Annotated in this window: 103 protein-coding genes, 3 tRNA genes, 1 pseudogene and 2 riboswitches (1 of these 109 running past the window's edge); of the genes and pseudogenes, 35 read left to right on the forward strand and 72 right to left on the reverse strand. The window is 61.3% G+C overall.

The features are described 5' to 3' along the window. Positions 1 to 261 (reverse strand): hypothetical protein (locus WC026_RS01750; RefSeq protein WP_372709084.1); only part of this gene is annotated, 261 nt, incomplete at its 3' end. Positions 262 to 385: 124 nt separating this feature from the next. On the opposite strand from WC026_RS01750, the gene nhaD reads away from it, so the two are divergent. Together nhaD and WC026_RS01760 are read left to right on the forward strand one after the other, a co-directional pair. Further along, positions 386 to 1,777, forward strand: a complete 1,392-nt coding sequence (nhaD, locus tag WC026_RS01755; protein WP_372709085.1) for a sodium:proton antiporter NhaD — start codon at positions 386 to 388, stop codon at positions 1,775 to 1,777. Positions 1,778 to 2,037: 260 nt separating this feature from the next. Further along, positions 2,038 to 2,337, forward strand: a complete 300-nt coding sequence (locus WC026_RS01760; RefSeq protein ID WP_372709086.1) for a hypothetical protein — start codon at positions 2,038 to 2,040, stop codon at positions 2,335 to 2,337. A 118-nt stretch (positions 2,338 to 2,455) separates the two neighbouring features. Here WC026_RS01760 and WC026_RS01765 read toward each other — a convergent pair whose 3' ends face one another. Beyond that, entirely contained in the window at positions 2,456 to 2,809 is a 354-nt protein-coding gene (locus tag WC026_RS01765; protein WP_372709087.1) for a YbaN family protein, read from the reverse strand. A gap of 386 nt (positions 2,810 to 3,195) precedes the next feature. Between WC026_RS01765 and WC026_RS01770 the strand changes: the two genes are divergently transcribed. The 3 genes from WC026_RS01770 to WC026_RS01780 are packed head-to-tail and all read left to right on the forward strand — an operon-like array spanning position 3,196 to position 4,680. After that, positions 3,196 to 3,441, forward strand: coding sequence for a hypothetical protein (locus WC026_RS01770; RefSeq protein ID WP_372709088.1), 246 nt, complete (start codon positions 3,196 to 3,198; stop codon positions 3,439 to 3,441). Continuing rightward, complete coding sequence (locus WC026_RS01775) at positions 3,431 to 4,249, forward strand: HWE histidine kinase domain-containing protein (RefSeq protein WP_372709089.1); 819 nt, start codon at positions 3,431 to 3,433, stop codon at positions 4,247 to 4,249. The genes WC026_RS01770 and WC026_RS01775 overlap by 11 nt, the downstream gene beginning before the upstream one ends. Further along, complete coding sequence (locus tag WC026_RS01780) at positions 4,246 to 4,680, forward strand: GNAT family N-acetyltransferase (protein ID WP_372709090.1); 435 nt, start codon at positions 4,246 to 4,248, stop codon at positions 4,678 to 4,680. Before WC026_RS01775 ends, WC026_RS01780 begins: the two co-directional genes overlap by 4 nt. Before the next feature lie 110 nt (positions 4,681 to 4,790). Here WC026_RS01780 and WC026_RS01785 read toward each other — a convergent pair whose 3' ends face one another. The 4 genes from WC026_RS01785 to WC026_RS01800 form a co-directional block, all read right to left on the reverse strand. Further along, positions 4,791 to 5,933: an L-lactate dehydrogenase gene (locus tag WC026_RS01785; protein ID WP_372709216.1), complete on the reverse strand. Its 1,143-nt coding sequence runs from the start codon at positions 5,931 to 5,933 to the stop codon at positions 4,791 to 4,793. A gap of 47 nt (positions 5,934 to 5,980) precedes the next feature. Beyond that, positions 5,981 to 6,358: a cyclophilin-like fold protein gene (locus WC026_RS01790; protein WP_372709091.1), complete on the reverse strand. Its 378-nt coding sequence runs from the start codon at positions 6,356 to 6,358 to the stop codon at positions 5,981 to 5,983. A 265-nt stretch (positions 6,359 to 6,623) separates the two neighbouring features. Continuing rightward, on the reverse strand, positions 6,624 to 7,868 hold the full coding sequence (locus tag WC026_RS01795) for a beta-ketoacyl synthase (RefSeq protein WP_372709092.1): 1,245 nt from the start codon (positions 7,866 to 7,868) through the stop codon (positions 6,624 to 6,626). 94 nt (positions 7,869 to 7,962) lie between these two features. After that, a complete protein-coding gene (locus tag WC026_RS01800) occupies positions 7,963 to 8,232 on the reverse strand; it encodes an acyl carrier protein (RefSeq protein ID WP_013215797.1) in 270 nt (89 codons plus the stop codon). Positions 8,233 to 8,549: 317 nt separating this feature from the next. Between WC026_RS01800 and WC026_RS01805 the strand changes: the two genes are divergently transcribed. Beyond that, complete coding sequence (locus WC026_RS01805) at positions 8,550 to 10,262, forward strand: long-chain fatty acid--CoA ligase (RefSeq protein WP_372709093.1); 1,713 nt, start codon at positions 8,550 to 8,552, stop codon at positions 10,260 to 10,262. Positions 10,263 to 10,849: 587 nt separating this feature from the next. Here the strand turns inward: WC026_RS01805 and cysS are convergent. Then, entirely contained in the window at positions 10,850 to 12,478 is a 1,629-nt protein-coding gene (gene cysS, locus WC026_RS01810) for a cysteine--tRNA ligase (protein WP_372709094.1), read from the reverse strand. A gap of 287 nt (positions 12,479 to 12,765) precedes the next feature. Here cysS and WC026_RS01815 point away from each other — a divergent pair, with 287 nt between their 5' ends. Further along, positions 12,766 to 13,986, forward strand: a complete 1,221-nt coding sequence (locus WC026_RS01815; RefSeq protein WP_372709095.1) for a DUF2865 domain-containing protein — start codon at positions 12,766 to 12,768, stop codon at positions 13,984 to 13,986. A 30-nt stretch (positions 13,987 to 14,016) separates the two neighbouring features. On the opposite strand, the gene gltX (WC026_RS01820) is transcribed toward WC026_RS01815, so the two are convergent. From gltX (WC026_RS01820) to rpiA, 9 genes are all read right to left on the reverse strand, one after another. Further along, the gene (gene gltX / locus WC026_RS01820; RefSeq protein ID WP_372709096.1) at positions 14,017 to 15,387 is read right to left on the reverse strand and encodes a glutamate--tRNA ligase; all 1,371 of its coding nucleotides are present in this window, start codon (positions 15,385 to 15,387) and stop codon (positions 14,017 to 14,019) included. Between the two features lie 67 nt (positions 15,388 to 15,454). Continuing rightward, positions 15,455 to 17,188, reverse strand: coding sequence for an NAD+ synthase (locus WC026_RS01825; RefSeq protein WP_372709097.1), 1,734 nt, complete (start codon positions 17,186 to 17,188; stop codon positions 15,455 to 15,457). Positions 17,189 to 17,285: 97 nt separating this feature from the next. Next, positions 17,286 to 17,699: a universal stress protein gene (locus tag WC026_RS01830; RefSeq protein ID WP_372709098.1), complete on the reverse strand. Its 414-nt coding sequence runs from the start codon at positions 17,697 to 17,699 to the stop codon at positions 17,286 to 17,288. A gap of 174 nt (positions 17,700 to 17,873) precedes the next feature. Beyond that, the gene (locus tag WC026_RS01835; protein WP_372709099.1) at positions 17,874 to 18,035 is read right to left on the reverse strand and encodes a hypothetical protein; all 162 of its coding nucleotides are present in this window, start codon (positions 18,033 to 18,035) and stop codon (positions 17,874 to 17,876) included. Positions 18,036 to 18,125: 90 nt separating this feature from the next. Beyond that, on the reverse strand, positions 18,126 to 19,529 hold the full coding sequence (locus WC026_RS01840) for a class II 3-deoxy-7-phosphoheptulonate synthase (protein ID WP_372709100.1): 1,404 nt from the start codon (positions 19,527 to 19,529) through the stop codon (positions 18,126 to 18,128). A 107-nt stretch (positions 19,530 to 19,636) separates the two neighbouring features. Continuing rightward, a complete protein-coding gene (locus WC026_RS01845; protein WP_372709101.1) occupies positions 19,637 to 20,392 on the reverse strand; it encodes an SDR family NAD(P)-dependent oxidoreductase in 756 nt (251 codons plus the stop codon). Between the two features lie 55 nt (positions 20,393 to 20,447). Further along, positions 20,448 to 21,827 carry a glutathione-disulfide reductase gene (gor, locus tag WC026_RS01850; protein ID WP_372709102.1) on the reverse strand — a complete coding sequence of 460 codons (1,380 nt, stop codon included), beginning with the start codon at positions 21,825 to 21,827 and terminating at the stop codon, positions 20,448 to 20,450. Between the two features lie 16 nt (positions 21,828 to 21,843). Then, a complete protein-coding gene (locus tag WC026_RS01855; protein WP_372709103.1) occupies positions 21,844 to 22,377 on the reverse strand; it encodes a DUF2059 domain-containing protein in 534 nt (177 codons plus the stop codon). After that, positions 22,377 to 23,099: a ribose-5-phosphate isomerase RpiA gene (rpiA, locus tag WC026_RS01860; protein ID WP_372709104.1), complete on the reverse strand. Its 723-nt coding sequence runs from the start codon at positions 23,097 to 23,099 to the stop codon at positions 22,377 to 22,379. The genes WC026_RS01855 and rpiA overlap by 1 nt, the downstream gene beginning before the upstream one ends. Positions 23,100 to 23,269: 170 nt before the next feature. On the opposite strand from rpiA, the gene WC026_RS01865 reads away from it, so the two are divergent. Beyond that, entirely contained in the window at positions 23,270 to 23,953 is a 684-nt protein-coding gene (locus WC026_RS01865; protein WP_372709105.1) for an HAD family hydrolase, read from the forward strand. On the opposite strand, the gene WC026_RS01870 is transcribed toward WC026_RS01865, so the two are convergent. Both WC026_RS01870 and WC026_RS01875 read right to left on the reverse strand, forming a co-directional pair. Beyond that, positions 23,943 to 24,320, reverse strand: a complete 378-nt coding sequence (locus WC026_RS01870; protein WP_372709106.1) for a DsrE/DsrF/DrsH-like family protein — start codon at positions 24,318 to 24,320, stop codon at positions 23,943 to 23,945. The two genes, WC026_RS01865 and WC026_RS01870, sit on opposite strands and share 11 nt — an antisense overlap. 73 nt (positions 24,321 to 24,393) lie before the next feature. Continuing rightward, the gene (locus WC026_RS01875) at positions 24,394 to 26,706 is read right to left on the reverse strand and encodes an RND family transporter (protein WP_372709107.1); all 2,313 of its coding nucleotides are present in this window, start codon (positions 26,704 to 26,706) and stop codon (positions 24,394 to 24,396) included. A gap of 385 nt (positions 26,707 to 27,091) precedes the next feature. On the opposite strand from WC026_RS01875, the gene WC026_RS01880 reads away from it, so the two are divergent. The 3 genes from WC026_RS01880 to msrA all read left to right on the forward strand — a co-directional run bounded on the left by WC026_RS01880 (position 27,092) and on the right by msrA (position 28,670). Beyond that, positions 27,092 to 27,166: transfer RNA gene (locus WC026_RS01880), tRNA-Val, on the forward strand. A 116-nt stretch (positions 27,167 to 27,282) separates the two neighbouring features. Continuing rightward, positions 27,283 to 27,831 (forward strand): YSC84-related protein, encoded by a 549-nt coding sequence (locus WC026_RS01885; RefSeq protein WP_372709108.1) that lies wholly within the window; start codon positions 27,283 to 27,285, stop codon positions 27,829 to 27,831. A 95-nt stretch (positions 27,832 to 27,926) separates the two neighbouring features. Then, the gene (gene msrA / locus WC026_RS01890; protein WP_372709109.1) at positions 27,927 to 28,670 is read left to right on the forward strand and encodes a peptide-methionine (S)-S-oxide reductase MsrA; all 744 of its coding nucleotides are present in this window, start codon (positions 27,927 to 27,929) and stop codon (positions 28,668 to 28,670) included. A 51-nt stretch (positions 28,671 to 28,721) separates the two neighbouring features. Here msrA and WC026_RS01895 read toward each other — a convergent pair whose 3' ends face one another. From WC026_RS01895 to WC026_RS01905, 3 genes are all read right to left on the reverse strand, one after another. Next, a complete protein-coding gene (locus WC026_RS01895; protein WP_372709110.1) occupies positions 28,722 to 29,900 on the reverse strand; it encodes a type III PLP-dependent enzyme in 1,179 nt (392 codons plus the stop codon). Positions 29,901 to 30,124: 224 nt separating this feature from the next. Further along, positions 30,125 to 32,470 carry a DUF4384 domain-containing protein gene (locus tag WC026_RS01900; RefSeq protein ID WP_372709111.1) on the reverse strand — a complete coding sequence of 782 codons (2,346 nt, stop codon included), beginning with the start codon at positions 32,468 to 32,470 and terminating at the stop codon, positions 30,125 to 30,127. A 617-nt stretch (positions 32,471 to 33,087) separates the two neighbouring features. After that, entirely contained in the window at positions 33,088 to 34,323 is a 1,236-nt protein-coding gene (locus WC026_RS01905) for a threonine ammonia-lyase (RefSeq protein WP_372709112.1), read from the reverse strand. 232 nt (positions 34,324 to 34,555) lie between these two features. Here WC026_RS01905 and WC026_RS01910 point away from each other — a divergent pair, with 232 nt between their 5' ends. Both WC026_RS01910 and WC026_RS01915 read left to right on the forward strand, forming a co-directional pair. After that, positions 34,556 to 35,200, forward strand: coding sequence for a hypothetical protein (locus WC026_RS01910; protein WP_372709113.1), 645 nt, complete (start codon positions 34,556 to 34,558; stop codon positions 35,198 to 35,200). A 132-nt stretch (positions 35,201 to 35,332) separates the two neighbouring features. Further along, positions 35,333 to 36,214, forward strand: a complete 882-nt coding sequence (locus WC026_RS01915) for an NAD(P)-dependent oxidoreductase (protein ID WP_372709114.1) — start codon at positions 35,333 to 35,335, stop codon at positions 36,212 to 36,214. A gap of 13 nt (positions 36,215 to 36,227) precedes the next feature. Here WC026_RS01915 and WC026_RS01920 read toward each other — a convergent pair whose 3' ends face one another. From WC026_RS01920 to WC026_RS01930, 3 genes are all read right to left on the reverse strand, one after another. Then, positions 36,228 to 36,728, reverse strand: coding sequence for an Lrp/AsnC family transcriptional regulator (locus WC026_RS01920; RefSeq protein WP_372709115.1), 501 nt, complete (start codon positions 36,726 to 36,728; stop codon positions 36,228 to 36,230). Between the two features lie 109 nt (positions 36,729 to 36,837). After that, positions 36,838 to 37,449 (reverse strand): glutathione S-transferase family protein, encoded by a 612-nt coding sequence (locus WC026_RS01925; RefSeq protein WP_372709116.1) that lies wholly within the window; start codon positions 37,447 to 37,449, stop codon positions 36,838 to 36,840. Between the two features lie 6 nt (positions 37,450 to 37,455). Continuing rightward, positions 37,456 to 38,022, reverse strand: coding sequence for a thermonuclease family protein (locus tag WC026_RS01930; RefSeq protein ID WP_372709117.1), 567 nt, complete (start codon positions 38,020 to 38,022; stop codon positions 37,456 to 37,458). 100 nt (positions 38,023 to 38,122) lie between these two features. Between WC026_RS01930 and WC026_RS01935 the strand changes: the two genes are divergently transcribed. The 4 genes from WC026_RS01935 to WC026_RS01950 all read left to right on the forward strand — a co-directional run bounded on the left by WC026_RS01935 (position 38,123) and on the right by WC026_RS01950 (position 42,677). Continuing rightward, positions 38,123 to 39,751, forward strand: a complete 1,629-nt coding sequence (locus tag WC026_RS01935; protein ID WP_372709118.1) for a sensor histidine kinase — start codon at positions 38,123 to 38,125, stop codon at positions 39,749 to 39,751. Positions 39,752 to 39,757: 6 nt separating this feature from the next. After that, positions 39,758 to 40,447, forward strand: a complete 690-nt coding sequence (locus WC026_RS01940; RefSeq protein ID WP_372709119.1) for a TIGR02281 family clan AA aspartic protease — start codon at positions 39,758 to 39,760, stop codon at positions 40,445 to 40,447. 42 nt (positions 40,448 to 40,489) lie between these two features. Continuing rightward, positions 40,490 to 41,065, forward strand: a complete 576-nt coding sequence (locus WC026_RS01945) for a TIGR02281 family clan AA aspartic protease (RefSeq protein WP_372709120.1) — start codon at positions 40,490 to 40,492, stop codon at positions 41,063 to 41,065. A gap of 106 nt (positions 41,066 to 41,171) precedes the next feature. Beyond that, the gene (locus WC026_RS01950; RefSeq protein WP_372709121.1) at positions 41,172 to 42,677 is read left to right on the forward strand and encodes a phosphomannomutase/phosphoglucomutase; all 1,506 of its coding nucleotides are present in this window, start codon (positions 41,172 to 41,174) and stop codon (positions 42,675 to 42,677) included. Between the two features lie 117 nt (positions 42,678 to 42,794). Here the strand turns inward: WC026_RS01950 and WC026_RS01955 are convergent, their stop codons facing one another. The 8 genes from WC026_RS01955 to WC026_RS01990 all read right to left on the reverse strand — a co-directional run bounded on the left by WC026_RS01955 (position 42,795) and on the right by WC026_RS01990 (position 52,652). Further along, positions 42,795 to 43,619 (reverse strand): sulfite exporter TauE/SafE family protein, encoded by an 825-nt coding sequence (locus tag WC026_RS01955; protein WP_372709122.1) that lies wholly within the window; start codon positions 43,617 to 43,619, stop codon positions 42,795 to 42,797. Positions 43,620 to 43,628: 9 nt separating this feature from the next. Then, on the reverse strand, positions 43,629 to 44,636 hold the full coding sequence (gene dusA, locus WC026_RS01960) for a tRNA dihydrouridine(20/20a) synthase DusA (RefSeq protein WP_372709123.1): 1,008 nt from the start codon (positions 44,634 to 44,636) through the stop codon (positions 43,629 to 43,631). Positions 44,637 to 44,927: 291 nt separating this feature from the next. Beyond that, positions 44,928 to 47,777: an aminomethyl-transferring glycine dehydrogenase gene (gcvP, locus tag WC026_RS01965; protein WP_372709124.1), complete on the reverse strand. Its 2,850-nt coding sequence runs from the start codon at positions 47,775 to 47,777 to the stop codon at positions 44,928 to 44,930. Positions 47,778 to 47,790: 13 nt separating this feature from the next. Then, the gene (gene gcvH, locus WC026_RS01970; RefSeq protein ID WP_372709125.1) at positions 47,791 to 48,153 is read right to left on the reverse strand and encodes a glycine cleavage system protein GcvH; all 363 of its coding nucleotides are present in this window, start codon (positions 48,151 to 48,153) and stop codon (positions 47,791 to 47,793) included. A 141-nt stretch (positions 48,154 to 48,294) separates the two neighbouring features. After that, positions 48,295 to 49,455, reverse strand: coding sequence for a glycine cleavage system aminomethyltransferase GcvT (gene gcvT, locus WC026_RS01975; protein ID WP_372709126.1), 1,161 nt, complete (start codon positions 49,453 to 49,455; stop codon positions 48,295 to 48,297). Between the two features lie 45 nt (positions 49,456 to 49,500). Next, a riboswitch (glycine riboswitch) is annotated at positions 49,501 to 49,609 on the reverse strand. 1 nt (position 49,610) lies between these two features. Further along, positions 49,611 to 49,709: riboswitch (glycine riboswitch) on the reverse strand. Positions 49,710 to 49,791: 82 nt separating this feature from the next. Next, on the reverse strand, positions 49,792 to 49,959 hold the full coding sequence (locus WC026_RS01980) for a transporter substrate-binding protein (RefSeq protein WP_372709127.1): 168 nt from the start codon (positions 49,957 to 49,959) through the stop codon (positions 49,792 to 49,794). Between the two features lie 70 nt (positions 49,960 to 50,029). Further along, positions 50,030 to 50,743 (reverse strand): MOSC domain-containing protein, encoded by a 714-nt coding sequence (locus WC026_RS01985; RefSeq protein ID WP_372709128.1) that lies wholly within the window; start codon positions 50,741 to 50,743, stop codon positions 50,030 to 50,032. A gap of 85 nt (positions 50,744 to 50,828) precedes the next feature. Further along, positions 50,829 to 52,652, reverse strand: a complete 1,824-nt coding sequence (locus WC026_RS01990) for a methanol/ethanol family PQQ-dependent dehydrogenase (RefSeq protein WP_372709129.1) — start codon at positions 52,650 to 52,652, stop codon at positions 50,829 to 50,831. A 360-nt stretch (positions 52,653 to 53,012) separates the two neighbouring features. On the opposite strand from WC026_RS01990, the gene WC026_RS01995 reads away from it, so the two are divergent. Continuing rightward, positions 53,013 to 54,530 carry a PLP-dependent aminotransferase family protein gene (locus WC026_RS01995; protein ID WP_372709130.1) on the forward strand — a complete coding sequence of 506 codons (1,518 nt, stop codon included), beginning with the start codon at positions 53,013 to 53,015 and terminating at the stop codon, positions 54,528 to 54,530. A 47-nt stretch (positions 54,531 to 54,577) separates the two neighbouring features. Here the strand turns inward: WC026_RS01995 and WC026_RS02000 are convergent, their stop codons facing one another. Beyond that, a complete protein-coding gene (locus tag WC026_RS02000; RefSeq protein ID WP_372709131.1) occupies positions 54,578 to 55,291 on the reverse strand; it encodes a Crp/Fnr family transcriptional regulator in 714 nt (237 codons plus the stop codon). Between the two features lie 192 nt (positions 55,292 to 55,483). On the opposite strand from WC026_RS02000, the gene WC026_RS02005 reads away from it, so the two are divergent. The 3 genes from WC026_RS02005 (at position 55,484) to WC026_RS02015 (ending at position 58,496) form a co-directional block, all read left to right on the forward strand. Further along, entirely contained in the window at positions 55,484 to 56,263 is a 780-nt protein-coding gene (locus WC026_RS02005; protein ID WP_372709132.1) for a cobalamin-binding protein, read from the forward strand. A gap of 13 nt (positions 56,264 to 56,276) precedes the next feature. Continuing rightward, on the forward strand, positions 56,277 to 57,098 hold the full coding sequence (locus WC026_RS02010) for a cytochrome c (protein ID WP_372709133.1): 822 nt from the start codon (positions 56,277 to 56,279) through the stop codon (positions 57,096 to 57,098). Positions 57,099 to 57,203: 105 nt separating this feature from the next. Then, a complete protein-coding gene (locus WC026_RS02015; protein ID WP_372709134.1) occupies positions 57,204 to 58,496 on the forward strand; it encodes a DUF2130 domain-containing protein in 1,293 nt (430 codons plus the stop codon). An 88-nt stretch (positions 58,497 to 58,584) separates the two neighbouring features. Here WC026_RS02015 and WC026_RS02020 read toward each other — a convergent pair. Further along, positions 58,585 to 58,661 (reverse strand) — tRNA-Pro (locus tag WC026_RS02020). Between the two features lie 280 nt (positions 58,662 to 58,941). Here WC026_RS02020 and WC026_RS02025 point away from each other — a divergent pair. The 4 genes from WC026_RS02025 (at position 58,942) to WC026_RS02040 (ending at position 60,908) form a co-directional block, all read left to right on the forward strand. Continuing rightward, positions 58,942 to 59,016: transfer RNA gene (locus WC026_RS02025), tRNA-Gln, on the forward strand. 328 nt (positions 59,017 to 59,344) lie between these two features. Beyond that, entirely contained in the window at positions 59,345 to 59,767 is a 423-nt protein-coding gene (locus tag WC026_RS02030; protein ID WP_372709135.1) for an SET domain-containing protein, read from the forward strand. A 221-nt stretch (positions 59,768 to 59,988) separates the two neighbouring features. Next, the gene (fae, locus tag WC026_RS02035; RefSeq protein ID WP_372709136.1) at positions 59,989 to 60,528 is read left to right on the forward strand and encodes a formaldehyde-activating enzyme; all 540 of its coding nucleotides are present in this window, start codon (positions 59,989 to 59,991) and stop codon (positions 60,526 to 60,528) included. Positions 60,529 to 60,704: 176 nt separating this feature from the next. After that, positions 60,705 to 60,908 (forward strand): hypothetical protein, encoded by a 204-nt coding sequence (locus WC026_RS02040; protein ID WP_372709137.1) that lies wholly within the window; start codon positions 60,705 to 60,707, stop codon positions 60,906 to 60,908. Here WC026_RS02040 and WC026_RS02045 read toward each other — a convergent pair. The 7 genes from WC026_RS02045 to WC026_RS02075 are packed head-to-tail and all read right to left on the reverse strand — an operon-like array spanning position 60,903 to position 69,814. After that, on the reverse strand, positions 60,903 to 61,892 hold the full coding sequence (locus WC026_RS02045) for an FAD:protein FMN transferase (RefSeq protein ID WP_372709138.1): 990 nt from the start codon (positions 61,890 to 61,892) through the stop codon (positions 60,903 to 60,905). The two genes, WC026_RS02040 and WC026_RS02045, sit on opposite strands and share 6 nt — an antisense overlap. Positions 61,893 to 61,901: 9 nt before the next feature. Further along, the gene (locus tag WC026_RS02050) at positions 61,902 to 62,447 is read right to left on the reverse strand and encodes a nitrous oxide reductase accessory protein NosL (RefSeq protein WP_372709139.1); all 546 of its coding nucleotides are present in this window, start codon (positions 62,445 to 62,447) and stop codon (positions 61,902 to 61,904) included. Continuing rightward, entirely contained in the window at positions 62,447 to 63,277 is an 831-nt protein-coding gene (locus WC026_RS02055) for an ABC transporter permease subunit (protein ID WP_372709140.1), read from the reverse strand. Before WC026_RS02055 ends, WC026_RS02050 begins: the two co-directional genes overlap by 1 nt. Then, positions 63,274 to 64,194, reverse strand: coding sequence for an ABC transporter ATP-binding protein (locus WC026_RS02060; protein ID WP_372709141.1), 921 nt, complete (start codon positions 64,192 to 64,194; stop codon positions 63,274 to 63,276). Before WC026_RS02060 ends, WC026_RS02055 begins: the two co-directional genes overlap by 4 nt. Beyond that, on the reverse strand, positions 64,191 to 65,582 hold the full coding sequence (locus WC026_RS02065; RefSeq protein ID WP_372709142.1) for a nitrous oxide reductase family maturation protein NosD: 1,392 nt from the start codon (positions 65,580 to 65,582) through the stop codon (positions 64,191 to 64,193). The genes WC026_RS02060 and WC026_RS02065 overlap by 4 nt, the downstream gene beginning before the upstream one ends. Before the next feature lie 13 nt (positions 65,583 to 65,595). Continuing rightward, entirely contained in the window at positions 65,596 to 67,512 is a 1,917-nt protein-coding gene (nosZ, locus tag WC026_RS02070; protein WP_372709143.1) for a TAT-dependent nitrous-oxide reductase, read from the reverse strand. Positions 67,513 to 67,552: 40 nt separating this feature from the next. After that, entirely contained in the window at positions 67,553 to 69,814 is a 2,262-nt protein-coding gene (locus tag WC026_RS02075) for a 4Fe-4S binding protein (protein WP_372709144.1), read from the reverse strand. Between the two features lie 113 nt (positions 69,815 to 69,927). Between WC026_RS02075 and WC026_RS02080 the strand changes: the two genes are divergently transcribed. Both WC026_RS02080 and WC026_RS02085 read left to right on the forward strand, forming a co-directional pair. Beyond that, positions 69,928 to 70,788 carry a ferritin family protein gene (locus WC026_RS02080; protein WP_372709145.1) on the forward strand — a complete coding sequence of 287 codons (861 nt, stop codon included), beginning with the start codon at positions 69,928 to 69,930 and terminating at the stop codon, positions 70,786 to 70,788. Positions 70,789 to 71,146: 358 nt separating this feature from the next. Then, positions 71,147 to 71,878, forward strand: coding sequence for a response regulator transcription factor (locus WC026_RS02085; RefSeq protein ID WP_372709146.1), 732 nt, complete (start codon positions 71,147 to 71,149; stop codon positions 71,876 to 71,878). A 30-nt stretch (positions 71,879 to 71,908) separates the two neighbouring features. Here the strand turns inward: WC026_RS02085 and WC026_RS02090 are convergent, their stop codons facing one another. The 4 genes from WC026_RS02090 to WC026_RS02105 all read right to left on the reverse strand — a co-directional run bounded on the left by WC026_RS02090 (position 71,909) and on the right by WC026_RS02105 (position 78,531). Next, positions 71,909 to 72,592 carry a hypothetical protein gene (locus WC026_RS02090; RefSeq protein ID WP_372709147.1) on the reverse strand — a complete coding sequence of 228 codons (684 nt, stop codon included), beginning with the start codon at positions 72,590 to 72,592 and terminating at the stop codon, positions 71,909 to 71,911. A 257-nt stretch (positions 72,593 to 72,849) separates the two neighbouring features. Further along, positions 72,850 to 77,292 carry an autotransporter domain-containing protein gene (locus WC026_RS02095; protein ID WP_372709148.1) on the reverse strand — a complete coding sequence of 1,481 codons (4,443 nt, stop codon included), beginning with the start codon at positions 77,290 to 77,292 and terminating at the stop codon, positions 72,850 to 72,852. Between the two features lie 372 nt (positions 77,293 to 77,664). Beyond that, complete coding sequence (locus tag WC026_RS02100) at positions 77,665 to 78,012, reverse strand: hypothetical protein (protein ID WP_372709149.1); 348 nt, start codon at positions 78,010 to 78,012, stop codon at positions 77,665 to 77,667. Positions 78,013 to 78,288: 276 nt separating this feature from the next. Next, complete coding sequence (locus WC026_RS02105; protein ID WP_372709150.1) at positions 78,289 to 78,531, reverse strand: hypothetical protein; 243 nt, start codon at positions 78,529 to 78,531, stop codon at positions 78,289 to 78,291. 168 nt (positions 78,532 to 78,699) lie between these two features. Between WC026_RS02105 and WC026_RS02110 the strand changes: the two genes are divergently transcribed. Both WC026_RS02110 and WC026_RS02115 read left to right on the forward strand, forming a co-directional pair. Next, complete coding sequence (locus tag WC026_RS02110; protein WP_372709151.1) at positions 78,700 to 79,107, forward strand: PilZ domain-containing protein; 408 nt, start codon at positions 78,700 to 78,702, stop codon at positions 79,105 to 79,107. Positions 79,108 to 79,296: 189 nt separating this feature from the next. Continuing rightward, complete coding sequence (locus tag WC026_RS02115) at positions 79,297 to 80,205, forward strand: MBL fold metallo-hydrolase (RefSeq protein WP_372709152.1); 909 nt, start codon at positions 79,297 to 79,299, stop codon at positions 80,203 to 80,205. Between the two features lie 88 nt (positions 80,206 to 80,293). Here the strand turns inward: WC026_RS02115 and WC026_RS02120 are convergent. Both WC026_RS02120 and pdxH read right to left on the reverse strand, forming a co-directional pair. Continuing rightward, positions 80,294 to 81,169, reverse strand: a pseudogene (locus WC026_RS02120) (DUF1499 domain-containing protein); the annotation flags it as partial. Between the two features lie 51 nt (positions 81,170 to 81,220). Next, entirely contained in the window at positions 81,221 to 81,871 is a 651-nt protein-coding gene (gene pdxH, locus WC026_RS02125) for a pyridoxamine 5'-phosphate oxidase (protein WP_372709153.1), read from the reverse strand. A gap of 154 nt (positions 81,872 to 82,025) precedes the next feature. Here pdxH and WC026_RS02130 point away from each other — a divergent pair, with 154 nt between their 5' ends. Next, positions 82,026 to 82,466: a hypothetical protein gene (locus tag WC026_RS02130; RefSeq protein WP_372709154.1), complete on the forward strand. Its 441-nt coding sequence runs from the start codon at positions 82,026 to 82,028 to the stop codon at positions 82,464 to 82,466. A gap of 127 nt (positions 82,467 to 82,593) precedes the next feature. Here the strand turns inward: WC026_RS02130 and WC026_RS02135 are convergent, their stop codons facing one another. After that, on the reverse strand, positions 82,594 to 82,728 hold the full coding sequence (locus WC026_RS02135; RefSeq protein ID WP_372709155.1) for a hypothetical protein: 135 nt from the start codon (positions 82,726 to 82,728) through the stop codon (positions 82,594 to 82,596). Positions 82,729 to 82,970: 242 nt separating this feature from the next. On the opposite strand from WC026_RS02135, the gene WC026_RS02140 reads away from it, so the two are divergent. The 3 genes from WC026_RS02140 to lexA all read left to right on the forward strand — a co-directional run bounded on the left by WC026_RS02140 (position 82,971) and on the right by lexA (position 84,473). After that, positions 82,971 to 83,246 (forward strand): SinR, encoded by a 276-nt coding sequence (locus WC026_RS02140; protein WP_372709156.1) that lies wholly within the window; start codon positions 82,971 to 82,973, stop codon positions 83,244 to 83,246. Between the two features lie 85 nt (positions 83,247 to 83,331). Continuing rightward, positions 83,332 to 83,526 (forward strand): hypothetical protein, encoded by a 195-nt coding sequence (locus WC026_RS02145; RefSeq protein ID WP_372709157.1) that lies wholly within the window; start codon positions 83,332 to 83,334, stop codon positions 83,524 to 83,526. 224 nt (positions 83,527 to 83,750) lie between these two features. Further along, complete coding sequence (lexA, locus tag WC026_RS02150) at positions 83,751 to 84,473, forward strand: transcriptional repressor LexA (protein WP_372709158.1); 723 nt, start codon at positions 83,751 to 83,753, stop codon at positions 84,471 to 84,473. Here lexA and WC026_RS02155 read toward each other — a convergent pair. Continuing rightward, a complete protein-coding gene (locus WC026_RS02155; RefSeq protein ID WP_372709159.1) occupies positions 84,467 to 86,821 on the reverse strand; it encodes a ComEC/Rec2 family competence protein in 2,355 nt (784 codons plus the stop codon). The two genes, lexA and WC026_RS02155, sit on opposite strands and share 7 nt — an antisense overlap. Before the next feature lie 123 nt (positions 86,822 to 86,944). Between WC026_RS02155 and gltX (WC026_RS02160) the strand changes: the two genes are divergently transcribed. Together gltX (WC026_RS02160) and gltA are read left to right on the forward strand one after the other, a co-directional pair. Then, entirely contained in the window at positions 86,945 to 88,489 is a 1,545-nt protein-coding gene (gene gltX / locus WC026_RS02160) for a glutamate--tRNA ligase (RefSeq protein ID WP_372709160.1), read from the forward strand. Positions 88,490 to 88,687: 198 nt separating this feature from the next. Next, positions 88,688 to 90,013: a citrate synthase gene (gene gltA, locus WC026_RS02165; RefSeq protein WP_372709161.1), complete on the forward strand. Its 1,326-nt coding sequence runs from the start codon at positions 88,688 to 88,690 to the stop codon at positions 90,011 to 90,013. Here gltA and lpxB read toward each other — a convergent pair. The 23 genes from lpxB to WC026_RS02280 form a co-directional block, all read right to left on the reverse strand. Next, positions 89,971 to 91,203, reverse strand: a complete 1,233-nt coding sequence (gene lpxB, locus WC026_RS02170; protein ID WP_372709162.1) for a lipid-A-disaccharide synthase — start codon at positions 91,201 to 91,203, stop codon at positions 89,971 to 89,973. The genes gltA and lpxB overlap by 43 nt on opposite strands. After that, a complete protein-coding gene (locus WC026_RS02175; protein WP_372709163.1) occupies positions 91,196 to 92,473 on the reverse strand; it encodes an LpxI family protein in 1,278 nt (425 codons plus the stop codon). The genes lpxB and WC026_RS02175 overlap by 8 nt, the downstream gene beginning before the upstream one ends. Before the next feature lie 9 nt (positions 92,474 to 92,482). Then, a complete protein-coding gene (gene lpxA / locus WC026_RS02180) occupies positions 92,483 to 93,289 on the reverse strand; it encodes an acyl-ACP--UDP-N-acetylglucosamine O-acyltransferase (RefSeq protein WP_372709164.1) in 807 nt (268 codons plus the stop codon). Continuing rightward, on the reverse strand, positions 93,282 to 93,785 hold the full coding sequence (gene fabZ, locus WC026_RS02185; RefSeq protein WP_372709217.1) for a 3-hydroxyacyl-ACP dehydratase FabZ: 504 nt from the start codon (positions 93,783 to 93,785) through the stop codon (positions 93,282 to 93,284). The genes lpxA and fabZ overlap by 8 nt, the downstream gene beginning before the upstream one ends. Positions 93,786 to 93,830: 45 nt before the next feature. Beyond that, complete coding sequence (lpxD, locus tag WC026_RS02190; RefSeq protein ID WP_372709165.1) at positions 93,831 to 94,892, reverse strand: UDP-3-O-(3-hydroxymyristoyl)glucosamine N-acyltransferase; 1,062 nt, start codon at positions 94,890 to 94,892, stop codon at positions 93,831 to 93,833. A 187-nt stretch (positions 94,893 to 95,079) separates the two neighbouring features. Further along, a complete protein-coding gene (gene bamA, locus WC026_RS02195) occupies positions 95,080 to 97,488 on the reverse strand; it encodes an outer membrane protein assembly factor BamA (protein WP_372709166.1) in 2,409 nt (802 codons plus the stop codon). 278 nt (positions 97,489 to 97,766) lie between these two features. After that, positions 97,767 to 98,915, reverse strand: coding sequence for an RIP metalloprotease RseP (rseP, locus tag WC026_RS02200; protein ID WP_372709167.1), 1,149 nt, complete (start codon positions 98,913 to 98,915; stop codon positions 97,767 to 97,769). Between the two features lie 69 nt (positions 98,916 to 98,984). Beyond that, on the reverse strand, positions 98,985 to 100,178 hold the full coding sequence (locus tag WC026_RS02205) for a 1-deoxy-D-xylulose-5-phosphate reductoisomerase (protein WP_372709218.1): 1,194 nt from the start codon (positions 100,176 to 100,178) through the stop codon (positions 98,985 to 98,987). Between the two features lie 56 nt (positions 100,179 to 100,234). Further along, positions 100,235 to 101,110: a phosphatidate cytidylyltransferase gene (locus WC026_RS02210; RefSeq protein WP_372709168.1), complete on the reverse strand. Its 876-nt coding sequence runs from the start codon at positions 101,108 to 101,110 to the stop codon at positions 100,235 to 100,237. Positions 101,111 to 101,119: 9 nt separating this feature from the next. After that, the gene (locus WC026_RS02215; RefSeq protein WP_372709219.1) at positions 101,120 to 101,845 is read right to left on the reverse strand and encodes an isoprenyl transferase; all 726 of its coding nucleotides are present in this window, start codon (positions 101,843 to 101,845) and stop codon (positions 101,120 to 101,122) included. A gap of 114 nt (positions 101,846 to 101,959) precedes the next feature. Continuing rightward, positions 101,960 to 102,523 (reverse strand): ribosome recycling factor, encoded by a 564-nt coding sequence (frr, locus tag WC026_RS02220; protein ID WP_372709169.1) that lies wholly within the window; start codon positions 102,521 to 102,523, stop codon positions 101,960 to 101,962. Positions 102,524 to 102,603: 80 nt separating this feature from the next. Continuing rightward, on the reverse strand, positions 102,604 to 103,338 hold the full coding sequence (gene pyrH, locus WC026_RS02225) for a UMP kinase (RefSeq protein WP_372709170.1): 735 nt from the start codon (positions 103,336 to 103,338) through the stop codon (positions 102,604 to 102,606). Positions 103,339 to 103,427: 89 nt separating this feature from the next. Beyond that, positions 103,428 to 104,351: a translation elongation factor Ts gene (gene tsf, locus WC026_RS02230; protein ID WP_372709171.1), complete on the reverse strand. Its 924-nt coding sequence runs from the start codon at positions 104,349 to 104,351 to the stop codon at positions 103,428 to 103,430. An 89-nt stretch (positions 104,352 to 104,440) separates the two neighbouring features. After that, positions 104,441 to 105,430: a 30S ribosomal protein S2 gene (locus WC026_RS02235; RefSeq protein ID WP_372709172.1), complete on the reverse strand. Its 990-nt coding sequence runs from the start codon at positions 105,428 to 105,430 to the stop codon at positions 104,441 to 104,443. Between the two features lie 382 nt (positions 105,431 to 105,812). Beyond that, positions 105,813 to 106,175 carry a hypothetical protein gene (locus WC026_RS02240; RefSeq protein WP_372709173.1) on the reverse strand — a complete coding sequence of 121 codons (363 nt, stop codon included), beginning with the start codon at positions 106,173 to 106,175 and terminating at the stop codon, positions 105,813 to 105,815. Between the two features lie 107 nt (positions 106,176 to 106,282). Then, on the reverse strand, positions 106,283 to 106,534 hold the full coding sequence (locus WC026_RS02245) for a hypothetical protein (protein ID WP_372709174.1): 252 nt from the start codon (positions 106,532 to 106,534) through the stop codon (positions 106,283 to 106,285). 174 nt (positions 106,535 to 106,708) lie between these two features. Continuing rightward, positions 106,709 to 110,251: a DNA polymerase III subunit alpha gene (gene dnaE, locus WC026_RS02250; RefSeq protein WP_372709175.1), complete on the reverse strand. Its 3,543-nt coding sequence runs from the start codon at positions 110,249 to 110,251 to the stop codon at positions 106,709 to 106,711. A 66-nt stretch (positions 110,252 to 110,317) separates the two neighbouring features. Then, positions 110,318 to 111,043 (reverse strand): ABC transporter ATP-binding protein, encoded by a 726-nt coding sequence (locus WC026_RS02255; protein WP_372709176.1) that lies wholly within the window; start codon positions 111,041 to 111,043, stop codon positions 110,318 to 110,320. Between the two features lie 5 nt (positions 111,044 to 111,048). Then, positions 111,049 to 112,320 (reverse strand): lipoprotein-releasing ABC transporter permease subunit, encoded by a 1,272-nt coding sequence (locus tag WC026_RS02260; RefSeq protein WP_372709177.1) that lies wholly within the window; start codon positions 112,318 to 112,320, stop codon positions 111,049 to 111,051. A gap of 104 nt (positions 112,321 to 112,424) precedes the next feature. Continuing rightward, positions 112,425 to 113,957, reverse strand: a complete 1,533-nt coding sequence (gene proS, locus WC026_RS02265; RefSeq protein ID WP_372709178.1) for a proline--tRNA ligase — start codon at positions 113,955 to 113,957, stop codon at positions 112,425 to 112,427. 176 nt (positions 113,958 to 114,133) lie between these two features. After that, on the reverse strand, positions 114,134 to 114,409 hold the full coding sequence (locus tag WC026_RS02270) for a DUF1467 family protein (RefSeq protein WP_372709179.1): 276 nt from the start codon (positions 114,407 to 114,409) through the stop codon (positions 114,134 to 114,136). Between the two features lie 42 nt (positions 114,410 to 114,451). Then, the gene (mce, locus tag WC026_RS02275; RefSeq protein ID WP_372709180.1) at positions 114,452 to 114,856 is read right to left on the reverse strand and encodes a methylmalonyl-CoA epimerase; all 405 of its coding nucleotides are present in this window, start codon (positions 114,854 to 114,856) and stop codon (positions 114,452 to 114,454) included. 54 nt (positions 114,857 to 114,910) lie between these two features. Then, a protein-coding gene (locus WC026_RS02280) for a ribonuclease J (RefSeq protein WP_372709181.1) crosses the window boundary here: on the reverse strand, positions 114,911 to 115,343 show its final stretch. The gene runs 1,283 nt beyond the window's last position; only the last 433 of its 1,716 coding nucleotides appear in the window; its start codon lies off the right edge, out of view; its stop codon occupies positions 114,911 to 114,913.

Below are 115,343 nucleotides of genomic sequence, written 5' to 3' on the forward strand. Positions count from 1 at the left end.
ACCGCGCAGCAATAAGGCTCCATAAGCAAGAAGGCCCCCGATATCGGGGGCCTTCTTGCTGGCGTCGGTGCTGCACTTTTGCTCCGGAAATCTGCTGCACATTCTCTCCGGCGTTGACAGAGGCAGGTTGATCACTGCGCTGCGCCCACCGGATATACGGTGCTCCCTCACCTCGATATTGTCGATCGCGCTTGTTGTACCGAAATTGCGCTTGAATGCAATTAACGGCGCTGTTCGTGTCGCGCTCAGCGTGTTTCGCAATCGGCGTTCTTCAGTGTACGATCTTCTGCGCTTCCCCGTCGCGGCGTCATTCGCGCCGCAATGTCACAGCGCGGCACGGATTGCCCGTTTGGAGTCTTCGTTCAGATCATAGCAAGGAGAAAAGATGAGTGGCATTTGCAGCAGGCTGTGGCTTTCGCTTGCCCTCGTCTTAACATTCTCGCTTGCTTCATCGGCGCACGCGCTGGAAACCGTACCAAAAATCGACTTGACACGGCATCCTGTCGGTTTTCTGGCGCTGGCCATTTTCTTCATCGCTTACGGACTAGTGGCCGTCGAAAAGGCCATTCAACTGCGCAAATCGAAGCCCGTCATGCTGGCCGCGGGCCTCATCTGGGCGCTTCTCGGCGTCGTCTATGCGATGCACGGAGAAAGCGACGTGCTGGAAGCCGCCGCCAAGCACGTGATCCTGGATTACGGCGAGCTGATGCTGTTTCTCGTCGTGGCGATCACCTACGTCAACACCATGCAGGAGCGCCGCGTTTTCGACGCGCTGCGCGGCAAGCTCGTCAACATGAACCTCTCATACCGGCAGCTTTTCTGGCTTGTCGGAGGGCTGGCGTTTCTTTTCGGCCCGATCATCGACAATCTCACCACGGCCCTCGTCATGGGTGCGGTCGTTGTCGCGGTCGGAGTCGGTAATTACCAGTTCATCGTGATGGGCTGCATCATCATCGTGGTGGCCGCCAACGCCGGCGGCGTGTTCTCGCCCTTCGGGGACATCACGTCCCTCATGGTCTGGCAGAAAGGCAAGCTCACCTTTTTTGAGTTTTTCTATCTCTTCCTGCCGTCGCTCGTGAACTTTCTCGTTCCGGCAACGCTGATGCATTTCGGTGTACCGAAAGGCGCGCCGGAACCCTGGGGCGATGCGAAGCGGATGAAGCCCGGCGGTATCGTTGTGATTTGGCTGTTTCTTGCGACGCTCGCGACGGCCGTGTCGTTCAAGAGTTTCCTCGGCCTGCCGCCGGCGCTCGGGATGATGCTCGGCCTCGGATACCTGCAGATGTACAGCTATTTCCTGCAACGCATCGCACGGAGCCGCAACGACAAGGATTTCGGATTCGACTCGCTGCGCGAGATGCGGCACGTCGAATGGGATACCCTGCTCTTTTTCTTCGGCATCATTTTCGCCGTCGCCGGGCTTGGCGTCGCGGGATATCTCGCGGTGCTATCCAATTATCTCTATGGTTACCTCGGCGCGACATCAGCCAATATCGCGATCGGATTGCTGGGAGCGGCGTTCGACAATATTCCGCTGATGTTTGCGGTACTCACCATGAATCCCGACATGTCGAATGGCCAGTGGATGCTCGTCACGCTGAGCGCGGGCGTTGGCGGCAGTCTCGTATCCATTGGGTCGGCGGCAGGCGTGGTGCTGATGGGTTTAGTGCGCAACCACTACACGTTTCTCAATCACCTTCGATGGGCGTGGGCGATCGCATTGGGATTCGTGGCGAGCATCGCTACGCATTTATGGCTCAACGCCGCGCTCCTGTAGGCTGGTTTCGTGAGACGGCTGTCATCGCCGTGACAGCCGGCCTCGCGCTCGCTCAGCCGCAGATACGCCCGGATTTATGAACAGAGGATGGCCTTCGAAGAAACTGAATCGCAAATTTGAATCTCGTTTTCATATTAATGAATGCTCAATTCCGATCCGCATTGGCAAATTGTCCTGTCCGCCGCAGGAATATTCGCTAACATCGCGACACGGGTCAGGGACGCTTGGGGGAGGACGCTTAAATCCAGGAGCTCACGACCATGAAAAAGATGATTATCGCGACGGCCTTCTGCGCGCTTCTCTCTGGTGCGGCTCTCACACCCGCACTTGCCGACGACCAACCGGCCAACGATCCTGCCCGCCACCGCATGGGCGACGACGGCAAGCTTCCCGCAACAAACAGCGCGACGACGCGCGTTCCTGAAATGGGCGCCAGCACCGGTGAAAGCAGCGGCACGGCGGGCTCGCATCGCATGGGTGACGAGGGCACGCTTCCCGCGACGGGCAATGTCGGCACGCGCGTTCCCGATCAGGGCGCAGACACTCAAAACCCCAAATAACGATCTCAATACAGTTTTAGATCGATTTGAAACGCGCAACTGGCGGCATCGCGCGCCGGTTGCGCACCTGTCCGTCACGAGCACGCATCACAGTGCCCGCAAGTGGCTGCGCGATCGATTACGACGGCCTGGAGAAAACGTAGGCGAGGCCGGTCAGCATCAACACGGCAACGGCCATCGCGGGCATGGCTGACGGCTGCGTGCCGACCCAGAACAGCACATAGCCCAGCGCGCATCCGATAACCGCGACCGTTTTGGCGCGCCGTGGAATGGCGCCACGTTCGCGCCAGTCGCGGAGCATCGGCCCGAAGACTCGATGCGATAGCAACCACGCTTCAAGGCGCGGCGACGATCGCGCGAAGCAGGCTGCCGCGAGAATGATAAAGGGGGTCGTCGGTAAAACCGGCAGGAACGCGCCGGCAACGCCCAACGTGACGAAGAACAGTCCGGCTGAGGCGAATAGAATGCGCAACGGGCGAAGAGCTTTCGTTTGCTTGAGCTAATTCGGAAGTTCGAACCCGGCAAGGCGGATCTTCCCCCAACCCGCCAGTTATTGAACGATTGTCGGTTATTCTCTAAAGGCTATATCGCAAGGACAATCCCAGGCGTGGCGATAAATTGTCCATTTCCCCTACCGCGTCAGCGCCGTTTTTCAAACCCGACGAGATGTCCGCTAATTACCTCTTTATCTCTCCGTGACGGACGGCGGCGGTCAGGCATTAGGCTGATAGCCAGCTAGAGTTCGCGCAAAGCAGCTCTGCGCATAATAAGCAGCCGGTCAAGAAATTATTGAGACCCTCTAGAGGCTGCGCTATTCTTATAGTCTGCGTCATGCGGGGGGTGGTTGGAGTTTCGCTCGTGGAACATGCTGCTGGAGTCTACAAGCACGTCATTTTCCCCGATGGTATTGGTGATGAATCCTCGCCCCTAACCGAAATTCAAAAAGCGATGCTTGATGTGACACCTGATTGCATCAAGCTCTTATCGCCCGACGGCAGGCTGCTGAATATGAACAGAGCCGGCTGCATTGCACTCGGCATATCGGAAGGCACCTGCTTTGGCATGCCGTGGTTACCCCCTGTTACCGGAAGCCGTGCACGATGACGGAGACGATGCTCTTAAAAAAGCTGCGCAAGGATATGCTGCGCGTTTTATGGGAGAAAGCCGCACGCCTGAGGGGATTCGATATTGGGACAATTTGCTTACACCGATTATTGATGGGTCTGGCCTTGTCAGGGTGATCCTCTGCGTTTCTCGCGACGTAACGGAAAAAACGCGGACCGATAGGGAATTACAGAATGCACTCGAGCGGGAGCAATTGCTTTCTCAGGAAGTCCAGCATCGTATCAAGAACGCATTCGCGGTTATGTCCGGCCTGATCTTTATATCAGAGAGAGAAGCCGCCAGTGCCGGCGCTCCGGAAACTACGACGTCGATATTGCGTGAAAAGGTCAACGCACTGGCCCGTGCGTCCGATGTCGCTTTTTCGCCGACGGTCATCCGCAATGTGACTACCGATAGCGTTGAAGCCGCTCCGGTCATCGTCTCTGTCCTGCGCCCGTATGGCGATCAATGCCGCATCAGCGGCGACGCCATCACGATCGCGTTCAAGAATATGACGACGGTCGCCCTCTTTCTGCACGAACTGGCAACCAACTCAGTGAAGTACGGAAGCCTCTGTTCAGCGAACGGTCATGTCGCCGTGAGCTGGGCGCTCATCGCCGACGGTTTCCGTCTGACATGGCGTGAAGTCGGCGGCCCGCCCGTTGGGGCATTGCCTAAAAGGGAAGGGTTCGGCAGTGAAATGCTCGATCGGATCGTTCAGTCGGCGGGCGGCATGATCGACCGACGCTGGCTTAGTGAAGGGCTCGTCGCAGAATTGCATTTGCCTACTACGACAGGCTCGGCATGACAGCCGTACTCGCTGGCGGCGCCGGAGCAAGCATCCGTTATGAGAAGACCAGCGGCCTCGATCCGGATACCTTCATCCGCGTTCTCGAAAGCTCAGGCCTTGCCGAGCGGCGTCCGGCCGACGACCGCGACCGCATCGCGCGGATGCTCACTGGGTCGAACCTCATCATCGTCGCGCGCGATGGAGGCACCGTCGTCGGCGTTGCACGATCCGTGACGGACTTTGCCTATTGCTGCTATCTTTCCGATCTCGCCGTCGACCGCGCCTACCAGGGTCGCGGCATCGGCCGGCAATTGATCGAGGAAACGCGCCGCGCCGCCGGGCCGGAAGCGATGTGCCTGCTCCTGTCGGCGCCGAATGCGGTCAGCTTCTACGAGACAATTGAGATGCCGGGCCAGCCGCGCGCGTTCATGTTTCCGCGCGAACGCTAGACCCTTTCCGATTTTGGTGGAACCGCGGAAAGGCTCTAGCACTTTGTTTTGTCGTGCTTCTTACCGGAAAACCGGTTTCCACTTTTCCGGAAGCACTCTAGCGGCTTTCATCACTCCAAATCGACGAGAGACGATCGACCGATGTCGGCAATCCTGCGGATGCCGGCGAGCGCCATCGTCACGTCGAGTTCCTTGGCAATGATCTCGATGGCCTTGCGTGCGCCCTCTTCGCCGGCCGCGCAAACGCCGTAGAGGTAAGCGCGACCGAGTAGACAGCCTCGCGCTCCGAGCGCCAGCGCGCGAAACACATCCTGCCCGGAGCGGACGCCGCCGTCGAACAGGATTTCCGTTTCCGATCCGACCGCGTCGGCGATGCGCGGCAGCATGGCGATCGATGAGACCGCGCCGTCGAGCTGGCGGCCGCCATGGTTCGAAACGACGATGGCGTCGGCGCCTGCCTTCACCGCCGCGCGCGCATCGTCGACATCGAGGATGCCCTTGATAATGAGCTTGCCCGGCCACCGCTCCCTGATCCACGCGACGTCGTCCCACGACAGCGCCTGATCGAACTGGCTGTTGATCCAGTCCATATAGGACGTCAGATTTGCCGTTCCCGCGATGCGTCCTTCGACATTGCCGAACGTCTTGCGCTTGCCGAAAAGCACACCCGCGATCCAGCGCGGCTTGGAAAGAACATGCGCGATCGTTTGCAGCCGGATGCGCGGCGGAACGGTCATGCCGTTATGGACATCGCGATGACGCTGTCCGAGAACCTGAAGATCGGCGGTCAAAACAAGCGCGCTGCACTTGGCTGCCTCGGCGCGCGCGATCAGATCGGCGATGAAGCCGCGATCCTTCATGAAGTAGAGCTGAAACCAGAACGGCTTCTCGACCGCACCGGCGACGTCCTCGATCGAGCAGATCGACAGTGTACTGAGCGTATAGGAAATGCCCGCTTTCTCGGCCGCGCGCGCGGCTGCGATCTCGCCATCGCGATGCGCCATTCCCGTCAAGCCGACCGGCCCTAGCGCGAGAGGTAGCGGCTGCGTGACGCCGAGCAGCGATTGCGAAAGGTCGCGGTCCGATGCGCCGCGCAGGATGCGCTGGCGAATTTTAATCCTGGAGAGGTCGTCGCGATTGGCGCGTAGCGTCTGTTCGGAATAGGAGCCGGATTCGTAATAGTCCATGAACTCGCGCGGCACCTTGCGGTGGGCGATGCGGCGCAAATCCTCGATGCAGGCGACGGACTTCAATGTCACGCGGCGCATCCATTCATTGCGGGCGCCGATGGTGCTCTGCCTCAGCCATCTTCTTGAATGGAAATCGCAACGCCGGCGTGGACCGACTTGAGCTGGCGGACATCGTCCAGCGCCTTGGCCCAGACGTTACACGGTCCGGCGAGGCGGATTTCTCCACGCGTTCGCGAAAGGGGCGTCGGTCCGAAGCCGATCGCGATCGCGTCCCCGTCGGGCCAGAATGCGATGTCGCCCGGTTTGACGACGACGCGAGCATCGGGCTCGGCGGCGGATGAGACCGGCGCGTCGAAATAGACTTCCTCGCCCCAGGTCCGGGCCGCGGCTTCAATCGGCAGTGCGGCCCAAATTCTTTCCGCGGTTGGCGTGTCGAGCAATTTCGCGCGAATTGCGACACCTCCGGCCCGGATCACGATCTTTCGCATACGCCTCAACCCCTTAAGGCCTGCGCGACCGGGACGAGACGCGGCCGCAAGGGACCAGCTTCTCATTGCAGCGCGAAGTCTTCAAGGGTTTCAGGCGCGAACCGCAAACAAATTTGGCGCAGACACGGCGGAGCACACATGCGAACGCTCACGACGATGCTGTCGCTCCGTCGCGGCCACATCTCAAAGTGGATTCATGTTCTAAGATTGTCTGTCCCGGCGGCGTTTACCTCGCCGGGACGTTCTGCCGAACCGAAGATTTTTCTCAGGCTGGCGGCGGGCCGAACACCAGCACCGCATTGAGGCCGCCGAACGCGAACGAGTTCGACATCGTGTAGGTGACCTTTTTGTCGCGACCGACATTCGGGATGTAGTCGAGGTCGCAACCGTCTCCCGGCTCGTCGAGACCGATCGTTGGAGGCACCCAGTCTTCCTGCATCGCCTTGATGCAGGCGACCGCCTCGATGCCGCCGCCGGCGCCGAGCGGGTGCCCGTGCATGGACTTGGTCGAGGAGATCGGAAGCTTGTAGGCGTAATCGCCGAAGACGTTCTTGATCGCCTTGGTCTCGTTGATGTCGTTGTCCATCGTGGCGGTGCCGTGAGCGTTCAGGTAGTCGATCTGCTCCGGCTTCAGCCCGGCGTCCTTGAGTGCGTCCTGCATGGCGACGCTCGGACCTTCAACAGTCGGCTTCACCATGTCCTGGCTGTCGGAGGCCATGCCGTATCCGCAGAGCTCGGCAAGGATCGTCGCGCCGCGCGCCTGCGCATGCTCCAGGCTTTCGAGCACGAGAATACCCGCGCCTTCCGCCAGCACCGTTCCGTTGCGCTTCTTAGCGAACGGGAAGCAGCCCTCGGGCGACAGAACGTGCAGCGCCTGCCAAGCCTTCATCGTTCCGTAGTTGATGACGGATTCGGAAGCCCCCGCGATCGCCACGTCCACGACGCCGTCGCGGATGTAGTCGCGCGCGATGCCGATGGCGTGCGTCGCCGTCGAACAGGCCGAGCAGGTCGCGAAAGTCGGACCCTTGACGCCGAACTCGATGCCGACGTGCGCCGCAGCCGACGAACCGATGATGCGCAGCAGCGTCAGCGGATGGGTTGCGCGCTTGTTGAGAATGAAGAGATCGCGGTAGGCGGTTTCAAAGGTCACGAGACCACCGGCGCCCGAACCGATGATGCACGCCGAGCGGTAGGGATCAGATTCCGGCAATTCGAGGCCGGACATGCGCACGGCTTCGTCAGCGGCCGCGGCGGCGAACCAAGAATAGCGGTCGGCGAGCGTGATGATGCGATCGCGCTTGAAATGCTTCAGGCGCTGTTTGGGATCGAAATCCTTGATCTGCGCCGCGATAAGGATCTTGAGATCGTCGAGAGGAAAGCCGCCGAGTGCACTGACGCCGGATTTACCAGCTCTCAATCCGGCCCAGAACTCATCAACCGTCGTACCGATCGGCGTTACGACACCGAAGCCCGTAACGACGACGCGCCGGCCTGCTTTACTCTTCGACATTCATCAGCTCTTTCTCGTGTCACGAGTCAGCGGACGCTCCGGCCACAGCCGGCGTCCGCTTCATCGCATTCGTGGGAAGATCGCCGCAGAAACGTCAAGCTTTTGCGGCGGACGCCTGTTTGGCTGCAATCAATGATTTGACGCGGTCGACGACGGAGCCAACGGTCTTGAAGGCTTCGACTTCCTCGTTGGCATTGTAGGGGATCTCAATACCGAACCCGTCTTCGATGTCGAACACGATCATTGCAAGATCAAGGGATTCGATCTTGAGATCGGTAAGCTGGGTGTCGAGCGAGATGTCGTCGCGCGGCTCCTTCATATGCTTCTTTAGGATATCGATAACCTTCGTCGCGACTTCGTCCATTGGCCTCTCCCACCCTCGCAGACCTCTGCGATGGGCCAGTTTTGCTTGGCATCTACCTAAATCAAGACCACTACATCAGCAAGCGGGGGGGTCACTTATCCTTAAACGTCCGCCAAGTCCAGTCGCCGACGGTCGCGGACCGCCTCCTGCTTGCCTCAGATACCGCTAAACTCCCTGTTTAAATGCCGATTTTCTGCACGATGCGAGAGCGGCGGCGGCTAGCCTTTGCTCAACAAAAGTAGTTCACTCCGGGTTGCGACTCTTAGGCCGGAAACGGCCAAACGCGACTTGTTCAAGCACTGACCGATCGGACGACCATGACGCCCGAAGCAGCCCAACAGCCTGCGTCCCCCTCACCACCCTGGGTTGCCTCGTATCCGCCCGAAATCGACTGGTTCATGCCCATTCCGACGGGACCCGTGCCAGAGCTTCTGGAGCGAGCCGCACGCCGCTTTCCGAAAAATACCGCTATCAGCTTTCTCGGGCGCGAAACAACTTACGCCGAACTCGCCGCCGAGGTCGACCGGGTAACGGCCGGTCTTCAGAAGTCCGGGATCGGGCGCGGCACCAAAGTCGGGCTATTCCTTCCCAACACGCCGACCTTCATCGTTTATTATTACGCAATACTCAAGGCCGGCGGAACGGTTGTTAATTTCAATCCGCTTTATACTCTTGAGGAGCTTACATTCCAGGCGCGGGACAGCGAAACCGAGGTGATGGTGACGCACGACCTCGCCGCGCTTTTCCCAAAGCTCGAAGAGCTCATGGTGCGGGGTGTCGTCGCACGCACCATCGTTGTGCCGTTCCGGAGTGTCCTGCCGCCGCTCAAGGGCCTGCTGTTCTCGATCTTCAAACGCGGCGATATGGCCGACGTCGCGGGGTCGCGCGCGGCGGACAAGGTCATCGACGGGGCGAAGCTCGCCGTCACCAGGGAGCCGCCGGCGCCGGTCGCCATCGACGCCGCTGAGGACGTCGCCGTGCTGCAATACACTGGCGGCACGACCGGCACACCCAAGGGGGCGATGCTGACCCATGCGAACCTCACCGCCAACACGGCTCAGATCATGGCCTGGGGCGTTAACCTGAAGCCCGGCGAGGAAAGCATCCTCGGCGCGCTGCCCCTGTTCCACGTCTTCGCGATGACGGTCGTCATGAACATGGCGATCGAGCTTGCGGCCAAGATCATTCTCATCCCGCGCTTCAAGCTCGTCGAGGCGCTGAAGCTGATCGACCGCGAGAAGCCGACCGTGCTGCCCGCCGTGCCGACCATTCTGACGGCGATGCTGCATTATCCGAAGTTCAAGTCCTACGACGTCTCGTCGTTGCGCTTCTGCCTGTCGGGCGGGGCACCCCTCCCGCTGGAAGTCAAATTCCAGTTCGAGGCGGTCTCGGGATCGAAAGTGGTCGAGGGCTATGGGCTTTCGGAAGCTTCTCCCGTTCTGACCTGTAATCCGGTGCACATGGAGCCGGTCGCGGGCTCGATCGGGCCGCCGCTGCCGGGGACGATCATTTCCCTGCGCGACCTCGACGACCCGACGAAAGAAGTGCCTCAGGGTGAACGCGGCGAGCTTTGCGCCAAGGGTCCGCAGGTGATGAAGGGCTACTGGAAGAAGCCCGAGGAGACGGCGAAGCAGTTCGTCGGCGATTTCCTCAGAACCGGCGACGTCGCGATCATGGACAAGAAAGGCTATTTCTCGATCGTCGACCGGATCAAGGACCTGATCATCTGCTCGGGCTACAACGTCTATCCGCGCCGCATCGAGGATGCGATCTACCAGCATCCGGCAGTCGAGGAAGTGACCGTGATCGGCATTCCGGACGGCTACCGGGGCGAAGCGCCGAAGGCCTTCATCAAATTGAAGACGGGCATGACGGCGACGGCCGCCGACATCCTGAAGCATCTCGAATCCAAGATTTCGAAAATCGAGATGCCGGCGGAAATCGAGTTCCGCGACGCCCTGCCGAAGACGATGATCGGCAAACTGTCGAAGAAGGAGCTTGTCGCCGAAGAGCGGAGCAAGCGGGCGTAGGGTTAGGTTTCAGGGGTTGGGGAATAGGAACGAACACCCATCATAGTCCCGTCATGGCCGCGAAGGCGGCCATCCACGCCGGGTTCTCTTCACACACGCGGGCGGCCTTCTGAATCAGTCGCGCGTCCGGCGCCCTCACCTCGAAATGCTGCCGATCGCTCCGCTGAAATAACGCCAATCAATTACCCCACCCCTAACCCCTCCCCGCAAGGGGGAGGGGAACAACGGCGCGTGTCTCCGCAAATGCCGAAAATAGAGTTAGGGATTGGGGAATAGGAGATGAGTTCCTGAGAATGGGTTTTAGCGAATACGGCTAAAAATCCCTCGTACTTCCGTCATGGCCGCGAAGGCGGCCATCTACGCCGGGTTCGCGTTACGCACATAGGCGGTCCGCTGATCATCAGTCGAAAACCGCGCCTGCGTCGTTACTTTCGCAGTGTATGGCGCTGCTTCCGACCACTCCGCTGACCAGCGCAGATACTCTCCAAATCTGTCGTGGATGGCCGCCTTCGCGGCCATGACGTGTTTTGATATGGATTTTAATCCTAGTCCCAACACCCCTAAAACCTATTCTCTCCCCCTATTCCCTACCTCGAGACTTCCCAGGTCGTTTCGATTTCGCCGGTTTCCTTGTTCTTCGTGTCTTTCAGCGAAATGCCCATCTTCGCGAGCTCGTCGCGGATGCGGTCCGACTCCGCAAAGTCCTTGCGCTTGCGCGCGTCGAGGCGGGCATCCACGAGCCTTTTTACACGCGTCTCCGTGGGCTCCTTATCTTCGCCACCGGCAAAATTAATTTGGACGGTGTCCGTCTCTATACGCACGACAACGCCGTGGCTCAATGCGTCTCGGCGATACGTCTCGGCAACAGAAATCGCACCATTCGCTGAGTAATTCTTAAAATGTACGAGAGAGGCGTGCGACTTCTTATAATCAGCCTCCCTATCTTCTGGTATGTAGCTTGCAATCACATCTGTAAAATACTGTGGCTTATCGAGATCTTTAAGTCCGAGAAAGCCTGCTGCTGAAGCAAAAATCTTAGCTGCTTCGCGGTTTGTGCGAGACGCAGACGCTATTTCATGCAGGCGAGCAATCGCAAAAGGAGTGTTTAGGTCGTCTTCTAAGGCTGCAACAAAGGTCGTATCGACTAAATCACGGTCTGGCGTTTCGTAGTATTTTTCAACACCATTGTCAGACACGATGTGTGCCCAGTTCCATAGTTCATGCCGACTTCGCTCTAGCTCTTTTCGTTGCCAGTCAATAGGCTGACGATAATGCGTACGGAGCATATTGAGCCGCAGAACTGTTCCATGGAACTGGCCAAGCAGCTCGTTGATCGTGACGAAGTTGCCGAGGGACTTCGACATCTTCTCGCCTTCGACCTGCAGGAAGCCGTTGTGCATCCAGACGTTGGCCATCGCGGCCGTGCCGTGCGCGCAACGCGACTGCGCGATCTCGTTCTCGTGGTGCGGGAACGTCAGGTCGATGCCGCCGCCGTGAATGTCGAACTCGGGTCCGAGCAAAGCGCCCGCCATCGCCGAGCATTCGATGTGCCATCCAGGACGGCCGAGCGTCGCGATTCCGCACGGGCTCGACCACGCCGGCTCGCCGGGTTTTGACGGCTTCCAGAGCACGAAATCCATCGGACCTTTTTTGTACGGCGCGACCTCGACGCGGGCGCCGGCTTCCATCTCGTCGAGCGAGCGGTTCGAAAGGCGGCCGTAATCCGGCATCGACGCAACGTCGAACAGCACGTGATCTTCCGCGACGTAGGCGTTGCCGCGCTGAACAAGCGTTTCAATCAGCGACACCATCGTCTCGCGGCCATCGTCGCGGCGGATGTATTCGGTGGCGCGCGGCTCGAACGTCGGCGGCAGAACGCCGAGCGCTGCGATGTCCTCGTGAAACTGCTTTTCTGTTGCCTCGGTGACTTTGCGGATGGCGTCGTTCAGGGGCAGATCCGGATAGTCGCGCGCCGCACGCGCGTTGATCTTGTCGTCGACGTCGGTGATGTTGCGGACGTAGGTGACGTGCTCCGGACCGTAGACGTGGCGCAGCAGGCGGAACAGCACGTCGAAGACGATGACCGGACGGGCGTTGCCGATGTGGGCGTAGTCGTAGACGGTCGGGCCGCACACGTACATGCGCACGTTCTTGGGGTCGATCGGCTCGAATTCAGCCTTCTGGCGTGTCAACGTGTTGTAGAGCTTCAGAGCCAAGTTCTAACCTCGTCCGTCTTGTTCATCTGCGTCAGACCGCGCCGGGCGATCCGGCGCGAAGTATGGCACAGGCGGTGGCGTGGGGATAACTTCCGCCCAGCGCCTTAGCGATTTGCCCGCGCTGCCGTCAAGGTTCTGAATGCGTTTGGAAAAATCGTGCGGTCGCAATTGCTCCGCATTGACCGGGTAGCAAATCGGCGTTTAAGGCTTCAAAACTGCGCCTTATCCTGAGATTAGACCCCATCAGCAATGCGCAGATTCGATTAACGCAGGTTCGAGAGGCTGGCGTGAGCCGAGCGGAATTCATCAGAAGTGTTGCCCGCCGTCTTACGCTGACGCTTGCGGCGCTGGCGCTCGTGTCCGTCGCCGTTCCAGGCCCGGCTTCGGCGCAGGGATGGTGGCCATTCGGTGGCGGCGACGAGGAACGTCCCGAGCGCCCGCCGATGCCGCGCGAGCCGGTCTACCGCCAGCCCGACGCGGTTCCGGCGCCCATGCCGCAGGACGCGCCGCCGCCGATGGCTCCGCCTGCTCCTGGCGCCCCACGTTCGCCGTCGAGCCTGGCTCCGGCTCCCGCGCCCTCCGCCGGAAACTGGCCGCAAAAAAATCCGATCTGCTTCCAGCTCGAACAGCGTCTGGTGCAAGAGGGCCAGAAGAACGGTCAGTCGCGCGACGCACTGCCGGGCATCGAAAACGAAATCCGCGCTTTGGAGCGCGCCGTCGACAGCGGCAAGGCCCAGCTCGATCGCGGCTGCTATGAATATTTCCTATTCACAAAGTCGCTGCGCAACACGCCCCAGTGCAAAGATCTCTCGCGGCAAGTCGATGCGTCGAAGCGGAAACTCTCCGACCTCGATGCGCGGCGGCAGGACATACTCGGCTCCTCGGGCCATTCCTATCAGGACGACATCATCCGGGAACTCGCCCGCAACAACTGCGGCGCCAACTATGTCGACATGGCGCGCCGGCGCAGCGACGGCATGTGGGAGGACGAGGAATCGAGCGGCGGCACCACGTGGTCGCCGCGCGCTTCGAACGGTGCGCAAACGTTCCGGACGGTCTGCGTGCGCCTCTGCGACGGCTATTATTTTCCGATGAGCTTCTCGACGCTGCCCAGCCATTTCCCGCAGGACGCCGATGCGTGCTCGTCGAAGTGCGCGGCTCCGGCGGAGCTTTATTATTATGCCAACCCTGGCGGCACGATCGAGCAGGCCGTCGCGCTCAGAACGCAGGAAGCCTACAACAAACTCAAATTCGCGTTCCGCTATCGCAAGGAAGTCGTCAAGGGCTGCTCGTGCAAGGTGGCGGAGTACGTCCCGGCGGATGGGTCCACTCCGAAGAAAGCCGAGATCGCGCCCGGCCAATCGCCAGCGCAGCCGCGCGCGAGCGGCGCTTCAGGATACGATGCACGTGCGATGGCGGCCCAATCGGCAGCAGCGGCGGCACCTACCCCGGCCCCTACCCCGGCCCCTACCGACGGCGGCGGATGGCAGACGGAATCGCAACGCTAGTCGAGCATCCGCTTCCGTCGATATCTCTGACTAGGCGCGCTTGCCCTCGAGGCGGGCCAATGCGCGGTCGCGCCCAATCAACGGCAGGAGTGATTTAAGCTCGGGCCCGGACTCCCGTCCCGTCAGTGCAAGCCGCAGCGGATGAAACAGAGCGCGGCCCTTGGCGCCGGTCCGCGATTTGACGGCGGCCGTCCACTCCGACCATGTGTTCTCGCTCCATGGCTCGGCCGGCAAAGCGTCGGCGGCGGCAACCGTCATCTTCGAATCTTCGATGACCGGTTCGATGTCTCCGGCGACGACATCCCACCACAGCCGCGCGTCGCTCAGCACTTCGAGGTTGCCGCGAACGGCATTCCAGAACGTTTCGCCGCCCGTGACGCCAAGCTCGTGAAGACGTTCGGCGACATCGCCGTAGTCGAGCATGTGCAGCAGCTTGCCGTTCAGCGTCTTCAGCTCGGCGACATCGAAGCGGCCGGGTGCTGTTGAAATCTTGTCGAAGTCGAGCTTTTCGGCGAGGGCGTCGCGCGAGGCGAGCGGCTCGATGGCGTCAGATGTTCCGACGAGCGCCGCGTGGCTCAGGACCGCCATCGGTTCCAGTCCGAGATCGCGGAAGCTCTGCACCGACAGTGCGCCGAGGCGCTTCGACAGTGCCTGACCATCTGCGCCGATGAGCAGCGAGTGATGCCCGAAGGCGGGCGGCGTCGCGCCCGCCGCTTCGAACAGAGCCAGCTGCACGCCCGTATTCGTCACGTGATCCTCACCGCGCACGATATGCGTGATGCCGAAGTCGATGTCATCGATGACGCTGGTCAGGGTGTAGAGGTACGTTCCATCCTCGCGGATCAGAACCGGATCGGATAGCGAGCCGAGATCGACCGTCTGGTCGCCGCGGATCAAATCGTTCCAGGAGACGAGCGTCGGCTGCGGCGCGAGCCCGGTTCCATCCGCCGTATTGGGAAGGCGAAAGCGCCAATGCGGCTTGCGGCCTTCGGCGATTTTTTCGGCGACCTCTTTTTCGGACAGCTTCAACGCGGCACGGTCGTAAATCGGTGGCCGGTGCATCGCGAGCTGACGCTTGCGCCGCCGGTCGAGTTCTTCCTCCGTCTCGAAGGCGGGATAGAGCACGCCGCTGGCCTTGAACGCCGAAGCCATCGAGTCATAGCGCGCGGTCCGGTCCTGCTGGCGGGCGTCCCCGTCCCAGGTCAGCCCGAGCCATTCGAGATCGTCGCGGATCGCGGCAGCGAACTCATCCGTCGAGCGGGCGATATCCGTGTCGTCGAGGCGGAGCAGAAAGTGCCCACCGTGCTTCCTGGCATAGAGCCAGTTGAGCGCCGCCGTTCGGATGTTGCCGATGTGCAGGCGGCCTGTAGGGCTCGGGGCGAAGCGGACGCGCGGTTTCATGCGATGGTCTCAGGTTTGAATGCGCTGCACCCTACCGGCCGGTCATCGGATGGCAAGGGCGGGCTGATTATTTCGCGACTTTTCGTTTGTCCGGAGCGGCGGCTTTTGCCGTGGCTTCGTCCGGAGCCGTCGTTTCCGATGGGAGTTTCACCGGCGGGATGTCCTCGCGGAAGCGGTTGGTGATCGGATAGCGGCGGTCGCGGCCGAAATTGCGCGAGGAAATCTTGACGCCGGGCGCAGCCTGGCGGCGCTTGTATTCGGCGAGATAGAGCAGACGCTCGACCTTCTTGACGGTTTCAGGCGCATGGCCGCGCGCGACCACGGCCGCGACCGACATTTCCTTTTCGACGAGGCTGACGAGGATGTCGTCGAGCGCATCATAAGGCGGCAGCGAGTCCTGGTCCGTCTGGTTGGCCCGCAACTCGGCGGTCGGCGCCTTGCTCAGGATGCGCTCCGGCACGACATCGGCCAGAGGGCCGAGGGCGCCATCGGGCCGGTGTTCGTTGCGCCAGCGAGACAACGCATAAACCTCGGTCTTGTAGAGATCCTTGATCGGGTTGAAGCCGCCGTTCATGTCGCCATAGAGCGTCGCGTAGCCGACGGACATTTCGCTCTTGTTGCCGGTCGTGACGAGCATCGCGCCGAACTTGTTCGAGATCGCCATCAGAATCGTACCGCGCACGCGGCTCTGGAGGTTTTCCTCCGTGGTATCGGAGTTCGTGCCCGCGAACAGATCCTTGAGGCCCCAGGTCAACCCGGCGACGGCCGGTTCGATCGAGACCTTGTCGTAGCGAATGCCGAGCGCCTTGGCGCACTGCGCCGCGTCTTCCAGGCTGTCATCGGACGTGAATTTCGAGGGCAGCATGACGGCGTGGACGCGGTCTGGACCGAGAGCATCGACAGCGATCGCAGCAACGAGCGCGGAATCGATGCCGCCGGAGAGCCCCAGCACGACGCCCGGAAAGCGGTTCTTGTCGACGTAGTCCCTGAGCCCCAAGACGCAGGCGTCATAGGCTGCGGCCGAGCCTTCGGCGAGTTTCGCCACTTCGCCGGACTTGCATTTCCATCCCGATGACGTGTGCTGCCATTCCGTCACCACGAGTGCTTCGCGCCAGGCAGGAAGCTGCACGGCGAGGCTACGATCGCCATTCAAAACGAACGAGGCGCCGTCGAAGACGAGTTCGTCCTGGCCGCCGATCTGATTGAGATATGCGAGCGGCAAGCCGCTTTCGGTCACGCGCGCCACGGCGATGTTCATGCGCGTATCGGGCTTGTGCCAGTCGAAGGGCGAGCCGTTCGGCGCAATGATGATCTCCGCGCCCGTCTCGGCCAGCGTCTCGACGGCTTCCGGCGTCCAGATGTCCTCGCAGATCGGAACGCCGATGCGAACGCCGCGCACGTTCAGCGGACCCGGCATGGGGCCTGCCTCGAAGACGCGCTTTTCGTCGAAGACGCCGTAGTTCGGAAGCTCGACTTTCACTGTAACGGCTTCGATGCGGCCGCGATCGAGCAGCGCGACGGCGTTGTAGACTTTGCCGTCCTTGCGCCAGATCGTGCCCATCAAAATGGCGGGGCCTTCCGCACACTCCATCGCGAGGCGTTCAAGCTCGGCGCGGGTCGCGTCCTGGAACGCGGGTTTCAAGACGAGGTCTTCGGGCGGATACCCGTTCAGAAAAAGCTCGGGAAAGACGACGACATCAGCGCCGAGCGCCATCGCTTCCGTATGCGCCTTCGCGGCGCGGCGGCCGTTGCCAGCGAGATCTCCAACGGTCGCGTTGAGCTGGGCGAGGGCAATACGCATGCGGCAGCCGGATCCTCAATAAAGGGTCGGCGCGCCATCACTCCAGGGGCGCGCCGATATCCGTCTTATGCCGCTTCAAGGCAAGTGTTGTCACGCCTTAACGCGCGATGATGACCGTACAGTGCGCGCGGGCAGCGATGTCGGCCGCGACCGACCCGAGAACCAGACGCGATAGCCCGTGCTTGTCACCTGTCCCGGTGATGATGATGTCACAGTCCTCTTGCTCAGCATACGCCACCACTCCGGCTGCCGCCTCGCGGCTGCGCAGGTAGGCCGTCGCAACGTCCTTGGCGCCTTCAGCGGCTGCGGTCTTTGCCGCCACATCGAGTGCCTGCTGAATTTCGCGATCTTCCTTGAGGTACATCGCGCCGCTGCGGGCGCCGCCGATCATCACGTTGACCGAAGCAATCGTCAATTTAGAGCCAAGCTTATTCGCCAGCTCGGCCGCAAACTTAACGGCCTTGTCGGAATGGGATGTACCATCGACAGCACAGAGTATTTTATGAACCATGATTTCCTCACTGGTATGACCGCGGAGAACGTTATGGAGTGCTGAACCGGACGCCATTGTCCTAAGTCAATGGGCGGCATTTCGTTTTACTTTGCGGAATGGCATTTTACTAGCTGGAAAAAATGCTCCGCGCACCGCATATCGCTCCGTGATGCGGAAATGAGAAACGAGCGGTTAATCCTCGTCGTCATCGCAGGGCACGGGAAATTCGACATCGGGCTCCCAGCATATTCCCGAAGGATGCACTTGCTGCACAACGGCCCGCTTCATCTCCATTGCAGTGGCGACCGTGGCGGTGATGAAAATTGCGACCGCCATGACGAGACGACTAACCATGTCTGCGCTCCGAGGTCGGCGACATGTGTGCACCGCACCAAAGACAAATGCATCGCCGGCCGGATCTTTAAGCGGCCGGCGACGCTCGCCTCAAGCGATCAGCGTCCGGGGTTCAAGCCGGGCATCGGCCGCGCGCTCTTTCTTCAATTGCTCGGCGACCAGGAACGCAAGCTCCAGCGCCTGATCGGCATTCAGCCGCGGGTCGCAATGCGTGTGGTAGCGGTCGGACAAATCCTGTTCGGAAATCGCCGTCGCGCCGCCCGTGCACTCCGTCACGTTCTGGCCCGTCATTTCGACGTGGATGCCGCCGGCATGCGAGCCTTCGGCGCGATGGACTTCGAAGAACGACAGGCTTTCCTTGAGGATGCGATCGAAGGGCCGCGTCTTGTAGCCGTTGACAGCCGAGATCGTGTTGCCGTGCATCGGATCGCATGACCAGAGCACGGTGCGTCCGGCCTTCTTCACGGCGCGGATGAGCTTCGGCAGATGCGCTTCGACCTTGTCGTATCCAAAGCGGCAGATCAGCGTCAACCGGCCCGGCTCATCCTTGGGATTGAGAAGATCGATCAGCCGCAACAGGCCGTCGGGCTCGAGCGAGGGACCGCATTTCAGCCCGATCGGGTTCTTGATGCCGCGGCAGTACTCGATGTGCGCGTGATCCGGCTGGCGCGTCCGGTCACCGATCCAGATCATATGGCCGCTCGTGGCGTACCAGTCGCCGCTGGTCGAATCCTTGCGCGTCAGCGCCTGCTCGTAGCCGAGCAGCAAGGCTTCGTGGCTGGTGTAGAAATTCGTCGCGCGGAGCTGCGGGGTGTTGTCCGACGTGATGCCGCACGCGCGCATGAACTGCAGCGTTTCGGCGATGTGGTCGGCTAGCTCCTGATAGCGATGGCCCTGGGGGCTGTCCTTGACGAAGCCCATGTTCCACTGATGCACGCGTTCGAGGTCGGCATAGCCGCCGGTCGCGAATGCACGAATGAGGTTGAGCGTCGCCGCCGACTGGCGGTACGCCTCGAGCTGGCGGACCGGATCGGGAATGCGCGCCGCCGCCGTGAACTCGGTGCCGTTGACGATGTCGCCGCGATAGCTCGGAAGCTCGCTGCCGTTCTTCTTCTCGGTCGGGGCCGAGCGCGGCTTGGCAAACTGCCCGGCGATGCGCCCGACCTTCGTCACCGGTTCGCCGCCGGCATAGGTCAGCACGACCGACATCTGCAGGAAGACGCGGAAGAAATCACGAATGTTGTCGGCGCGGTGTTCGGCGAAACTCTCGGCGCAGTCGCCGCCCTGGAGGAGGAAACCGCGACCCAACGCGATCGAGGCGAGCTGCTTTTTGAGGTCGCGCGCCTCGCCCGCGAAAACCAGCGGCGGGAAGGTTGCGAGCCGGGCTTCGACATCCTGAAGCGCCTTGGCGTCCGGATAATCGGGAACCTGCTGGACCGGCTTGGTGCGCCAGCTATCGGGGGACCATTTTTCAGACTGTGTGGCAGATGCCATCTTGAACTCCTGGCGAGCGATCGGTGCCGTACCTTGCGGCCGGCCGACCCATGCGCTCCGTGTCGCTTTATCTGGGCTTATACGCCAGCGACGCTCAGCCGGGCAAGCTAAAGCCCGGCCGCCATTCCGCCGTCGACGAACAATTCCGCGCCCGTGCAATATAGGCTGTCGTCGGAGGCAAAAAAGACTGCTGCGCCAACGAGGTCTTCCGGCTGTCCGAGCCGCCCCATCGGGGTCTTGTCGACCAGCGCCTGCTTGATGGGCGGCATCTTCAGCAGACGGTTCGTGATCGCCGTCTCGATGTAGCCCGGCGCGATCGAATTCACACGGATGTTGAAGGATGCGTATTCGACCGCGAGGCCCTTGGTCAACGCCGTTACCGCGCCCTTCGTCGCCGTGTAGGCCGCGAGCGGCCGCAGCCCGCGATGCGCCATGATCGACGAAATATTGATGATCGACGCGTTCTGGCCCTTGCGCAGCAAAGGCAACGCGTCGCGGCTGAGGCGCAAAACGCCGTCGACGTTCACTTCGCGCAGCTTAACCCAATCGGCATCCGATAGCTGACGCACCTCGCTCCTGACGAGAATGCCGGCGTTGTTGACCAGGATATCCGCGCGGGCATGCGCCACATCGACGTTGCGGACGAGCGCCGTCAGGTCCTGTCCCTTCGAGACGTCGACGGCCATCGCGGTCGCTACGCCGCCCTTGTCCTTGATGTCGCGAACGGTTTCCTCGGCGCTCTCGCCGTTGATGTCGGTGACCCAGACATGCGCGCCTTCGGCTGCAAACCGCATCGAGATCGCCCGGCCGATGCCGATGCCTGCTCCGGTAACGATCGCGATTTTTCCGCTGAGACGTGTCATGTCGCCCTCTCTGCCTTGGCTCGAGGTGAACCCTTAGATTTCTGTCGGGCTTCGATCAACCGGCGGCTTCGCCCGGAGCCACCCATTTTTCGCGCAAGGTCACAAGTTCTTCCGCGGCGGATGGATGCAGCGCCATCGTTTGATCGAAGTCGGCCTTCGTCGCGCCCATGCGGATGGAGATCGCCGCCATTTGCGCGATCTCGGCCGCTTCAGGTCCGAGCAAATGGACGCCGACGACCCGGTCGCTCGCCGCTTCAACGACGAGTTTCATCAACATCCGCTCGTCCCGGCCCGCGATGATCGACTTCATCGGCCGGAAGCTGCCCTTGTACACGTCGATGGCGCCGTATTGCGCGAGGGCTTCGTGTTCCGAGAAACCGACGGTTCCGATCTCGGGCGTCGCGAAGACGGCGGTGGGAATCATCGTGTAGTCGGCGGACCATGACTTGCCGCCGAACACGGTGTCGGCGAAGGCGTGCCCTTCGCGAATGGCGACGGGGGTGAGATTGACGCGGTTCGTCACGTCGCCCACTGCGTAGATAGAGGGCACCGTCGTTTGCGATCCCGCGTCGACGACGATAGCGCCCTGCCCGTCGAGCTTGACGCCCGCGGCTTCGAGGCCCAGCCCGGTGGAACTGGGTGAGCGGCCGATTGCGAACATGATCGCGTCGGCGTGGAGAATTTCGCCATCCGTCAGATGACCGGCGAGCGCCCCACCCGAGGCCTCGATTTTCGTAAAGACCTTGCCGGTGACGATGCGGACGCCGCGCCGGATCATCGCCGCCGTCAGGCCGTCGCGCAGATCCTCATCGAACCCGCGCAGGATTTTCTCGCCGCGATAAACGAGCGTGACGTCGGCGCCGAGGCCGTTGAAGATCGAAGCGAACTCGACCGCGATATAGCCGCCGCCCGCAATGACCACCCGGCGCGGCATCTCCTTCAGATCGAAGGCTTCGTTGGAGGTGATGACATGATCGATGCCGGGCAAGTTCCGATCGACATTCGGACCGCCGCCTGTCGCGATCAGGATATATTTGGCGGAGATTTTTCGCCCAGATGCGAGCACGATCTCGTTCGGGCCGCCAACCGTCGCGCGTTCGGCAAAAACCTCGACGTTGAATTTCGCGAGCGTGGCGCGATAGGCCGCCTCGAGACGGGCGATCTCCTTGTCCTTGGCCGCGATCAGCGAAGGCCAATCGAATTTCGGTTCTGAAAACGACCAGCCGAAGCCAGCGGCGTTTTCAAATTCGTCGGAGAAACGGCTGGCATAGACGAGGATTTTTTTCGGCACGCACCCGCGAATGACGCAGGTGCCACCAATGCGATATTCTTCAGCGATGGCGACGCGTGCGCCATAGCTCGCGGCGATCCGTGCTGCCCGGACGCCGCCGGAGCCTGCGCCGATGACAAAAAGATCGTACTCGAATTCCTGCATGAACCTGTAACGGCTTTTACTGTGGCTGGGGCTGGGGCTGGGACGGGCTGGACTGCCCGGGCGGGGTCGTTTGCGCCGGCGGCTGAGTCGCCGCCTTCATCTCGTCGGCGATCTTCTCGCTGTATTTCATACCGATGGTCGCGCCTTTCTGCATCAGCTCCGGCGTCTTGGCGATGAACTTCGCACCGGCGCCCGAGCGGTAGAAATCGGCGACGGTTTTCATTTCCTCCGCCGTGAACGTCTGAGCATAAAGCACGGCGAAGTCCGAAATCATTTGATCTTTGTATTCGAGCAGCTTTTTCATGCCGGTGTCGAACTGCGTCGACAGCTGCTTGCCGACTTCCGAATTCTCGGCGCCCGCGCCCTTGGCGAAGCCGCGCGACATGGCTTCGACCATGCCGTCCATCTGCTTGGTGACGCCCGTGACCTCGAGGAGATCGCGCGCGGCGGCGATGCGTGCCGGATCGGCGGGCGGCTGAGCGTCGTCGGCGAAAGCCGGAACAGCGAAGGCGATCGCAAGGCAAAGCGCGGCAATGATCGAACGCATCATCAGTTCTCCTCGTCAAAATCAGAATCGATCGCCGAAAGAACTTCGACGCCCATCGGTCCGGCAATAATTCCCACGTCGGCGATGCCGAGAAACAGTCCGCTTTCCACGACGCCCGGAATGAGCTTCAGAGCGTCGTCTAGCGCTTCCGGATCGTCAATCGCACCGAACGAGCAATCGAAAATATGGTTGCCATTGTCTGTCACGAAGGGTGCGCCATTCGCGCCCGTCCGCAGTTTAATGTCGCCATCGCAGCCCGCATCGGCGGCCATCTGAAAGATCAGGCGCTGCGTCGACGCCAATCCGAATGGCACGACTTCGACCGGCAGGGGAAAGCGGCCCAGGATCTCGACGCGCTTCGAACCGTCGGCGATGATCACGACCCGGTCGGATGCAACCGCGACGATCTTCTCGCGCAGCAGGGCGCCGCCGCCGCCTTTGATGAGGCGCAGTTCCTCGTCGATCTCGTCGGCGCCATCGACGGTCAGATCGAGGGCGGGATGCTGATCGAGCGTTGCGAGCGGAATTCCGAGCGCCGCCGCCTGAGCCCGCGTTGCTTCCGACGTCGGAACGCAAACGACCTTCAGGCCGGCCTTTACTTTTGCTCCGAGAAGATCGACGAACTTGGCTGCGGTCGAGCCCGTGCCAAGTCCAAGCTTCATGCCGTCCTCGACGTAGCCCAAGGCTTGTTCCGCCGCCTGACGCTTCCAATCGTCGCTGCTCATGCCTTCCCCAACGAGTTATACCGCTTCGACGTACCCATCGACCTCAATGCGCGCGACCTCTGTAGGCTGACGGTGAAACCCTTTCAAGCTGCACGCTGCCAAGCCGGAGGCCGTCATCCCCATGGGTCGATCATGACGCCCTATCGATAGCGGCCGTCTAAGGAGAGTTCATGAAAGACTGGACGATCGTTTTCGATCTCGACGGAACGCTTGTGGATACCGCGCCGGACCTGGCCGAGGCGACGAACTACGTGTTGAAGACACTCGGCCTGGAGCGGGTGAACGAACTGGAGATCCGGCCTTTCGTCGGCCACGGGGCGCTTGCGATGATCGACGGCGCGGTCAAGGCGCACGGACGGACGCTCCCGGAACGCGAGTTGCACGATCTGTTCGAAGTGTTCATTGCCTACTACACCGCTCATATCGCAGACCGGAGCATGCCTTATCCGAACGTCATCCCGACGCTCGAAGCTCTGCGCAGCAGCGGCGCGACGCTCGCCGTTTGCACGAACAAGATCGAACTCCAGGCGCGGCGCGTGCTCGAAGAGCTCAAGCTCGACGGCTATTTCTCGGCGCTGACGGGACGCGACAGTCTCGGAAGCTATAAGCCGGACCCCCGGCACTTGACCGGCACGATCGCACGCGCGGGCGGGCAGCCGGAAACGTCCATCATGGTCGGCGACAGCGAGACGGATATCCGGACGGCGAAGGCAGCGCGCATTCCGATCGTCGCCGTCAGCTTCGGCTACAGCGTCGATCCGGTTGCGTCCTTCGGGCCGGACGCGATCATCGACGATTATAAGGACCTCGGCGCGATCATCGCGAAGTTTGCCGCGAAGACCGTCAATACGTAAGCACTTTGCTGTCGGCGGACATGATGATCTCGATGAAGTGCGCCGCTCCGATGACGCCGCTGCACTCGGGGATCACGTCGCACTTCTGCATTCCGGTGAGATCGAGGCCGGGCGAACAGAAATAGAATTTCACGCCGGCTGCGTAAGCTTCCTTGATGAAATCGTGGATCGAGCGCGTTTCGGCGGTCTTGAGATGGATTTTCTCCGCGACGCCGGACTTCAGCAGTTTCGTCGAAGTGCCGGTGCAGATGACTTCGACGTGGAATGACATCCCGGCAGCGACCGTCGCCTGGACGATCGGCGCTCCGACATCCTCGCCGTTGCAAGGATCGGTGTTGGCTAGGATGATGATCAGCTTCTGGGTCACAGCGATCGCCTCGCCCGCGAGTCCACAGGTGCAAGAGTGCCCCCATTAAACGCAGACCGCAACCGTCGAAGCGTCAGAAATGCCGGCTGATATAACGACGATAGACGAGAATGCTCGCCGGCAGAAACACCAAGTCGGCGACAAGGGACGCGATCAACGTCACGCCGCAGACGAATCCGAAGAGCCTGAGCGACGGGAGATCGGAAAACACCGTCACGCCAAGGCCGAAGGCGAGGACGATCGTCGTCAGGATGATCGCCGGGCCGACGAGCACGCGCGCGTTGCGGATCGCGAGTTCCGGCGACACGCCCGGCCCTTCCTCGAGCCGCAGCCGGTTCAAGAAATGGATGAGCGCGTCAACCCCCAGACCGAAGACGACAAGCAGCGCGACGACGGAGGCGAATTCGAGCCCGCCGCTCAAATACCAGAGCAACGCGCCGGATGTGACGACGGGAAACAGTCCGGGCAGCAGACTGATGAAGCCGACGAAGACCGAGCGGAATGCGATCGCCAACAGCACGGCCGCGACCAGAACGCAAAGCGGAATGCTTTCGTCGAGCTGCGAGATCATCCGGTAGCTGTTGCGCGCCGCCAGCGCCGGCAGGCCCGTCACTGAAATTTCATATTGCGGATACTGGGCGCGGATCGGATCGAGCGCCTGATCGACCTTATGCACCAGCGGCAGAATCTGGCTCGCATCGACGTCGGGAAGCCGCCCGGTCACCAGAACCGCATCTTTCTCTTTCGCGATGAAGCGACGCACGAGGTGTTCAGGCAGGAGATTGACGTATTTCTTGATCGTCTCGACGCTATCGTCGCCGTTCTCTCGCAGCCAGCGCCTGAGGCTTTCCAGCGACCAGACGTTGCCGAGCCCCGCCGCCTTCTCCAGCGCGACATGCGTTTCCTCGATCACCTTGAGGGTCGCGGGATCGTAGAGGCTGGCGCCATTTTTCCAGCGTATCATCACATGGAATGGGTTGGCGCCCGTGAGCTTGGAATCGATGCGGCCGGTCGCGGCCAGCGCCTGCTCGCGATCCGGCACCTGGTCGGCGAGACGGTATCTCGGTTCCAGCTGCAGATGCAGATATGCGAAGACCCCGAACAGCGTGAATCCGAGCAGCGTATAGAGAACGGCGTGCTCGACGACGCGATCGACGACGACGCCGACGAAGTTGCCGAGAGCGTCCATCATCCGGTCGCCCGGCGAATGCTCGCGCGCCAGCGACTTCTCGTTGCGGATGAAGAGCAACGCGAGCATCGGAAGCACGACGATCACGGCGATGAACGAGATGCAGACCGCCATGGCGCCGGCTTCGCCGAACGTGCGGATGAGGCCCGATTCGGAGAACAGGAGCGCCAGGAACGAGAGAAGCGCCGCCCCGTGCGCAAGCACGCACGCTGGGCCGACGACGTTGATCGCGAATTTCACAGCTTCGAGCTTGGTGTCGCCTTCGCGCAGCCGGATGCGGATCGCGGACACCATCTGCATGCTGTCGGCGAAGCCCATCACCATGATGAGCGGCGTCATCACGTTCAGAAACAGATTGAGCTTGAATCCAAACCACCCCAGAAGCCCAAGCGCCCACACGACCGCGATGACCGGCGGCAGAGCCGCGACCAGCATCAGCGAAACGCGGCGGAAGAAAATCGCGGCGATCGTCGCGCCGAACAGCAGACCGAGGCCGTTGTACAAGATCTGGTCGCGCTCGACCGAATTGCGGATTTCGAGTTGCATCACCGGCGCACCGGCGAGCTTCACCGACAATCCGGCGGGATTGAGATCGTCCTTCGCGACCTGCTCAATCGCGCCGATGACGGCTTTCGAGGATTTTTCAGCGACGACGGCACGATCGAGCGCCAGCACCATCAGCGCCAGCTGGCCATCGCTGGACAGAAACTTGCCCTTGACGATGTCGTTGTTCTTGAGCGCCGAGATAATAGCATCGAAGGCGGCTTTATCGTCCGGCAGATCGTCGGGAACGACGGGCGGCGCATAACCGGTCGCGTCCGGTTTGCCGCGCGCCGAAAGCATCGAGACGATGCCGTCGACACCATCGGCAAGCTGCAGATCAGCAGCGGCGTTCGCGAAGGCCGCGAGGCCTTCACGAGTCAAAAGCTTCTCGCCTTCGACGACAACCAGCACGTCGTATTCGCTTGACGGAAAGCGGCGATCGATTTCTTCGTAGGTTTTGAATTCGGGCGTGTTGGTGCGGAACAGCTCGGACAGGCTGTCGTCGACTTTCAAGCGGGTCAGGCCGGCGGCTGCAATGCCCGTGATGATCAGGATGATGATCGCGGTCAGCCAGGGAATCCGGAGCCCGATCAAGCCCAGCTTATTCAAACCCAGCGACATCGGAAACGGACGTGGCGGCGTCTCGATCTGCAAACCTTCCTCCCGAGCGACCCCCGAATAAAGACGCCGCAGATCAGCACCTTCCATCGTCGCGCGTTCGCGGCAGACATCGCACTATGAATCGGGCGAGCGCAAGGGCACGTGGCAAGCCGGCCACGGTCAAACAACAGCTTTCCGCCAGAGGCGATGCTGCGCAAGCCGGCGGCACAACAGGAATTCGAACCGGTCTCCACGGCAGCCATCGTGAGGGTACTGGCCAGAGTAGAGGACAGAGTAGCGACCAGAGTAGCGACCAGAGTAGCGACCAGAGTAGCGACCAGAGTCCTGGCCGGTATTGCGGGCAAGTATCCGGCCGCCCTCCCCGCAACCACGCTTGACAGGCTCCGGCTCGGCCTCGCATAAGGGCCCTCCTCAATCAGGGCGGTTAGCTCAGCGGTAGAGCACACGCTTCACACGCGTGGGGTCACAGGTTCAATCCCTGTACCGCCCACCATCTCCCGGCACGTTTCTGAGTTTCCGAGAGTTGCTTGAGCAATTTTGTGTCTCCCGGCTCCGAATTTAGCCACGAATCCGCTGCACGAGTGCTCCGGGAGGCGAGGGAGAACAAAAATGTCACTCAAAGGTCTAACGGTCGCGTTTCTGGCGCTCGCCGCCGTGCTGGTTGTGTCGCCTCAGGTGAAGGCTTCGTCGGCTCCAGACATCGATGCCGGCGTGGACGCGACGCTCGACACATTTTTCCATCAGATCCGCGGCGCTCGTGAGCTGGCGCACAAGGCGGTCGGCATTCTCGTCTTTCCATCGATCGTCAAGGCCGGGTTCGGTTTCGGCGGCGAATACGGCGAAGGTGCGTTGCGCGTGCGTGGCCGAACGGCGGGTTATTACAATAACGTCTCGGCGTCGGTCGGCTTCCAACTCGGCATACAATCGCGCTCGGTCATCATCATGTTCATGACCCCGCAGGCGCTCGATCAATTCCGCCGGACATCGGGCTGGAAGATCGGCGTCGACGGATCGGTTGCGATCATTACGGTCGGCGTGGGCGGATCGGTCGATTCCAACAAAGTCACAAGCCCCGTGGTCGGCTTCATCCTCGATCCGAAGGGCCTGATGTATAACCTGACGCTCGAAGGCTCGAAGATCTCGCGCATATCGCGGTGATCTCTCTCGCGATCGTCATGTAACGGCTCACACAGCCGCGACGTATGGAAGGTGTCCGAAGCATTCGGGCACCTCTTTCCGTATCGGAGCGTTTCATGGCCTCACCATCGACTGAACCGGGACGCCCGCGTCTTAGCTGGCTGAATGCCCTTTTGCTAAGCACGATTTCGATCTTGGCCGCCGCATTCGTCTTCGGCGCGTCACGTTCGGTATCGGAGGAAGGCCGCCCGCTGCCGCCCCCGGCGGTCGATGAACCCGTCAAGGGCGACGTTGAAACCGCCGTGTTCGCGGGCGGCTGCTTCTGGGGCGTGCAAGGCGTCTTTCAGCACGTCGCGGGCGTCAAGGAAGCCGTGTCGGGATACGCAGGCGGCAAGGCGGAGGACGCGACGTATCAGGTCGTCGGATCGGGGCGCACGGGACACGCGGAATCGGTGCGCGTCACGTTCGATCCCAAGACGGTCAGCTTCGGCCGCCTTTTGCAGATCTACTTTTCCGTGGCGCACGACCCGACCGAGCTTAACCGGCAGGGACCGGATCGCGGCACGCAATACCGTTCGACAATTTTCCCGACGTCGGAGGAGCAGGCCAAGGTTGCGAAGGACTACGTCGCGCAGCTCAACGCCGCGAACGTGTTTTCAAAGCCGATCGTGACGAGCATTGAGTCCGGCCGCGATTTCTATCCGGCCGAAACGTATCATCAGAACTTTCTGACGCTCAATCCGACATATCCTTACATCGTCATCAATGACATGCCGAAGATCGAAAATCTGAAGCGGCTTTATCCGGATGCGTATCGCGCCGCTCCGGTTCTCGTTGCCGTTGCGAAGCCGACGCACTGAGGCTTATGCCCGAAGCTTAGCCGGTCATAAGCCTCGCGCGTGAGAGCAAGCTCAAGCGTTTTGCGCGACGGGCGTGGCCTCTTCCGTATAGATCGAATACATCGGCTCATCCTGCAGGATGACGTCGGTATATTCGCCGTAGCCATTGAAGCGCGTCGCGAGCGCGCGGCCGTAAGCGCCGATGTTGCCGATCTCGATGTAATCACCTTCGCGCACCGAAGCGGGCAGCATGAACGGGCCTTTCATGCGATCGATTGAATCGCACGTCGGTCCCCAGAACTCGAACGGTTCCAGCGGCTCGTTCGGGTCGAGCCCCTCGCGAATGAGGCGCACCGGAAAGACGAAACCGATATGGGCGCTGTCGAACAGCGCGCCGTAGCCGCCGTCATTGATGAAAAGCTGGTTGCCTGATTTCCGGAGATCGACCTTGACGATCAAGCTTTCGGCTTCAGCAACGAGCGCGCGGCCCGGCTCGCAGATCAAGCGGCAATGCTCGGTCACCGGCATCTTATCCATCGACGCCTTGATGACTTCGATGAAGTCGGAAAGGCGCGCCGGCACGCTGTCGGTATAACGCGACGGGAAGCCGCCGCCGATGTCGATCGCATCGACGACGACGCCGGCTTTCACGATGTGCTTTTTGACCTCGTCGAATGCCATCGCGTAGGCGTCGGGCGTTATCGTCTGCGAGCCGACGTGAAACGTGATGCCGAGCTCGTCGGCGACTTGGCGCGTCTTGACGAGCAGCCGCTGCGCTTTCTGACCGGTGACACCGAACTTATGCTCGAGCGGCACGCGGCTGTTCTTCGCCGGCACCGAGATGCGGACGAACAGTTCCAGATCCTTCGCGCCGTCCGTTTCCTCGACGATCTTCTGCAACTCGTCCTCGGTGTCGAGGGCGAAGCATTTGATGTCGTAGTCGAAGTAGGCGCGGCGGATGGCGTAGCGCGATTTCACCGGATGCATGAAATGCAGGCGCACGCCGGGAATGGTCGCGGCGTCCTCAAGCTCGGCGACGGAGGCGACGTCGAACTGCGTGATCCCGGCGCCGTAGAGCGCGCCAAGCAGGAACACGGAGCTGTTCGCTTTGTAGGCGTAGGCGACTTCGCCCGGAAAGTTTTGGATGAACCAGCGCGCAGCGCGGCCGGCAGCGTGCGGGCGGGCGGCGAAGACCGGACCTTCCGGCTTCATTTCCGTCACCATCTCGAGCGCGGTTGCGAATTTCTCCATCGCGAAAGAACCTCCTGCAGAAGGAACCATCCGTGTTGGTCTGCGGCGGCCGAGCGGTGCCCACTTTCCTTGCGGCAATAAGGGCCTGCATTTAGGTGGCGCGACCCTGCATGTAAAGATCTTTGCGCCGGTCGCGCGGCATCGCCGCGGAATGGGGTTGCCGTCATGCGATCACGGTTAGCGACGCGACCGTCACACGCGCGTCACAACCGACCGTAACGCCGCTATCCCGGACCGAGCACCAGAACGGCGCGGCCATCGCGCAGCGGCTTGTCGGTCGGAACGTCGGGTCGGAGCGGCTCGATCCGCTCGCCGCGATCCCGTCGCCGCTTCAAGGCGCCAGATCTTGCAAGACGTGCGCGTTCCGCCTTTTCCGGGCTCGCGCGGAGTTCCCAATCGGTCACGAGGGTATCCTCGATAAAGTTTTCCCAATTGCCGAGCGCCGTAAATCGCTGGCGCTCGAAATCGTGCTCGATGCCGATCGGCGGCGTCGCGCTGATCGAGCAGCGGGCCAAAAGCGTCTCGCTCCCCTCCGACTTATAGCGAAGCTGAAACGGTGCTTCCGCCGGCGGAATGCTGATTGGCTTCGATGCGGAGAGCAGGTTGTCGGTCTGGAAATCGTTCGGAAAGAGAACCGTCGCGACGCCCGCCGCGTCGACGCTGATGACCGTCAGATAACAGTCGTTGTCGGCCTCGATCTTGACCGTCACGAGATCGCCCGAAACCGGGCGCGGCTTGTCCAGCCACATGCTGAGCCCGATGTCGGATTTCGTTTCGTGCAGGAAGCCGCCGGACCTCGCAATCGAAGGCGACGGCACGTCGATGCCCTTCAGAAGCGCGAACAAACGCTCAAGCTCGGCGCGCGACAGGACGCCGTGCAGGAGACGCCGTGCGAGCGGCGCGGCGGCGCCACGTGCTTCCGTCAGCTCGGCGAGGAATGCATCGCGGTCCCTGTCCGTCTGGGCGAGCGCCGTCTCGAAGACCGCGCCCTCGCGATAGCGTTCGGCGAGGCCCGTCACGAGTTCCTCGCCGCGAATGCGCGTACCGGGATTGATGCCGACGCTGCGCACCGCGAGGTGAAAGCGGTCGCGGCTGCCGATCAGCAACAGCGTGTTTTCGCTGTCGGTGCCGAAAAGGCGAAGCGCCGTTTTGCGGCTTGGACTGAGCGGCGCCGACGCATCGAAGGCCGTCTTGAAATCGTCCTTGGCTTCGACCAGGCCATCGCCGTGGCAGGCAAAACATCTGGCGCCGGTTTTGGTCGTCGGCTCGACGGCATCGGCTTCGATGCCCGCATACGGCTTTTCGATGCCGGGAAGCGCGCGGTCGATGCGGTTGCCCGCGGCGTCATAGAGCGCGAATGCAAAAAATCCGTTCGGCAGCACGTAGATCGCGCGAATCTCATCGGGCTTGAAAGGCGTCTGCCCGTAAAGCGCCGAGTGCGGGCCTTGCGGCTGCTCGAAGATATTTTGATCCCCGGCGCTTGTCGCAAAATCGTAGACGAGCCACAGCCCGCCGCGCGAGCCGGGGTGGCGTTCGATCAGGCGATTGCCGCGCGTAACGGCGCTCGTCGCAATCGCGATACGGCGTGCCGCCGCCGCCTTGATGCTCTGCTCGATATCGACGGAATTCAGCTTTGCGAGGTCCGCGAGCTTCTCCGGAACGCCGAGCAGCTCATAATAGAGCGGCGCCTCGCCTGCCGCCGCCGCAAGCCAATCGCCATCGACGACCGGAACCTTCGTTCCGGCGGTTTTTAAAACATCCGCCGCGACCGGATGCGCGAGGACTGCGGGATAAGCCCGCTCGATCAGCTTCCAGCGGCGCGCGTCCCAGCCGAAATCCGACAAGCGAAAAGAAAAAACCGTGCCTCCGGCGTTGAGCGGCGTCAGCTTTACCGGCTCGGCGGATGACGAGAGCGAGTTCATCAGCTTGTTCAGCGCTTGCGTGTAGGCCGACATCTCAGCCGGTGTCGCGCAGGCGTTGTCGAGGTGCGCCAGCGTTATGAAGCGCACGTCACCGCCCTGGTCGCGTTCGAGGCGCTGCGCGTCGCGCATCATCTTGTCCATGTCGTCGGGCCGTACGGGATGGCGCGCGGGACATGCTTGCGTGGAGGCCGGCAGATCCCTGATCCATCCGCGAATGCTCTCGATGTCCTCGGGTTGAGGCTCGGCAGCGACCGAGCCGCTCGTGAACACGTCGAGCGGCGCATGGCGGGTTTCGAGCACGTCATAAAGGCGCGACGCGTCCGGCAGGCCGGGCTTCACCAGCACCGGGTCGCGCGCGAGATCGTCGATGGCGAGAATGTTCGCGAGGCCACCCGAGGCCAGCGGCCGTTCGAGGCGTCCCGTTTGATGGCAGCGGGCGCAGTGGATGCTCAGCATATCGTAGGCTTTGGCGGCGCGCGGTTCCTCGGGGCGCGGCGGAACACCCGCCGCGTCGGCTGATGGCGCGTCAGCTGGCGGCGCCCCTGCAATCGCCGTTGCGTTCAGCGATCCCGGCGTAGCGTCGTCGGCGAAAGCAGTCCAAGCGCGGCCAAAGGCAAATGCCAGGAGCGCGAGCGCAACGACGAACACGTGCTTCCGAAATATTATGATCGCGCGAAGCAATGTACCCCCAGGGCCCTTCTCCCCATTCGCAGTCCCCGTGCCTACGGCCATGACGCGGCACCATAGTGGCGCGCGACGCTTGCCGCCAATGATCCGAAATCGATTGAAGAAAAAGCCCGGGGATACCGAGCTTTTCCTGGCGACGCAGCGAATTAACAGGAATGAAGATTTCGTTAAATTTACACTTCGCGCATTAGCGATAGGGAGAGTTCCTCTTCGACCGGCAGGCCAAACTCGGTTACAAGAACCTTACTTGGTTGGAGCGAAGACAGGCGACTGACGCAGGCACGACGAGATAGGCACGACGAGATAGGCACCGACAATGGATCTCAAAGCCGCCCATGACCGGAACGCACGTGCGGACAAGCTGACACGCTTGAGCATGGCGCTCTGCTTCCTGACCTCCGGCGGGATTTTGCTCGGCACGCTCGCGCTGGCGGCACCCGATTCCTCCCCCGCGAGCGTTACCACTTCCGCCTCCAGGTAAGTTTGTTCAAGATTTTCACGGCCCGATCCCCTCGACCCGATCCGACTCAGCCTTACGCTCAATCAGCGTAAGGCTTTTTTCTTTAGGGCGTTCGCCATCATAGCGCGCCCGACCCCGAGCCTTTGACGAGCACTGAATAGCCGCCGGTTTTCAGACCGGCCACGACCTGATCCAAATGCGCCCGGTCGCGCGTCTCGATGACGAGGTTCAATTCGGTGCCCTTGGCGGGAACGTCGGTGAATATCCGCTGGTGATAGACTTCGAGGATGTTCGCGCCGACGCCGCCGATGAGGCCCGAGACGCGCGCAAGCTGGCCCGGCCGGTCGGGGAGATCGATCGACAATCGCGAAAGGCGTCCTTCGCGGGCCATCTCGCGTGTCAGGACGCTTGCGAGCAAGCGCGTGTCGATATTGCCGCCGCAGAGCACCAGGCCGATCTTGCGACCCTTGTACAGACGCTTGGCGGCGAGCAGCGCCGCGAGACCTGCCGCGCCCGCGCCTTCGACGACCGTCTTCTCGATGTTGATGAGCAGCGCGACGGCGCGCTCGATGTCGGCTTCGGACACGAGCAGAATGTCGTCGACGAGCGCCTCGATGATGGATTTCGTCACGTCGCCGGGCAGCGTCACCGCGATGCCTTCGGCAAGCGTGTCGCCGCCGACGGGAAGCGACGATTTCTTCACGGCGTTGAGCATCGAGGGATAGAGCTGCGCTTCGACGCCGACGACCTTGATCTTCGGGTTGATCGCTTTCGCCGCGATCGCCATTCCCGAAATCAATCCGCCGCCGCCGATCGGCACGATCAAGGTATCGAGATCGGGCGTGGCGTTGAGCATCTCCAGCGCGACCGTTCCCTGCCCTGCGATGACGACAGGATCGTTGAAGGGATGCACGAAGGTCAGCCCGTGCTCTTTCCCGTAGCGGACCGCAAACTGCGATGCATCTTCGAGGGTCTGGCCTTCGAGAAGCACGGTCGCGCCGTGGCTGCGCGTGTTCTCGACTTTGATCGTCGGCGTCGAGGCGGGCATCACGATGGTCGCCGGAATGCCGAGACGGTGCGCGTGATAGGCAACGCCCTGCGCGTGGTTTCCCGCCGACATGGCGATGACACCCGCGTCGCGCTCCGCGCCCGTAAGAGAAAGCAGCTTGTTCAGCGCGCCGCGCTCCTTGTAGGAGGCGGTGAACTGCAGGTTCTCGAACTTCAGCCAGATGTCGGCATCGAGGAGTGTGCTGAGCGTCCGGCTGGGCTGGAACCGTGTTTCGATGACGGCGCCTCGGATCGCGTCGGCGGCGCGGACGATGTCGCTATAGGTGACGGGCAAGAGCTTGGACATTAGAATGTCTTCAATTCCGCCGCTTTTGCAGCGCTTGTGGTTGGGATCGTCGAGGCTCATAGCACAGCCCGGTTGCTAATCTCCGCGGCATCTCGGCGATGGAGTAAAGCAAGCTGAATATTCCCTAACGACGCCCTTCAGTTTTAACTCAAGCGCGCCATGGGACCGGCGCCAGGAGATTTGGCGCGCGTTCTCACTCGGACCCGTAATGCCTGCTTGTGGAGCATCCCGAATGTCTCGCCGTCCTTCAATGTCCACGTTCGCGCTGCTGCTTTTGGCGGGCATCATGCCGTCTTGGGCGCAAGCCGCCGACAGCACCTATACGTACCGGCCCTATGGACAGCAGAACCAGGCGGGAAGCGACACCGAGAACTCTCCGGCCAAAAACTCGGGACGGGCTACATCATCCGAGCGCAGCGGCGCAGTCCCGGGCGAAGGCGGCGAGCAGGCCGCCGTGCCCACCTATCGCGGCGATGCGCGACGCTCTCCGCCTGCAGGCCAGATCGACCAACCAGAACAAGACGATCAGGGCGATGCCTATACGCCTGCCGACCACCGTCCGCCGCCGTCTACCGGCGAACCAGCGCGGCCTGCCGGTTCGCCCGCAAACGGCCTGCTCGAAGCGACCGCGAGCGCTCCCGACCGCAGCGTGCCCTATGGTGTGCGCGAGCAGGACGCGCGCCGCGCCGCCATCGAAGCCTGGCGCGACAAAGCCGCCAAGCGTTTCGGGCCGGAATTTTCACACTGGCGTCTGGCCGAGCGCAGGCACGTTGATTGCGTGCGCGATCGGGGCGACGATGCCGTCTGCACGGTCAGCGGCGTACCGACCCGCAGCGGCTCAGGCTTCGACAGTACTTCTCCCGACGACCGCGACTAGAGCATTCGCCTCATCGTCCGGCGCTCTCGCCCTCGCCTGCAGCATGTCGTTTCGCCGCGACGTGCGTGGCGTACGATCCGCTGTATAACGCGATCCGAAATAGGCTCGGAACGACGCAGGAGAAATGACGGCATGGCAAAGGTGGCATGGCTCGGGCTCGGCGTCATGGGCTATCCGATGGCGGGGCATCTCAAGACGCGCGGCGGTCATGATGTCGTCGTCTATAATCGCTCGCCCGAGAAAGCCCTGAAATGGCAGGAGCAGTTCGGTGGCGAAACGGCCTCGACGCCCGCCGAAGCCGCGCGCGATTGCGACGCCGTATTCGCCTGCGTCGGCAATGACGACGACGTGCGCAGCGTCACGACAGGTCCTGACGGCGCGTTCCAGTCGATGCGCCCGGGCGCGATTTTCATCGACCACACGACGGCGTCGGCGCAGATCGCGCGCGAGCTTGCCGCGGCGGCCGAAGCTCGCGGATTGCATTTTCTCGATTGCCCCGTCTCCGGCGGACAGTCCGGCGCGGAGGCTGGCGCATTGACGGTCATGGCCGGCGGTGATGAAGCCGCATACGCCCGCGCCGAACCATTGATCGCCGCGTTCGCGCGCAGTGTCCGGCGCATGGGCGCGTCGGGCTCAGGTCAACTCGCGAAGATGGCCAACCAGATCGCGGTTGCGGGCGTCGTGCAGGGCTTAGCGGAAGCGATCCATTTCGCCGAACGCGCGGGCCTCGATATCGAAGCGCTGATCGCGACGATTTCCAAAGGCGCGGCGCAGTCGTGGCAGATGGAAAACCGCTGGAAGACGATGCACGCCCGGGAGTTCGACTTCGGATTCGCAGTCGACTGGATGCGTAAGGATCTTGGTATTTGCCTTGGCGAGGCCGCGTCCAACGGCGCCGAGCTTCCGGCGACGCGCCTCATCGATAGTTTCTACGCCGAGCTTGCGGCGGAAGGCGGCGGCCGCTGGGACACATCGAGCCTGATCGCGCGTCTTGGAGCCAAACGCAAAACCTGATCGGGCGTCCGGCTCAGGCTTCGACGCGTTCCGGCTTTACCACCGCCCCCGGCAAGGCGAACTGTAACGGCAGCGCGGTCGTATACTTGATCTGTTCCATGGCGAAGGCCGAAGAGACTTTCGCGATGTCGATGCGCGAGATCAGCTTCTTATAGAAGGCATCGTAAGCGGCGATGTCGGGAACGGCGACACGCAGGAGATAATCGATGTCGCCCGACATGCGATAGAATTCGACGACCTCCGGAAATTCGGCGACGGCGGTGTGAAATTTCTCAAGCCACGTCAGCGAGTGCTTGTCGGTTTTGATGGAGACGAAGACGGTCACACCGGCATTGATCTGGTGGGCGTCGAGAATGGCGACGCGGCGCTGAATGACGCCCGCCTCTTCGAGCTTCTGGACGCGACGCCAACAGGGTGTCGTCGAGAGCCCGACCTCCTTGCCGATATCAGCGACCGGCCGCGTGCAATCCTCCTGCAGAATGCGCAGGATTTTAATATCCATTTCATCTAACATTACGGCATCTCCGGAATATGCTTTTTATTTAAACCTTCAAACTGAGATTAATATTTTTCGAGAGACGCGAGTCAATAAAAATGTTGGAAATATTTTTCAGTTTCCAACCCTAGGCTGAGGCACTCGGCCGCGCCGCGACCTCGCGGTACCAGCGCGTGACATGAGCATGCCCGTCGGGAGCCGCCAGCTTGGCCGGCTTCATGAAATCGGTCGCAACCAACGCCGTGATGTCGGCGATCGAGAACTGCTCGCCGGCGATGAAGCGGCTGTCGGCGAGCCGGCGATCGAGCTTCTTCAACTCGTTTTCGACCTTGTCCTTGTTCGCCTCGCCCCAGGGCGTCACCTGCGGGATTTCGAGATGCGCCATCCTCGGATGGAGATGGCGAAAGACGCTCGCGACGGCGCCGAACAGGCCGAGCTCGACACGCCTGTTCCACATTTCGACCTCGGCCTTGCCGACGGCGCCGGTTCCGAACAACGGGGGTTCGGGATGGAGTTCCTCGAAGTAGCGGCAGATGGCGACGGATTCCGAAATGGCGGTGCCGTCGTCGAGAATAAGCACCGGCACACGCTGCCAGGGATTGAGCGCAGAGAAGTCGTCATGGCGAAGGTCGCCGGTCATCAGATCGCGCTCCTCGCGCGGGACGTCGATGCCCTTTTCGGCGAGAAAGATGGAGACGCGCCGCGGGTTCGGCGCGCGTTTTGTTTCGATGATACGCATGAATTCTCACCTCGCGCGTGTGTCATTGTTTTCGTCGCGCCACCGGCGCGGCATCTCGAATTCGCTATTCCAAATCCCCCGGCGTTCGGATTTTGCCGCCGCTTGCTCGCGTTCGTAGCCGCCATAGGCGACCGCCATCCCGGCCGCGACCATGGCGGCGTTGAGGTTGCGATCGCCGACACGACAGGTCGCCAGCAGACGGCCGAACCGATCTCTCTCGCTGACGTCGCAAGCGACTGTTTCGCCGCCGGTCATCCGGCTTAAAGCATCCCGCGCGGCATCTCCGCAGCGCCATGGCGCGCCGTTCCGCCGGCAGGTCTGCCGCCCCTCCGGCGCGTCGATGCCCTTGAGACGCACCTCATGACCGCCGACCCGAAGACTGTCGCCGTCGATTGGCTGAGCGCGCCCGCTGACGTTCGCCGGAAACGGTTCGCCGGGGTTGGCATGTCTCGCGCCCCGCCCCCGTTGCAGAAACGCCAGCGCAAGCGCCAGGGCCACCAGCGCCGCCAATCGGACCGCTTTCAGCCGCCGAGCCCGTGACCACTGCCGCCACCCCCCGGTTTTTCTCTGCATCGCCACGGCTTTAAGCCTTGCATTAACGAATTACCGCCACTTTACGGGAGGTCGCGAGCGTTGGGTTGCTGCGGCACGTCTTTGGGTATGCGCTTTCAGTATGGACGATAACGCAGACAGCGTCGAAACGAGTCGTTCGCGCCAGACGCGCGCGCCTCACCGCAGAGAGCTCGACGACGAGCTGCGCTCGTTCCGCGACAGGCTCACCCACGGCACCGCGCACAAGCCCGAGTTCGAATACGAACTCCTGACAATGTTCGCGCGCAACGAGACCAGCGCGCCGTTCGCCATGCCGGCCCTGTGCTTTATCTTCTATATCGCCTCGATGTTCTGGGCGTCGCTCATGGAAGCGACGATGTGGATCGCGATCGTGTCGATCTCGCGCGTCTACATGCTCGACCAATGCCGGCGTCTGCTGTCCATCCCGCGCGCCGATGTCAACGTCGGGCAATGGCGCCGCCACTTCGTCCGCATCGAGACCATCAACGGATTGGCGCTTGCCGCGTTCGCGCTGATCGGCATTGCGAGCACTCCGACGGCGCATTCGCTGTCCGCGACGTTTTCCTCGCACGTCTTCATTTTCGCGACGCTGATGGTCGTGCTCGCGATCCGCATGACGTTTTCATCGACGCTGCCGCACGTTTTTCTCGCCGGAACCGTGCCGATGACGCTGGCCGTCACCGGGCGGCTGTTCATGCTTGGCGATCCGTTTTATTTCGCGCTCGCCTCGATGGCGGTCGGTATCCATGTCTTTTTCGTCTATCTGTCTCAGGGTCTGCATTCGACGGCGCTTGCGATGGTCGAATACCGTGCGGAAAAAGACAGCCTGATTTCAGAACTCGAGGAAGCGAGCGCCATATCGGATGAAGCACGGCGGCGTGCGGAGGCCGCGAACAAGGCCAAGTCCCGTTTCCTCGCGACGATGAGCCACGAGCTTCGGACCCCGCTCAATGCGATCATGGGTTTTTCCGAGGTCATGGAGAAAGAAATTCTTGGCCCGATCGGCAGCGACACCTATCGCGACTACGCGCGCAATATCTACGAAAGCGGCAACCACCTTCTCGGCATCATCAACGAAATTCTCGACCTGTCGCGGATCGAAGCCGGGCGCTACGACCTGCATGAAGAAACGGTGCGTCTGACGGACATCGCGGAAGACTGCGAGCGTCTGATCAAGATCAAAGCCGACGCCAAGTCCCTTCAGATCGTCGAAGATTTCGCTCCGGACCTCGCACATGTGTGGGTCGATCCTCGCGCCATGCGCCAGATCTGCCTCAACCTGCTTTCCAACGCGCTGAAGTTCACGCCGCGCGGCGGGCGCATCACGCTGACCGTCGGCCACACGTCAGACGGCGGACAGTTCGTCACCATCGCCGATACGGGGCCGGGCATTCCGAAAGACGAAATTCCGCGCGTGCTGCAAGCCTTCGGACAAGGCTCGCTCGCCCACGAAACGGCGGAAGGTGGCACCGGCCTCGGGTTGCCGATCGTCCAGAACCTCATCAGCCTGCATGGCGGGACCTTCGATCTGCAGTCGGAGTTGCGCAAAGGGACGGAAGTGACGGTGACGCTGCCGCACCAGCGCGTGCTGCAGATCATCACGCCGCTGCAGCCGCTCGGTCAGGAACGTCATCGCGATCCAGCGCCACGGCCCGCGCGGCAACCGCGGATGCGCGCCGCTTCACCTTATGGGGCGGCAACGCCGTATCGCGCCAGCGGAGGACTGTAAGGCCCGATGTTCGCGCTTCTCATATCGGCGATCGTCGCGCTCGGCGGAGCGCTGCTGTTCATGGTTCTCAGCGGCTCGAGCTTTGAAGCCATGCAAGGGCCGCCAATCGCCATTACTGTCATCGGCGCGCTGATCCTGCTTTATCTGCTGTCGCATCATAGCAACGAACGCCGGTCGGGGCGCTTGCCCGCGATCATCGCGCTCGGCGTCATCGCCGTTGTCGGCGCGATCACGACGCGTGTCGATCCGGCTCCGATCATCAAGAATTTTTTCGCAGCCGCCCAGGGTGATCGCGAGATCGATGCGCCATTCGCGGCAGCGTCTGCTCCCGCGTCGGTGCGCATTCGTAAAATGGACGACGGCTTCGTCGCCAACTCCGAGATCAATGGCCAGGTCGTGCAAATGCTGGTCGACAGCGGCGCGGCGACAGTGGTGCTGCGCCAGAGCGATGCCGAGAAAGCCGGCATCGATGTCAGCCATATGACATTCGATACGCCGCTCAAGACGGCGAACGGCACAAGCTATCTCGCCCCGGTCCGGCTCAAGTCGGTCCGCGTCGGCCAACTAACGATCGACGACGTCGAAGCCCTCGTCGCCAAGCCCGGAACCCTTAACGAAAGCTTGCTCGGTATGAGTTTCTTAAGGCGTCTCACGTCTTATCAGGTGGCCGGAGAGTTCATTACGCTGCGGCAATAGCCAGCGCTTTACGCGCCCTGTCATGAGGCTCGGAGCTTCGACATGTCTTCGGCAACCGTCAGTCTTTTTGCCTCCCTTGCGCTCGCGACCGCAGGCGCTGCCGGCTTTGCTTACACGCTGACGCATCCGGGAGTGGTCGCGGGCCTGGCGAGCCGTCTTTTCGAAACTGCGGGTGACACTCAAAACAATGTCCAAGCCGACAAATCGGCAGACGTCCGCGAAAGACCCGAGATGCCCGCCGCGAGAAGCGGCACGGTTTCGCTCCCGGCCGGAGCCTACGGCCACTTCCAGACGGAAGCCGAGATCAACGGGCGCACCGTCGACGTCATGGTCGATACCGGAGCCTCCCTCGTGGCGCTCACCTACGACGATGCCCAGCGCCTCGGCATCTACGTCAAGCCCGGAGATTTCACGCACGTCGCGCAAACGGCCAACGGAACCGCTCGCGTCGCGCCGGTAACGATCTCGCGTGTGACGATCGGAGACATCACGGTCCGCAACGTCCCCGCCGTCGTCTCCGAACGGGGGAAATCCGACCGCACGCTCCTCGGAATGTCATTTTTAGGACGACTTTCCCGGGTCGAAATGCGGGGCGGAACCCTGGTGCTCCAGGAGTAGTTCCTCTAAGTCTCTCACCCCGACGCCATTAGACCGTTCGCTATTGCGCGTTCCGCGCGATCGGTCCCGGTCGTGGCGGCGGAACGCCGTTAAAGGAACAGATTGCATGCTGCCGAAGCCTCGTGCCGACCTGAAACCCAACACCGCTGATTTCGAAAGGCTGCCGCTGGTCAAGCCGACCGGCTTTCGCGAGTACGACGCGCGCTGGCTGTTCCCGGACGAGATCAACCTCATGGGTCTCAATGCCGTCGGGCTCGGCATGGCGACGCTGTTCACGCGGCGCGGCGTTCCCAGACGCATCGTCGTCGGGCACGACTATCGCTGGTACTCCGGCGCGGTCAAGCAAGCGCTGATGACCGGACTTCTGGCGGGCGGCTGTGAAGTGCATGACATCGGCCTTGCGCTCTCACCGATGGCGTACTTCGCGCAATTCGAACTCGACGTCGAAGGCGTGGCGATGGTCACCGCCAGCCATAACGACAATGGCTGGACGGGCATCAAGATGGGTCTGTCGCGGCCGCTGACATTCGGACCCGACGATATGTCGGAGCTGAAATCGATCGTTCTCAACGGCGACTCTGAAACGCGAACCGGCGGCCGCTACATCTTCGTTTCCGACATGGCCGAGCGCTACATTAAATCATTGACCGACCGGCCGAAGCTGAAGCGCCGTCTCAAGGTCGTGGCGGCGTGCGGCAACGGCACGGCAGGCGCCTTCGCGACGCAAGTCCTGTCGGCCGTCGGATGCGACGTCGTTCCGCTCAACACCGACCTCGATCATTCCTTCCCGAACCACAATCCGAACCCCGAAGACATGAAGATGCTGAACGCGGTGGCGGAAAAGGTTCGCGAGACCGGCGCCGATGTCGGGCTTGCCTTCGACGGCGACGGCGACCGTTGCGGCGTCGTCGCGAACGATGGCCATGAGATTTTCGCGGACAAAGTGGGAGTCATGCTCGCCCGCGATATTTCTTCGCTTCACCGCAACGCCAAGTTCGTCGTCGACGTGAAATCAACGGGCCTGTTCACGACCGATCCGGTCCTCATCGCCAACGGCGCAACGACGACCTATTGGAAAACCGGACACAGCTACATCAAGCGCTTCAACTTCGAGAACAAGACGTTGGTCGGCTTCGAGAAGTCCGGGCACTTCTTCTTCAATACGCCGCTCGGTCGCGGCTACGACGACGGGCTCGTCGCGGCCCTCGCCGTTTGCGACATGCTCGATCGCAATCCGGAAAAATCAGTCGCCGATCTTCGCGATGCTTTGCCGAAGACGTGGAGTTCTCCGACGATGTCGCCGCATTGCGACGATGAAAAGAAATACGACATCGTCGAGCGCATCACCGAGCACTACAAGCGCCAGAAGGACACCGGAGGCCATGTCGCCGGTCAGGCCATTCGCGAGCTGATCACCGTCAACGGCGTGCGCGTCATGCTGGAGGACGGCACGTGGGGGCTCGTGCGCGCGTCATCCAACAAGCCGGAGCTCGTCGTCGTCGTCGAAAGTCCGACGTCGGAAGCCAACATGAAGGCGATCTTCAAGGACATCGACCAGCAGTTGTCGCGCTTCCCGGATGTCGGCGAGTACAATCAAAAGATTGCTGTCTAAGTTGGCGCTGTAGTTTTTTGTTGGCGCCGGCGACTCGCGTTCCGCGAGCCGGCCGCCGGCGCCGAACCAAAGCCCGCGATGGCGGCCGGCTCACCGAAGGGGAGTCGCCAGCGCCAATTAAATAAGCGTCAGCAGAAAGCGCAGCGCGACGCAGGCGAGGAATGCGGCGAATGCCAACTCGAGCGCGCGCTTCGGAATGCTGTGTGCCATCTTCACGCCGTAAGGCGCCGCGAAGACACCGAGCGGCGCAATCAAGAGCGCACCGGCGTTGACGTAGCCGAGCGAGAGCGGCGGAAGGCCCGGCTCGCCCCAGCCTGAGATCACGTAACCGATGAGGCCGGGGATTGCGATGATTGGGCCGAGGCCTGTCGCCGTCGCAACGGCTCGCAGAATGGGTCTGCCGAAAAGTGTCAGCAGCGGAACGGTGAAGCTTGCGCCGCCGATGCCCATCAGTGTCGAGATCGTTCCGATGCCGAAGGCCGCGCCTTCGAGCCACGGCGGACGGGGTAATTTGTCGGCGATCCGCCAGTCGTCGCGGCCGAGCGCCATCTTGATTGCGAGCGCGGTTCCGAAAACGACCCAGACCCAGCGCAAGGCGACGCTGCTGGCGTGATCCGCGATCAGGACACCGGCCGTGACTCCGAGGAAGATCCATGGCCCCATGCGGCGCACGACATCGAAGTCGACCGTTCCCCGCGCGCGGAACGCCGCGAAGGATCGCAAGACCGTCGGAGCGATGACGCCGAGCGTCGTCCCGAGCGTCACGTGCATGCGCACATCTTCCGGGACGCCGATGGCGCCATAGGCTTCGTAAAGAACCGGCACGAGAACGCCGCCGCCGCCGATGCCGAGCAGTCCGGAAAGAAAACCTCCGAGAAGACCCGCTGCGGCAAGCAATATGAGCAAGCCCGCCAGATTGTCTCCCGAGACGGCGGCCAACATCGGCAATCCTTATGCTGCCCGCGATCGGTCGCCGGGATAAGCCGAGCCATGCTCGACGACCGCAATGGCGTCGCGCAGAACGTCCGCAGTTGCTGACGCGGCGGTTGCGCCTTCGCTCAAATGGCGACGGAACGTCTTGCCACGCGGCTGTCCGTGATAGAGGCCGAGCACGTGGCGCGTGACGTTTGAAAGGCGGCCGCCGCGGCTCAGGTGCTGCTCGACATAGGGCAGCATCGCATTGAGAGCGTCGGCGCGCGTCGGGCTTTGCGCGTCCAAGCCAAAGATCAGGCGATCGACGTCGGCGAGGATCGCCGGATTTTGATAGGCGGCGCGGCCGAGCATGACGCCATCGACGTGATCGAGATGCGCGCGGGCTTCCTCAACCGTTTCGATGCCGCCGTTGATGACAATCTCGAGGTCGGGTCGCGCGGCCTTCAGGCGATAGACGCGCGCGTAATCGAGCGGCGGAACCTCTCGGTTCTCTTTTGGCGAAAGGCCCTTGAGCCACGCCTTGCGCGCATGCACGATGAACCGCGTGCATCCGGCATCGGCGACGACCTCGATGAAGCGGCGCAAGTCTTCTTCCTCGTCCTGATCGTCGATGCCGATCCGGCATTTGACGGTGACCGGCACGGGTTGGTGCGCGCGCATCTCCGAGACGCAGGACCCGACAAGCTCTGGCTCGCTCATCAGACACGCGCCGAAGCGGCCTTCCTGCACGCGATCGGACGGACAGCCGACGTTGAGATTAATTTCCTCATATCCGAGATCGGCGCCGATGCGCGCGGCCTCCCTGAGCTTCGCCGGATCGGAGCCGCCAAGCTGCAATGCGATCGGATGCTCGACGTCGGAAAAGCCGAGAAGGCGCGTGCGGTCGCCATGGATGACGGCGTCGGCGGTGACCATCTCCGTATAGAGAAGCGCATGCGTCGTCAGCTGACGGTGGAAGACCCGGCAATGGGTATCTGACCATCCCATCATGGGTGCGATACAAAACCGATGCGCCCGATGCTTCACGGATTTCGCTTTTCTCTCACTATATCCGGACAAGAACATGCACGAACTCGTTCGCATTTGTTCTTACGTCGGCTCACCTGCTCTCACCCGCCAAGTGCACGATCTGTGTGCGCCGGAATGAGCCCATCATAGTCTTATGGCTGCATTCGATAAGCTACCCTCGGGCCGTTGGCGAGTGCAAGTCGGTCGCAATGGTCAACGTGCCTCCCGAGAGCGTTGATGCGGTCCTGGCCGATATCACAAAACGACACTTGTCGGTCGCTTCGTCCCACTAGCAGACATCGGCATCCGTCATTCCGCAGCCTTCAGGTAACTTTCCATTGGCGGGCACGAACAGGCGAGATTGCGGTCACCGTAGGCGTTGTCGACGCGGTTTACCGGCGCCCAATATTTGCCAACCCGGAAGGCACCCGGCGGAAAACAAGCGACCTCCCGCGAGTAGGGCCGCTCCCAGGCGCCAACCAAATCTTCAACGGTGTGCGGCGCGTTCTTCAACGGATTGTTCTTGCGGTCGCTATGCCCCTCTTCGATGGCGCGCGCTTCCTCACGAATTGACAGCATGGCGTCGCAGAAGCGATCAAGTTCGGCCTTCGTTTCCGATTCCGTCGGCTCGATCATCAGCGTGCCGGCGACGGGCCAACTCATCGTTGGCGCATGGAAGCCGGAATCGATCAGGCGCTTGGCAATATCGTCGACCGTCACGCCTGCGCTTTCCATGAGCGGCCGCGTGTCGATGATGCACTCGTGCGCGACATAGCCGTTCCGCCCACGATAAAGGATCGGGTAGGCGTTCTCGAGCCGCTTGGCGATGTAGTTGGCATTGAGAATGGCGATGCGCGTCGCCTGCGTCAGCCCGCGCCCGCCCATGAGCAGAATGTAACTCCACGAGATCGGCAGGATCGACGCCGAGCCGTAAGGCGCTGCAGAAATTGTGAATTCGCGTCCGTCTGTTTCGGGATGGCCCGGCAAATACGGAATCAGGTGTGACTTGACGCCAATCGGACCCATGCCAGGGCCGCCGCCGCCGTGCGGGATGCAGAATGTCTTGTGCAAATTGAGGTGGCTGACGTCCGAGCCGATTTCGCCGGGTTTCGCCATGCCGACGAGCGCGTTGAGATTGGCTCCATCCATATAGACCTGTCCGCCGCACTCATGCGTGAGGTCGCAAATCTCGCGCACGGTCTCTTCGAATACGCCGTGTGTTGACGGATACGTAATCATGCACGCGGCGAGCTGGTCGCGATGTGCATGGGCCTTGGCGCGGAAATCCTCGACATCGATGTTGCCGTTCTTGTCGGTGCCGACGACGACGACGGACATGCCGCACATATGCGCCGACGCCGGGTTCGTTCCGTGCGCCGACGACGGGATCAGGCAGACGGAACGCCTCTCGTCGCCGCCGCTGCGATGATAGGCGCGGATCGCCAAGAGGCCGGCGTATTCGCCCTGCGCGCCGGAATTGGGCTGCATCGAAATCTCATCATAGCCCGTAATCGCGCATAACTTTTTCGACAGATCGTCGATGAGTTCTTTGTAGCCCACGGCCTGATCTGCCGGCACAAACGGGTGCATCTCCGCGAATTCCGGCCAAGAGATAGGTAACATCTCCGCCGTCGCATTGAGTTTCATCGTGCACGATCCAAGTGGGATCATCGAGCGATCAAGCGCCAGATCACGATCGGCGAGACGGCGCATGTAGCGCGTCATCTCGCTTTCGGCGCGGTTCATGTGGAAGATCGGATGCGTGAGGTAAGCCGACGTTCGGAGCAGGTTCTCGGGCAGGTGCGAGGGCGGATATTCTTCTTTGTATCTGAGATCGAATGCGCCGAAAGCACGCCATACCGCTTCCAGCGTATCGGGCCTTGTGCGCTCATCAACCGTGATGCCGATGCGGTCTTTGCCGACTTTACGCAAGTTGATCCCGTTATCGACCGCGTTCTTCAAGATGAGACCTTGATAGGGCCCGACATCGACGGTGATGGTGTCGAAGAAGCGCGCCGGCCGGATCTTGAATCCCAATCCGCTCAACCCGTCGGCGAGGCGGCAGGCATCGCGATGGACACGCTGAGCGATGGCCCTGAGGCCTGCGGGGCCGTGGAAGACTGCATACATCGAAGCGATGACCGCGAGTAGCACCTGCGACGTGCAAATGTTGGATGTGGCGCGTTCGCGGCGGATGTGCTGCTCGCGCGTTTGCAGCGCCAGCCGGTAGGCGCGATTGCCGCGTGCATCCACTGAAACGCCGACGAGGCGGCCGGGAAGGCTACGTTTGTATTCATCGCGCGTTGCCATGTAGGCGGCGTGCGGACCGCCGTAGCCCATCGGCACGCCGTAGCGTTGCATGGATCCAACCGCGATATCCGCGCCCATCTCGCCAGGTGGTTTCAGAAGCGTGAGCGCCAGCGGGTCTGCCGCCACGATCGCGATCGCTCCAGCTTTATGAAGCGCGTCGATCACCGGAGCGAAGTCATGACAGTCGCCACAGACGCCGGGATACTGGAAGATCGCGCCGAATACGTCCGAGGGATCGAGATCGTGGAAGGGATCGCCGACCTTCACCTGCCAGCCGAAAGGTTCGGCGCGCGTCTTGATAACGGCAATCGTCTGGGGAAGACAGTCGCGGTCGACGAAAAAGATAGACTTCTCAGACTTTGAGACACGGTGCGCCATGGCCATGGCTTCGGCTGCCGCTGTTGCCTCATCGAGCAGCGAGGCGTTTGCAATGTCGAGCGCCGTAAGGTCGGCAACGAGCGTCTGGAAGTTCAGCAAGGCTTCGAGCCGGCCCTGGCTGATTTCCGGCTGGTAAGGCGAATATGCGGTGTACCATGCCGGATTCTCAAAAATATTACGCTGGATCGCCGGTGGCATCGTCGTGCCGTGATAGCCCTGTCCAATCAATGACGTCAGCAATCGATTTTTGTTCGCCGTCTCTCTCAGCCTGTCGAGCGCGCGCCTTTCCGACAACGATTTGCCGAAGTCGATGCGCTCGGTCTGCCGGATGGATTGCGGCACTGTCGCATCGATCAAGGCGTGCAGATCGGGAGCGCCGACGACGGCCAGCATCTCGGTGATTTCTTTAGCGCTCGGACCGATATGCCGGCGGTTGGCGAAGTCATAGGGATCGTATTTGTCGGCGGACATGCGGGAATAGCCTCTATGCGGTGAGCTTGGCGTACGCGGCTTCATCGAGGAGGCCGTCGAGGTCGGCCTTGCTGGATAATCGCAGTTTGTAGAGCCAGCCGCCGCCTTGAGGGTCGGCGGAGATAACTGTCGGATCGTCAACGACGGGCTGATTGATTTCGACGACCTCGCCGTCAAGCGGCGCGAAGACGTCGGACGCGGTCTTCACCGATTCGACAACGGCCGCGGCGGCACCTTTCTTGAGCTTCGCACCGACTTTCGGCAGCTCCACGAACACGAGATCGCCGAGCTGTGTCGCTGCGTGCTGCGTTATGCCGATGATCGCTGTGTCACCTTCGACTTTGAGCCATTCATGTTCTTGGGTATATTTCAGCACGCCGCCCTCCTTGGTTGAAATTTTCCACCACCTTGATGTCTAGAGCCGTTTCGCTTTTCGTTGCATCGCGGATCGGCTCTAGGTTTTTGTTTTGTCGTGCTTCCTTATCGGAAAACCGGTTCCCACTTTTCCGGAAGCACTCTATGTCGCCCGCTTATAGGCGTGCGGCACGAAAGGCAGCGCGACGACTTTGGCGTCGAGCGGTTCGCCCCGCACCATGACGTCCACGGGTGTGTCCACGTTCGCGTAATCCGCCGAAATGTACCCGAGCGCGATGGGTCGCTTAAGCGTTGGCGAGTATCCGCCCGATGTTATGACGCCGATCTTCGACCCCGCTTTCGAGCGTATTTCTGTGCCGTCTCGAGCGGGAATTCGGCCTGTCGGCTGAAGGCCGACGCGGACGCGCTCCGGCTCGCCGGTCATTTCTCTGAGAATGCGTTCGGCACCGGGAAATCCGCCGCTCGCCCGACGGCGTTTCGGTATCGACCACGTGAGCCCGGCTTCGACCGGCGACGTCGCCTCATCCAGTTCGTGGCCATAAAGGCAGAGCCCGGCCTCTAGGCGCAAAGAATCCCTTGCGCCCAATCCACACGGGCGGACGTCTTCGCATGCCAGCAAAGTGCGCCACAACGTCAGTGCGTCGCTTGCGGCCACCGAAATTTCAAAACCGTCCTCGCCCGTGTATCCTGATCTGCTGACGAAGGCTTTACACGGGCCAACGCGAGTGCGCGTCGCCTGCATGAACGACAGTTCGCGGCTGTCAGGGCAGATCGCACCGAACACTTCAGCGCTCGCAGGCCCCTGCAATGCGAGAAGTGCGAGGTCCGATTGCGGTTCGATTCGAACGCCCTTCGGGAGATGCCGGGCGATATGCGCGCAATCGATGTCCATGCGCGAAGCATTGAGAATGAGAATGAGCCCGCCGCTTTCGTCTGAAGCTTCCGGCCGGGTCACCATCAGATCGTCGATGATGCCGCCCGCAGCATTGAGAAGTTGCGAGTAGCGCTGTCGGCCTGGTGCTAGACCAACGAGATCGGCGGGAACGAGAGCTTCAAGCGCTGTCGCAGCGGTCTCATGCTTGCAATCGTCGGCGATCACAATCGCCTGTCCCATGTGACTGATGTCGCAAAGGCTCGCATGATTCCGCGTCCATGCATGCTCCTCAAGGATGCCGGTTGGATACTGAACGGGCATCTCGTACCCGGCGAACGGCACCATGCGTGCACCACGTTCCAAATGCGCGGCGTGCAGCGGTGTCTTCTTCAAGGCCGGCCTGGAAAAATCGCTCGGGTCAGACGTCATCGGACATGCGGCTCCAAATGCGCCGGAATGGCGCGTTCAAGAGCCCCCTCTGTCCTGTGACCTGAGATCATGGACGGTGCGCCGCAATCAGGGCGTTCGTCTTACATCCTTCGGTGGGCCAAGCGCGAAATTTGCTTAGCCGCTTTCCAGAGTGCCTTTGGTATGCGGTTTGTTTGCCTGAGAGTTTCCGGGGCGGTTGCTCCTTCGGCGCCGGCGCAATTCGAAATGTGTCCGGGCTCTTCCGCATGCCATTGCTGACATGACGCCAGCTAATCGCGTTAGGTGGGAACCGTCAACACGACCAAAGTTCGGTGTGGTGGCTGTCGGGATCGATCCTTATTCGTCCACGACCTGTCTGCCGGAGAGTTCCACGAGTTCCGAAATCACGCGATTGTATTCGCGAGGGAACACGTAATTCGAGCCCACCAGAAGAAACCGGCTGCCAACCTTTTCGATGAGATATTTAGCTGGCGCGACAGTGCTTTGACTGGCGGAGGCCCCCAATTAGAACAACGGCTTAAGTACTCAAAACCCTCCTCCGTAGCAATGACGGCTCTTGCGCCCCCTCCCTGCGCTAATTTTGCGGGTTTTGGCCGAGCCGTTTGGACCAGCTCTCAACGACACGCGACTGCAGGCGGCGCCGGGCAAGGCTGCGCCACGACTCCGAGAGGAGCGAGAGCGCTGCTATTTCGCTCAGATCATCGCGTGCGAGGCTACAAGAGGCGATGACGGTGTTGAGACGCGCGATCGTCCAATCCGGATGCGGCCGCTCCACGAGTTCCATGACTGAACCGACTTCAATCGAGCCGCTCTTAATGACGCGATAGTACCAGCCCGTGCGTCCGGTTTTCTGAACCAGCCAAGCCATATCGGGCCGGTCGAATTTCAGGTTGAGTTTCCAGCATGGCTGTCTGCCCTGGCTGATCTGCAGCACGACCCCGCCAAGCCGATAGATATCTCCGACGCAGACGTTCTCCTCAGTCATCAGCGGCAAACATAGATTTTCGCCGAAGGCCGATCCCTCATCCAGGATCGAACTCATGCTTGGATATTCGCTACGCCACGTGGCGTAGCTATCGGCCGGATACTGGTGGATCGCCTTCTCGGGTCCGCCATGATTTTTCCGGTCGCCCTGATGGTCGTCGACCAGTCCATCGTTCGTGATAAGCCAAGGCCCGGCAGTTGCGCGCTTGAAAATTCCGGTCGGAGACCGCGTAGAACCGATCGCGACGATCCCGCCGACGTTCATCTCGGATACGGTCAGATGGATTTGGTTCACGGTCGTCATGGCACATTGTAACAATAAAAACCGGCACGGTGCGTGGAACCGTGCCGGCCAAAGTTCTCGCAGACCTTCACTATTGGAGGAAGCGCTAGGGCAGCGAGAAGACGGTCAGCGTGCCACCAAGGTTGGTGTACTGCTTGAGGCCGGCATAGCCGCCAACAGCACCCAGACCATCGGTTGGATTGGTCAGGCCTGCCGCCAGACCGATACCGGCCCAGCCGCCAACACCCGACATCACGCCGACGTATTGCTTGCCACCGTGCGTGTAGGTCATCGCGTTGGCGATGATGCCCGACGGGGTCTTGAACTTGAACAGCTCCTTGCCGTCCTTCTGGTCGACGGCTTTGAAGTAACCTTCGAGCGTGCCGTAGAAGACAACGCCGCCGGCCGTCGTCAGAGCGCCGGACCAGACCGAGAACTGCTCAGGCTTCGACCAGACGATCTTACCCTGTGCCGCATCCCAGGCGATGAAGTTGCCCATGCCGCCGTGGCTATCGGGAGCCGGGAACATCGAGAGCGTGGCGCCGACATAAGGCTGACCGGAGGTGTAGGAAACCTTGAACGGTTCGTAGTCCATGCACACGTGGTTCGTCGGAACATAGAACAAGCCCGTCAGCTTCGAGAACGAAGCCGGCTGCATGTCTTTCGAGCCGAGAGCCGCAGGGCAGATGCCCTTGGTGTTGAAGTCGGCGCCCTTGCCGTCATGGAAGGTCGAGTACTTGGCGACGCGGATCGGACGGCCATAGTTCGGGCTCGCCTTATCCATGTCGATGCCGGTTGCCCAGTTGGTGGCCGGATCGAACTTCTCGGCGACCAGAAGCTCGCCGTCCTTGCGGTTGAGAGTGTAAGCGAAGCCGTTGCGATCGAAGTGCACCAGCGCGGGCGTTTTCGTTCCCTTGATGTCGAGATCAACGAGAATGTTCTCGTTGACGCCGTCATAGTCCCACTCGTCGAACGGCGTCATCTGATACGCCCATCTCGCGACACCGGTGTCAGGATTGCGCGCGACGATCGACATCGTCCATTTCTGATCGATCGGTTTGCCATCCGGCCCCGAACGCTGCGAAGGGTTCCACGTCGAAGGGTTGGCCGAGCCGTAGTAGAAGAGATCGGCTTCCGGATCGTAGGACCAGCCGCCCCAGAGCGTGCCGCCACCGATCTTCCACTGATCGCCGTTCCAGGTCTTCAGCGACGAATCCTTGCCCACCGGCTTGCCGAGGGACGTCGTTTTCTCAGGATCGAACATGATTTCGTTGTCCGGCCCGATATTGTAGGCGCGCCAGACCCGCTTGCCGCTGTTCAAGTCGTAAGCCGTCACGAATCCGCGCACGCCGAACTCCGCGCCCGAGATCGCCGTGATGACTTTGTCGCGAACGATCAGCACGGTGTTGGTTGCCGTTTCGCCGCGTTTCGGGTCGCCGTTGACCGCCTTCCAGAGTTCCTTTCCGGTCTTGGCGTCGAGCGCGACGACGTTGGTATCGGCCTGCTGCAGGATGATTTTGCCGTCGGCATAGGCGAGGCCGCGGTTGACGGTATCGCAGCACATCACCGGAATGACCGACGGGTCCTGCTTGGGTTCATATTTCCAGATGATCTTCTGCTCGTCGGCGAGGTTCAGAGCGAAGACGATGTTCGGGAACGGGGTGTGAAGATACATGACGTCGCCGATCACGAGCGGGCTGCCTTCATGGCCGCGAAGAACGCCGGTCGAGAATGTCCACGCCACTTTGAGATCAGCAACGTTCGATGTGTTGATCTGATCAAGCGTCGAATAACGGGTGGCGGCGTAGTCGCCCGATTGCGAGGCCCAGAAATTCGGGTTGGCCTGGTTCTTGACCACGTCGTCGTTCGCCAAGGCTGGCGAGGCTAATGCCGCTGCCGCGACACTTGCCGCAAACATCAGTTTGCGCATTACCACTTCCTCCAATTGCCATTGTTATTCGAACCTCTTTGCTGCGAGGTTCTCACCGTCCGTCCGGCCGTTCCTTTGGTGCGATTTTTGAGAGCTCGCGCAAAAATCGACTGGATGAGCGGTGTACGGATGTTGACGTAAAGTTGATGAGCTCAGTAGTTCCGGCCCGGGATATTTTGGTAAGTCCAGCGGGAAATCGGCTAACGGCGATTGCCATTTTTTAAATCTGATATTGCGCGTCGGCTGGCGGCATTTGACCGGCCCTATGCATGATGCGGGTCATGGACCTATGCGCCCGGGCCAGGTGGCTATAGACTTCCGAAGATCGGAGCATTTTTTGTAGGTCCATCGGAGGACGATGTGCAGCTTCCGCTCGAAGTCGATCGAGATTCATCGCTCAATCTTCAAATGCAAGTCTTTGAGCAAATTCGAGGAATGATCCTCGCCGGAAAGCTTCGTGCCGGACAGCGCCTGCCCGGCAGCCGTCATCTCTGCCAGCAACTTCAGGTCTCTCGGATCACCATCACGCTGGCGCTCGCCCGCCTTGCCGACGAGGGCTATATCGAAACCGCGAGGTCGGTCGGCACGTTTGTTTCGCGGGAAATTCCCGAACAGGCCCTGCACGCCCTGCAAACGGAACTCGAACACAAGAGGCCGTCAGGATCGCCCACGCATGATCGCTCGAGGCTTCCTGAAATTCGCTCCCACACGCTCGTCAATCAACATGCACACCGAATAGCGATCGATTTCTGGGTTGGCCGGCCGGACCCGCGCTCGTTTCCTTTACGGACGTGGACGCGCCTGACCAACAAGCGGTTGTTGAGCGCAGGCTCGGCGTTGACGGAATACAGAGATCCGACCGGCGTTCCCGAACTCAGGCAAGCCATTGCCGATCATCTGCGGCCCGCTCGCGGCATCATCGCCGAGCCGGAACAGATCATCATCACGGGCGGCTGTCAGGAAGCGCTCAACCTCGTATGTCGAATGCTGATGGCGCCCGGCACACATGCGATCGTGGAATCGCCGGGGTATGCGGGCGCCTCATATCTATTCGAATCTTTCGGCGCCAACCTGCATCATATCAAGGTGGACGAAAAAGGCCTCGACGTCGCGCAGCTTCCCGACGTCACCGGCGCTGTCGTCTACGTTACGCCCTCGCATCAATATCCAATGGGCTGCACGTTGCCGTTGGATCGCAGGCTTGAGCTCCTGGCTTGGGCGGTAAAATCGAACTCCTATATCGTCGAAGACGACTACGACAGCGACTTCCGATATGTCGGCTCGCCATTGGCGGCGTTGAAAGCGCTCGATAGCGCCAACCGCGTTTTCTATGTCGGCACGTTTTCGAAATGTCTCGGAGCTGGACTTCGCCTCGGCTATGTCGTCGTGCCGCCGGAGCTGATGCCGGCCGCTCGCCGCTACAAAGCGCTCATGAACAACGGGCAGCCGTGGCTGGAGCAGGCGGTCCTCGCTGACTTCATGAACACCGGCGGCTACGCGCGCCACCTCAGAAAAATTCGCCAGCACTATCTGGGTAAGCGCGATGCGCTTCTGCAAGCGCTGGATCGCAACTTCGGCCAAGGGACGACCATCGGAGCCGAAGCCGGAATGCACATGGTGTGGCGGACCCCCAACCATTTGCCCCCAGCGCCGGAGATCGTTTCGCGCGCCTTGAACTGCGGTGTCGGCGTTTACGATCTGTCGCCGCGCTCGGCCGTGATTGCCTGCGCGGCGCCGGATCTCGACCGTTATCTCATGTTTGGATATTCATCGCTGTCGGAAAAACAGATCGCGATGGGGATCGAGCGGCTCGCCGACGAGCTGCGAAGCGATCGCCGCTCGGTCGACGCGCAAGAGCCGTCGGTTTGCCGTGCTTAATTCAGATTGCTTCCGCGCGCGTCAGAGAATGCCGGCGACGTTATCGGTCAGCCGCTGCTTGCCGCTTCAAGGCGCGCGGCATCGAGGACGGCGACAGTCCGCAATCCTTGCAGCGCAATGATCTTCTCGCTCTTGAGGCGCGAAACTTGACGGCTGACCGTCTCGATCGTCAGCCCGAGAAAATCGGCGATCTCGGTGCGCGTGATGGGAAGCTCGAATTTCTCCGGACGCCCATCGCTCACTTGACCGTTGATGCCATTCATCTTCTTTGAGACCATGAGGATGAAGCTCGCGACCTTTTCCTCGGCGCTTTTCCGGCCGAGCAGCAACATCCACTCGCGAGCGGCATCGAGCTCGTCTAGCGTATTTTCAAACAGTCGCCGCTCGAAGCCCGGAAACTCGCGAACCAGTTGCTCGAACTGCCGCCGGTCGTAGATGCAAAGGTGCACATCGCTAACGGCCGTCGCCTCGTACACGCTGCGGTCGCGGAACGGCCGGCCGAGAAAATCGGATGCGAATTGCAGACCGACGATCTGCTGACGCCCGTCGGAGAGCGTCTTCGTCAGTTTGACGACCCCGGAGACGATGCTGGCAAACGAGACGACCCGGTCCTGGTCGCCGACGATCGCCTGCCCCGGCGGTATCGTCCGGTGCCGCGCAATCGCGTTCAGCCGCTCAACCTCTCTCTGGCTGAGCGCACCGCAAACGGCCCGATGGCGGACCGTGCAGGCGTCGCAGCGGATGGGTTGCTGTTGCGTCACGTGGTTCTCGTCCAAGACACCGCTAAAAGTACACTCTATCGGTACTGTATTTGCCCTGCCAATGCCGTGCGGCGTAGGTGCAAGGCCGTGCGACCAAGACGCCCGCCGAGGCCCTCCCGCCAGGGGTAAAATGGGCCTGACGGGGACGCGGGACGGGTACAGCGCCGCCACCATATCTGTTAATGTCTGAACATGCGCGATTTTCCTGCCCGCCGGCTCGTCTGCCTGACCGAAGAGACTGTCGAGACGCTCTATCTCCTCGGCGAATCGGATCGCATCGTGGGGGTGTCGGGATATGCCGTCCGCCCGCCGCGGGTGCGCCATGAAAAGCCGCGCGTCTCGGCCTTCACGTCGGCCGATATCCCGAAAATCGCGGCGCTCGAGCCCGACCTTGTCCTCGCCTTCTCCGATATTCAGGCCGATATCGCGGGTGACCTGGCTCGCGCGGGCCTTGCCGTCCACGTCTTCAACCAGCGCGACCTGGCCGGCATTTTTGCCATGATCCGCACCGTCGGCGCGCTCATCGGCTGTCCGGACAAAGCCGACGATCTGGCGCACACCCTCGAAGACCGCGTGCGGTCTGTCGCCGCCGAAACGCGCTTCCGGACACAGCGGCCGCGTGTCTATTTCGAGGAGTGGGACGATCCGATGATTTCCGGAATCTGCTGGGTCTCGGAGCTGATCGAGGTCGCGGGCGGCGACGACATCTTCGCGGAAAAGCGGTCGGCGGCCGCTGCCAAGGACCGCATCGTGTCCGCCGACGATGTTCTGTCGCGCACCCCGGACGTGATTCTGGCCTCCTGGTGCGGCAAGAAAGTCCGGCGGGACAAGATTTCGACGCGTCAGGGCTGGCACGACATCCCCGCCGTCGCCAATGACCGCATTCACGAGATCAAATCACCGCTTATTCTGCAACCTGGTCCGGCGGCTCTGACCGACGGGCTGGACGCCATCCGCGAAGCCCTTCTTTGAACCGCGAGACCTCATGCTGATCAGATCCCTGGCGCTTTTCGTCATCACCGTGCTGAACATCGCGCCGCTTGCAGCGAAAGAGAACATCCTCGCGTTCTCGTTCGGCAAGGGCGTGCTCAGTCTCAGCGCGCACGAGCTGCTCATCAGACCCGACGCGCAAACGATCACGATCCCGGCCGACGTCTCATACCGCCGCGCCATGACGTATCGCGCGGTGCCGCTGATCGGTCTGATCGGAGATGTGGGAAAACTTGGTTTCCACACCATCGAAGCGCGGGCCAAGGACGGCTTCGTTTCACAGATCCCGGTTTCGCTGGTGATGCAGGGCGCGTCAGGCGGCTCCGTCGCCTGGATCGCGATCGAAGAGCCGAAGGCGCCGTGGCCGAACCTGCCCGGCAAGCAAGCGAGCGCCGGACCGTTCTATCTCGTCTGGCAGAATCCGGAACGCTCCGCCGTCGGCAACGAGCAGTGGCCGTATGCGCTCGCCGCGTTGACCGGCGTCGAAGACCCGGTCAGCCGCTGGGGGCAGCTTGGCATCGATCCGGCTCTGCCCGGCGATGCCAAGGAGCGCGTCGGACAAGCGTCCTTCATCAAGAATTGCATTCCCTGTCATCGCCTGAACGGTGCCGGGGAAAGCGACACCGGGCCGGACCTCGGCAGGCCGATGAACGTGACGACGTACATGACGTCCGCCGGAATTCATGCCCTGATCCGAGACCCGAAATCCGTGCGCACGTGGCCCGGCCAGCAGATGATGGGATTTGGCGCCGACAAAATTCCGGATGCCGAGATCGACGCGCTGATCGCCTTTCTGGCGTACACGGCGAAGCGCTGAGCGTCGGGCCATCCGTGTCTCTATTCGAGGCAAATGCCGTCTTGCGTGATTTTGCCGTTCGAATCGAAGCAATACGATCCGTAAGCCTGCCGTGAGGGGAAAAGAATGAGCGATCCGACCATTACCTGCCCGAACTGCAGCACCGAGATCAAGCTCAACGAATCTCTCGCCGGTCCGCTGATCGCGGCGACACGCCAGCGGTATGAGAAAATCATTGCCGACAAAGAACAGGCGATCGGGGCGCGCGAGGCCACGCTTCGCGATCGCCAGGCGGAAATAGAACGTCAGAAGGCGTCGATCGAAGAGCAGATCAGGGCACGTCTGCAAACCGAACGCGAAACCATCGCCGCCGAGGAAGCGCAGAAGGCCAAGCTTCGCACGGCGGGCGATCTCGATCGCAAGGCGAAGGAGATCAGCGAGCTTCAAGACGTTCTGAAAGACCGCGACGTCAAACTTGAGGAAGCGCAGAAGGCGCAAGCCGATCTGCTCCGCAAGCAGCGGGACCTGGACGATGCGCGCCGCGAACTCGATCTGACGGTCGAGAAAAAAGTGCAGGCGTCCCTCGTCGCAGTTCGTGACAAGGCAAAGCTCGATGCCGAAGACGGTCTGAAGCTGCGCATGGCTGAAAAAGAACAGCAGATGGACGGCATGCGCAAACAGATCGAGGATCTGAAGCGCCGCGCCGAGCAAGGCTCGCAGCAATTGCAGGGTGAAGTGCTGGAGCTGGAGCTTGAATCGCTGCTACGCTCGCGCTTTCCGAGAGACACGATCGAGCCGGTGCCGAAGGGCGAATTCGGCGGCGATGTCCTGCATCGCGTCATCGGTTCGCAGAACCAGACCTGCGGCACCATTCTCTGGGAATTGAAGCGCACCAAGAATTTTAGCGATGGTTGGCTCGCGAAGCTCCGCGAGGATCAGCGCGCGGCAAAAGCCGAGGTCGCCCTGCTGATCACCAGCGCGCTCCCGAAAGGCGTCGTCGCATTCGATTTGATCGACGGCGTTTGGGTTGCCGAGACGCGTTGCGCGATGGCCGTCGCCGTCGCGCTGCGCCAGTCGCTGATCGAGCTTGCGATGGCGCGCGATTCCGGCGACGGCCAGAAAACGAAGGTCGAGCTGGTCTACCAGTATCTGACCGGCCCACGCTTTCGCCAGCGCGTCGAAGCCATCGTCGAGAAAATCTCCGACATGCAGGCCGATCTCGAACGCGAGCGCAAAGCGATGACGCGGCTCTGGGCCAAGCGCGAAGCTCAGATCAGGGGCGTCATTGAATCGACCGTCGGCATGTATGGCGACCTGCAGGGCATCGCCGGACGCAGTCTGCAAGAGATCGAGGGGCTCGATCTGGACTTGCTCGGCGGCCCGGATGAGGTTTCATCCGACGACGCGAGCGAGCTGTGATCGCGCGCCATTCCAGCGAGACACGGTGCTTCTGGGGCGATGTCTTTGGCCGCGTTGTATCGGGGAAACGCCAAGTTATTGAAAAGACTGGTCGGAGCGAGAGGATTCGAACCTCCGACCCCTTGCTCCCGAAGCAAGTGCGCTACCAGGCTGCGCTACGCTCCGCCCGACCGTCAGCCTGAGTTTAGGCTTTTTCTCTCCGGCGCGCGAGATGGTGAGGCACCCGAGAGAGGGCGTTATAGCGGGCTGTCGGGAGGGCCGCAAGCACCGGATTACATTGGCGAGCCAAGTCCATATGCCGCGCCACGGACCTGATGTCCGCGCTGCTGGCTAACACTCCACAGGCCGCTGGTGGCGCTTTGCCACGCACCATTGCCGCCCCTGCGACGACTGATTATGGTGCCGCTCCGCCGTGGCTCTGGCACCGGTTTTCCAAACGGCATGATGGGATGTAGCCAAGTGGTAAGGCAGCGGATTTTGATTCCGCCATTCCCAGGTTCGAACCCTGGCATCCCAGCCATCTTCGCCACGCAGAAACCGATTGACGTTCGCCGACTGCGGAACCACGGATTTGCAACATCCTGATCCATCCCAATCGCCGCGCATTTGAGACCGATTGATCAGAACACGATGTTCGCCCTGCCGGCATCGCTCTCGCCGATTTCCTGTCGACGGCTCGCGCGCTCCGTCTCCCTCGCGTGCCACGCGGTTCCATTGCCAATGTCCGGCGCCAACAGAACCTTCCGTATTCAGTTCGATTTGGCATCCCAACGAATTGCACGTCGATTTTCCGCTTGATGCTGCACCTGATCTCATCATAGGGACGCCGGAGTGATAAAAAACGAAGCATGGTCCTCGCGATGAAGCAACGCTTCGTGCCTGCTCCCTTTCATCTTACCGTCCACCGCTCGCACAGTGGCAGAGGTCTGTTTACTCAAGAACGAATACGGAAGGGTTCGTGCATCATCGAATATCTCGGGCGCCCCGCCACGACCAAGCAGATGAAAGAAAATCGCGGAAAGTATCTTTTCTGGACGAGCAATACGAGCATGATCGACGGGAACATACCGGCGAATGTCGCTCGCTTCGTCAACCACTCGTGTGCGCCGAACTGCGAGATCAAAATTTACAGGCGTCGTGTCTATATCTTCGCGCTCCGCGCCATCGAGCCTGGCGAAGAAATTTCATATGACTACGGCCCCGAATATTTTGAGATTCATCTGGCTAGACGCTGCCGATGCCCCAAGTGCTCGATGATGCGAAATTCGTAGGTGCGCAATCCGCGACAAGCGTCACACAAATGTAACCGTTGACCTCATTCAACTTCGTTGACGACAGTTTTTTCGCAACTTGACGGCGATCGAGTCTCGCGATTTTGCGGGCTTGCTATTCGGGCCTGGCTGCTCCAATTCAACCCGCATGCATGGACGACGCGCGATGTCATCCGTCTGCAGACGAACGTTTACGAATGCACCATTCTTCGGAGAAACCCATGACGAACATTATTTTCAAAGCAGGCGAAGCGACGGTTCTCGCCGCCGAAGGCCAGTACACCGATGCCATGCCGGAAGTGCTCATTGGCTCGGTCAACGGTCCCGTCGGCCACGCATTCGCGGGCATGATGGGTCAATCCGTTGGGCACACGCGCTTCTTCGCGATCCGCGATCTCAACCAGCTGGCGCGTCCCGCAACGATGATGACGTCCAAGGTCACCATCACGTCGGCTGAATACATCGACTTGTTTGGCGGCGTGGTGCAGGGCGCCATCGCGGATGCCGTCGTAGACAGCGTTTCCGACGGCGTCATCCCTAAGGACGCCGTTGATGATCTTTGCATCGTGGTGACGGTGTGGCTCGATCCACGCTGTGCCGGTCACGCCGAACTCGACAAGAAAGATCTCTACCGAACCAATTACGAGGCGATGAAATTGGCGATCGCTCGCGCGCTGAAGGGCGAACCGAGCATCGACGAACTGATCAAAAACCGCAACACGATCAAGCATTACGCACTTGAGGGTGTGGTCGAGAACTGACGTTTGAATTTTATTCGAGACGAGACTGGCGGTACGCTTCTTCGGCAGCGTACCGCTGGGACCATCATCGCCGCTCTACGTGGCTGCGCTCCGCGGCTGCGTTGACATCAGTCAAACGCCGGCTCGGCGGGGCCGACTAAAATGACCCGGTAAAGTTGCAAATCCGGGAGGCCGTCGTGCTCAACTTGCTCGTTCGCCCGATCATGTTTCTCTCGGCGCTCATCGCGGCTGTCTTCGTTGCGCGAGACGCACCGAACTTCACCATCATCCAAATGGTTGTCGGACTGCTTCTGATCGTTGCGCTCGTCGGCATCGGTGCGTGCTGGGAGACGATTGCCGCCCGCTTCCGCCGCGACGGCAAGTCTCGCGAACCGCTATAGCTCTACCGTTCCAGCCGCAGTCGACACAAAAGCGCGGTTTCCGCCCGCACGTTTCAGCAATTCGACAATCTGCCGGTCTTCCATGAGGGCGCACGCCGTCGACAGCGCATCGGCGAACGCCGCCGTGTCGCTGATGACGGACAAAGCCCGCGCAGGATCGGCGCAGCGTCCAGTCACCGGATTGAAGATGTGGTTCGACTGTCCGGACTTATCAAATTGAAATCCGTTGGCGGCCGATGTCGCAACCGCCTTGTTGACGAGGTCGACCGTGGCCGGCTGCTTCGCGGTATCGATCGGCCCTTGCAGCGCAGCGTTCCAAGGCTTGCCATCCGGATGCGCACCGAGGGCACGAATTTCGCCCATATCGACGAGGCAGCTTTCAAGACCCGCCTCGCGCAGCAGGTCAACGACGCGGTCGGTGATATAGCCTTGCGCGATGCCGTTGAGCGTCAATGCCATGCCGGGCTTTTCAAAAACGATCTGATCCCGGCTGACTTTTACTTTAGGCCAGCCGACGAGTTGCAGGGACTGAGCGAGCTTGTCGGCAGGCGGCGGCGACGTCTCTCCGACTTCGGCGAAATGCTTGTAATAGAAGGTCCAGAGCGGCTGCACGGTCGGATCGAAGACGCCTCCCGTCACGTGCCAAGCGCGGTCGCACTGCTGCAGCACATCCACGAGTTCCGCAGGCGGCGCGGCAAGCACGCCCCGGCGATTGAGATCGCAAAGAACGGAATCGGTCTCATAGAGCGTGAAAATCATCTCGAGGCGGCGCGCTTCGGCGACCACGCGTTCGATCAGGCGGCGGCCTACCTCGCGATCGGGGTGATAGAGGCGGATCGTTGCGACGCTACCGAGCGAGACGCCTTGCCATTCGACCATTGTCGCGTGATCGTCGCCGCGCGCTGCGCCGAACGGCAGAAGGCCCATGCCGGCGGCGGCCGCCGTGATGGTCACGAATTTTCGCCGCGAGGGATAGCTCGTCATATTGCGCTCCTAGGGCGAACCGCTGGCTTCGGACGGATGAGTGGCCTCGGCTCCGGCATCCGACGCCAGCACGTAATCGGGCGGCACTTCGGAAAACGATAAAACCCGGCCGCCGTTGCTCTCGGCAAACTTGTCGGCTGCGGCACGATCCGAGAACGGCACGGTTTCAGATGCGCCCATGCCGCTTTGCTTGCGGCTGCCGACGACGAAAAATGCCTGATGTGCGTCGAGCCAGTTGTCCTCCCCAGGTTTGTCCCAGTTCGGTGCTTTGCCCATGTCGGACACGTAGATCGCACGGACGTCCTTGGATTCCTCGGCGAGGATCGTGAAGGCGAACGCGTCACGTGCCGAGGAAAACCACACCGGGTCGCGGCGGCTAGCGAGGATGATCTGGCCCTTGGGACCTGGATGTTCGGCCAGAGCCATGCCGCAGTAGTGGCCTGTCGCGTCGGCGGTCAGATGCTGCGGCGGAGGCAGCGCCTCGCTCGCCTTCTCGCGGTAACCCGCTAGGGCGAAGCTCAACGACAGCATGACGCCGATCATCCAGGCTCGCATCACAGCTCCCTCCGCGAGAAGGACAGTCCCGCGAGCGTCAGCGGCACCAACACCCAGACGACAAGCGTCGCGAGCAACACGAGAGGGCTGAGACCGGCCTGGTTCGCGACGCCGGACATATTGGTCAGTACGCTGACGTTCTCAGCTCCGGCCAGATTGAAAAGGCGATACACATCCGTCGGGTTGAAGAGCAGCATGCTGCTCAACGCGGCGGAAGAAATCGTGCGGCCCTGATCCACCGCAAGCGCGCCGAGCAAGGCCATGTCGAAAAGAACCACGAGCAGGAGCCAGATCCCAATCGCGATACCGGCGGCCGTCGCGCGCTCCCGCACGAGCGCGCTGATCAGATAGCCGATGGCGATGAAGACGGCGCCAAGCAAAATCGATGTCAGGATCATGTTGGCGAAGGCGACCCAGCTTCCAGAGCTGATCTCAGCTCCCGATATCAACAGCGCGATGGCGGCTGCGCCGTAGCCGAAAACCGTTGCGAACGTCAGCACGGACAGGTGCCCCACGAACTTACCGAGCAGAACCTGGAGGCGGCTCACCGGGTAGCTCAGCAGCAGCAGCATCGTGCCGCGCTCCATCTCGCCAACGATCGCATCGTGCGAAATCAACAGCGCGACAAGCGGCACGACGAAGATCGTCAAGCTCGACAGGCTGACGATCACGATGTCGAGCGCGGACGTTCCGACGTTGCCGGTGGGCGCGCTGCCAAGAAACGTCAGCGACAGCGCCAGTGCTGCAAGGAGCAAGGTCATCGCGACGACCCAGCGATTGCGCAGGCACTCCTGAATTTCCTTCCAGGCGATGAGCACGATGTTGTTCATGCTGCCTCGCCGTGGCGGCGCAAGAAGTGCGCATAGAGATCGTCAAGCGTCGGCTGGAGGATCGCGACGTCCTCGGCCGGGCCTGTTGCATCGGTCGCGCGGCGAATGAGTTCGATCTTTGCGCCGGGAGCCGCGTCGAATTCGACGATATGGCCGTTGATCTCGCGCCAGTTCGGGACCGGCCCAACAAGTGCGGAAAGTTTTTCCGCTTTTCCCGACGCGACGGTAACACGAATTTTGATCGGCAGTCCCGCGAGCTTGCGCAACTCATCGATGGAGCCGTTCGCAACCATTCGTCCGCCATTCAGAATGATGATGCGGCGGGCGCGTTCCTCGAGTTCCGTCAGCGCGTGCGACGAGAGCACGACCGTCGCGCCCTGCTGCTGGAGTTCTTGCACGATCTCGTAGAATTCCAGCCGCAGCGCCGGATCGAGTCCTGTGGTTGGCTCATCAAGGAGAAGCAGCAACGGGTCGCCGAAAAGCGCCTGGATCAAGCCGAGCCGCTGGCGCATGCCTTTCGAGTACGTGCGTATCGGCCGTTTTGACGCGACGGTGAGGCCGACGCGTTCGAGCAGACCGTCGATTTTCGCTAACGGCGCGTCCTTGAGGCGGGCATAAAACGACAACACCTCGCGGCCGGTCAGCGCGCCGTTGAACGATACGCTCTCGGGCAGATAGCCGAGCCGCTTGCGCGCCGCGAACTCTCCGGCAGCCGGATGATCGCCGAGCACGCGGATGTTGCCCGCAGTCGGACGCGAAAGACCGAGCATCATCTTGAAGAGCGTCGTCTTGCCGGCGCCGTTATGGCCGATCAACGCAACGGATTCACCCGGCTGCAGCGTGAAGGAGACGTCGTTGACGGCCGCGATGGCGCCGTATCGCTTTTCGATGTGCTCAAGTTCGACGATGGATGTCACGGCCGCATTCCTTCGTCATATGTGTGAGCAGGCAGCGGCGGCGGCGCCATCAGCGGATGAGTATCGACGACGCCGCCGGGAAGAATTGCGGGGAAGCGCGCTTGCGCCCAGCGAATGATCTGCACGGCCGGACTGTTGACCAGGACTTTAGCCTCCGGGGCGGTCCACAAAACTTTATCGATGATGTCGTTCGGGCGGTAAGGCGAGTCGGCGATACCATCGCCATCGAGATCGAACGCGGGGTTGTCGCTCCAGAAATTTCCGCGTCCGTTTTTCGACCAGTCGAGATAGCGGGTGCCGACGTATTTCACCTGATTGCGGTTGCCGATAAACGCGTTACCGACCATCTCGTTACCTTCGGACCCAGCCGTGAAATGAATTCCGATTTCGCAGCCCTCAAAGCGGTTGTCGACAAATCGGTTCTTGTTGGCGTTGTAGATGAAGACACACTTTTCCGGCCCCAGGCGGGCACCTTTCGCGAGCGACGCCGCGCCTTCATCGCGCCCCGGGAACCCGATCTCACTCTCTGTTTTTCCGGCCACACCCGAGCTTAGCCAACGCTGTTGCGGTTGCAGGCGGCCGCGCACCAGGTTTCCCGATATCTCGGAATGATTGGCTGAGTTGAGCAGCAGACCGTGATCCCGGTCTCCATCGGACACATTCCCATGCACGCGAAGGTGATGCGAAAACATGATCGCGAAGCCGACGGTGTTGCCAACCGAGACGTTGTCGCTCACTTCGCTGTCGTTGGTGTACATATAATGGATGGCGAAGCGCAGGTCGCGGAAGCGATTCTTGCTGAAGACATTGTTGCGGCTGGTATTGGCCAAGATGCCGTCGCGGCCGAAACGAATATCGTTGTTGATGATCTTGGCGCCGGGCGAATTCCAGACGGAAATGCCGTTGCCGGCATCGGAAATGCGAATGTCACGAAGTCCCTCGATGACGTTGCCGAGAACTTGCGCGTCTGTTGCGCCGTGCACGTAAACGCCGAACAGGTTGCCTTCGAGGCGATTGTCTTCCACACGAGCGCGCGCGGCGGTCTTTGCGAGAAATACCGCCGAGTCCATCGCCTGAAGACTGCGTCCAGAGCCTCTGATCGTCAGTCCGCTGATCGTAACGTCGGGCGCGGTCACGGTGATGACGCTCCCCTCGCCATCACCGATGACGGTCGCCCCGGATTTTGCGACGATAGAAATAGGTCGCTCGATCCGGAGCCGGCCGCGATAATCTCCGGGAGCAAGTTCCACGACGTCCCCATCCTGCGCCTGCTCCACGACGGCCTGCAGCGGCCGCGCCGGCGTGGCGCCGATGGTGGCAGCGCCGGCGTCACGGGAAAATCCCGCGACGACGAGCAGTGCCGTGAGCGTGCGAAGGATAAGGTTCACCTCGTATCCTTGCTCAGACGCCGTGAGGCTCGACGAACATGCGACCCTTCATTTCCATGTGCATGGCGTGGCAGAACCACTGGCAATAGTACCAGTGCACGCCAGCCCGGTCGGCGGTGAAGGTCACGGAGGCCGTCGCTTGCGGCGCGACTTCCATGGCAACACCGTAGTTGACGATGGTGAAGCCGTGGGTGAGGTCTTCGACGGCATCGATGTTGGTGACATAGACGGTCACCTCATCGCCCTGTTTGACCTGGAAATCGGTCAAGCCGAACGTCGGCGCGGTCGACGTCATGTAGACGCGCACCTTGTTGCCGTCACGGATCACCTTCGAATCGTTCTCCAGGTCGATGCCGTCGGCCTTGGCTTGCTTGATGGCATCAGAGAAGAACACGTCGGCGCGATCCCAGATCGAGACCGGATTGATCTTGGAGCGATGAACGATGGTGGCGTCGTGCGGCTCGGCAAAGCTCGGGCCGTCATGCACCAGGATCATCTTATCGCCAGAGATGTCGATGAGCTGATCGTTTTCAGGTTTCAGCGGGCCGACATTCAGGAAGCGATCCTTCGAAAACTTGTTCAGCGAGATCAGCCATTTTCCATCAGCATCCTTGGTCTGACCCATGGAGGAATGGTTGTGGCCGGGCTGATACTGAACGTCGAGCTTCTGGATGATCGGATTGACCTTCTCACCCTTGTACGCCCGCTTGGCGAGATCGATGTTCCACTTGCAGATCTGGCTATCGATGAACAGCGTCGTGTAGGCGTTGCCTTTGCCGTCATAGGCGGTGTGTAGCGGTCCGAGGCCAAGCTCGGGCTCGGCAACGACGGTGTCGCGGAGCTTGATCTTGTCATCGAACAGGTCGTCGAACTTGCGCACGTCGAACACGGTGCAGGTCGGCGACAGCTTGCCGTTGGCGATCACGTGAATACCATCCGGCGCGGTGTTGATGCCGTGCGGACCGTTGGAAACCGGGATGTAGCGCGTATACGGCGAACCTTTGCGGCCGTCGATGACCGGTACGCCGCCCATTTCCTTGAAGTCGCCTTTCTTCACGGCTTCTTCGATGCGCTTGATGTTGAAGACCGTGAGCCAGTCCTGCTCGTTGGCGGTCATCTCGGCAAGCGTGACGCCGCCTTCGGAGTTGTAGCAGGTGGAAAATGCGTATTTGCCCTGATAGTCGGCGTCGACGTTGTCGAGATTGCCGTCGACGATGACCTGCCACGCCACCTTCATCGTGTCGCCGTCGATTGCGGTGAAGATCGAGTGATATTCTTTCGGATCGTTGAGAATCTTGCCGTCGTTGGGCAGCGGCACGCCGTCTTCGCCGTTGCAGAATACATAACCCGTGCGCGGATATTTCTGCACGCGCAGGCCATGCACCGTGTGCTGGTTCGGCAGCTGAATGATCTTATCGCACTTCATCACGTCGAGCCGCACGCGGGCAACGCGCGTGTTAGCCTTGTCGTTCATGAAGGCGTAGCGGCCGTCGTAGGTGCCGTCTGTAAACGAGATGTGCGGATGGTGGAGGTCGCCGTTCATATAGGTGCCGCCGCGGCTCTTGAGGAACTCGCGTGATTCCGGAGTGAGATTCTCCGTTAGAATCTTGAGGCTTTCGTTGGTCTGGCCCCATCCGGTGGCGCTGCAGCGGTTAAAGACCGGCACGCGCATCAATTCACGCATCGAGGGAAGGCCGACGATGCGCAGCTCCCCGCACTGGCCGCTGGAGAAGAACACGTAGTATTCGTCGAGATCGCCAGGTGCGACTTCGATTTTGCTATGGGCTGCCCCCTGAGCATTCGCTCGGCCCATGGTCTCGGAAACGCCCATTCCTCCTGCAATGCCGGTTACACCGGCAGCGGCGATCACGCTTGTCTGTCCAAGCATGTCGCGCCGTGTCAGGCCTTTCGTGTCTTTCTTGCTGGTCATGGAAACCTCCTCACGTCAAAAATGGCGTGTCTATCGCCGACTAGGATTTCACGATCTTTCCGACGTAGCTGATGAGTGGTCGCACCGACTTCGTCGGGGGATTTTGAGTCGAAGGCGACGAGAGAGCTGCGCTCCGCTCGCGCTTCAGCCGCACTTGGATCATGTGCGGGCAACGGTGGTCGTCGTAGTAAAGCTCCTGACAGTGCATGCAATAAATGCACTCGTTGACGTTGATGTGTCCCTCCGGATGGATGGACTGGACAGGACATTCGTTGGCGCAACGCTGGCAGGGCGAGCCGCATTCCGGCCATCTGCGCAGCCACTCGAACATGCGCATGCGTCCGGGTATTGCGAGCGCGGCTCCCAGTGGACAAAGGTAGCGGCAGAAAAAACGTTCGACGAAGAGGCCAACCGACAGCAGAGCAACCGCAAAAAGTACGAACGGCCACTCGCGCATGAATTTCAGAATGATCGCAGTCTTGAACGGCTCGACTTCGGCGAGGTGTTCGGCGGCGCCGATGGAATAGAGCGACACGCCGAAGATAACGAGAAAGATGACGTATTTGACCGGCCACAACCGCTCATGCAGATTCCACGCGACGCGCAGCTGCGGAATGCCAACCGCCTTGGCGGCGGAGTTCATCAGCTCTTGCAGCGCGCCGAACGGACACAGCCAGCCGCAGAACGGTCCGCGCCCCCAGAACAGCAGCGAAATCGCCACCGCTGACCATAGAATGAAGATCAGCGGCGCCATCAGGAAGTATTCCCAGCTGAAGCCGGTAACGAGCGCGTTCGTGAATGTCAGAACGTTGACGACGGACAGCTGCGCGTTGGCGTACCAGCCGAGCCAGACAAGCGTAAAGGTAAGGAACCCGCGACGAAGCCACGTGTAAAAGACCGGCCGTCTGACGAGTGCATTCTGGAAAAAGAAAATGCCGGTAAGAATCACGAGGGCAACCAACGTGATCGCAATCGACCCTGTCTCGCGTCGCCACATCTGTTTCCAGAGCGGCTCGTCGCCGACCTCGGCTGCAGCCGAAGCGGCCGTAGCCGCCGCGGCGACGTCTGCTTTACTGGAAGCTGCGGGGTTTGCAGCTGGCGGCTGGATTTTTTCGCGACGAATATATCGATCGGGCAACGTGTAAGGGAGATCGAACGTGAGGAAGGCTTTTTCGCGCGTGCCGGTCGCACGCTGCACCAAGAGCCGGAGATCCCAGGGTTCCGTCGGATCGAACGCGAAATCAGGCGGTACCGTGAACAATCCGATCTCATGCAGCACCGGGGCACCGGCAGCCGCGAGGTCGCCAAGCCTCTCGTGATTGCGGTCGCGAAAGCGTACGCCAGACCCGCCCTGCTCAAACTCTATCCGATCGAAAATGCCGCCGCGAACGTAGCCGGACCCTTTAAAGGAGTAGAGCCCGTTACCCGCGATCAACACGGCCTGCTGGCCGGGCTTCAAGCGTTTTTGCAGACGCTCATAGACAGAATCGCCGAGGAGGCTTTTTCCGATGACCGGGGCTGTCACAAGTGCTGCATAAAGATCGATGAAGGTATCGTCGGGCTTTCCTTCCTCAGGATAAGCCGCAGCTTCTTTGTTGTCGGATTTTTCGAAGGCGCTGTTGATCTCCGCGACGGACAGCGTCAGACGCCGCACGGAGCCATCGCCGACGAGACTTTGCCAGTCGCGAATTTCTTTCTGGGCTGGATCGACAGATCTCGTTTCCGTCGCCGCCGCTTCAGGAGTTGCAGCTGCCGCGTCCCCAGGTGACAGACGGCCGCTTTTGACGAGACGCACGGCGGAGCGCACGACGCTGTCGGCCATGACAAGAACGGTCACGGTCGCACCGCTGACGATATCCACCTGGGGCGGCTGCTGGCTGCCCGACGCGATAAGCCCGACCCGCGCACCGATAAGCTTATTCAAGGCTCCGACGACGCGCGGCTCCGGCACGCCAACAAGCACGATCGGTTCTTTGTGCTCGACCAGCTTGAATCCGGTCAAAACGCCTTGGGGATCGATGCCGACAAGAATTCGTATCGGTTTGCCGGAATATCCGACGGCGCTCGTGAAATCAGTGGTGAGGTAAACGTAACCGGCGAGGGTTTCGCCAGCATATACGGGAAGCATGGGAGGCTCGCCCTGCGGCGTCCCAAAACGGGTCGCTTTCGGAAAGAAATCTCGCGGCGCAGCGTGCACCGCAAACTCCATGAGCTTCGACTGCGCGACCGCCGGCGATATCCAAGCGAGAAAACCGCAGGCAACTATCGCCACGCGGACCCAACGTGTTAGTTTTGCGATCACAAGGATCCTCCCAACGTTCTCCGGATAGTGGGAAATATCGGGGACCGATTTGATTTGCCTCAAACGTGGGGCGTTGTCGAGCGCTCAGAGTAACGTGGTTGCACGAGGACATAATGTCGTCCCTAAAATCAGAGCCGGCCGGTCACCTCCATTCCATGGGGGAGTTCTTCGCGCTGGCACGCGCGATGGAAGCGGACGCCGTTCGGCATTACACAGAAACGGCCAACGCGCTGCGGAAGCAGAATTCACTACCGTTGGCCTATATCTTCGATCTTCTGGCGAAATTCGAGCGCGACCATGTCGATCGTGTCGCCGAATGGGCGGCAGATCACAAAGGCACGGCTGTCGCAACGGAATCTCCGTGGCCGATACCGGAGAGTTTCGACGTCTCGCCGGAAGAAATTGCCCAATCCAGCCTGATGACGCCGTATCGCGCCTTTGCAATCGCGGTGCGATATGAAGAGCGATCATTTATGTTTTGGACTTATGTTGCAGCGCATGCCGACGGAGAGGTCAGGCAAGCCGCGGAACGGATGGCGCGCGAGCAACTGGAGCACGTCTCGCTGCTGCGGCAAGAGCGGCGCCTCTCCTTCCATTCAAATCGACGTGCCGCAAAGGCAGAGGTGGCGACGCTTGGCACTCTAGCTGCCACCGAACGTCGCCTGGCGCTTCTCATCGAGGACCGTGACAACCGCACGACAAATGGAAGCGCTCTTCAACATTTTGTGGCGGTATCGCGCGACGCGGCGACCAAGCTCGAAGCCCTGGAAAGCATCACGCAGCAGAAGCTCTCGATCGTCGGGCTGCCGTCAGACCGCAACGAGGACATTGTTGCGCTCAGCGAATATCTCGCCGACGCTTACCTGCATCTGGCGGAGAGCTCACGTCATGAGCGGGTGCTCATTGCCGCTCAAGAGCTTGCAACGGGCGCTATCGACCGTTTGGCGGCGATGAAGTCGATGAAAGTGGCGTGACCGGCCGCGAAAGTCTCATTCGCGAAAACTTGCGTGGTTCGGCTGATCGCCGGGTCTGCGATTCGCGCGCGTGTTGTCACGCAGCTGCTCGATGTTGTAAAAATCAACTTGTGGTTGTTGCACTGATACCGCGATCAATCTTCGCTGTGCTTGCGTTTGCCGTTGCACGTGGGGAAATGCTCGTCGCGCCGCGAGGTGCACAAATCTCTTGGACCGAGCGCTAGCGCTGCCGGTCCAACTTGGCTAAGCCAACCGGGTGCACGGCCTGACGACAAAGGTATAGTGCACGGATACTAGTCCGAGATCTAGCATTTCAACGTCAGGCCTGATGCCTGCCAAGATACGCCCCGAGGCAAAGATGACCGCGCACAAATCCGACTTGCGAGAGCCGCCCGTCCACGTCGTGCTCATTGACAGTCGCGGCGTCATAACCGGCATCCAAATGCATGGCAGCCAGTTTGCGGCTGGAGGTCAGCCCGCTCATGCAAGTCAGTCGAACCGCGATACCAATTCTGTCCTTGGACGTTTCTCCGTCGGCGACTCCTATTTCGATTATTGTGACGATGAAGACAGCCGCGCCGACGTGCAGGCGCTGCTGAGGCGCAAACGGACCATCACCTCCTTTGTGATTTCGTCACGCGCACCACGCGGCAAGAACGTGGTCGTCGTTCTGGGCGTCCCGGTCAGTCCGGAAGCTGGAAGCGGCGCGGTTCTCATGCACGTCGATGTTTCCGCATGGGCGCGTCACGACACGGCGGATGATGCGTGGCCAATGCCGGTGACGCTGAATCCGGCGTTACTCCAGGATACGATCTCGAAAGCGCTCGTGAGCCAATTCGCGGAACCTCAGCGCGCGTATCAAGCCCACCCCGACATAGACAGCTTGAGCCCAAGGCAGCGCGAGGTGCTTCTGCTCGTTGCCGCCGGTAAGAGCAATCTCGAGATTTCCGAGGAACTGTCGTGCTCGCTGAATACGGTAAAGCGACACGTGACCGCCGTGTTGCAAAAGTTGCATTTGCCAAATCGCACGCGGGCAGCAAATCTCGCAAATCAACTGAATTTGCTGCCGCCATCGGGGCATCGCCGCTGACTCTCAGTCGACGTCATCGCAAGATTGTTGTCAACTCGGCAACATAATTTTTGACCGCGTCGCAGCCAGCTTCGATCGCCTGTCCGACTTCTGAGGCCGCTGCCATAAAACGGTTTCTGTTACGTCCACATTTCTGGGCTCTCGCAAAACATGGACAACCGTCCGCGCCAACGTTCCGTCATCGGAAACCGCGCGGCCAGCAGGCGAGATGACGGACATGCGCACGGTCGGCGCAGGTGAGGCCGGCGTCTTGCGCGTCGCGAGCCGACCGCCAAGAAAGGCGCTTGCGACGGGAATGGCATATCGATCCGCGTCCGGCGAAATAGTGACGACGTGGAGATCGCCAGTGCAATAACGAAGGGCGGCATCAAGACAGTAAAGTAGCCGCCGCACGCCCGAACCGATCGATTTCTCGATCAAAGTCGATCGCACTGGAAATTTTGTTTCCAGAATGATCGCATCGATACGTCCGAATTGTCCGATCGCAATCTTGAAATACTCATCGACGGATTTCGCGTGCTCAAGATCGACCTGAACGCCATAAGCGATCTCGCCGGGCTGGATCGATCTCTCAACCGATTTGAGCTGGGCTGCCGTCGCGGCTCCCAAAATCAACTCGCCTTGCTCGGCAGCGACCAATCTTCCGACAGCCGATCCCGTCGTCGTTGCCGCCGCAGGAATCGCAACCACCAGTCCTTCAAGCGTCTGAACCATTTCAGCTCCGCGCAATCAGATACGCACGTCACTCCGTTCCGGTCATTTAGGGCCGGATCTCACACAACTTCGCCATACTCGCAACGCACGCCACTACACTCTGGCGTTATGCACTTATCACTAAATGACTAATTCTAGCATCTAATTACTACTTGAAGTTGTGATCGTCAATGTGCGCATTACGCGTTGTGCAATGAAGTTCGTTGCCGGAGAGGGAGGGAGAGACGCGCGTCTCTCCGGCAACGGCGCTTCGTCACTCACCAGGCGACGCGCATACCGACGCTTCCTCCAAAGCCGAGGTAGTCGTCTTTCCCAAACTCGAAATTGCCTTTGACGAAGCCACTGACGCCGCTATCCGCGAGGCTGTAGACGTTCACGCCGCCCGTGACTTCGCCGATAGCGCCGGTCAGGCTGTCTGTGGATTGGACAACGTAGCCTCCGCTCGCGACGTTCGCGGTGTTGCCGGCGAGGAACTCGTACCAGGCGCTGACGCCGACGAACGGCTCATACTTTGCGCGCTCGTCTTGAACGGTCGTTCCAAGACGCACACCCAGCCGGCCTCTCAGACTATCGCCGTTTGCGAAGTTTACCGACGTTCCATAAATGGAGAGGCTGTCGATGTCGGAGTTGACATAGGCCAGCGTCGCGCCAGGCTCGATGAAATACTGTCCGCGATCGATGCGATAGCCCGTATCGAGCACCCCGCCGATCGAGGTTACGCCGGCATTGTCTTTCTCGCCAAACGATCCACGATAATCGACGTTGCCGATATTTGCCATCAGCTTGGCATCGAGGAACCACGGGCCTTTGAGATAGGTGACATAGCCGCCGACCGCACCGCCCTCGAAATCGGCACGCGTCGCCGAGCTCTCGAAATCGACCACCGACCTAAGGTATCCGCCCATGACGCCGGCGAGCCAAATTCCCTGACCGTCATTGGCACGCACCACGATATCGTAGCCGGCCACGACTCCGCCGCCGCTTTGATCGTAGTCCGTCTTGTAACTATTGCGCGTTCCGAGCAGTGAAACCGAGTGCTCAGGCGTGCGAGATTCCGTTGCGCCCAAGCCTTTGATCCACGCTCCCGACGTTGCGGGTTTGGCGCAGGTTACAGCCGGTCCTTTCAGACCTTCCGAAACGCATGGCTGCTGAACCGCGACGCGAAGGTCGGCCGTCCGGTCTAGCCAGACGCCGGACGCATCGTGCCACATCGATTGCGCCGCCGACACAAGGCTCGGAAGCTCGGCGAACGTGCGGTTCGGCGCACTCGCCAGCACCCACTCGTTCGAGTCGTTGAGATACAGATTGTAATCAAAGAGACCGGTGTCGATCGGCCCATTCAGGAGAGCAAAATTCTGCGCCGATATGTCTCCGGAGGCTCGAACAACCTCGATGCCGAGGGGATTGTAGGAGCCGAATCCCGGATTGACGTTGTTGACATCGATCAGCGTGCGTCCCGACACGTCGCCGTTGATAACCAACTGGTCGGAGCTCGAATTCGACGAGGAGCCGAGAAAACTATCGACCTTCAGATAGCTGTGGCCCGTCTCACCATTGAACACCAGGCTGCCGCCGTTCGTCGGTGTTAGCGTGGTGACGTCGCCGGTAAATCCATCTTGCAGATCGATCGTTCCGGTCGTGGTCAAACTTCCGTTGTTGAAAATTTCAACGCCGGCAAGCTCCGTCAGATCATTGTTCTCCGGCGCGTTGGGGTCGGTCGTAAACACCGTGCCGGTGTTATTGAAGACGTCCGCGAGACCATTACCCAAATTGCTGGTTCCGATAAACGTCCAACTGTGATCGCTTGCGTTGTTGAAGACGTTGCCCCCATCGGTATCTCCCGCGCCGGAGAGATCGATGCGGCCGAGCATCGTGCCGTCATTGTTGATCGTGACCGCTCCGCCCTGCGCTTCGACGATCAGATCGTCCGGGTCGTAATGTCGCCCGACGATCCGGCCACCGCGATCGTTATTGATCGTCGCGCCGTCCTTGGTTTTCAGCTTGATCGTCGCGTCGCCATTGCCCGAACCACGGATCAAACCAGCCGAGTTGATTTCGGCCGACTGCGCGTCAATCTTGATGGCGCTGTCCGCTCCCGTGATGCGCCCGCGCCAGCCGTTATTAACGGTGACGTTTCCATTTGCGGAGACGTCGATGCCGTCGCCCCTGCGGCCGCGGATAGAACCGCTGCCGTTATCGATCGTGACGTTGCCATCGACATCATCGGCGTGCACGCCGTCATTGCGGCCCGAGATCGAGCCGCCGAAGCGATTATCGATCCGGACATTGCCGTCGACATCATCGATATCGACGCCGTTGTCGCGATCGCCGCGAATTTTACCGCCGAAGCTGTTGGAAATCCGGACGCTGCCATCGACGTCGTGGACTTTCACGCCGTTGTCTTCGCCGGTAATGTTGCCGCCAAAGCGATTGTCGATCCGCACGCTGCCGTCGACGTCGCGCACATCGATGCCGTCGTCGTCTCGTCCGGAGATCGAGCCGCCGAAGCGATTGTCGATTCTAACTCCGTCTTCGACATTGGCGATATGAAGTCCGTCGTCATCTCCTGATATTTTACCGCCAAAGCTGTTTTTGGCGGACACATATCCGTCAATATCGTCGATACGCAGGCCGTCGCCGCGCTGGCCGGTGATCTTGCCGCCGAAGCGGTTATCGATGCTCACGTCGTCATCGACGTCGGTGACCTTGATGCCGTTGTCACGGCCGGAAATTTCGCCGCCGAAACGGTTCAGGATTTCGACATCGCGGCGAACATCGTCGATATCGATACCATCGTCGTGGTAACCCACGATGAGCCCGCCGAAGCTGTTGTCGACCGTGACATGGTCGCGAACATCCTCGACGTGAATGCCGTCGTCGTGGCCTTTGATTTCACCGTTGACCCGATTGTCGATGCGGACGTCGTCTCGAACGTCTTCAACTTTAACGCCGTCTCCTCTTTGTCCGGAAATACTGCTGCCGAAGGCGTTGCTGACAGTGACATCGCCACGGACATCCTGGACGTCGACGCCGTCGTCGCCGCCCACGATGCGGCCGCCGAATCCGTTCAACACCGTGACATCGCCGCGGACGTCGCGAGCGTGAACGCCGCCATCGCTTCGCCCCGTGATGCTGCCGCCAAACCTGTTGTCGATGTCGACGTTATCGCGCACGTCATCGACGGAGATACCATTGTCGCGACCCGATATTTTTCCGCCGAAAGTATTCGAAATCGAGACATCGTCGCGGACGTCGCGGATATCGATGCCGTCGCCTCTGCGCCCGGAGATCGAGCCGCCAAAGCTGTTGCGAATAACGACGTCATCGCCAGCGTCCCTGACGTTTACGCCGTCCTCTCGCCCGCGAATGCTGCCGAAGACCGAGTTATCGACCGTGACGCTCTCGTCGACGTCGCGAACATGGACGCCATCGCCGTTGAGGCCTGTAATCTTTCCGCCGAAGCGGTTGTCAACCGACGCGCGGCCCTCGACATCGGTGATGGATACGCCGTCGTCGGATCCTGTGATCCGCGCAGCACCCCAACCGGAGAAGCCGAACCGGTTCTGCACCGAGACATCCCCGTCGATATCCTCGATGCGCACGCCGTCGCCATTGTGTCCGACGATATGGCCATGATCGTTGTCGATGTTGACGTCATCCACGTCATGGACGTCGACGCCATTGGTTGCGCCTTCGATCGTATGCGCGCTGCTATTCTTGATTCTGACGGTATCGCCATCAGCAACTTCCACGCCGGATTTTGATTTGCCTTCGATATGTCCTCTATTCGTAATCGTGACGTCGCCGTCCGCCTCGACGCGGATGCCTTGCGTGGCTCCGGTAATGTCTCCCCGGCGGCCGTTTTCGATAGAGACATCGCCGTCACCAAAAACGGTGATGCCCTGCCCGCCGGCGATGCCTGCATTTCCGGTCCCGGTAATCGTGCCGTGGTTTTCTATGGTCACGCCTTGAGAGGCAATTCGCGTGCCGTTGCCGACGTTAATTCCTTCTCCGCCCGACGTCGGCTGACCGCTCCCGCCTTGCAGAATGCCATAGTTCTTCAGCAGCAGGCTTTGAGCGCCCGTCACCATCACGCCATCGTCGCCGGTTCCGCCGCCGATGACCGCGTTCCGTCCAAAGGTGACATCGAATATCGAATGACTGGTTCCTTCCAGGCGCACGCCGTCGCCCTGGGCGGCGGCCGATGTAATCGAGCCATCGATATTGACCGTGTAAGTCCTGGCGCTCGTCGCGCCGCTCGCGATAACGAGGCCGTTTCGGCTTGAGCCAGAGCCCGCCTGAACGAAGATCGATGATCCTGTCGTCATATTGACGGTGCCGCCGTGATCGCCGGCGTTGATCTTGATGCCAGCAAACCCGCTGCCCTGCGTGATCTCAGCGGTTGATACGGTTGGAGTGGTCGTGCCGATACGGATCGCGAACGCCGATGTCGCCGTGAAGGCGGATGGGTTGGTGACCGTCCCGGTGCATGTCAGGTCCACGCCGGGGACCGATGACGTGCAGCTTCCGGGTGCGCCGGCCGTAGCGCCGCCTCCGATGACCAGCCCCAGCGCCAGTGCCGAGATGAAGCAGGCGGGCGGCGCAAAAGATGACGATCGCGTTTGGGACGCGGCGCATTGATCAGCAGAGTTCGGCTTGAAGGCGACGTGATGGTGGGTCGAAAGATGCCTGCGGCCCATGTATGTTATTCCCCCCGTTGGACGCAGCACACACAAGGTCACGATCGGAAAAGCGGGTGCTCTCCGTTGAAAAACGTCACGACACAGCATGACACTGGAATCGCGCCTTATGATTCTTGAGTATCATAGTGCTAGTCCTGTAAAAGAACTAGCGACATAGAAAGGGCGCTGTTTTTAACAAAATTGAGACGGCTCAGGTCGAATATTCGATTGTGTGATGCTAAATATCTACACTTTGGCCGCGCAACGCGCCGAAACGCATCCCCTCGATAAAATTGCAAAGAAGAGGTGATGAGCAGGAGCCACGTCGCAAAACGCGCCGCCGCACGAATGCCGGCATCTAAGTCGCCGTAATGGACTTGAAATGGAGTTCTATCGCGCGCGCCGCGTGTCGGCGCCGTGATGAGGCAACAGCAGGACGGCGCTGGTAATTGCGTCACGAACAGATCTCATCGCCTGCTCGCTATCAGACGTCTGCTCCGAACCAAGCTGGTCGCTGTTTTCCGTTCCGTCCGCGATCTCGCGCGAGATATCCCAAACATGATCGCAAAAGGAAACGCCGAGCATTCGCCGCCGCAGAGAATCGAGATCCTTTACGAATGCCGCAAATCGAAAGACATCGGTTGTCTCTTCAGAGACCGACTCTTCCATGTCGGCTCCATCAAAGTCCGCGTGCGTATCCTCGTCGCCGGTCCAAGCCTGCTGGGCATTGTCTCGCACGGTTCTCGGCTGCCACGATGGAGCGGAATTCGCCCGGAATGCCTGAGAATTTTCACCGCCTCGCGAAACGATCCGCAATTGACCGCTTGCTTTTTCCTCGCGAGGCGCATCGACCATCAGTTTTGTCGCTATGTCGGCGCAGATGCCAGAAATCCGCACAAGATAGTTTGATCGCACGGTGCCGCTCCCAGATTTTGCGAGGTGAGCACACGCAGGCGGTCGCCACTCCAATCAAAGGCGCGACCGACGCTAAGCATTGCCTGCCACAAGACGGCGTTACATTTGCCGGATAGGTTGCTGAAAGTCGTAGCGGGCAATCTCATCGGAGCTTTGCCGGAAATCACGCTCCTCCGCGAGTTTCACGGTATGGCGATTGACGACTTGTGAAATCTCCTGAATCGTACGCTTGCGCGCCGCGCCGGTAACGGCGAGCACCGTCAGAATGTCCTGGATCAGTTGCTCTTCGAGCGCCGCATCCTGCCGATAAGCCTCAAGCACAGCCTCAAGTTCGGATCGCATTTAAACCTCCCACGAATCGAAAGAATTAACACATAATTACTAGTTATAATTCCAAACTCAAGTTGGTTTCGGCATAACGGGCCTAGGTTTTAACTCAAAAATAGCACTTTATAATTATATAGGTTATTCAGTTGCCCGCCCGTTGGATGACTGAACTCGGGGATGCCAATGCACGACTCAAGCATGTCAGGCCGATTTTCAGCCCAATTTCTGCGGCGGAAGGACAAACGGCGCAGCGTCCAGTTCAATGCCATCGCGGAATGTCATGGTATCGCGCGCGCCATCGAGGTCGTCGATTTTTCAAGTGCCGGATTGAGAATCGACAAGGTGACGGGCCTGGCGGCGGGCGACCGCCTGACGGTCTCGTTCACGCCGGACGTCAGCGTCGAGGGAACGATTGCCTGGCTGGTCTGGCATAAGGCCGGTCTGCACTTCAACCAGCCCCTGAAACAAGACGATCCTGCTTACCGCTTCTTGCTTGAGCGGGCGGCCTTCATCGAGCAGGCGCATGTCCGCGCGATCAGCAGCCTGGCGCAGCGGGAAGCACAAAAGCTGCACGAAACCGACCCGACTTAGCATTCCGGATCTACAAAATCCGCTCATCGCCGCCGCGATGCCAACCGTTGCGCCGCTTGCAACCTGTTCCCGTTTTGATAGGCCTTTTGGCCGGAACCGAAGAGCGTCGAGCTGTCCGCTTCGACCGAGCTTTGCGACCGTACACCGGCCGAAGATCGTCGGCGAACAAGCTCAGGAGGCTGGCGCGGCTTGGACCCTCTCAAGTTCAATATCGACATGGCGTTCGCATACGGCGCCGCTTCGCCGATGGGGCCGGGCGTCGTGCGGATCGTCGCCAACAACCCCGGACCTTTCACGTTCAAGGGTACGAACACATATCTCGTCGGCTCGACATCACTGGCCGTCATCGATCCCGGGCCGGACGATGCCGTACATCGCGAGGCCATTCTGAGTGCCGCCGGGTCGCGTCCCATCACGCATATTCTGTCGACGCACGCGCACCGCGACCATGTCGACGGCATCGCCAAGCTCAAGGCGGCGACAGGCGCGCTCGTTGCCGCCTACCCGCGCGATCCGGCAGCCGGGCACATCGCCTTACAGGACAGCCCGTCAGGCAAGCTCTTCGTCGACTATGATTTCCAGCCCGATCTGGCGCTTTACGGCGGCGGTACGATCGAAGGTGAGGATTGGGCGCTGACGGCCATTCACACGCCGGGTCACGCGCCGGACCATTTGTGCCTGGCGCTCGCCGGGCGGCCGCTGCTCTTCTCCGGCGATCACGTCATGGCTTGGAATACGACGGTCATCGCGCCGCCTGAAGGTCGCATGGCCGATTACGTTGCGTCTCTCGAAATTCTACTCGATCGCCGCGACGATGTTTTTCTGCCAGGCCATGGCGGCCGCATTCATGAGCCGCAGCGCACCGTCAAAGCCTATCTGCTGCATAGGAACTGGCGGGAAAAATCAATCCTCGAGGCGCTCGGCAAGGAAACGACGTCTATTCGTCAAATCGTTCCTGAGGTCTACCGGGGACTCGCCCCGCATATGATCCCTGCGGCGATGCTTTCCGTCCAAGCCCACGTCGAATATCTGATCGAGAAAGGTCAGGTCGCCGCCGATTTGCCTTTGACGCCGGACCGCGCACTTTCGCGGGTTTGAGCATAACGTTGCTATCTTTCCTGGCGGCCTGCTGGCTATCAACATTCGGAACCGAAGCTTCGAAGCGGGCCGCGACCTCTTTCAAAATCACCCGCACACGCTCGGCATTGCGTCCGAAGTCCGCCTGACCGTAGCGTGACGCGGAGCGGACATCGACGCGCGCCGACTGGTCCTCGGCGAGCACGCGGATAACGACGTCATCGACAAGCCCGAGGACGAGCGAGTGATCGGAAAGCTCGATGAACCCCGGAGAGCTCTCGTCATTTTCCGGCGGCAGTTCGAGCGTGGTCTTGTATTTGAGCTTTGCAAGCGCCTGCAGCACAAGCTCGTAGGCGTCGTCGGCCGTTCGCGGCAAGACGAGGCTTTTGAGATCGGGATAGCTCGCTCGCTGTATGGTCGCGAAGCGTTCTCCCGGATACTCGACGGAGTTCGCGTCCGGGGCGCGCTCGTCCTTGGCTTCCGTGAAGTCCGGCGGCTCGACGAGATCCGTCGACACGTCGTCGATCCGCGGCCATCCAAGGCTCAAAACCCAGGTTCCCGCAGGTATCGCGAGCAGCGTCAGCGCCACCACCGAGCCGCATAGAACGCGCGCCGCGCCCTGACGCCCCGTAAACCAGATGTCGAGACCGGCGACGGTGGCCATGACAAGTGCCAATATCGCGCCCGCGATGACGGTGACCGCGATGGTCGCCGCAACGGATGTCGGCAGCATGTGCAGGCGGTGCAGAACGGCCGTCACCAGCGCCGCAATGGCGGCGAAGACCGCGAGCCGGCTCGTCCACTTCGCGAGAAACGACGGCGGCTGTCCGCCGGCATAGTAGATGCGCGAGGAACGCCGACGATCCCGCAGCCGCTTGGCCGCGCGCTGGACCCCTATGCCGTCATTTGTCGCCATGCCCGGCGTCATCTCGCTTGCCGTTTCCGAAATTCCCCGACCGGTCTTTGCGCCATAACTGGGCGCCATAACTGGCGCCTTTTTAAGATATCCGAATTTGGCGGCGCCGAGCTGCCTTACTTAAGGATAGAGGCGTGTCTTGTGCCAGGAATCGTGCGGCGCGTCGCGGCGAAAAACGATCCTGTCGTGCAGGCGGAACGGCCGGGCCGCCCAGAACTCGATCTCTGTCGGGACGACGCGAAAGCCGGACCAATAGGACGGTCGCGGGATGGCGCCGTCGGCAAACTTTTTCTCGTAATGCTGGATCTTGGCCTCGAACACGTCGCGCGAGGAGAGCGGCCGCGACTGCTGCGACGCCCAGGCGCCGATGCGGCTCTGGGCCGGCCGCGAGGCGTAATAGGCGTCCGCCTCGTCATGCGATGCGAGCGAGACGGTGCCGCGGATGCGCACCTGGCGTTCGAGCGACTTCCAGTAAAATAGCAATCCAACCTTGGGATTGGCGAGCAGCTCCTGCCCCTTCGCGCTTTCGAAATTCGTGTAGAAAACGAAGCCGCGCTCCGGGCTCGAAGCGTCGTCCACACCCTTCAGCAGAAGCGTGCGCACATTCGGCAATCCGGATGGATCGACGGTCGCGACAGACATGGCATTGGGATCGCTGATCTCGGATTTCTCGGCCTCCGACATCCAGGCGTGAAAAAGCGCGAACGGCTCATCCGCCGCGCTGAAATCCGGTGTGCCGCCGCTGGCGGGAATGTTCGTCGCTTCACTCATGTTGCATGCTCAAGGGTTGTTTTTCCGTGCGGTCCTGGATTGGCATGAGTCGAGGAGAGCCGTCCCTTCAGGACCCTTTAACCATAGACGGGCAAAATTGCCTTATCGCCTTGTATGGCGGTTCGAATGTTTTCGTCGCGTAGAAAGTAGCGTCATGTCGGACAATGCGTCTCTTTTCCCCTTTGCCGCAGTCGGCCTGACGGCCTTCGCGCTCATTACAACACTTTTCTTCGTTCCCGAATTCGCGCATGCGCGCGACGGCGCCGCAGCCGCTGACTGTCTCTGCCTCAAAGGCACCGACAGCGATCTGAAGCCAGTCGCCATCGAACCACCGAGCCTCAATGAAGGCGACGAGATCGCGGCGCTCGAAAGCGTGCAATTGGCGCTGACCGAGATCGCAGATGGTTCAAGCTACATCTGGCACCGCAATCACGGCCGCCTGTCCGGCATCGTCAGACCGGTCTCGTCATTCAAGGCTGCCAATGGTTCGGTCTGTCGCTACGCCGTCGTTGTGCTGAGCAGCCTCGACGTCACCAAGCGCACAGAGATCGTCGCTTGCCGACTGCCGACGGGCGTCTGGCAACTTGAAAGTTGATTGCCTGACCGTTCATTTTCCGATCCCCTCAAAACGAAAAAAGGCGACCCTCGCGGCCGCCTTTTTTCACGAGGATGCGGTCTGACGCGGGCCGCGAAAATAACTGAGCGTCGCCGCCGTTCAGCACTCATCGCCGGCTGCCGGAATAATGGCTGCCCGGCATGAGGTGGTAGCGGCCGTTTCCGACGACGGCATTGGCGATCACCGTGCCGATGACGGTCACGATGACCCCGATCACAATTTGTGAAAATACGCCTCGCATGAGTCGATGACTATCCCGCGTGAACGGCAGAAATGCGGAGCTCCCTCGGCGTAAGAACCTCCGGAAAAGCTCGATCCGTCGATTTTCCACACCGCTGAGGCCTCGCAAGCGCCCGTAAGTCTCTCGGTTCTTGACCTGCGCGCGAAATCCAACGGATTAAGTGGTGCTTTGCCCTGCGTCGAAACGTTGGTTTCGGCCCGCCCGCAGCGCCAAGACGTTATTTTATCGATGTTGGAGATCTGATGGCCCATTACGCGATCAGCTTTGAAATCCGCGATTCGCGCCACAGCCCGCATATCCGGGCGAAACTCGAGGGAATGGGCGCGGCCCGGCTGCTGGACGCCTTGTGGGTCCTGACCTCGCCGAAGTCGGCGCCGCAAATCCGCGATGAATTGCAAAAGATGATCGACCTCGACGATTCTCTCGCCGTGATCGAACTGAAATCTGGTTCTTATTGGTCGTGCCTCAGGGCGAAGCACGCCGGCGTCATGTGGCTGAAGCGATGCATCGCATATTGAGCGCGTTTTGGTGCGAGCGAGCCTGACGAACTGTTCGCCTGTTTCAGGCGTTAGACGCACAACGAGCTTTAGGATCACGCGTGACATGGACGATATCGAGAAGCAGGCGCGGCATTACCTCAAGGCGCTTTATGGAGTAGGCGAGTCGTCCGGCGAGGTTCTTCCCGCGCAGAATCTTCCCGCGATTCTCGCATTCGCGCGGCAAGAGGGCTGGATCGTCGAAAGTCCCGAAGGCGGCCACGGTCTGACGCCGCTCGGCGTCAAGGAAATCAGCAAGTAAGACGCATTCGCCGGATGGCCGGAGGCATGTCTCGGGGTAGTGCTTGCGGAACGAGACGAGAACGTGTAGCGTACATACACGATTTGTACTTGGCAGGCAGCCTTGGACGGTTCCGCAAAGTCATGCCGATTGGCAGCGTTCGCGCCACGCATGCTTTCGCCAAACGACTGCCAGCCAAATGACTGCCAGCCGAACGACAGCCAAGGGGGCGCGAGACAAAAGCAATGCTGACGGAAAAACAAAAAGACCTGCTGCTCTTCATTCACGGGCGCATGCAGGAGCGCGGCGTGCCGCCGTCCTTCGATGAAATGAAGGATGCCCTCGATCTCCGTTCCAAATCCGGCATTCACCGGCTGATCACCGCTCTGGTCGAGCGCGGCTTCATTCGCCGTCTGCCGCACCGCGCGCGAGCGATCGAGGTGATCAAGCTTCCGGAAAACCAGGGCGTCGGCGCCTCGGCCGCAGCAGCCGCCGCACCCCAGCGCGGATTCCAGCCGAGCATCATCGCGGGAACCGGCCCTAAGCCGAACGTCACGCCACCGCCTTCGCACGTCATCGATGCCCGTACCGTTTCCGTGCCTGTTATGGGCCGCATCGCCGCCGGCACGCCGATCAGCGCCATTCAGAATCACACACATGACATCGCCGTCTCCCCCGACATCCTGACGAACGGCGAACACTTCGCCCTTGAAGTCAAAGGCGATTCGATGATCGAGGCCGGCATTCACGACGGCGACACGGTCATCATACGCCGCTGCAATACGGCGGAGAACGGCGACATCATCGTGGCCCTCGTCGAAGGCGAGGAAGCGACGTTGAAGCGACTCCGCAAAAAGGGCTCGACGATCGCGCTCGAGGCCGCCAATCCCGAATTCAAAACGCGTATCTTCGGGCCCGACCAGATCGATATCCAGGGCCGTCTCGTCGGATTGCTGCGGCGCTACTGAGGGTCCGGACGGTCCGGCCCCTCGTCCATCTCGACCAACTCTCCGGGGTCGTCGTCGAGCAATGCCCTACGCTCCGGCGGTTCGGATCTGGCGCTTTGCATCGGCTGATCGCCAGCCTTAGCGGCGGACGTTCCCGGCGCATTGAGAATGCGTGGCTTCGGTAGTGCCGCCGATGAGTCTGCTGTGCCTCCGGCTGCCGCGTTCGATGTCTTGCGCTGCGGAAGAAGGCTCCACGGCCTTTCGCCGCGATGCGCAGCAACCGTCTCGAAGCGAACACGCGGCTCGGGGCTGCTCTCGTCCCGGCTGAGATACAGCGCATAAGCGCCGTTGCGCCAGCGATCGAAGACGTCGATCACGGTGCTGGGGACCGCACAGTCCGATGGCTTCGGCTCGTCCAGGATCAGGATATCGGCGTTGAGGCAGTCGTCCGCCACGGCCGCCGGATGGCGCGCGACGGCGACGGTGGCGCCCTTGACGTGCGCGATGCATCCGACCGCATCGCAACTGAACGCACCGCCCGCCTGCGCATCCCGCGCCGTCCGCCCATCGCCGTCATACTCGAGCCAGCGCTCCAGATCGTACTTCGCGCCATGCGCGGGGAGAGAGGAAAATTTGCCAGACGCATCCCTGACCGCGACCAGGCTGCCCTTCTGCGCGACAAGCACGTCCGGCCTCGGCATCCAGGGCGTCGCGACGAGACCGAGAAGGACAAGAGCGGCACCCACGAGCCGGATGCGAGTCCGCCAGAGCACCAGCCACATCCCTCCGGCGAGCATCAGCGCGAATGCGATCGTCGGAATTTCAGGTAAATGACCGACGGCACCGGGCAGCGCGCCGACAATGTTCGCGCACCATGCCATGCCTTCGATGCCCCAGCCCATCGGCTTCAGCGCGATCCACTCGAGCCCGAGCGGCATCAGGATCATGGCTCCGAGCGCCGCCGGCATCACGACGATATTGCAGATCGGAATGGCGATCATGTTCGCCAGCACCGCATACTGCTGGCTCTGGTGGAAGTTGTAGGCGGCGAACGGCGCGACGGCGACGCTGGCGATCAGCGTCGAGGCGATGATCTCGCCAAAGAACTTTGCGACGCGGGTAAGTGGATGCGGCTGCTGGTTCGTCCCGAGAACGCGAACCAGCAGCTCGTGCGCCGCGATCAGCGCCGTCACGGCCGCAAACGACATCTGAAATCCCGCATCGAGCAAGCTTTCAGGAAAGATCGCCAGGATCAGAAATGCGGCGAGCGCGACGTTTCTGAGAGCCAGCGCCGGCCGATCGATGAGAACCGCGCCGAAGATGATGACGATCATCAGCGCCGAACGGACCGTCGCAAACGCGCCGCCGGAAATTGCGAGATAGCCGAGCGCGCCGAGGATTCCGATCGCGGCGGCGATTTTTTTGATCGGCAGCCTGAGCGCAAAAAATGGAACGGCAGCAAGGAGCAATCGCGCCGAATAAAAGACAGCGCCCGCCATGATGACCATGTGCAGGCCCGAGATCGACAAGATGTGAAAGAGGCCAGAATTCTTGAATGCGTTGTTCGTCGCGGCGCTGATGCCGCCGCGTTCGCCCGTAATCAATGCCAACGCGATCTCGCCCGTTTCATCGGGCAGCACGGCGCGAATGCGCGATGCGATCAGTTGGCGGAACGCTTCGATGCCGCGCCGGTATCGGGCCGTGAGCGTGCCGCCATCGACATGCTCCTCGATCGCGGGCGGCGCAAAGGCATAGCCGACCGCGCCGACCTGATCGAACCAGGCGGTGCGCGCATAATCGAAACCTCCCGGCAACGCAGGCTTCGCGGGCGGCGACAAGTTCGCTTTCAAGCGCACGCGGTCGCCGGGCTTAGCCCTTGACTGCGACGACATCGTCCGAACACGGACGACCGCCGGTGTCGCTTCGGGCGCGAGCCCCGCAATCGTCGGAGACGCGATGGTCAACCGCTGGCCGCGCGGATACTTAACCTCGACGAGCGTCACGGTTCCGGTGATCTCGGCATTGCGCAGTGTCTTCGCCAGCACCGGCGCGCGAACCGTTTCGACGCGCAGCTTCGCGTCGGCAAATCCGAGACCCGCAAGCAACAAACCGGCGAGTACGGCCGACGGTAGCGAACCGCGTGTCGACGCCATCCGCAAAATGAGCGCGAGAGCCAGCGGAACGAATGCCACGATGAGCCGCGGCTCGATGGGCAATGCGAAATAAGCGGCGATGCCTATGCCAAAGCAGACCGGCGACCAGAGAAAGAACTGCTCCCGTTCCCTTTCGAGCGCGAGCGCAAGGCTACGCGTCCCGTGCGAGGGCGCGGCAATCAGCGCAGCATCGAGGTCGCCCGCGTTGACGGACATGTCTGGGACCGAATCCGGGACCGAATGCGAATGGTGGGAGGTTCCCCGCCCCCTTAACTTGTCGAGGTCGCCATGCTACGAGCGGAGCTTCATTCCCTCAAGGCCGATAAGCGAAAAGGTCCAATGACTGAGACCGCGACTTCCAGTGCGCCCGTCGTTCGATTTGCGCCCTCCCCAACCGGATATCTGCACATCGGCGGGGCGCGCACGGCGCTGTTCAACTGGCTTTATGCACGAGGACGGAACGGCAAATTCCTCCTGCGCATCGAGGACACGGACCGCGAACGCAACAACGAGCAGGCCGTCACCGCCATTCTCGACGGCTTAGCATGGCTGGGGCTCACGTGGGACGGAGAAGCCGTCTCGCAGTTCGCACGCGCCGACCGGCACCGCGACGTCGCCGCAGAACTCTTGAAGCGCGGTGCCGCCTATCACTGCTACGCCTCGCCCGCCGAGATCGACGCCGCGCGCGAGAAAGCCAAAGCCGAGGGCCGCCCGCTGATCTTTCTGTCGCCGTGGCGCGACCACGATCCCAAGGACGCGCCGAAGGATGTGAAGCCGGTCGTGCGTCTCAAGGCTCCGCGCGATGGCGAAACCATCGTCGAGGATCACGTCCAGGGCCATGTCGTATTTCCGAACAAGGATCTCGACGATCTCATCATCGTGCGCTCGGATGGAAACCCGACCTACAATCTCGCCGTCGTCGTCGACGATCATGACATGGGCATCACGCATGTCGTGCGCGGCGCCGACCACCTGACCAATGCGGCGCGCCAAACGCAGATTTATCAAGGCATGGGCTGGGCCGTTCCGGAGTTCGCGCACGTGCCGCTGATCCACGGAGCGGACGGCGCGAAGCTTTCGAAGCGCCATGGCGCGCAGGGCGTCGAGGAATTCCGCGCGATGGGTTATCTGCCCGAAGCGTTGCGCAATTATCTCGTGCGACTCGGATGGAGCCACGGCGACGACGAGATCATGCCGACGGACGATCTCATCCGCTGGTTCGACATCGATGGGATCAACAAGGCACCGGCGCGACTCGACTTCAAGAAGCTCGACGACCTCAACGGACATTACATTCGCGCCGCATCCGACAACGATCTGGCTCGCCAGGTTCGCGAAATGCTGCCGCATCTCGATTTCAAATCGCTGAGTGAAATCGCGATCGATCCCAAGGCGCCGCCACGCTCCGACATCGCGCTGGCGCGTGAAGTGCTGCGCCAGCTTCCAGCCGTTGTGAGCGGCACGGATCTTGCGCATTTATTCGCAGCGAAAGGATGGGATATCTTCCTTCGCGCCATACCGGCATTGAAGGAGCGCTCGAAAACGCTGACCGAGCTTGTTGCCGGCGCGCTGTTCATCGTCGCCGAGCGCCCGATCAGGTTTGAGGATAAGGCGGCGAAACTGCTGAACACGGACGGTCGCGCCTCGAACGCGGTGGTTCTAAAAATTCTTGCCGCCATTCCGGAAAACGAATGGAAGGCTCCGGCTTTGGAAGCCGCGATTAAAGCGCACGCAGAAGCAACGGGCGCGAAGCTCGGCAGCATCGCGCAACCTTTGCGCGCGGCGCTCACCGGGCGCGCTGTTTCTCCGCCCGTCTTCGATGTTCTGGAACTTCTTGGCCGTGACGAGGTTCTTGCCCGGATTTCCGACGCGGCAGATGTATGACTAATGCACAATGCTGTTGCTGAATGAGGTCGGTTGCCGCACCGCAAAAAGACCGCTAAACCCTTCGCAGTGCAATCGCTTTTTCGGCGACGGAAGCTGGAGCTTCCAGCCGTTCACTGCGAGCCGTTGCGGACGAAGAAATCGGTATAAGCTTTCTCGGCTGTGGCGGCCATTGATCCTCGGGCGAGGTGGCAAACCATGAACATCCATGACAGCAACGCGGCAAAGGGCGGTGAAGGCCCCGGCAAGCCGAACGCGACCCTGACGGTCGACAACAAGCAGGTCGAACTCGCCGTTCGCACCGGCTCGATCGGGCCGGACGTTGTCGACGTCGGCAATCTTTTCAAGCAGACCGGTTGCTTCACATACGATCCAGGCTTCACGTCGACCGCGAATTGCAAGAGCTCCATCACCTATATCGATGGCGACAAGGGAGAGCTGCTTTATCGCGGCTACCCGATCGACCAGCTCGCCGAGAACACGAACTTCCTCGCGGTGTGCTACCTCCTGCTCTACGGAGAGCTGCCGAACAACGCGGAGTTCATCAACTTCCGCCGCACCATCACCAGCCACACGATGGTGCACGAGCAGATGACCCGCTTTTTCACGGGCTACCGGCGCGACTCGCATCCGATGTCCGTCATGGTCGGCACCGTCGGGGCGCTGTCGTCGTTTTATCACGACTCAACCGACATCTCCGACCCCGTGCAGCGCGAGATCGCCAGCCATCGCATGATTGCGAAGATGCCGACGATCGCGGCGATGACCTACAAATACGCGATGGGTCAGCCCTTCATCTATCCGCGCAACGATCTCGACTACACGTCGAACTTCCTGCAGATGTGCTTCGCGGTGCCGTGCGAGCCGTATGTCGTCAACCCGATCATCTCGCGCGCGCTCGACCGCATTTTCATTCTGCACGCCGACCACGAGCAGAACGCGTCGACCTCGACGGTGCGTCTTGCGGGCTCGTCAGGCGCCAATCCGTTCGCGTGTATTGCGTCCGGCATCGCGTGTCTCTGGGGACCGGCCCACGGCGGCGCCAATGAAGCCGCGCTCAACATGCTGAAAGAGATCGGCTCCGTCGATCGCATTCCGGAGTTCGTCAAGAAGGCGAAAGACAAGAATTCCGGTTTCCGGCTGATGGGCTTCGGGCATCGCGTCTACAAGAACTACGATCCGCGTGCCAAGGTGATGCAGAAGACCTGCCACGAGGTGCTCGACGCCCTCGGCCATGGCAACGATCCGCTTTTGAAGATCGCTCTCGAGCTCGAACGCATCGCGCTTCAGGACGAGTATTTCATCGAGAAGAAGCTTTACCCCAATATCGATTTCTATTCGGGCATCACGCTGCGCGCGATGGGCTTCCCGGTCGAACTGTTCACGGTGTTGTTCGCGGTCGCGCGCACCGTCGGCTGGATCGCGCAGTGGAAAGAGATGATCGAGGATCCGGAGCAGCGCATCGGACGTCCGCGCCAGCTCTACATCGGACCGCCGCGCCGCGAATTCCCCGCTCCCGCCTGAGCGGAGATCACCGAAAGAACAGTATCCGCTGCGGCCATGCTGGGGCTGGATGAAGCAAGACGAAGCTTCTCCGGCGTCCCGGCAAGGACCTGAATCTGCGCTCGGCGTTCGGCCGTGTCGTCGAGCAAGGGCAGGATGGCGTCAGCCAACGCTTCGGGCGTGCACGCTTCCTGCAGATATTCCGGATAGACATTCTTGCCGAGGACGAGGTTCGCCAGCACGACGCTCGGCACCTTGAGCAGGAAGCGGAGATTGGCCATCAGTTTGTCGACGCGGTAGGCGACGACGCTCGGCGTCTGAGCCAGCGCCAGTTCCAGCGTAACCGTGCCCGAGGCCGCGAGCGCCGCGCGCGCGAGCCGCATCGCCGCGTATTTTTCGTCCGTTGCAGCATCGACGACATGGGGCTGCGGCGTCCACGTTGCGGTCTTCGTCACGATGAGGTCGCGCACATGACGGACTGCAGGAATGACGACCTCGACCGGGCGTTGCTTCGAAACGCGCGCCACGGCTTCGCCGAAGACATCGATCAGCCGCGTGACCTCGGATGTGCGGCTACCGGGCAGCACGAGCAGCACGGGTTTTTCCGAAGCGAGGCCGAGCCGCCTTGAAAGCGCTGCTCCGTCGGTGCTTTCGATCTCGTCGAGCTTCTCGATCAGCGGATGGCCGACATAGGTGCAGGCCGGGCCGCCGAGCCGCGCGTGTGCGTCGGGTTCAAACGGCAGCAGCGCCAGGATGTGATCGACGTAGCGGCGCATACGCTTGGCGCGTCCCGGACGCCACGCCCACACGCTCGGGCTGACGTAATCGATGATCGGAATATTTGGCGCGCGCTTGCGAATGCGTTTCGCGATCGGATGCGTGAATTCGGGACTATCGATGATGACCACGGCATCCGGCTTGAATGCTAGCGCCGCGTCAACGGTCTGATAGACGCGCCGCATGATGCGCGGCAAGCGCGGCAGGATCGACATCGGCCCCATCACGGCGACGTCCTCGATTGGGAACAGCGACGCGAAGGCTTGATGCGCCATCTCCTCGCCGCCGACACCGGCGAGGGTCAGCGTGCCGTCGTAGCGCTGTCGGAGCGCCGCGATTAGCTTGCCGCCCAGCGCATCGCCCGAATGCTCACCCGCGACCAGGAAAAGCCGCAGCTCTTTATCGTTACGCATGACTTTTGGAGCATCAGCCATGCGAAGGTTCTCCTGCCTCGCCGATGAACAGGCCAAGGCTATCCGCCAGCCGCACGATCGAACCATCGATGGCGGTGCTCATCGCGTCTCTCAATTTCGCCACACCTGCAAACTTGTGCGTCTCGGCCGTGCGTAGCAGCGCTTCGTCGAGCGTCTGTGACGGCGCGATGACGATGACGCCTCGGCGGCGGTCGCCCTTGCGAAGGCTCGCGGCTCGCTCGACGACTTTGAGCGGCGTTTCAGATGTGCCAACGGCAAGGACACGTCCGCGATCGATGACGGCGGCTGTGCCGGTTTCGAACCTGGAGCACGCCGCGAGGATTCCGGCTGCGCGGCGAATGTCGGCCATCGCGCGTGCCTCGATCGCCACGGAACCGAGCCAGCCGAGCGCGCCGACCTCTGCGTCTTTGGACTGTGCGCGATCATCCGAAGCTTGCGGAATTCCGGCGACGAACACGCCACACGCCTCGGCCAACGCGATCATCCGCTCCCGCTCGGCCGCGAGCACATGCCCGGCCATCACGGCGACGCCAGCGAGGCCAGTTGCCGCGATATTGTCGATCGTGTTCGGCCCGATCGCCGGCAGATCAACGCGAAGATCCTGCCCGGGCTTTGGACGCTTCACGAGAACGCCGCCACGCTCATGCGCACCGGCCGCACGGCGAACCTCGGCAACGCGCGTCAGCATGCGGTCCGTTCCTTCCGCGCCTTCGATGGCTTCGACGCGACCGTTAGCGATCACCGCCGCCTGTCCGATGTCGTAACGTCCGAGCGCCGCGATCAGCGCAAATCCCATTTCGGCGTCGGCTGTATTTTGGGCGGACAGCGATGGCCCCGTCAGCACGCCGTCGCGAACGGTCAAATCGCTCGCGACATCGCGAACGCCGACGATGTTGAGGCCGCGCCGTTCGAACATGGCAACGAGCCCGCGCAGAAGAGCATCGTCGCCGCCCGCTTTCAGAAAGCGTAGCACCGAGGGTAGAACCTGGAAGAATGCAAGGTCGGGACGCGCGGTGCGGAAATCCGGTCGCTGGAAGCCGCCGAGCATGACGACGTCGCGAACGCCCGCAGCCTTGAGCGCCGCCGTCGCGCGGCCGGGTTGCGCCCAGTTGACGACCGTATGCGGAAACATCGCCAGCGAGGCATCGGCCGCGCCGCTGACCATCACGACGTGAACGCTACCGCCGCGCTGGAGGATACTTTCCGCGACCTCGCGCGGCAGCGATCCGGAACCCGCGATAATCCCGATGCGATCCGCCGGCCCCGTCATGGCCGGACCTCAGCTTTCCGCGCCGTTCTTCGGCGTGCACAGCGAGCGTTTGCCGCCCTCGCGGATGAAGGCGAGAATTTCCTCGACGGACGCATGGCCGGCGAACTCCTCGGCGACATCCTCCATGCGCTCGCTCAGCGTGCCTTCCGCAGCAAAGAGCAGTCGGTAGGCGCGGCGCAAGTCGTGAATGTCGGAGCGCGAAAATCCGCGACGCTGCAGACCGACGATATTCAGCCCTGAAAGATAAGCGCGATTGCCGAGCGCCATGCCGTAGGGAATGAGATCGTTCTCAAGACCCGACATGCCGCCGACGAAAGCGTGGTGTCCGACGCGCGCGAACTGGATGACGGCCGCGCCGCCGCCAATGATCGCATAGTCGCCGACCGTGCAATGGCCCGCCAGCATGACGTTGTTGGAAAAGATGACGCCGTTGCCGACGCGGCAATCGTGGCCGACGTGGCTATTCGCCAGGAACGCGCAGCTATCGCCGACCGTCGTCACCGAGCCGCCGCCTTCGGTGCCGGGGTTCATCGTGACGCCTTCGCGGATCAGGCAATCGGCGCCGACGGAGAGCGAGCACGGCTCCCCCTTGTATTTCAGATCCTGCGGCTGATGGCCGATCGAGGCGAATGGAAAAATCCGCGTGCGCGCGCCGATGTCCGTCATCCCCGCGACGACGACGTGGCTCACAAGCTCGACGCCTTCGCCGAGGCTCGCATGTGCGCCGACGATGCAGAAGGGTCCGACCTTGACGCCGGGGCCAAGCCGCGCGCCGTCCTCGACGATGGCGGTCGGGTGAACGTCAGCTTCAGCCATTTTTGCTCGCAAAGGCGCGAGCATCGGCGCTGTCGGCGAGCATGGCGCTGATCTCGGCTTCCGCCACGACCTGCCCGTTCACCTTCGCTTCGCCACGGAAGCGCCAGACGCGCCCGCGATTGCGCACCTTCTTGACGTGATAGTGGATCTGGTCGCCCGGCAGCACGGGCTTCCTGAACTTGGCATTGTCGATGCCCATGAAGTAGACCAGCTCGGCGTGGTAGTCTTCGCCGACGTTGGAGACGCAGAGCGCGCCCGCCGTCTGTGCCAGACCTTCGATGATTAGCACGCCCGGCATGACGGGAAACTGCGGGAAATGACCTTGAAAGAACGGCTCATTGATCGTGACGTTCTTGACGCCGACGCAGCTCTCGTCCCGGTCCATGTCGTACATGCGGTCGACCAGCAAAAACGGATAGCGGTGCGGCAGCAGTTTCATCACGGTTGCGATATCCGCAGTGCCGAGCTTTTTGCCAGCCGTTTTCGTATCGTCCATAATCTTCAACTCCAGATCATCGGCGGAGCGCGAACGCGACATCGCTCAATCTTCACTTGAGCCCTTCGGCCCGTCGTCATAGTTGTTCTTGTCGCGCGCGACGAGACGCTTAATGAGCGCCTGCTCCCGCGCGCTTTCGCGCAAAGGCTTGGCCGGGGTACCGAAATATTTGGCACCGGGCGGAACGTCATGGGCCGGGTGGGACGAACCGCCGATCTGCGCGCCTGTGCCGATCTTGATGTGTCCGACCGTCCCGGATTGGCCGCCCATGACGACATAGTCGCCAAGCTCCGTCGAACCCGAGATGCCGCACATCGCCACGATCACACAGTGGCGGCCGACGATGACGTTGTGCCCGATCTGCACGAGATTATCAATTTTGGTGCCTTCGCCGATCATGGTGTCCTTCAGCGCACCGCGATCTATTGTTGTATTGGCGCCGATCTCGACATCGTCCTGGATGATGACGCGGCCGATCTGCGGCACCTTGAGGTGGCCTCCCGGACCCATAGCAAATCCGAAGCCGTCCTGGCCGATCCGGACGCCGGAATGGATAATCACGCGATCACCGACAAGGGCATGGGTGACGGTCGCGAGCGCCCCGATGTAGCAATTCCGGCCGATGGTCACGCGGGCTCCGACAACGGCTCCAGCGGCAATCCGCGTCCCTGCCCCGATCTGCACCTCACGGCCGATGACGGCTCCCGGCTCGATCACCACGCCGTCCTCGAGGCGTGCAGTCGGGTCCACGGGCTGAGCGCCGGGCGTCGCCACCATCGGCTGCATCGCGGAGGGGTAAAACAGCGCCAGGGCCCGCGCGAAGCCGTGGTAGGGCTGGCGGGTGACGACGCCGACTGTGCCCGCTGGAATACGGCCCGCGAGCGGCGGCGCGACGAGGCAGGCGCCGGCTGCCGTCAGGTCGAGCTGGCCCAGATATTTCTTGTTATCGATAAACGAAATGTGGGCGCGGGTGGCTTCCGCGAGCGGCCGCACGTCCTCGATCGGCATCGCCGGATCGGCGCTGTCCGGCAGCTCGGCGCCCGCAGCTTGCGCGACCTCGAATAGAGTATAAGGCCCGGCCCGCTCGAAAAACCCGGGATGCTCCATCTTGCCGCCTCCGGCCCGCCGATGCTTCGGCACTGTGTGGTTGAATCAGGGTTGGGTGATTAAGGCGGTTGAATGAACGACGCCGGGGGCGTTGGCAAGCCCCCGGCGTGTCCAAATCAATCGCGCGACGCCTATGCTTAGGACCAACGCAGCAATTCCGGGCGATTTGCCGCCGCCCGGACGCTTGCTAGAAGCGGCTCGACGCGCCGAAGCGGAAGAACTGCGTCTCGTCGTACTTCTCTTTCGTCAGGACTTTCGCGAAGTCCATGCGAATCGGACCGACCGGCGAGTTCCACATCAAGCTGGCGCCGACCGATGAGCGGATGGCGCTGCTGTCGGCGAGGTCGCAAGGCTTGCCGTTTTCCATGCAGCCCGGAGCATTGAGCGCCTTTTCGACGCCGCCTGTCGCGCCAAACAATGAACCAGCATCTGCGAAGACCGCGCCGCTGAGGCCCAGATCTTCCGGAACGTAGGGCAGCGGGAAGCGAATTTCGGCCGTCGTCGCCCAGTAGGTCTGGCCGCCGAGCGCATCTTTATTCGACGAACTCAAGTCGCGCGGACCGTAACCGGCGCGATCGAAGCCGCGAACCGTTTCTCCGCCCTTGAAGAACGAGTCGAGCAAACGGACGTCCTCGCCACCCCAGCCTTGGATCGTACCGCCGATGGCGCGACCAACGAACGTGATCTTTTCCGTAATCGGATAGTAAGCGCGCGCTTCAGCGTTGACGCGCCAGTACTGAGCATCGCCGCCGAGACCGGCGAAGTCGGTGCCAGCCTGCAGGAAGTAGCCGCTGGTCGGGTTCTGGGCGTTGTTGCGCTTGTCGTAGGTGAGCGTCGTGCCGACGAGCGATGTCCAATAGCCCGCATTTCGGCAGTTCGGACGAGTATCGTCCAATAGATTTGAGGCTCCGCAAGCTTCCTTGATCGCGACGGACGCATTCGAAGCAACGTTAAAGATCTCGTCACGCGACAGGCCGTAGCTCGTCTGCATCCACAGGTTCTCGGCAATCGGGAAGCCAAGACGAACCTGACCGCCTGCCTTGCGCTGATCGAAGCCCGACGAGTCCTGATAATCGAGCTGTTTGTAGAAGAGGTCGAAACCGGCCGACAGGTTGCGGTCGAGGAAGCGCGGTTCCGTGAACGACAGGTCGACCTGCATACGTTCGAAGGAGCCTGCAAGACCCAAGCGCAGATACTGGCCGTTGCCGAACAGGTTGCGTTCCGTGATCGACACGTCGCCGATGACACCTTCGTTGGTCGAGTAACCGGCACCGAACGAAAGTTCACCCGTCGACTGTTCCTGAACCATGACGTCGAGCACGACGCGATCCGGCGCGGAGCCCGGACGACGCTTGATGTCGACGTCCTTGAAGATGCCCAGGGCCTTCAGGCGCTTTTTGGCGCGATCGACCATCAGCGAGTTGAAGGCGTCGCCTTCCGCCAAGCGGAATTCGCGACGGATCACGAAGTCCTTGGTGCGCGTGTTGCCGATGACGTTGATACGCTCGATATAAATGCGCGGACCTTCGTCGATGATGTAGGAGATCGAGATCGTGTGATTGGCGACATCGGGCGTGGCGCGCGGACGGACGCGAGCAAATGCGTATCCGGCGTCGGCGACGGCGAGCGTCAGCTTTTCACTCGTCTTGTCGATTTCGGAAGCGTCGTAGACCTCACCCGAATTCGTCAGAAGCTGGCTGCGATAATCGTCAGCCCGCACGTCGGGAAGCGAGCTTTCGATGCCAATGGCGCCGAAATTATAGAGCGGGCCTTCGTCAACGGCGAAGGTGATGAGGAAGCCGGAACCGTCCGGATCGATTTCGGCGTTCGCGGCCGTGACCGAGGCATCCGCGTAGCCGTTCTTGAGGTAATACTGGCGGATCAGTTCCCGGTCGAGGTTCATGCGGTCGGGATCGTAGATCGACGTTCCCTTGAGGAAGTCGAACCAGCCGACCTGCGTCGTCGAGATGACATCGCGCAGCTGGCTGTCGCTGAATGCGTGGTTGCCGACGAAGTTGATGCCTTTGACTTTCGTCGCCGAGCCTTCGGTGATCTCGAACACGAGGTTCACGCGGCTTTCTTCGAGCTGAATGAGTTTCGGCTCGACGCTCGCGGCAAAGAGACCCTGGCGGCGGTAGACGTCGAGGATGCGCTGCACATCGGCCTGAGCCTTGGCGCGCGTGAAGACGGAACGTGCCTTGAGCTGCACTTCGCCCGACAGCGTCGCGGTGTCGACTTCGCTGTTCCCCTCGAAGGCAACCTGATTGATGATCGGGTTTTCCTTGACCGAGACGACGATCGTCGAGCCCTTGGGCTGAATCGAAACGTCAGCGAACAGACCGGTCGCGAACAACGCCTTGATCGACGCGTCGACCTTGGCGGCGCTGTAGCCGTCACCCACGTTGAACTGCAGGTAGGAGCGCACGGTTTCGGGCTCGACGCGTCGGCTGCCGACGACCTCGATATTGCGAATGACGCCCTGAGCAAACGCTGCACCCGACCCCCAGGTGGCGTCTCCCATCGCGATCACCGGCGAGACAAATGCAAGCGCCAACAAGAGGCGCAAGCCCGCCATAATGACCTGAATTCTCTGCATACGCGGATTAGCCCCCGTGTGCCGCCGACCCCCAGATTCACATGCGCGCTGTCGGCGGCAGCGTCACACTCATGCGTCGTCTAGAATGTTTTTTTCTTATTTTTTGACGTGTTCTTATTGCCTGATTCTCGGTCGTTTATCCGCAGCAAGTGTCGACCCTCTTTTCGGACCCCCCGATTCGAAGTCGTAACCTCCTGCGCACCATACCGCTTTTAACGATTCAGAAGGGACCCGCAAAGTTGTAAGTTTACGTCACTCCCCCATGATTCTGCTTAGGCTTAGCCGGTCCCCGTGATGCGCCTCCAAACGTTCATAATGTCGTTGAAATTCACGAAAACGACCAACATCATCAGCACCGCCAGGCCGACCTGGAATCCCATCTGCTGCATGCGTTCGCTCGCCGGTTTCCGGCGCACCGCCTCGTAGGCGTAGAACAAAAGATGGCCGCCATCGAGGACGGGAATCGGAAGCAGGTTCAGGAATCCGATGTTCGCTGAGATGAACGCGATCCAGCGCAGCATGGGCTCCCAGCCGAGTTCGGCGACTTTCGCCGTTACCTCGGCCATCATGATCGGGCCGCCCATCTGCTCGGCGGACTGCCGGCGCGTGATGATATCCCAGAGGCCGGCGACGGTCTGGGTGATATTGCTGTAGGTTTCACCCACGCCGAGCAGAACCGCCTTCGGCAGGCTGACGTCGACGGTGCGAACCTTATCGACCGAGAGCGTGCGCTGGATGCCGATCAGTCCGCGGCGGAAGGTGCGGCCAAATGCGTCACGCTGCTCATCCACATTCGGCGTCGCGTTGAGCGTCAGTTTTTCGCCGTTGCGCTCGACCGTGAAGGCCAGCGGCTCGCCCGCGCTCGAGCCGACGATGCGCTGCAAATCCTCAAATTTTTCGATCCTGGTGTCGTTGATCGCGACGACCTGGTCGCCCGGCTGGAAACCGGCCTGAGCGGCCGGTGAATTGGGCACCACCCCGTCGACAAGCGCGGGCAGGATGCGAATGCCGACTGTCACATTCAGCGCCGCGTAGAGCACCGACGCCAGAATGAAATTCGCGATCGGACCGGCGGCAACGACGGCGGCGCGCGCCGAAACGGACTTGGAATGAAACGCACCCGCGCGCTCGGAGGCGGTCAGCCCCTTGGTCGCGACGGAGCCCTGCGAGGACGCGTTATCGTCGTCGATGAACTTGACGTAGCCGCCCAGCGGTATCCACGCGAACCGCCAGCGCGTCCCGTGCTTGTCGTAAAAGCCATAGATTTCAGGCCCAAAGCCGATCGAGAAGGCTTTGACGGTCACGCCGCACCAGCGTGCCACGAGGAAATGGCCAAGCTCGTGAATGAACACGACCAGCGTCAGCACGAGCAGGAACATGATGCCGTACTGCCAGATCCATGTGGCCAGAGTCGCCAGGAAGTCCATTGAATAGCAATCCTTTAGGGTTGCAGCACGGCCCGTATAGCGGCGCGCAGTAAGCCGAAGCTCAGGTGTTTAATAGCGATTGAGTGCGTCTTCTGCCAGTCGACGCGCACACTCATCGATGGAAAGGATGTCGTCGAGACAGTGCGCCGTCGCGATGGCACCCTGCCGCTCGGCGGTATCGAGCGTCTCTTCAACCAGACGGGCGATCTCCAAAAATTTGATCCTGCGGTTCAAGAATGCCTGAACGCCGATTTCGTTCGCGGCGTTGAGAACGGCGGGCGCCGTATCGCCTCGCCGCAATGCCTGGCGCGCGACCCGGAGCGCCGGAAAACGCGTTTCGTCGGGCGCTTCGAACGTCAGGGTTTGAAGTTTCGCGAGGTCGAGCCGCTCGGTCGGCGCCGCCATGCGTCCAGGCCAGGCGAGCGCTACCGCGATCGGCGTGCGCATATCGGGAGCCGCCAGCTGCGCCAGCACGGACCCGTCGACATAGCTGACGAGGCAATGGATGACCGACTGCGGATGCACAACGCAGTCGAGGGCGTCGACCGAAACCGGAAAGAGATGGAAGGCCTCGATCAACTCGAGCCCCTTGTTCATGAGGGTCGCGCTGTCGATCGTGATCTTGGCACCCATCGACCAGTTCGGATGCTTCAGGGCTTGTTCGGGCGTCGCTTGTTCCAGCGCCTCGAGAGTCCAAGTGCGGAAGGGACCGCCCGAGGCCGTCAGAACGATTTTCTCGATCGATCCCGGCTCGGCGCCGGTCAACGCCTGAAACGCGGCTGAATGCTCGCTGTCGACAGGGAGAAGCTCGGCACCGCTGCGCTTGATCTCGGCAGTGAAGACATGCCCGGCGGAGACGAGGCATTCCTTGTTGGCGAGCGCCACGCGCTTGCCGCACGAAGCAGCTGCAAAGGTCGGACGAAGCCCTGCCGCACCGACGATGGCCGCCATCACGCAATCGGCGGGCATCAACGCGGCTTCGACGAGCGCATCACTTCCGCCTGCGGTTTGAATGCCGGTGCCCGCCAGTTCGTCGCGAAGCTGGGGGAGACATTTTTCGTCGCCGATGACCGCGAGCTTGGCGCGATGCTGGCGCGCCAGTGCCGCGAGCGCCTGGGCATTCGACTGCGCCGTCAACGCAACGACTTCGAACCGTTCAGGAGTCCGGCCGACGAGATCGAGCGTACTCGTGCCGACCGATCCGGTCGCGCCGAGAACGGTCAAGCGGCAGGGGCGCGCCGTCCCAGTCCAGTCGAATTCCATCGGCGACGCCGGTTTCAGATTTCTGTTCGGAACACTTGCCGTCACTGCCATGTGCATCACGATCCATAAAGAAGCGCCCGCGCGGGCGCGTAGGCATCGATCGCGAATGCGACGATGGCAGCAATGACGCTGGCAGTGACGATGCCGTCCATCCGATCCATGACACCGCCATGGCCGGGGATCAGGTTGCTGCTATCTTTCAGGCCAAAATGGCGCTTCAACGCCGATTCCGCCAAATCGCCGCCCTGGGCGACTAGCCCCAAAACGAGCCCGAGGCCGGCGAGCCACGACGCCGAGCCCGTGCCTGAAAGCCATGCGAACAATCCGCCCGCGATCGATGCCGCAAGCACCCCGCCAATGAGTCCCGACCAGGTTTTGTTGGGCGACACGGCGGGCCATAATTTCGGACCGCCGATGGTCCGGCCGCTCGCGTAGGCGCCGATATCCGTCACGATGACGGCCAGGAGTACGAATAGCGTCGCGAGAAATCCGAGCGGCTCGTCGCCTCTGATCCACCCGAGCGCGACGACGGGAAGCCCGGCGTAGAGAACACCCGCGCCCGAGAGCTGCGCGTTGCCGACGCCGAACGTCAACGCCGCCACTGCGATCGCGCCGATGACCGTCGAGGCGATGGCGAGGCCGGCCATGTCGGTTGCGCTCAACAGGGCGGCGAGAAGCACGGCAAGGATATGAACGATCATCGCCGGATCGCTCAGCGCCGCTCCACGGACCATCCTGCCCCACTCCCAGCTCATCGCGGCCGCGATGACGAGCATCAGGATCGTGAATAGCGCCGGGCTCCAATACGTCATCGCGAGTGCGACGGCGCCGATCGCGACACCGGATATAATGCGTTTCGAAAGCTCGGGTGGCAGAGAGCCAACTCTGTCGAGAAGCGCGCGCCAGAACTCTTCAGGCTTACCGGCGGCCATCGTGGAGCCTCACGCCGTTGAGCGTTGCGTGAGGCCGCCGAAGCGGCGCTCGCGGGAGCGGAATTCGTGGATCGCGCCCTCGAACGCGGCCTTGTCGAAGTCCGGCCAATAGCAGTCGAGAAATACGAATTCGGAATATGCCGTCTGCCACAGCAGGAAATTCGACAGCCGCATCTCGCCGGACGTCCGGATCAGGAGATCGGGATCGGGTATGCCCGACGTATCGAGCGCGTTGGCCATCCGTTCGACGGTGATGGCGGACGGATCGAGCTTGCCGGCTGCGACCTCGGCGGCGAGCTTTCGTGCCGCGCCTGCGATCTCGGTTCGCGAGCCGTAATTGAACGCGATGACGAGGGTCAGCAGGTTGTTACCCTTGGTCAGCTCGACGGCATCGTCGATCAGCTTCGTCAGCTCGCTGTCGACATGCTGGCGCTGCCCGATGACCCGGATGCAGACGCCTGCCTCGTGCAGTTCCACGAGGTCGCGCCGGATGAAGCGCTTCATCAGCCCCATCAAGTCGTCGACTTCGTCAGCCGGGCGCTTCCAGTTCTCAGACGAAAAGCTGAAGATGGTGAGATACGTTATCTTGAGTTCGATCGCGGTGCGCACGGCGCGGCGCACCGCTTCAACGCCCTGGCGATGACCGAGTGTCCGCGGAAGCCCGCGCTCTTTCGCCCAGCGTCCGTTGCCGTCCATGATAATCGCGACGTGGCGCGGCGGCGCCAGAGCGCGCATCTGATCATCGGATAGCTTCCCTGCTGCCGCCACTCTGGCATGGCCTCTGTAATGAAGCGCCGCACGGCGCAAACCAAAGATCGATGCGCCCCCCGGGCGCCCTCGTTCGATCGCCTATACTTTCTGAATTTCAGCCTCTTTCGTGACGAGTATCGCGTCAACCTCCTTGATGATCCGGTCTGTCAGCTCCTGGACCTTGTCGGTATGGCCGCGATGATCGTCCTGGCTCATCTTGCCGTCTTTTTCGAGCTTTTTCAAAAGGTCCATGGCGTCGCGACGGACGTTACGAACCGCAACTTTCGACTGCTCGGCGTATTTATGGGCGAGTTTGACAAGCTCCTGGCGGCGATCGGACGTCAGCGTCGGGATGGGCAAACGCAGGATCTGTCCGTCGATGATCGGGTTGAGCCCGATATTGGCCTCCCGGATGCCCTTGTCGACGGCCGTAACGTTGCTGCGATCCCAGACCTGGACCGAGATCATCCGAGGTTCCGGCACCGATACGGTGGCCACCTGATTGAGCGGCATCCTGGCCCCGTAGACCATGACGTGAACGGGATCGAGCAGGTTGGCGCTTGCGCGTCCGGTCCGAAGCCCGGAAAACTCTCGCTTCAGTGCGTCGAGCGAGGCGCGCATGCGCTTTTCGACGTCGTTGATATCGTGTGTAACCAAAGACATGCGTTATCCTCCCAACGGACTCGATGCTCCGCCGCGGCCGCGACGGCACGCGGCGCAGGGCGAGAACGCTGCCGCTGATTTCAACCCGTAGCCTCGATGATCGTCTGACGCGCTTCGCCGCGCAGCACTTTCAAGAGGTTTCCCGGCTCTTCGATAGAAACCACAATTAGCGGAAGTCCGTTGTCCCGGGCAAGAGCAATGGCCGCCCCATCCATCACTCTGAGATCCTTGGCTAAAACTTCGGCATAGCTCAGGCGATCGTAACGCTTGGCATCGGGGTGTATCTTCGGGTCCGCCGAGTACACGCCGTCGACCTGTGTCGCCTTTAGGACGGCGTCGCAATTCATTTCGATGGCGCGCAGGACGGCGGCCGTATCCGTCGTGAAGAAAGGATTGCCGGTGCCCGCCGCGAACAGCACGACCTGCGACTTTGCGAGATAGCTCAGTGCCTTCGGGCGAACGTAGCTTTCGCAAACCGTCGGCATCGGAATAGCGGAGACGACGCGCGCCGCGATCCCTCGGTGGTCGAGCGCATTCTGGAACGCCAGCGCATTCATGACCGTCGCCAGCATGCCCATATAGTCGGCGGTCGCCCGATCCATGCCCTTGGCTGCGCGCGAAAGGCCGCGAAAGATATTGCCTCCGCCGATGACGATTGCGACCTGGGCTCCGGCCGCCGTCATTCCTTCAATATCACGCGCCAAGCGGTCGGCGACCGACATGTCGATCCCGTAGTCCTGCTTGCCCATCAGGGCTTCGCCCGAGAGCTTCAGCAGCAGCCGCTTGTATTTGATATTAGATCCGCGCGCCGCCATCGCCTCTTACTCCCGTCGATATGCAAGAAAAAAACCGGCCGGTCGCATGAACCGGCCGGTTGATGCCTAACGCGCGAATGCGATTCCGCCTAGCCGCCGCTCGCGAGCTTGCGGACTTCCTCGCCGAAGTCCTCTTCCTTCTTGTCGATGCCTTCGCCAAGCGCGTAGCGGACGTAGCCCGCGACCTTGATCGGGGCGCCGGCGCGGCTTTCTGCGTCTTTCACGGCCTGGGCGACGGTCTTCGTCGTGTCATGGACGTACTGCTGCTCGAGCAGGCAGTTTTCCTTCGCGAAGGCCTTCATGCCGCCGGCGATGATCTTCTCGAGCATCTCGGGCTTCTTGCCCTGGTTCTTCTCGGCGAGGATCGCCTTCTCGCGCTCGAGCACGTCAGCCGGAACAGCGGCGACGTCGAGGGCAATCGGGCTAGCGGCCGCGACGTGCATCGCGATCATGCGACCAATTTCAAACAGCGTCGGCGCGTCGCCCGCGCTTTCGAGCGCGACCAGAACCCCGATCTTGCCGAGACCGTCGGCAACGCGGCTGTGAATGTAGTCGGCGACGACACCTTCCTTGACCGCGATCGAGGACGTGCGCCGCAGCGTCATATTCTCACCGATCGTCGCAACGGCTTCCTGCAGCTGAACCTCGACGGTGTTCTTGGAGCCCGGATACGTCGCAGCCAGCAGCACCTTGAGATCGCCCTTCGCGGCCGGTGCGAGCGAGGCGATATCGCGAACGATGGTCTGGAACTGCTCGTTGCGCGCGACGAAATCGGTTTCCGAATTGACCTCGACGACGGCGCCTTCGTGACCCTTCGCGACGATGCCGATAAGGCCGTCGGCGGCGATGCGCCCCGACTTCTTCGCGGCTTTCGAAAGGCCCTTCGTACGCAGCCAATCGACGGCGGCTTCGATATCGCCGCCCGTTTCCGTCAGCGCCGTCTTGCAGTCCATCATGCCCGCGCCGGTCATGTCGCGCAGCTTCTTCACATCTGCGGCGGTGATCGTCGTCATCCTGTCACCCATTAGGTTCGAGGCGCCGAAAGGCGCCTCAGTTGTCGTGTTTCACAATTTCAACCTGCGTGAGGGCGCGAAACCGCGCCCTATACCGCGGCTGCTTCCACAAACTTCTTAGCCTGGGCCGGCCATTCTTCCTTGGCGATCTGACCCTTGAGCTTCAACTGCCGGTCGAGAGCCGCCGTATAGTCGGCGTCGAGGTCGGCGATCTGCCAGAAGTGGTAGACGCCGGCATCGTTGAGGCGCTGCTCAAGCTTCGGCGTGATGCCTGTGATGCGCTTCAGATCGTCGGCTTCGCCGCGCGGGGCTTCGATGCCCTTGAACGAGACCTTCGGCAGTTCCTCGGCGGGCGGCGCGTCCGAAGCGCCGATATCGATACCCGAGGATCCCTGGGCACGCTCGATGCCGTCGAGAGCGGCGCGGGCCATCAGATCGCAATAGAGCGTGATCGCACGGCCGGCGTCGTCATTACCCGGCACGGGATAATCGATGCCGTCGGGATCGCAGTTCGTATCGACGATCGCCACGATCGGGATGTTGAGCTTGCGCGCTTCCAGGATCGCGATCGATTCCTTGTTGGTATCGATGACGACGAGGAGATCGGGCGTGCCGCCCATGTCCTTGATGCCGCCGAGCGACTGATTGAGCTTTTCGCGCTCACGCGTCAGGGTCAGGATTTCTTTTTTGGTGCGGCCCTGCGGGTCGGCGAGAATGTCGTCGAGCTGACGCAGGCGACGAATGGACTGGGAAACAGTCTTCCAGTTCGTCAGCGTACCGCCGAGCCAGCGGTGATTGATGAAGTACTGGGCGCTGCGTTTGGCAGCTTCGGCAATGCCGTCCGACGCCTGGCGCTTCGTCGCGACGAAAAGAACGCGACCGCCGCCGGCAACCGTATCGGAAACCTTGAGCAACGCCTGGTGCAACATCGGCACCGTCTGCGTCAGGTCGAGAATGTGAATTTTGTTGCGCGACCCATAGATGAACGGCGCCATCTTGGGGTTCCAGCGGTGAGCCTGGTGGCCGAAGTGAACGCCAGCTTCCAAAAGCTGACGCATATTGAAGGCAGGAAGCGCCATCGAATAAATCCTTTTCCGGTTAGACCTCCGCGAGACTGAGAAGAGATCAGCAAGCCTTTTCATGGGCTTACGTTTCTCCACCGGAGCGCGACGCGGGGCTTTTCATCCGCATGGCGCAGGTCTCGCGTGTGAGATGGCCGCTGTATACGGGGGATTGTTCGAACGCGCAACCCACGCGTGCCCTCAAAAAGCGCGGCATTCGGCACGCGCCGGGATGCACGCAACCCTCATAACTGGGGCTTTGTGAACACAAAACGACACGCTGCGCAGCAGACGCAAGCGTCCGGATTGCGGCGTGCCGTCGTTTTTGGATTGGGAACTGCGCCGGGCAGACACGGATCAAGAACAGCGTTCCGACCCGGGATGAGGCCAGCGTCTGCGACTACTTACACTTGGCGTCGAGGGCGGTCATGCCTTCGTCCATGGCTTTGGCTTCCGGCGTGCCGTCGGCCGCGTCCTGACCGGCATCCCACGCGTTTTCGAAATCGTCGCCGAGGACTTTAAAATACCCGTCGATCTCGTCGCCGGCTGCTTCAGCCTTTTTCTGATCGTCGCCGACTTCGTCCATCTTTTTCGACATGGCGCAGTAGGCTTTGACTTTCGCCGGATCGGACGCCGCCGAATCGAGCGCAGTCTTGATATCCGCGGCGCTCATTTTCGTGGCAGGGGCATTTTTCGCGTCCTGCGCATGAGCGGCAGGAGCGAACAGCAGAGCGGCGATCACAGCAGCATACAGTTTCGACATTTTCTTCCCTCGTTTTTCGGCGAGCCTAGTGGGCGACCCTTGCACCCAAACTTTGGCGGAAGAAGGCTGCGTCTTGCTTTCAGCCTTCTTCCCGGTATTCGGCTGGCTTAGCGCCAGAAGCAGTTACGATGGCCGTGGCGATAGCGGCAGACCCACTTCTTCTTGTGCCACCAGTTACGCTTATAGGTGCGCTTTTTGTAGTGGCCGTGGCGCCGGTAATCGACGTGCTCAGCAGCAGAGCTGCTGTTGTGTGTGCTGATACCATTGAGGCTGGAACTGGCAACACCGGCGCTTGCCGAGCTGGCGCCGCCGAGCGTCAGAGCGGCGAATGCCGCAGCTGCGATCAGGCTCTTTTTCATCGTAGGCTCCTATCTAGCATATGACGCGTCTCGGTACGTCCGGACCCTTAACGCGCGGGCGATGAAAAAGCCGTCGTCGCTCATAAGATAATTCTGTGGAGTGGACGTGCGCTGCCCGCGCGGGCGCAACCAGAAGTTCAGGTCTTGAACTCAGACTTGAACTCAGTCTTGAACTTAGGCCTCGACGATTTCCACAACGATCGGCAGCGCTGCGATGCGCCCTGCCTCCAACGGAGAAACGTCGTATCGCCCTGGTAGAATCAAATCCACTTCGCAACCGCGATCCAACAACGGCAGTACGATGCGAACTTCTCCGCCGCGATGCGTTGGCTTCAGGCGGCTACTCATTTCAGCTAGCCGCGCGCCGTTGGCGCCGGTGCATTCCCGCTGATCGAGAACGACGCGCAGATTTCGCGCAACCCCGGCGGCGGCCTTGTCGAGTGCTTCGATGGATTGCACGCGCATTTTCAACGTGTCGCCATCGCGCTCGGCTTCCACCGAAACGATGACCGGCGTGCCGGGCTCGAGAAGCTCGCGGCAGATTGCCAGCGTATCGGAAAAGATCACGGCCTCGAACTGACCCGTCGCATCCGAGAATGACGCGAACGCAAACTTGTTACCTTTCTGCGAGCGCCGTTCGCGCGCCGCGATGACGACGCCGGCAAGCCGTCCCGCCGTCGCGCCGCGTTCCGTCAGCGTCTCGAAATCGGTGAATTTCCGGACGCCGAGCTTTGACAGCACATGATCGTACTGATCCAGCGGATGGCCCGACAGATAGAAACCAATGGCCTCGAACTCGGCGGCCAGACGCTCCATCGGCGTCCAGCCCTCAGCCGAGCGCAACACGAGTTCCGCCGATTTTCCGCCCGAGCCGAAGAGATCGGTCATCCCTTGGGCTTCGTTCGCCGTGCGCCTTTGTGCCGAAGCCAGGATCGTATCGGCGTTGGCGGCGACACGCGCACGATCATTGTTCAGCGCATCGAACGCGCCGCCTTTCGCAAGCGTTTCGATGGCGCGCTTGTTGAGCGCTTTCGCGTCAACGCGTTCCGCGAAATCGGCAAGCGACTTGAATGCGCCGGAACCGTTTCTCTCGCTAACGATCGTTTCGACAGCGCCGGCGCCGATGTTCTTCAACGCGGCCAGCGAATAGCGGATAGCGCCGTGCTTAGAGCCTTCCGTCGCCGGCTCGACGCCGAAATCGACGGCCGATTGATTGACGCACGGCGGCAGCATCCGAATTCCCGACTTGCGCGCTTCGGATGCAAACATCGCGAGCTTATCGGTGTTGCCCATATCGAGCGTCATGGACGCGGCGAAGAACTCTTCACGGAAATTCGCCTTCAAATAAGCCGTGTGATAGCTGACGAGCGCATAGGCCGCCGCGTGCGATTTGTTGAAGCCGTAGCCCGCGAACTTGTCGACGAGTTCAAAGATGTATTTGGCTTCTTCTTTCTTCACGCTTTTGGCGAGGGCGCCGTCGACGAAGCGCGCCTGCTGCTTCGCCATCTCGGCTTTGTCTTTTTTGCCCATCGCGCGGCGGAGCATGTCGGCCTGGCCGAGCGTGTATCCGCCCATCACCTGCGCGATCTGAATGACCTGCTCCTGGTAGATGATGACGCCGTAGGTTTCCTTCAGGATGCCTTCGAGCATCGGATGCAGGTAATCGACCGGCTCCTCGCCGTGCTTGCGGTTGATATAGGTCGGGATGTTGTCCATCGGACCCGGCCGGTAGAGCGCGACCATGGCGATGATGTCTTCGAAACGGTCGGGCTTCAGCCGCTTCAGACTTTCGCGCATGCCCGTGCTTTCAAGCTGGAAGACGCCGGCCGTATCGGCCTTCGCCAGCATGTCGTATGTCGGCTTGTTATCGAGCGGCAGGCTCGGCAGATCGACGGTGACGCCGCGCACCTGCTTGATCAGATTGACCGCCTTTTCGAGAACCGTCAGCGTCTTCAAACCGAGGAAGTCGAATTTCACAAGGCCCGCGGCCTCGACCATCTTCCAGTTGTATTGCGTGATCGGAAAATGCGATTTCGGATCGCGATAAAGCGGAACCAATTCTTCGAGCGGTCTGTCGCCGATCACCATGCCCGCCGCGTGCGTCGAAGCATGACGATAAAGACCTTCGAGCTTCTGCGCGATTTCCAGCAAGCGCGCGACGATCGGCTCGCGGTCGCGCTCTTCCTGCAGCTTCGGCTCGCCCTCGATCGCTTCCTTCAACGTGACGGGATTGGCCGGATTGTTCGGCACGAGCTTGCAGAGACGGTCAACCTGACCGTAGGGCATCTGCAGCACGCGGCCGACGTCGCGCAGCACGGCGCGCGCCTGCAATTTTCCGTGCGTGATGATCTGCGCGACGCGATCATCACCGTATTTTTTCTGCACGTAATCGATAACGCGGTCGCGCTTTTCCTGGCAGAAATCGACGTCGAAGTCCGGCATCGAAATACGTTCGGGATTGAGAAAGCGCTCAAACAGAAGACCGAACTGCAACGGATCGAGATCGGTGATCGTCAGAGCATAGGCGACGAGCGAGCCCGCACCCGAGCCGCGCCCTGGACCGACCGGAACGCCATTGGCTTTCGACCACTTGATGAAGTCGGCGACGATCAGGAAGTAGCCCGGAAACTTCATCTGCGTGATGACGTCGATTTCGTAGACGAGCCGCTTTTCGTAGTCCTCGACCGTAAAACCGGCCGCCGGCCCGTGCGCCGCCAAGCGCCGCGCCAGACCCTCCTTCGCCTGCGCCTTAAGCTCCGCCGCTTCGAGACGGAAATTTTCGATCTCGCTCAGACTGTCGTCGGCCTTGACGAAGCGCGGCAGGATCGGCTTGCGGCCCTCGGGCCGCGCCGTGCAGCGCATCGCGATCTCGACCGTGTTGGCGAGCGCCTCGGGCAGGTCCGCAAACAGCGACACCATTTCCGCTTCAGTCTTGAGATAATGCTCGGGGCTGGCGCGGCGGCGGTTGTCCTCGACCACATAGCGGCCGTCGGCGATGCAGAGCAGCACGTCGTGCGCTTCGTAATCGCTGCGTTGCGCGAAATAGCATTCGTTCGTCGCGACGATCGGAATGCGCCGTTCGTAAGCAAGATCGAGAAGATCGGGCTCGACATCGGCTTCCTCGGCAAGTCCGTGGCGCTGCACCTCAACGTAAAGGCGGTCGCCGAAAATCTTCTCGAGTGTTTTGAGCCGTTCAGAGGCGAGGTCATGCTGGCCGTTGCGAAGCGCTGAATCGATCGGTCCTTGCGGGCCGCCGGTCAACGCAATGATGCCGTCGGAGAATTCCTCGATGCGCGCGATCTTGACGTGCGCGGACTCATCAGGGGCGACTTCGAAATAGAGTGCTTTCGAAAGCCGCATCAGATTGGCGAAGCCGTCCGCCGTCATCGCGAGCAGCGCGATCTTGCCCGCTGGTTTGCTGCGCGGCTCGTTGCTCAGCGTGCGTAGTCCCGCAGGCTGTGCGTCGCGATTGTCGCCGAAGTCGACGTCCAGCGAAACGCCAGCGATCGGCTGCACGCCCGCGCCCCAAAGCTTGTCGGAAAATTCCAGTGCGCCGAAAAAGTTGTTGCTGTCGGTCAGCCCGAGAGCCGGAAGCTGCATCGCGTCGGCGAGCTTGGCGAGCTTGGCGATCGGCAGCGCGCCTTCGAGCAGCGAGTATGCCGAATGCACCTTGAGATGCACGAACTGCGGAGCTTTGCCGGGCCGAATCTGTTCCATGCCTTAGACTACGGCATCACGGCCGTTTCCGTCAGAACGCCATCCACAGCCAGAAACCAGCGCAGGTCAACGCCCGACGGTTGCCGGAGCCAGCTCGACGAGCCGCCCCTCCTGCATCTGCAGAACGCGGTCCATGCGCCGCGCCAACTCAAGATTGTGAGTCGCGATCAGCGCCGCGACGCCCTGGTTGCGGATGAGATCGATCAGCTCGCGGAACACGTATTCCGAGGTATGGGGATCGAGGTTGCCGGTCGGCTCGTCCGCCAGCAGAAGCTTCGGCGAATTCGCAAGACCGCGGCAGATCGCGGTGCGCTGCTGCTCGCCGCCCGAAAGCTCGGCCGGGCGATGGCTGGCACGCTCGCCAAGGCCGAGGCCGGTGAGCAGGCTCAGCGCGCGGGCGTCGGCGGCCTTGCGTGTGCGGCCAAGAATGAGTTGCGGCAGAACCACGTTTTCGAGCGCCGTAAATTCCGGCAACAGCTGATGAAACTGATAGACGAAGCCGATTTCCTTGCGGCGCAGGCGCGTCCGCTCGCCTTCCGAAAGCGTCGCGCAATCGCGGCCGTTGAGGAGTACGCGGCCGCTCGTCGGAGATTCGAGAAGGCCCGAGATGTGGAGCAGCGTCGACTTGCCAGCGCCGGACGGACCGACCAGCGCTACGGCCTGACCCGGCCACAGCACGGCGTCGACACCGGTCAGTACGACGATCTCGCGCTCGCCCTGGCGGAACGATCGCGACACGCCCTCGAGCTGCAGGATGGGCGAGAAAGTCGTACCGGCGGGCGTTGTCTCCATGTGTGTCACTCGTAACGCAGCGCTTCGACGGGGTCGAGCCGCGAGGCCCGCCACGACGGATAAATCGTTGCAATGACCGACAAGAGAAGTGCCATGATGACGATGCCACCGGTCTCGTGCGGGTCGATGTCGGCGGGCAGCTTCGTCAGATAGTAGACGCTCGGATCGAAGACCGTCGTGCCCGTGATCCACGACGCAAAATTCTTGATGCTGTCGATGTTCCAGCAAAAGATGACGCCGAGAAGAAGCCCCGCCAGCGTGCCGACGATGCCGATCGAAGCGCCGGTGATCAGGAAGACGCGCATCACCGCGCCCTTGGTGGCGCCCATCGTGCGCAGAATGGCAATGTCGCGGCCCTTGTCTTTCACCAGCATCATCAGGCCGGAGATGATGTTCAGCGCCGCGACGAGCACGATCAGCGAGAGGATGATAAACATCACGTTGCGTTCGACGGAGAGCACGTTGAAGAACGTCTCGTTGCGCTGACGCCAGTCGGCGACGGCAATCGAGGGACCTCCGGCCTGCAAAATCGCGGCGCGGAAACTATCGACGTTTTCGGGATCGTCGACGATGACCTCGACGACGTCGACCTCACCGCCCTTCGAAAAATATTTCTGCGCTTCCTTGAGCGGCATGAAGATCATCATGCGATCGTATTCGCTCATTCCGAGCTCGAAGATCGACGTAATCTGATAGGGCTTCGATCTCGGCGCCGTTCCGAACGGCGTTGCCGCGCCGCGTGGCGACACGAGCGTGATGCTGTCGCCGAGGCCGACATGCAGCTGGTTCGCAAGTCTGACGCCGATGGCGATGCCCGTCTGCGCATCGAAGCCATCGAGCGTGCCCGCACGGACATTACTTGAAACGAGTTTGAGAGCCTTGAGGTCGTTTTCGCGCACGCCGCGCACGAGTCCGCCCAAAGCCTGCGAGGATGACGACACCATGACCTGGCCTTCGATGATCGGCATCGCGACCTGCACGCCCGGCACCCGGGCAATCTTCTCGGCCATTTGTTCGTAATCGTCGAAGCGCTCGCCGAGCTTCTGCACGATCACGTGTCCGTTGAGCCCCATAATTTTGGAGAAGAGGTCATGGCGAAATCCGTTCATCACGGCCATGACGATAATGAGCGTCGCAACGCCGAGCATGATGCCGAGAAACGAAAACCCGGCGATGACCGAGATGAAGCCTTCCTTGCGGCGGGCGCGCAAATAGCGTCCCGCGATCATCCATTCGAATGACGAAAAGGGCTTCGTGTCCCGGACGGCCGTCGTCATTGCCCCTCGCTCCGTCTTCCCCGTGAAGCGCGCCGCATCGCACCCCCATGTGTCTGAGTTAAGGCGTGTGTCTGAGTTAAGGCTGCGCGGTTCCTGCAGGGGTTTTAATAGGCTCGCGCGATTAAGACATACTCCTTCGCGGGTTCTCCCGTGAAAAGACACTTGCCCACCGCTGCTTCCTGGCCAAGCGGAGCATTCCGGATGGTCAATTTCAAGGCTTTCAGCCGATCAGCGATAGCTTCAAGGCCTTCGCCCTCGGGCCGCGACCAGGGAACGCGCGCCCAACCCTTGAAAGCGCCACCTTCGTCGTCGCCTTCAGCAGGCCCGAAATACGCGGCCAGATCGTCAAACGATTTGAGGTTCGTGATGATGTTGCCGTCGAGCCGCGCCTTGGCCTCGGCATAAAGCGCCTCTTGGATTTCCTTCAGCAGCGCCGGTGCCCCAGCGACGAATTCGGCGCGCGGCGACGTCTGCGAGATGACTTTGTCGCCGTCACGCAACCGGTCGCGGCGCATGAACGTGACGTTGCCACCGCTTGCGTCGCGGCCGCCGATCTCGACGATAACAGGCGCGCCACGGCGCACCCAGTTCCAGCGCTTCTCGGCGGACTTCACAGCCTTGGCGTCGACGAGCGTGCGAATGCCCGCCGCCTTCAAGTCCTTTTCGAGCGCAGCGCAATACTCGATGAGCGCCGCGTCTTCAGGTTTCTCGCGCAGCATCGGCACGATGACGATCTGGCGCGGCGCGATCGCGGGCGGAAGGCGCAGGCCGTCGTCGTCGCCGTGCGTCATGATCACGCCGCCGATCAGACGAGTCGAAACGCCCCAGCTCGTCGTATGGCAGTAGGTGAGCTTGCCGTCGGCATTCTGGAACTGGATGTTCTGCGCTTCCGCGAAATGCGTTCCGAGGTAATGCGAGGTGCCAGCCTGCAGTGCCTTGCCGTCCTGCATCATCGCTTCGATCGAATAGGTATTGTCGGCACCGGGGAAGCGTTCGTTCGCCGGTTTCTCGCCCGCGATCACCGGCATCGCGAGAACATCCTCCGCGAACGTCCGATAGACTTCGAGCATCTTCAGCGTTTCGGCGACCGCGTCGTCCTTATCCGCGTGCGCGGTATGGCCTTCCTGCCAGAGGAATTCTGCAGTGCGCAGAAACAGCCGCGTACGCATCTCCCAGCGCACGACGTTCGCCCACTGGTTTATGAGCAGCGGTAGATCGCGATAGCTCTTGATCCAACGCTGGAAGGCGTCACCGATGATCGTCTCCGACGTCGGACGGACAATCAACGGCTCTTCGAGTTTCGCATCCGGGTCGACGACGAGCTTGCCGCCCTCGTTCTTCAAGCGGTGGTGCGTGACGACCGCCATTTCCTTGGCGAAGCCTTCGACGTGCTCGGCTTCCTTGGCGATGAAGCTCATCGGAATGAAAAGCGGAAAGTAGCAGTTGTCGTGGCCCGTATCCTTGATGCGCGTATCAAGCTCGGCCTGCAGGCGCTCCCACACGCCCCAGCCCCACGGCTTGATGATCATGCAGCCGCGAACCGGGCTCGTCTCGGCCATGTCGCCGTCGCGGACGACAGCCTGATACCAGTCGGGGAAATTCTCTTCGCGGCTGACGGCCAGGGCGCGCTTGCTCATTCAATAGGCTCGCTTTTTCGGGGCTGAGCCGGGTGTCGTGACCCCAGCCTTTATCGGTCATCGGCGATAGCGGATTGCGCCGGTTCTGGCAATGCGAAGACAAAAATCGCAGCCCACTCCTCAAGGCGTCGATTGAGGCAGGCGTCGATGAGTCGCCCGAAACATTGTGCGAAGGATCAGTTCGCGGGCTCGCGGCCCATGACGACGCCGAACAGGCCCGCGATCGCATCGAAATTGGCGATGACCGCGTAGACGACCGCAAACGCGACGATCGCCACCAGCGTATTCACCAGGAACACCTTCCAAATGTTAATCCGGGACGGGGCGCTCCCGGGCGTTCCGGGCACCACGTCTCCCGCCTCATCCTGGGTCTTGGCGAAAAACGGCAGAACGACAAAAAGCGTGATGAACCAGAGGCAGAAGAAAATAGCTATCGCGATCGACGTGCGCATCAGACGGCCCTTGCATGTCTAGAGCCTTCCGGCGGCTCTGTCTCAAACCTGCTCCAGTTCGACGAGCGTGCCGCAGAAATCCTTCGGATGCAGGAACAGCACGGGCTTACCGTGCGCCCCGATCTTCGGATTGCCGTCGCCGAGCACGCGGGCACCCTGCGACTTCAGCTGATCGCGGGCCGCCGCGATGTCCTCGACCTCGTAGCACACGTGATGGATACCGCCATCCGGCGCCTTCTCGAGGAATTTCGCGATCGGCGAATTCTCGCCCAGCGGCTCGAGCAGTTCGATCTTCGTGTTCGGCAGCTCGATGAAGATAACCGTTACGCCGTGCTCGGGTTGCTTGAGCGGCGGACCGACCTTGGCGCCAAGGGCGTTTTTGTAAACCGATGCAGCCTTGTCGAGATCTTTGACCGCGATGGCGACATGGTTCAAACGTCCGATCATGCGTCTTTCTCCAGGCTGGTGGACTTCGGGCGAGCACGGGCCCCGGAGGCGCGGCTAGCCCTTAGCTTCCACCACGGAGAGAAGCACTTTGACAACCGGCTTCTTGCCCCAGGCTTCGTTAATGGCGGCGCGCACGGCCTTCTGGATGGCTTCCTGCAGCATCGAGAGATCGCTGCGCCGCTTCGGGGGAATCGACCGGAACGTCCCGTCGATGGCGTCGAACACGATTTCGCGCATCGAATCGCCGTCGGCGTCCGCCGCCGGAATGCCTTCGAGAACCAGCCCAGGCTCGCCGAGCACGTCGCCGCGACGCGATAGAACCAGCGACACCACCGCGATGCCGACGAAGGATAGCTTGCGGCGCGCCTTGACCGGCCCATCGACGTCGGGAACGATCAGGTTGCCATCGCGATAGAGCCGTCCGACCGGCGCTTCATCGATGACGGCCGCCTGCCCCGGCCAGAGCTTCAGAATTTCGCCGTCGACG

Source organism: Hyphomicrobium sp. (assembly GCF_041674905.1).
GTDB lineage: Bacteria > Pseudomonadota > Alphaproteobacteria > Rhizobiales > Hyphomicrobiaceae > Hyphomicrobium_B.

Bases quoted from the DNA above. Each gene is read 5' to 3' on its own strand.
- WC026_RS01795 (WP_372709092.1), bottom strand. From the start codon at position 7,868: ATGTCGAAGAGTAAAGCAGGCCGGCGCGTCGTCGTTACGGGCTTCGGT.
- WC026_RS01830 (WP_372709098.1), bottom strand. From the start codon at position 17,699: ATGGTTCATAAAATACTCTGTGCTGTCGATGGTACATCCCATTCCGAC.
- WC026_RS02210 (WP_372709168.1), bottom strand. From the start codon at position 101,110: ATGGCCGCCGGTAAGCCTGAAGAGTTCTGGCGCGCGCTTCTCGACAGA.
- bamA (WP_372709166.1), bottom strand. From the start codon at position 97,488: ATGCAGAGAATTCAGGTCATTATGGCGGGCTTGCGCCTCTTGTTGGCG.
- WC026_RS01920 (WP_372709115.1), bottom strand. From the start codon at position 36,728: ATGTTAGATGAAATGGATATTAAAATCCTGCGCATTCTGCAGGAGGAT.
- pdxH (WP_372709153.1), bottom strand. From the start codon at position 81,871: ATGAGTGAAGCGACGAACATTCCCGCCAGCGGCGGCACACCGGATTTC.
- gcvP (WP_372709124.1), bottom strand. From the start codon at position 47,777: ATGTCCGCCGACAAATACGATCCCTATGACTTCGCCAACCGCCGGCAT.
- WC026_RS01895 (WP_372709110.1), bottom strand. From the start codon at position 29,900: ATGGAGAAATTCGCAACCGCGCTCGAGATGGTGACGGAAATGAAGCCG.
- gcvT (WP_372709126.1), bottom strand. From the start codon at position 49,455: ATGACGTCTGACCCGAGCGATTTTTCCAGGCCGGCCTTGAAGAAGACA.
- WC026_RS01780 (WP_372709090.1), top strand. From the start codon at position 4,246: ATGACAGCCGTACTCGCTGGCGGCGCCGGAGCAAGCATCCGTTATGAG.
- WC026_RS02145 (WP_372709157.1), top strand. From the start codon at position 83,332: ATGGACGATATCGAGAAGCAGGCGCGGCATTACCTCAAGGCGCTTTAT.
- WC026_RS02175 (WP_372709163.1), bottom strand. From the start codon at position 92,473: ATGACGGGGCCGGCGGATCGCATCGGGATTATCGCGGGTTCCGGATCG.
- lpxA (WP_372709164.1), bottom strand. From the start codon at position 93,289: ATGGCTGAAGCTGACGTTCACCCGACCGCCATCGTCGAGGACGGCGCG.
- WC026_RS02105 (WP_372709150.1), bottom strand. From the start codon at position 78,531: ATGCGATCCGAACTTGAGGCTGTGCTTGAGGCTTATCGGCAGGATGCG.
- fabZ (WP_372709217.1), bottom strand. From the start codon at position 93,785: ATGGACGATACGAAAACGGCTGGCAAAAAGCTCGGCACTGCGGATATC.
- WC026_RS02135 (WP_372709155.1), bottom strand. From the start codon at position 82,728: ATGCGAGGCGTATTTTCACAAATTGTGATCGGGGTCATCGTGACCGTC.
- WC026_RS02255 (WP_372709176.1), bottom strand. From the start codon at position 111,043: ATGGAGACAACGCCCGCCGGTACGACTTTCTCGCCCATCCTGCAGCTC.
- WC026_RS02050 (WP_372709139.1), bottom strand. From the start codon at position 62,447: ATGCGAGCCTGGATGATCGGCGTCATGCTGTCGTTGAGCTTCGCCCTA.
- lpxB (WP_372709162.1), bottom strand. From the start codon at position 91,203: ATGGCTGATGCTCCAAAAGTCATGCGTAACGATAAAGAGCTGCGGCTT.
- WC026_RS02110 (WP_372709151.1), top strand. From the start codon at position 78,700: ATGCACGACTCAAGCATGTCAGGCCGATTTTCAGCCCAATTTCTGCGG.
- WC026_RS02015 (WP_372709134.1), top strand. From the start codon at position 57,204: ATGAGCGATCCGACCATTACCTGCCCGAACTGCAGCACCGAGATCAAG.
- WC026_RS02235 (WP_372709172.1), bottom strand. From the start codon at position 105,430: ATGGCGCTTCCTGCCTTCAATATGCGTCAGCTTTTGGAAGCTGGCGTT.
- WC026_RS01885 (WP_372709108.1), top strand. From the start codon at position 27,283: ATGTCACTCAAAGGTCTAACGGTCGCGTTTCTGGCGCTCGCCGCCGTG.
- WC026_RS02240 (WP_372709173.1), bottom strand. From the start codon at position 106,175: ATGTCGAAACTGTATGCTGCTGTGATCGCCGCTCTGCTGTTCGCTCCT.
- pyrH (WP_372709170.1), bottom strand. From the start codon at position 103,338: ATGGCGGCGCGCGGATCTAATATCAAATACAAGCGGCTGCTGCTGAAG.
- mce (WP_372709180.1), bottom strand. From the start codon at position 114,856: ATGATCGGACGTTTGAACCATGTCGCCATCGCGGTCAAAGATCTCGAC.
- WC026_RS01930 (WP_372709117.1), bottom strand. From the start codon at position 38,022: ATGCAGAGAAAAACCGGGGGGTGGCGGCAGTGGTCACGGGCTCGGCGG.
- WC026_RS01935 (WP_372709118.1), top strand. From the start codon at position 38,123: ATGGACGATAACGCAGACAGCGTCGAAACGAGTCGTTCGCGCCAGACG.
- WC026_RS01800 (WP_013215797.1), bottom strand. From the start codon at position 8,232: ATGGACGAAGTCGCGACGAAGGTTATCGATATCCTAAAGAAGCATATG.
- lpxD (WP_372709165.1), bottom strand. From the start codon at position 94,892: ATGGAGCATCCCGGGTTTTTCGAGCGGGCCGGGCCTTATACTCTATTC.
- WC026_RS01805 (WP_372709093.1), top strand. From the start codon at position 8,550: ATGACGCCCGAAGCAGCCCAACAGCCTGCGTCCCCCTCACCACCCTGG.
- WC026_RS02270 (WP_372709179.1), bottom strand. From the start codon at position 114,409: ATGCGCACGTCGATCGCGATAGCTATTTTCTTCTGCCTCTGGTTCATC.
- WC026_RS02045 (WP_372709138.1), bottom strand. From the start codon at position 61,892: ATGACGAGCTATCCCTCGCGGCGAAAATTCGTGACCATCACGGCGGCC.
- WC026_RS01855 (WP_372709103.1), bottom strand. From the start codon at position 22,377: ATGATGCGTTCGATCATTGCCGCGCTTTGCCTTGCGATCGCCTTCGCT.
- WC026_RS01760 (WP_372709086.1), top strand. From the start codon at position 2,038: ATGAAAAAGATGATTATCGCGACGGCCTTCTGCGCGCTTCTCTCTGGT.
- WC026_RS01985 (WP_372709128.1), bottom strand. From the start codon at position 50,743: ATGACGACCGTGAACCAAATCCATCTGACCGTATCCGAGATGAACGTC.
- WC026_RS02080 (WP_372709145.1), top strand. From the start codon at position 69,928: ATGTCGTCCCTAAAATCAGAGCCGGCCGGTCACCTCCATTCCATGGGG.
- WC026_RS02205 (WP_372709218.1), bottom strand. From the start codon at position 100,178: ATGGAATTCGACTGGACTGGGACGGCGCGCCCCTGCCGCTTGACCGTT.
- WC026_RS01835 (WP_372709099.1), bottom strand. From the start codon at position 18,035: ATGGTTAGTCGTCTCGTCATGGCGGTCGCAATTTTCATCACCGCCACG.
- nhaD (WP_372709085.1), top strand. From the start codon at position 386: ATGAGTGGCATTTGCAGCAGGCTGTGGCTTTCGCTTGCCCTCGTCTTA.
- WC026_RS01925 (WP_372709116.1), bottom strand. From the start codon at position 37,449: ATGCGTATCATCGAAACAAAACGCGCGCCGAACCCGCGGCGCGTCTCC.
- gor (WP_372709102.1), bottom strand. From the start codon at position 21,827: ATGCAGGAATTCGAGTACGATCTTTTTGTCATCGGCGCAGGCTCCGGC.
- WC026_RS01790 (WP_372709091.1), bottom strand. From the start codon at position 6,358: ATGCGAAAGATCGTGATCCGGGCCGGAGGTGTCGCAATTCGCGCGAAA.
- WC026_RS02095 (WP_372709148.1), bottom strand. From the start codon at position 77,292: ATGGGCCGCAGGCATCTTTCGACCCACCATCACGTCGCCTTCAAGCCG.
- WC026_RS02155 (WP_372709159.1), bottom strand. From the start codon at position 86,821: ATGTCCGTCAACGCGGGCGACCTCGATGCTGCGCTGATTGCCGCGCCC.
- WC026_RS01905 (WP_372709112.1), bottom strand. From the start codon at position 34,323: ATGTCCAAGCTCTTGCCCGTCACCTATAGCGACATCGTCCGCGCCGCC.
- gltX (WP_372709096.1), bottom strand. From the start codon at position 15,387: ATGAAACCGCGCGTCCGCTTCGCCCCGAGCCCTACAGGCCGCCTGCAC.
- gltA (WP_372709161.1), top strand. From the start codon at position 88,688: ATGAACATCCATGACAGCAACGCGGCAAAGGGCGGTGAAGGCCCCGGC.
- nosZ (WP_372709143.1), bottom strand. From the start codon at position 67,512: ATGACCAGCAAGAAAGACACGAAAGGCCTGACACGGCGCGACATGCTT.
- WC026_RS02140 (WP_372709156.1), top strand. From the start codon at position 82,971: ATGGCCCATTACGCGATCAGCTTTGAAATCCGCGATTCGCGCCACAGC.
- gltX (WP_372709160.1), top strand. From the start codon at position 86,945: ATGACTGAGACCGCGACTTCCAGTGCGCCCGTCGTTCGATTTGCGCCC.
- proS (WP_372709178.1), bottom strand. From the start codon at position 113,957: ATGAGCAAGCGCGCCCTGGCCGTCAGCCGCGAAGAGAATTTCCCCGAC.
- WC026_RS02010 (WP_372709133.1), top strand. From the start codon at position 56,277: ATGCTGATCAGATCCCTGGCGCTTTTCGTCATCACCGTGCTGAACATC.
- WC026_RS01865 (WP_372709105.1), top strand. From the start codon at position 23,270: ATGAAAGACTGGACGATCGTTTTCGATCTCGACGGAACGCTTGTGGAT.
- WC026_RS02085 (WP_372709146.1), top strand. From the start codon at position 71,147: ATGACCGCGCACAAATCCGACTTGCGAGAGCCGCCCGTCCACGTCGTG.
- WC026_RS01915 (WP_372709114.1), top strand. From the start codon at position 35,333: ATGGCAAAGGTGGCATGGCTCGGGCTCGGCGTCATGGGCTATCCGATG.
- frr (WP_372709169.1), bottom strand. From the start codon at position 102,523: ATGTCTTTGGTTACACACGATATCAACGACGTCGAAAAGCGCATGCGC.
- WC026_RS02260 (WP_372709177.1), bottom strand. From the start codon at position 112,320: ATGACGACGGCCGTCCGGGACACGAAGCCCTTTTCGTCATTCGAATGG.
- WC026_RS01825 (WP_372709097.1), bottom strand. From the start codon at position 17,188: ATGCGTATTGCCCTCGCCCAGCTCAACGCGACCGTTGGAGATCTCGCT.
- WC026_RS01910 (WP_372709113.1), top strand. From the start codon at position 34,556: ATGTCTCGCCGTCCTTCAATGTCCACGTTCGCGCTGCTGCTTTTGGCG.
- WC026_RS01990 (WP_372709129.1), bottom strand. From the start codon at position 52,652: ATGCGCAAACTGATGTTTGCGGCAAGTGTCGCGGCAGCGGCATTAGCC.
- WC026_RS02245 (WP_372709174.1), bottom strand. From the start codon at position 106,534: ATGAAAAAGAGCCTGATCGCAGCTGCGGCATTCGCCGCTCTGACGCTC.
- tsf (WP_372709171.1), bottom strand. From the start codon at position 104,351: ATGACGACGATCACCGCCGCAGATGTGAAGAAGCTGCGCGACATGACC.
- WC026_RS01955 (WP_372709122.1), bottom strand. From the start codon at position 43,619: ATGTTGGCCGCCGTCTCGGGAGACAATCTGGCGGGCTTGCTCATATTG.
- WC026_RS02090 (WP_372709147.1), bottom strand. From the start codon at position 72,592: ATGGTTCAGACGCTTGAAGGACTGGTGGTTGCGATTCCTGCGGCGGCA.
- WC026_RS01840 (WP_372709100.1), bottom strand. From the start codon at position 19,529: ATGGCATCTGCCACACAGTCTGAAAAATGGTCCCCCGATAGCTGGCGC.
- WC026_RS02130 (WP_372709154.1), top strand. From the start codon at position 82,026: ATGTCGGACAATGCGTCTCTTTTCCCCTTTGCCGCAGTCGGCCTGACG.
- rseP (WP_372709167.1), bottom strand. From the start codon at position 98,915: ATGGACTTCCTGGCGACTCTGGCCACATGGATCTGGCAGTACGGCATC.
- lexA (WP_372709158.1), top strand. From the start codon at position 83,751: ATGCTGACGGAAAAACAAAAAGACCTGCTGCTCTTCATTCACGGGCGC.
- WC026_RS01845 (WP_372709101.1), bottom strand. From the start codon at position 20,392: ATGACACGTCTCAGCGGAAAAATCGCGATCGTTACCGGAGCAGGCATC.
- WC026_RS01940 (WP_372709119.1), top strand. From the start codon at position 39,758: ATGTTCGCGCTTCTCATATCGGCGATCGTCGCGCTCGGCGGAGCGCTG.
- WC026_RS01950 (WP_372709121.1), top strand. From the start codon at position 41,172: ATGCTGCCGAAGCCTCGTGCCGACCTGAAACCCAACACCGCTGATTTC.
- msrA (WP_372709109.1), top strand. From the start codon at position 27,927: ATGGCCTCACCATCGACTGAACCGGGACGCCCGCGTCTTAGCTGGCTG.
- WC026_RS02215 (WP_372709219.1), bottom strand. From the start codon at position 101,845: ATGCGCGCTCTGGCGCCGCCGCGCCACGTCGCGATTATCATGGACGGC.
- fae (WP_372709136.1), top strand. From the start codon at position 59,989: ATGACGAACATTATTTTCAAAGCAGGCGAAGCGACGGTTCTCGCCGCC.
- WC026_RS01945 (WP_372709120.1), top strand. From the start codon at position 40,490: ATGTCTTCGGCAACCGTCAGTCTTTTTGCCTCCCTTGCGCTCGCGACC.
- WC026_RS02055 (WP_372709140.1), bottom strand. From the start codon at position 63,277: ATGAACAACATCGTGCTCATCGCCTGGAAGGAAATTCAGGAGTGCCTG.
- WC026_RS02030 (WP_372709135.1), top strand. From the start codon at position 59,345: ATGGTCCTCGCGATGAAGCAACGCTTCGTGCCTGCTCCCTTTCATCTT.
- WC026_RS02005 (WP_372709132.1), top strand. From the start codon at position 55,484: ATGCGCGATTTTCCTGCCCGCCGGCTCGTCTGCCTGACCGAAGAGACT.
- dnaE (WP_372709175.1), bottom strand. From the start codon at position 110,251: ATGGAACAGATTCGGCCCGGCAAAGCTCCGCAGTTCGTGCATCTCAAG.
- rpiA (WP_372709104.1), bottom strand. From the start codon at position 23,099: ATGAGCAGCGACGATTGGAAGCGTCAGGCGGCGGAACAAGCCTTGGGC.